This is a genomic window from Weissella sp. ESL1177, assembly GCF_058107185.1.
This window is the reverse complement of sequence record NZ_CM176591.1, coordinates 287,489-402,831: the sequence shown is the minus strand read 5'-3', so window position 1 is coordinate 402,831 and position 115,343 is coordinate 287,489. Positions and strand designations below refer to the sequence as shown.

Here is a 115,343-nt window from a genome sequence, read left to right as displayed (position 1 = left end):
ACTTTGTAAATGCAGCAATTGTTTGTCGGCTGGCCCACCCATTTTGCTTCATCGTTAATGCAATGGGCATTTCATAATGTGATAATGTGACCACCGGTTCAATACCATACTTGGCACATTCGTCGAAAACACGATCATAAAAAGCTAGCCCAGCTTCATTAGGTTCGGCATCGTCACCATTTGGGAAAATTCGGCCCCAGGCAATCGACATTCGAAAAGCTTTAAAGCCCATTTCTGCCATTAACTTAATATCTTCTTGATAACGATGATAAAAGTCATTCCCCCGACGCTTTGGATAATGCGTATCAGAAGGATCAGCAATGGCTTCCGCTAATAATTCCTTAGTCACTTCATTCATCGCCATTGAGTTACGACGATCCTCAGCTTTTTTAACAACTTCTGCTGTGGTAATCCCCTTACCATCGACATTAAAGGCACCCTCAATTTGGTTGGCAGCAGTTGCACCGCCCCACAAAAAACCATCTTTAAATCCTGTTGGAACATTCTTTGAATACATTTTATTTCTCCTCGCTTAATCAATTAAACTTCTAATGACAATAATGGCGTTTGTTCGGTTACTGAACCCGCTACCAAAACATTAACCGCCTGATAATCCGTTGAATTTGTAACAATGATAGGTGTGGTTATCTCGTAACCTTTTTCCTGAATAAATGCCATATCAAAGTTAACTAACACGTCACCAGCTTGCACGTGTTGTCCTTTTTCAACATGAATCTGGAAACCTTGACCATCAAGTGCAACAGTATCCATCCCAATATGGATCAGTACCTCAGCACCATCAGTTGTCCTCATACCAACAGCATGACCTGTCGGAAAGACCAACATGATTTCACCATCTGCTGGTGCAACAACTTCACCCTTTGCTGGTTGGATTGCCACACCTTGTCCCATTGAACCTGAAGCAAAAACTTCATCTTTTATATCTTGCAAAGGTACAACGTCACCAGTTAATGGTGCTAGTAACGTTGTCGTCACCTTTTTGGTTGACACTGCTTGTTCTGATGCAGTGGTCGTATCATTTTCCGTTGTCACTTCTTCAGCATCGACACTTTGCTTACCAAACAGTAGTTGTAATAGAAAACCAAGGATCGTTGCAACAATCATGGCAATGATCAAGCCCCAAACAGACATGTTCATGCCACCTTTTCCAATCGCACCAGGAATTGAAAAAATGCCCATGCCAGCCATCATAAACAACTTGGTCCCAAACCAACCAATCATACCGCCACCAATACCTGAAGCAATACAACTCAGAATAAATGGTCGCTTACGTGGCAACGTCAATCCATAAATCGCAGGTTCAGTTACCCCGAAAATACCTGATACAAATGCTGGAATAGCAATGGCACGTGTTTTGGCACTCTTAGTCTGCATAATCATGGCACCCACAACACCAGTTTGTGCAAATGAGGCCGCTAATGATAGTGCTACCAAAGGATCAAAACCTGTTGCAGCAATATTGGCCATCATGACAGCCACAAAGCCCCAGTGAACACCAAAAATAACAAACACTTGCCAGAAAGCACCCATCAATACACCCGCTACGACGGGACTGAAGTTATAAATTGCGACAACTAATGCAGAAATACCATTACTTAACCAAGTTGCCACTGGTCCAATAATCAAAAATGTGACTGGCACTGTTACTAATAAGATTGCTAGTGGTACTAAGAAGGTCTTAACAACCGTTGGAATATAGCGTTTAGCAACTTTTTGTACCTTAGAAGCAAACCAACATGCCAAAATAATTGGAATCACTGATGATGTATAATTCATCATAATAACTGGTAATTTTAAAAAAGTGATATGCACTGGTGATGCCAAAAATGAGCCAGAAAATAGTGTATACAATGTTGTTTTACTATTCATAATCCCAACAATATCGGGATACACCAAGGCTGCCCCAATCAAGGCACCAATATATTCATCCACTTTAAACTTTTTAGCTGCTGAAATACCTAACATCACTGGTAAGAAATAGAAAAAGCCATCACCAATTGCATACAATATACGATAGGTTCCTGAACTAGTACTTAACCAGCCTAAAGCAGCAAATAAAGCATCAAACCCTTTGATCATTCCAGCCGCGCAAAGCGGACCAAGAATTGGATTGAAAATACCAGAAATTAAATCAATAAAGCGATCCATCACGCTCATATCGCTGGTTTCTTCATCATCATCGGGGACTGTACCGCCATCGGCAAAGCCCCCTTCTTTAATTAACGTCTCATAAACATCGGCCACATGATTACCAATCACGACTTGATATTGACCGCCTGATTTAACGACTGTAATCACGCCGTCTAAATGCTTCATTTTTTCATCAGCTGCTTTTGATTCATCTTTCAACTTAAAACGCAACCGTGTGGTACAGTGTACAACACTTTGTACATTTTCCTTACCACCAATATCTGCAATGATATTCTTACTTAATTCCTCGTATGCCATTGAAATATCCTCATTTTTTCAATAAAAAATGCTCAAAGTTACCAAAAAACACAACAAGTCAACGCTTGCTTTGTTTTTTAATATCTTTGAGCTAATGCCTATCACTAGTAACACGCTATAAAATATTAAATATGATTTAGCTTGGCGTACTTTGTTGACGATGTGTGACTCGCCAAATATGTAACGTCAAATATAGTTTATCATCTGGTGTTAACTGCCAGTTTTCAGTCTTATCAAGATACTTACCGATTTTTTCAACCGTTGCGTAAGCATCCGCATATTTTGCTTGCATTAGTTTCAATAAAGCTGGATCTAATGCATCACCCTCATCAGTGATTTGTCTCATATGTCGAATAATAAATAACCGTAAATGAGTCACAAAGCGATCAAAATTAAATGAATCCTGATCTAGTTGCATACCAAACTGGTATTGTACAATATCAACGATCGCACCAATTATTTTTGTAATCCGCATGGTATCTTGCAAATCCGTATTATCAGTTTCCGTATTCAACAAATGATAGGTTAGGTAAACAGCTTCATCACTGCCAAACGTTAACCCAGTTCGTTTCTCCATCAATTGCGTTACTTCTTTTGCGATTTGATATTGTTGCGGAAATAACTTGCGCACCTCCCAGTCTGATGTGCCATTTGTCATATCAATACCTTTATGCGCACGTTGTAAAGCAAAATCAATGTGATCAATTAATATTAAATAACCGTAATCATTAAAGGTTGTCCCCTGTCGTGCTTCAACAAGATGCACAACTTCTTTTGTCAACGTTAACGTTTCAGATGATACATTGGCAATGCCATCCAATAACGACTCTGTTTTATCAGCAGCAACAAAACGATGCGTCACCTTTGATTCATCAATCTCATCACCAACTTTTTTACCAAAACCAACACCATTACCAACAACAACCCATTCAACATCAAATTCACCAGTTACTAAGGCCGCGTTATTATTAAAATTTTTAATAAACTTCATTGCTACTTCACGGTCTCCATATTTATTGTCGTGTTATTGTTAATAACGCTATAAATGAAAATAACCCACAATTTACCTGTATAATTGGCCACCTTATACAAGTAAGTTATGGGTTTATACCTAATCGAATTAGTAACACACTCATCTATACATAAGAGTATAAATTGTCATGTAAGCGTTGTCAACGCTTTTATCAAAGCTTATCAATGTATCCCGTTAAACAGTGATAACATCGGCTTGGTTAGCGAATAGCACGGTTGGTTTGCTATTAAGATAATCTTTCTTCTTGTACATAATTGATTGGCAACCACTCTAACACACGTTCAATTTGTTTGTCCCAGTAATACCATTCATGCCTCCCTGGCGCAGTCTCATACGTGATATCATAAGATAATTTTTGCAACGTTGCCACAGCAGTGTCATTAAGTTGTTTAAACGAGTCTTGTTCACCAATCCAAGCATATAATTTGGGATGATTTTGACATTGGGCTGCTAAATTCAAAATATCATTTCCCGAACCAACGAAATTATTTAAGTCACCAAAGATTCCTTGCCAATACGCTTGATTACCTAAGCTTGCAAGTTCATTTGTTTGACCAATCAATGCACCAGAAAGTGACGCTGCATAACTAAATTTATCTGTCGCAAAAGCCATTTTAAAGGCACCATACCCACCCATAGATAAACCAACGACGAAATTTTTTGATCTTTTTGTTGATAACTGTGGGAAAAATTGCGCAACTTTTTCAGGTAATTCATGTGCAAGTGCATCAAAATATCTTAGGCCGTATGTTGTATTTGTATACCATGCTAAATCCGTTGAAGGCATAACCACTGCAAGTGGCGTTTGTCTAATCAATCTTTCAATACTCGTTCTTCGTTGCCAAGTAGATTGGTCACCTGACATACCATGTAATAAATAAAGGACTGGTATATCCTGTAATGTTTTAGCTGTCCAAGTTGGATTGTGATCAGATAATTCAGGTAAAATCACATTCATGGTCCGATCCATCCCAAGAACTTGTGAGTAATAAGCCACTTCTAAATGTGCCATTGTGTATCCCCCTGTTGTGTATTGCATTATGCCATCATATTGTTATACTTACTAATTAATCTTATCGACTTTTTTGTCATCTCTGAAATGACTATCTTTCGCATGCTCGATTATAGTTAATCATACTCTAAAAAATACCATTATCAGTATTTAATTCGTCCAAAGGTAAGTTAATCTGTTTTCTTATGACCGGTTAGTATGGATTATTTACTTGAAGTTTCGTTTTTGACAAAATGTATTAATTTTGATCTCAAAAAAATCCATCTAATTATGCCCTCTCTAATTGGAAACATGTGCAATTTATTATTACAGACATGAACGCAAACTATCAAACACCTTTACAGATAATATTTCCCAATGCGCAGTTGATTATTGATCGTTTCCACATTATTCAACTAGCTTTAAAAGCTGTTCAAACTACGCGTATTAATTTACAACGTAGCTTGCCCAATCATAAAAGTCGCCTTTATAAACTGTTAAAAGCAAACTGACATTTCTTTATTACAGACAAAAAGCGTTTGAACTTTCAACAAGCACGTTGGTTTAGAGAAATTAATGAATTTATGTACCCACAAGATGCTTTGCAATTGGTCCTCGACAGTTCTCCCGATTTCACTATGAAGTTTATCAAGCTGTTTTAAATTCACAACGTCATCGGGCGTTTGATGATTTTCAGTCAATTTTAGAAAACTATCAATTCAACCATTCCACAATGGACTCGGTTATTACTAGCTATAAAAAGAATTTAAAAGGCATTAAAAACGCCTTCCTAAACAACTACTCAAATGGTCGTATGGAAAGCATCAATCGTCGTATTAAATAAATTAATCGTACAGCGTATGGTTTTCATAGTTTTAAAAATATGCTTGAAGAATTCGCTTTGAACTACTTAATCATCATGCATTACAAAACACTTTTAACGGTTTCTTAATAAACAAAAAGCTCTTAAATCCAATGTAATGAAAATCAAATTCATGAGCAGTTTTCACAAACTCAATAAGACAATTTTACAATTTTCACGCTATGAAATGCCCCATAATTATTAGACATAAAAATCTAACGATTATGCGGTATTTTTTATGACTAAATATTCAACTGATTTTAAAATTAATGCTGTGCAGCGTTACTTTGAGGAAAACCTTTCATTAAATGCACTTGCAGCAGAACTACAAATGCCGGACGAGACTATACTTAAAAGATGGGTAATTACTGCACAGAAACAAGGTATTTGCGCATTAGCAGTTAAGCATCATAAAAGTAGTTATAACTTAGAATTCAAGTTAAAAGTGGTAGAATACTATCAAACTCATGATATGGAAATTAGTAAGGTTGCCGCTGTTTTTAACATATCAGATTCACAGGTCTATAGTTGGGATAGCGCTTTTAAACTAGGCGGGTTAGCTACATTAATTCCTCGTCAAAAAGGCAGGTCTAGCTTAATGAAAAAGAAACCAGTCAAGTCTACACAGCAGTCAACACTGCCACTAAGTGAAAAACAAGCTTATGAAGAAGAAATATTACGTTTAAAAGCACAATTATTTCGAACAGAATTGGGACGAGATATATTAAAAAATTGCCACCCCGGTCGGATCTCTCTCAAACAAAGCCAAAACACTAGCAGTTGATTCTGTTCGGGGAGATCGTAAGAATAGATGCACAGTTAATGATTTAATAACATTTTTTAATTTGAAACGTGCGAATTATTATGATGAAAGAAAACGATTATTAAAGGCTGACAAGTATTTACAAATTAAAAGTATGATTCAAAATATTTTTTCATCTAGTCATGAAACCTACGGATATCGACGTATTTATTGCCAGCTTTTAAATCAAGGAATTAAAATTTTCGCTAATGCTGTACTGAAATTGATGCATTAACTGGGGATAAAAAAACATATATATCATTGGCATACTAGTTCATATAGTTCATACAAGGGAAACATTGGTATGAAAGCACCTAATTTGTTAAAACAAACTTTTAATGCCACTCAGCGTTATACAGTCATTCATACGGATGTGACCCAAGTGCGGTTGACCAACCAACATTGGGCTTGTATTTCAGCAATGACAGATGAAGCAACCAAGGAAGTGTTGGCATTACAGATTAGTGCGCACCCAAATAAGTAATTAATTATAAAAACGATTGACCAATTGTGTGTTCATTTACCAACTGGTACAAAGACAATTATTCATTCTGATCAAGGCTGGCATTATCAACAGAAAGTTTATCAAACAAAGCTAAAGACTATGCACTTTATTCCCAGCATGTCACGTAAAGGAAATTGTTTGGACAATGCGCCCATTGAAACCTTTTTTAATCTGTTAAAACATGAAAGTCTTAACCAACAACATATTAAAAATATTGCAGAATTGCGCGTTATTGTCGATAAATATGTTCATTGGTTTAACCATAGGCGTATTTCATTGAAAACAAAAGGCCTGTCTTCGGTTGCATATCAGAAACAGGTCTTAGGTAATTAAAATTTATTTAAATGTCTAACTTTTTTGTGGCACTTCACTATTTGCAATTGAGCCTCTTTTATTATGAATTTTTTTCTTAACTACTTTTAAAATCACTCAATAATTGTATCTAATTTAGCTATGTTTAATTCATCATAAAGATTCATCAGCAAATTGATTGAGTCTTCTAAATTTTTATCCTTCCAAACATTTTTCCCGTCATCCAGCGTTTCAGGATGATCAATTTCATTCCTCACCAGATATGGTAAAGTTACCTCTTTTTCATGTTTCCATATACCATTAATACGAGGTGTAAACGCGTAAGTTTCCATTCCCCGTCCCCGAAGAAATAAATCAAATTCTGCAAGTGTAGGATTATTAGTTCCTTCAAAAATCTGCTCAATCCAATAGATGTAAATTTTTGTAAACAAGTCTTGATGTAAATCAACCGTAGGTACACCAAAAGCACGATAAGTAATTTCTCCTATGGTTGGTGACGGTAGCACAAGATCAGCCATCTTTGATGCCCTACTTCGAGGATTATCTGCCAAAATTTCTACGATATCTGATTCAGGCCGAAAATTTCTCAATATGTAAGGCGAGTGGGTCGTCACAAATATTTGATTCGTCGCAGAAAGACGTTGAAGCGCTTTCATTAATTTATCTTGTGCCGTGGGATGCATATATAGTTCTGGCTCGTCCACCAAAAAAGGCATTTCATCCGCCTCAGAATAAGCAAACATATCCGCATATACTTGAATAATTGCTAAAGCCAAAGCTCTTTGCAAACCGTTTCCTTTTTCATCCGCTGGTGTCTCTACCCCATTTTGCTCTTTTATATTAATAAGACCATTTTTAATTAAATCCGTGGCATTTGGCACTTCAAATTTAAATGAAATTTCTGCTTCGCCAAATTGCTCTTTAATTTTACGATTAATTTGATCTCTCAAGGACGTTGTCATATCTTCCAAACTACCTTGTCCACCTTCAAATGCATCTGCATGTGCTAAAACAAATTCTGCCCATTTTGGCCCCTCTAAAAACTTTTCAGCGACCTTATTCAATAATTTTCCTGTTATTCCGGTTGTTCCAAATTTTTGGACTGAATCATTACTTAAATCAGCATAAATAGGTTCCGGATCAAATAAAGCCGTGATTGTATTCCCAGCACCTGTCACATTAATAAATTCTGAATTTTCAGATGAAGAATTCAAAACAAGCACCTTTTTAGGATCAATATTTGTTTTCCGAAAAGTTAAAGTTCCATTGCTACTAACAAAGTTAGCATACTTAATGGCTTTTTGAGGAATTTTATCAGCCTGAACATCACATAATTCTGCTTCAACAGCTACAGAGGTACCCTGAACTATATTATTCAAATAGCCCGCAATACTCTCACCAGAAAACAAAACGTGAATCGCATCAAAAATAGTTGTTTTCCCTGAATTGTTATCACCAACAAAATAATTAACCTTGTCAGAAAACTCAAAAGTTTGCTCGCCAAGGTAACCTTTAAAATTAGTAAGCGGCAATTTTTTTATATACATATTAGTTTTCCCTTTTTAATCACAATTACTACCCATAATACTCAAATTATAAAATAACCCCCTTCAGCTTAAGTCTTCTTAATCTTCTCACTTTATACTTTTCATGTCACTATATTCATTAATATGTATACCGCCAATTATTCATTGACAGCAATAAATCGTCCCAATGTAGCACTAGAAACCAATCGCATCTCTCCAATCTCATCATCCCACTTAACTACTAGCAATAATACATCCAACAAATAGTTAAAGTGTAATTGCTCAGCTCAGGTAATGTCAATCCGCAACTTGATCAGCACCCGATAGGCTTTTAATGCCATTATTATTTTGACGATTTACAAATCTTATTCACCTATAATTCCAACTCGTCGTCACAGTACATTTCATTAAATGTTGATAGTATTTAAACCATCTTCATATTCTTCGCATTACATTTCACAGTTTCTGACATTCACATGTTCCGTATTTGTTAGATCAAAACATTGATATCGCATATGTTTCAAAAAGTGTTGATCACGTCAACACACCCATGACGTTAACACAATATGCTCATTTACTCCATGAAAAGTCTATTGAGTCCGAAAAAGTGACTCTAGATGTTCTAAAGACTACTCCGACAAAAAATACAAGACAAATAAAAACAATCTAAGATTAGTTCTAATGTTAATATGTTTGACCAATAACCGTTTTCACAAACTTAATGAGACAATTTCACAATTTTCACGCTATTTGAAATTAAACCTATTTTTTAGATTAATTACCATTTACCCAATTTTTTAAACTTTCATTGGTAACATATCCCATTAACAGACCATTCAAAAGACTATATTGTAATGGCACAGATAGACCTGCTACCTGACCGTGTTCTATTTTTTCACTTCTTTTTAAGTTGTACAAATAGGTAGTTGAATCTCTTATCTTTGAAAGAGGAAGAAAAGTTTTACTAACACTTTCATCATCAATAATTACTTTAGGATAGAGTTGATGTTTTTCTTCTAGAAAGAAATTTAAGTTATCTGACCACAAATCATTGTAATCATGCCAATTTTCATTATTCCAGAAAAGTTTAATATCTAGAGGTGGCGCAACTGAAATTACAGGTAAATCCATTTTCTTTCCATAATACAGGCTTGCATGTCCTCCTCGGCTCACTCCAAAAAGCACAACATTTTCATCCAAAACGTCATATTTATCTTGATAAAATCTAATCAACTTTTGAACATTGTTTTCAAAATTAGGATTATTATCAGTATTATGATACCACGATCCTAGAAATGCATTAACATCGGCAATTCTTATAATTAGTGTATCTGGAACAATACTCTTATCCAAATGTGGATGTAAGTAACTTGGAGAAAAAATTTCACTCCCATTAGGATCAAAATGCCAATTTAACCCATAAAAATAAAAAATTATTTTACTTATACCATTATTATTTTTATTTTTTTTAGGATATTCAAGAATATGATATACATTATTTACTATAGAATAGTTTGGGCGATAAAACTTAGTACGCCGTACAAAACGTGCTGTTTTCCCGTACCGACCATCCAGTATAAAATCTTGCAACATTATTCTTTTTAAAAAATTTGTTTTTTCTTCATTTTTTCTACTATATAAGTCAATGTCCTTCACTAATAAAATATCTGATGTAAAAATTTGATCGTTAATGTTTGGAAAATTTAAAATCGAAATTATCGGAATACAATCATAACCCCGTAAATTCAAATATAGATTTGTTAATTTTTGTAAATAAAAATTTTCATTATAGTTAAATTCTTTTTTTGCTTTTTTATTATTAAACTCAATACCAGATATTTCGTTATCATAGGTCATAACACTAAAATTAAAACTTGATTTTACAAAATCATCAATAACACTTAATTTTTTATTTCTATTCCAAGCATATGAACTATAATCACTAATAAAACTATCTATTGGATGTACATTATCATAATCCCAAACATTATCTATTAATGTTTTATCTCCATACTTAATTTGATTATAGATAATTTTAGCATTAGCAAACTGATCTTCCAATTTTTGTAATGAATTTATAAGTTTTGGTTTAAGAATTTCTGTAGAAGTTTCATTTGCTTCTAAAACTAAATCAAAAACTATTACATCGAACTTATTATTTTTATACTTTGTAAAATTTAAATCAGTGATTTTATCGTTTTCTAAAGTCACCGAAAATAAATTTTTATTAAAGTAAGGGTTAATTTCCTCATCAAAAATATAAGAGGAAGCTTCTGTTCCAATTATTAATACATTTAACATATATTACCTATTCTTTATTGACTTTTGGCCAAATTTGATTGATTATTTGAACACTAGCATCCCCATTATCAAATTGACAGAATCTATTTTTAAATAATTTTATTTTATTAGAATATTTGCTACTAATAATTTCAAATTTATTTAACCATTCTTCTAGTTCTAATTGTTTCTCAAAAAATGGTCCCGGCGCAATTTCTTTCAAATTAATATTCAAACCACGTTCTTTTATATATTCGTTATAATCAAAAGCGAAAAACATCATTGGTTTATCCAATAAAGCATAATCGAACATAACCGATGAATAATCAGTTATTACAGCATCTGAAATTAAATATAGATCTTCTATACTTACGTCTTCTGGAGCATATTGAATTTTATCTTGAAACTGTCCATTTAAATTTGTCCATTTTTCATAAGCATGTGACCGAATTAAAACAACCATATTATCCGGAATACTCATATATAAAGAATGAACATCTATATATGAATTAATATCTGTTTTCCCTTTTTTTCGCCAAGTTGGCGCATAAAGAACTATATTCTTATTCAGAGGTAAGTTCATCTTTTTCTTCAAAGATTCCGAATCTAGGTTAGCAGTTGCTTCTAACAATAAATCATTTCTTGGATATCCAGTTTTCAATAATTTAGGTCGAACATTATATGCTTTTTGTGCAACCTTTGCTACGTAATCACTTGGCACAACTAAATAGTCCCAATTTTTATTTTTACGTAAATAATTGTTGTACGATTTATCCGTCCAATCTGATAGGACTTCGAATCCCATTTTTTTCAACGGTGTTCCATGCATTGTTTGAATTTCCACCTGATCTTGTCGCTTAACTCTTGCACTTTCTTCAAAATTTACATCGTTAACAAAGTACTTTGCCTTTGCTAAATAATACCAATATTCCTTAGTATTAAATGAAATAATTTTCGTTCCTGGAAAGACGTCCTCGTAATCACTAATTGCGTCGGCTATTACGATTACATTATTATATTCCGGATGAATTTCTTTGAATTTATAATATAATGCACCAGGGTTTGATTCAAATTTATTTCCTTTTCCCCAGTAAGAAGACCATACTACAGTATTTTCTAATAACGGTTCTTTTAGCCATTTCTGATAATCATTTTCAAGAAATGTCTCATATTCACCTATTTGTCTTTGTCGGTAAACGCGATTATCAGTTCTTTTTAAAGCAAAACCGCCTAATTCATAACGATTAACGTCCCAGACTAACCATCCAATTTTTCCAGCAGCAAACCAGCTATTTTTCACCTCAAAAGTATCCGGCCCCCAACGTAATAATTCATCAGTCTGATATCCGTCTTTAAAGGTTAACCTTACATGAAAATTTAACCACGGCTTATTTCCAAAACCATTTTTAGTTAGTGGAAGATTTAAATGATATAAGTCTTTACCTATTTTTACTGTATTCCAAACTAAATTCGGAAGTTTTGGATCTCCAAGAATTGTAACAGTAGATGCTTCATTTAGCCAACCCGATAACCTAAACGTCAAGTTCAATCTATCTTTAACAATTTTTACACTTGTTAAAATTGGATAAACCCATGTTACTTTATGAATCGCCAATCCTTCATTATTTGCAAACGTTATTTGTAAACTGGCATCGTTTTTATAATGTATAGGTACTGAACCATCATAATAAACATTCTCAGGGACTCCAGTTGTTACTGGTATTTTCACGAATTTCCAAGCATGTCTTGCTGATGTGTCATATGTTTTTAAAAAATGTTGCACTTCCAGTGGAAAATATACCACATTTTTAAAAACTTTTAATTTTTTTTTATTTTCATTAAACTGTAAATACAAGTCATCATTTGAACTATTATATATCAACTGATTCTTGGCATTTTTTCTCAAAACTGCAACGTTTCTGATAATCTTTAATTGCATCTTCCAGGAATTCGTATCATACATTAATGAGTAGATATTATCTTTTAGGGAAACATACGTGTTTGGTCGTGACTTTTGTCCGCTAATAGGATTTTTTATAAATTCTTTGAACTGAACTCCATCTATATTAACAGTCAGTAAAAAGAAAAAATTCTCTTCAAAAGAAATTATATCATCTAAAGGAAGTTTAAATTCATATTCTGAAAAATCATAATTAAAATCTGCCCCATTTTTGTTGAAATGACTTTTATTGTATCCATAAGTAGCCGTAATTCTATGATTATATTTAAATGTAATACTACCAACACTGTCTTGTAAGACATTCTGATTGCTATCTAACAAAGATACTTTTGCATTTTTAACAAATTCAGGGCGAGACATATCTGAAAACTCAGCATAACAAAAACCATTAATAATTAGTTGATTTTCTGAAAAAACTGCTTTTTCAACTTTTGGAAATAGTTTCATATCATTTACTGCAACTTCTCTAGTAAATGACGAGATACTGCTCGTTAACTTGTATAACCCATTTTCCCAATACCCCTTATACAAAGTATCATCTTGTAAAAAGTTCAATGTCAAATGACTGAATTCTTTTACAGAATTCATCTTTAAAACTTCTTTAAAGTAAACTAAATCATGAAAATTTGCTCTATTAAGTTGTTCTTCACTAAACAAATTTAAAAATTTCTTCAAAGCGTTAAATATTTCTGTCTGTTGTTCTACTGTAAATAGACCAAATTTGTCTTTTGCATACATAACAATAATGTCAAAATTTAAGAACTTATCAAGTTGAGCATCAATAATTGTTTCTGATGCATTATATTTTTTTAAATCATTAATTATTAACGTCATAGCAAATAAACGATCAATAAGCGGTTTTGTTTCGTTACTAGCCATTTGTGTGATAGATGGTGCTCCAAAATCCCTAGACCTCCACATATACATCGTATCCGTCATTACATCAATAGACTTTGCAAGAGTTAGTGCAGGAACAACCATTGGCATATCCTCATATAAAATACCTTCTGGTGTAAATAATTTATTCTTACGAATAAATTCAAGCTTATAAATTTTATTCCAAGCAGTAGAATCCCAAACCAATTCTGGATGATCAGAAAACTTAACATTTCTTAAATCTTTTATTTCTGCATTTGAATGTATCCATGAGTTCCAAATTCTCTTACTGTTAAATCTCTTTGTACCACCTATCAAAATGTCACTATTTGTATCCTGCAATATATCCAAAGCTTTACGATAACTACCTTGAACAATTTCATCATCAGGATCAAAATAAGTAATATATTCCGAATCTGCTAACTTAGTTCCCCTATTTCTTGATGCACCTAACCCACCATTCTCAAACAGATGATATTCAAATGTATTCGGATATTTTTTTACATACTGTTTGGCAATTTCCGCTGTTTTATCCGTAGAACCGTCGTCAACCAAAATCACTTGCATTTCTTGAATGGTAAGATTCTGCAATAATAAAGTATCCAGTGCGTCTTCTAAAAATAAATCAACATTATACATAGGTACTACAACTGCTAATCTTTTTTTCATTCTTCATTCTCCATAACAACAATATTATTCAATCTAGACACCGATCGATGCTCCACACCTTTATCAATCTGATAATAATTAAAATAAATATTATTTATTTCAAAAATATTATCGTTTTTAATTGAGAACTGGAACTCATTTTCTACATTAACTGTCTGAGGATGTAACCTATCATCACCTTTAAAAGTTACAAACACATCGTTTATTTCAATCGCTTGTTCAGTACTAAAAATTAATTTCTGTCCCTTTATTTTTGATAAAACGTTTAGTTTATTTGGGATTGCATTTACTTTTTGTAAATCACCTATCTTATTAAAACTTCTAAATACCTCAGAAGTACTATTTTGGTATACAGTATGAATTCCTTTGTACATTGAACTATTTTTCGTAATATCTATATCAAGTTTTATCCAGCCATAATCTTCTAGACTCACCTTAATTTTTTTAAACACAGGTCTCTCTTTGTACTCTAAATATACGCTCTTTACAGACACACCATTTGGAAACAACAACCTAGTTTTACCATCAGTAGCAGAATAATATTTTAAATTATTTATACGATTCCATTCGAGTTGACGAATTACATTATTTTCAATTCTTGTTATCTGTAACTTTTTATTATCTCCAACTACTATCCCATAGATTACATCATTATTAAAATCATTTTTGTTTATCAGTCTAACTGTATAACCAAAACCAAATACTAAATTATTTATAATAGATTTCGTAAAAAAACCACGTACTCTACCATAAGACCATTCTGTACGTAATTCTCTACACCGTCCCCACCTTTCTAAAACAATCTTATAATTTGAATTATATTCTTTTTGATAATCAAAGAGTAACTCAATATAATTATCATTCAGCTTAAATCCATTAAAATTAAATGATTGCTTTGTACTTATTGATGCTAATTTACTCTGCTTTGACAACTCTCGCCTCTTGAGTTGCAACATGGCTCTCCTATATGATTTTGAAAAATATATATACCCAGATATATTACCATTTGGAATAATATCAAAATGTCTTAAATTAGAATCTAAGTTTTGAGCATTGGGCAAAAGAGGTCTTACCGGTCCTTCGTCACTAACAAAATAAATATCATACTTAATATCACTATCAAAAATTAAATTCTCTGGAATTTTTAAATTCAAATAAACACTGTGATTATTTTGATAAAATTCTAATTTGTATTTTTTTTCACCCTTAACGATATAAATTTCTTTAATTCGAACATTATCTGTGAGTAAAAATTCAATACGATTATCATCAATTCCGCTCACTTTGACTAATTTAATATCTTTTCTTTGTGAATTTGTTGTACTTTTACTTTTAATTTTTCGTAAGAAATGTGTCATCATATTTTTATCACTCATGCTATTCAACTCCAAACTGATCTGATTTTAAAACAAACAAGTTTCCAACTATAGTATTATGTTTCAGTACAATTTTTTTTAAACCATAATTAATAAACAAGGGATTTATTTTTTCACCATTACCAAATAATCTATTGACTAAAAGTAACCTTTTATTACTTACTAATCCTTTATCGGGCTCGAAAATGCAAAATTCATCATTAGATAAATCCAACGTTATTCCTGTATTTATTGCCTCTGGCTTCAATACTTTTTGTAAATCTGGATTTTCTCTAAATCCCTTAAGTTTTTTTGGTAATTGCAAAATATTAATACCTTTGAAAAAAGGATTATTTACTGCCGAATCAATAACTACATCTTCTGACAACGTTAATTCATATCCTGGTAAATTTTTTGCTCGTTTAAGAGTGATTTCTTGTCCTTGCTCGTTTAAAAATTTCATCGCACAACTCCATTTTTATCTTAAATTTCTAAGGGTTCTACTTGTACAAATTTATTATCATGCCATAAATAAATTTGATCTTTTAATGAGACATAGTGCTTTAACCAAAATTCATTAAACTGTTCACTAGTCATTTCATCTGACCAACTATTATCAAAATTATTTATAGAAATTTTATTTTTCTCACCAAAGCACATAAATGGTACGTTATTTGAATTAAATAATTTTCTTTCCTTTACGGATAACTTATCTAATTCACTGTTGTAACGTAATGGTGCCGCATAATATTGATAGATATTAGTTATCTTTAAGCCTGCTGGTAATTTATTATTAGATAATAATTCGTCTAAATTTGTTTGGTAATTTTCATCTAAAACGAACCACAAAACTTCAGCTCGTTTTCCCTGCATTGATTGCTTTCTAATTTCACTAAATAGGGATTGTCGCATTTTAGAATTTTCAAACAAATTACCAGTAAAAATAAATTTAACCGTTTCTCCAAATCGCTGTGTAGGCGATTGATAACCATGACGCACAAAATCAGTCAAACATTTCGCAATCTGTTTATGAATTGGTAACGTAAAATGATCACGACCATCAACATATTCATCAATATGATTACCCAAATGATAATCACGGATATCAAAGACAGCAACTTGTTGTTCTTGGTAAACTTCAAGATAAGCAGCGACCATATCAGCATAAGTAAAACCATTTGGCCCAACTAACTGCCAAGCCGGTTGATGTTTACGAAATGCCAATGTTTCAATCACACCCACTAATTGGATTTTATGATTATATTGACGAATATTACGAATATTCTCACGTAATTTATCTTTCACTTCATCCAATGTGTGCAATGAACCATCCGGATTGGGTTGTTTCCAATCATTATTACCAAAGGCAATCAACGCAACATCCGCTTGTTTAATTTCCTTAGCATAGTGTTTAATGCTACCTTCAAAACTATGTGTCCAACCAGCAAGTTTATCTAAATGATGTTGCCCTTTAAATTGACCTGTACCGGTTTCAGCAAAATTTTCTAACTTATGTGCATTTAAATAATACGAAGCTAATTTAGCATAAACAACATCGCGATATGGTGTCTCTTCCTTTACTAACTCTTGACCGGCCACAATACTATCACCAAAAACAATCACATTTTGGTCTGTCCAATCGTGATGGGTTGCGCCTTGACGCCGTAAATATTTTAAAATTCGTTTTATTGTACCTTTAAATGTCATACGGTTAATGGCCTCACCTTGAAAGAAAATAATTACTTCCCTGATACATCAATCTGTGATGTATCAACATTCGTTGCTAATTTTTTCTTGTTTAAATCATTCTTAATTTGTGACGTTGAAATTTCTGGTGTACGTGGTAAGTAAACAACTTCAGTATCGGTTTCATCTTCAATAAAATCAAATTTACCAGCCCAATCGTCCCCCATAACCAGTGTATCAACATGGTATTCTTTCATATCTGAAACTTTTTGATCCCAGCTATTCTCGGGAATAACCAAATCAACATAGCGAATAGCTTCTAGCAACTGCTTACGCTTTTCATATGAAAAGTAAGTCTTCTTTTGCTTTGAATCCCAATTAAATTCATCAGATGACAAAACAACAATTAGATAGTCACCCAATTGCTTTGCCCGACGTAATAAATTAATGTGCCCGTAGTGTAACATATCAAATGTCCCATAAGTAATAACTCGTTTCATGATGCCTATCTCCTTTTTCATGTTTATTTTATTAGACTATAAAAGGCTTGTTGTGCCTGCTGTTGATATTTTTCAACATCAAACGGTGTCATATCAGCTTGTTGTTCCATTGTGAACAACATCTGAGCAGCAAATGCTTTTGATGTCACATCTTGTGTTAAGATGCCATATTGCTGATTACCCAATACGCCAACATTAGCAGCAATATTCGTCGCAACAATTAAACGATTTTGCATCATTGCCTCTAACAACACCATCGGTTGTCCTTCATATAATGATGGGTGGACAACAACATCAGCTACCGCTAAATAATCAGCCGGGTTATCCACTTGACCGGTAAACAATACAACATCATGAATACCTAATTGCATAGCTTGATGTTCTAATTCATGTCGAATCACACCATCCCCAACAATGATTAACTCTGCTTCTGGATGCAGATGATATACCTTGGCAAACGCCTCTAGTAACATTGTTTGGTTTTTCTCGGGTGATAAACGACCAACGGCAACAAACACAAAGTGATTATAAGTTGCCCAGTTATGACCATCGACATAAATTAATTGGTTTGATACTAAATTCTTAACATCCTTCAATAAATATTTTTCACCAGTATCAGCTATTAAACTTAATCGACCATTTTGTCTTTGTAAACTTGTTAGATGCAACTCACCCGCTTGCACATCAATTTTACGTGTAATCCATGGTTGATTTAAATTCGCAACTGGTTGCACCACATCAACGGGTAACGTATCCGCTTTTAATGTCACTGTTGATTGTTCTTCAACTAAAGACTTCTCTTCAAATGTCGTTTGCTTGATTTGTGGTTGCTGAAAGACTTGCTCAGGTAACCACATATATTGCCCATTAGTCACTGCAAAAATCATATAGTTATTTGTCTGCCACTGCCAAATTCTCGCTAATTCAATAATGTCATTAGCAATTGTGATCGCTTGTTTTGGTTCATCATCAAATCGTGTTGCATATTGCGTATCAAATGATTGGATCACTTGATAATAATAATTCGCATGACTGCTATCTAAGATCCAAATAAGATCAGTTGCCAAGGTAATCTGTTCACCTAATGATTCAGACATTAATTCATAAACTTGCGTCCGACCAACAAATTTTGCTTTTGCATATCCAGCAACAATTTTTAAATCATCCGGCACAATACCAAACTTCAGTTGAATGATATCTTGAGCAACCGTACTGAAAATTAATGATTGCGCAACATAATCTTCTAATGGTACAGACAATTCACTGGTCAAAGGCATCATTACTTTTTGTATCGTCACTGATCGTGCACTAACCCACCACTGTTTTTCACTAACTTTAACGCGATAATAAGTGCCCACACTCGTCTGGGCTAACGCCGTTGTCATGTAGAACTTATGCGTATCACTTAATGTTCGTTGTTTCAAACCGCGTTTACTCAACCCTAATGGTTGATTAGTCAATGTCACAGGTTCACGAATGGTAAATAGTTTATGAATCCCTGTATCATACCTTTGCTCAGGTACTTTATCTGATAATTGATTCCATCCCCACTGATACAACGCTAGATGCTTATTTTTCTGCATTGGTAAGATACTCGAGGACTTCAACCAAGCCAATTGTTTACGTTTTGGTAATTTGATTTGATAGTAGGAACCATCCGCTGTATCAGCTTGGGCGACAATATGCACAAACGTATGATTCAACCACTTGGCTTGCCCGATGACATCAGTTGAATCGTTACCTTTTAGATACGGTGTCTGAAATAACCGACGTTTGTTGTTATATACCCAACCAATTTGTGGCTGACTGTGTTCCTCTAATAATTCATTGGTTTCTTGCACATCAATATCGCGAGCACTCACCCAACCACGTGGTAAATCATTAATGGCTAGTTTATAAAAATAATGACCATCAATTCGCGCACGACCAACGACACGTAGGTTATCCGTTTCATTTAATATAGTCGTTATAAACTCCTGATCATCAATATTAGCCAACGCATGATACATTTGAATATCACTTTTATTCACTGTGGCTAATGCTTGATAATCTTCACTCAATATTTTCTGCTCTTCATGGTCAGTTTGCTGTTGGTTTGGTAATGTTAATGAATTTGGAACAGCAACCATCTGTTCTGGACGCACGTATTTTGCTAGTTTCTGTTGATTGATTTGCTTTAACGTTTCAGAAACGGAAACAATTTTATCGAATACTGGATATAACGTGAACAATGCACCCAACTTTTGTGCATGCACTTGCTTACCATTAATCACTTTTTGTGAGTCAGCATATAAATCATTGTGTTGATAAACAACAAGTTGCTGACGCGGCATTACCGCAAATAATTTTGAACCATTATACGAATAACCAGAAAAATCAATCAACGTATCGAATTCGACACTATTGAATAAACGATCCGTTTCCCGCCGATAACCTTGTTTGGGAATGTGTCTATCAGACCAACTGTTCATCCCATGAGTACTAACATAACGGTCTTGCTTATGCTCTGGACGGGTTAAGGCCGTCACACCAAAACGATAAATTAAGCGCACCCGTTCATCTAATTGATTGACGTTATTAACAATTTCATCTTGATTGTTGTCCCAGAGTAAATAAGTCACATCATATTTATCATAATCGAGGTTATGACTTAAATTAATTGCACTCGTTGTAATCCCATTGTTACCCATACCACCAGGATAGATTAAAATTTTAGGCTTATCTAAATCAGCTGCTTGACGATGTTTGACGGTTGTCACTTTTGCCTGATTAAATATCGTTGCAACGATACGGCCTGTGACATGCCCATCATCATATGGCACCACTTGTTGTTTTAATGTCCGATATTTTTGTTGATAATCATATTGCACTTGAGCAATATCCTGTAAACTGCTACCCACTTCTTCAATATCATCTAAAACAGGTCCTGGTAACTCATCATCATTAAAATACATGCCCCGGTAATGGCTGTATAATTCATGATCCCAAGCATAAAAAATAATTGGCTTATCAGTCACCATAAAATCAAAGAAAATACTTGAGTAATCAGTAATTAAAATGTCCGTTATCCCCAAAATAAGATTGGCATCCATTTCATCAGGCACCAAATATGGCTTTAACGCTTGATGACGACTGGCTAATTGATAAGCATATGGATGCACCTTAACCAAAATATTCTTGTCAGGGTTTAGTCGCTGCAAGACTTTCATTTCTTCATATATCTGATTAATACTACCAGACGGATTAGCGATTGACGTTCCTTTCCACGTTGGTGTATACATCACAACGGGTTTTGTTTCATCGATTTTAACGTGTTGTTGTTTCAAATAAGCTAACGTCTGTGTTTGATCATTTGCGTAAGTTAAATCAATACGCGGATAACCGCCTTCTAAAATATCACCTTGATACAGCCCGTTTAACTTATAACGATTTAAAAAAACAGACGATGTGTGCGCATTAGGTGACAAAATATAGTCAGCCATTAGTAAATTACGTTGCACATTTTTCAAAGATGTCTTTGAACCTGGAATATCATAACCCATATATTTTAAGGGGGTTCCATGCCAAGTATTAATGTAAATTTGGTCTGGCTTTTTATGCCAAAAAGATTGGAATGTTGAATTAGTAATCAGGTACTTTGCTTTTAAGAGCCATTTCGCATATGTCGTTGTATTACGCTTTACCCATGTTATTTGTTGTTGCAAATCAGCTGGTATATTAGCGACCATTCGTGCCAGATTCTTTTGACTATCATCAGTCACGACCCACACATGGTGCAGATGGTGATAATCGTTATGTGATGCCAAATAGCGAAAAATAGCCAATGGTGAATCAGTCATTGACTGACCATCGCGCACTTCATAAAGCACAACATTGTGATCAACGTTTGTCTGATCGTAATGACGAATGTAGTATTCACGTGTTTTCTTCAAATCAGAATATTTATACGTCATCGCTACTTCAGCAATGTGGGCCACTCTTTTTACTTTTTTCTTTAAATCCATGCTTATTTCCCACCAAATCTCACATTAGAAAGACCTTTTTAACGTCATGTTTACTTTCAAATAGCACGTCATAATGCCGGTTTAAATTAATGACATAATCATCCGGCTCAATGATGCGATCAAACCATTGTTCATATAAACCAACTTCATCATAAACAATGGGCTCATCCCAACCGACTAGTTGATAATCTGATCGCAAACCGCGGTCGTCAAAGTGCACAACTAACTGTGGGACTAAGGCCGTATCAACATATTCATCAGACAGTGGTAACTTTGTTTTCGTATCAAAATGACGAATGACCTGTACATTACCAGAACTATTAACTGACACTCGTTGATGTGGTCGTTTTTCACCTGGTTTCGCAAAATCAACCGCGGTCACTTTACCTGCTTTATTTGTAATGATGGCAATTCTAACTTCACCATTTTGTTTAAACACACGTTGACCAGCTGGCGTTGTTTCAACAACCATTTTTTGATTACCAATGTAATTTTTTGTCAATGTATTAACGTTATCGCGAACATTGCTGTGTAAATACTGTGAAACATAAAAGCCTTCAATTTGTGCTCCAGGGAATTCTCTTGATATTTGTTCATACTCATGAATAAGTGTGTTGTAATCACCTTTATAACGTGGATCTAAGATAGTTAGCGACACTGAACTACCAATTAATTGACTCATATTAGCAACATATTTTTTAATAATGCTAATATCAGTTTTTCCCAATTTCTCAATAATGATTTTCACGTGATTATTCATGTGTATATCCTTCTTTAATTTTCTATATGTATCCAGACTTAATAGCCTGGTTTTATTAATTTAGTTAGCATATATAATAAAATCTGAATTATGATCTGGTTTCCCATTAATAATTGGACTTATACGCCAACCCTCTTTAATTTTTTCAACATAGTATGACCAAGAATGATTTCCTTGATTTAAACTAGCTATAATTAATCGACCTCGAGTTCTATTTGTATATCTGTTATCAACAATAATGGTACGTCTGCCATCAGCACCTTTTAACTCATTATTAGAAAATTTAATCTTCGACCATCTATCTGATTTTGTTGTCTTATATGTTCCGCTTGGAATAATTGGCGTATTGTCCGCATAACCAAACACATGTGCACGTTCAGCAAATGCCCCAATCATAATACCAATAATTAAAATCGCTAATACTTGAATAACACCTAATTTTCTTTTCATTATTTCTACCTTTTATATAAAGTCCATGAAACGATTACGGAAACGCATATGAATGTGTGCTCCAACGACCAACAGGATAATCGTAATTCCCCAAAACAAAAGATTAGCCGTCATATTGTGCCAAAACCAGACTGGATTTTCCAACACCGTTTCCCTAAATCCGTGAATAATAAAATAAAGCGGATTAAGTTTTAAAATATTTGATAGTAACAATGGAAAACTAGGGCTATCCACTGGTATAATGACCCCTGATATCCACATGCCAACACGTAGTATTGCAGCATAAGCATTATAAAAGTCAGGAACTAACACCGTTAAAGTTGATGTTACTAATGATAAAGCATATAGAAATAAAAACATTGCAATGAAATAATAAAAAAATTGTAACCAATAAATGGTGGGCTTAACATTCATAAACAAAATGGCAAAAAATGCCATCCCCAGCATGATAAAGAAGCGTCTTAACTCTGTAACTATTTCAGTCATCGGAATAGCTGACAAAGAAAATTTCATGCGTGATAACATGTTAATTTGTGATTGAATACTTTTTGCTGATTTTTTCATTGCAGCTTCCATAAAAAAATAAATAACCATGCCCAAAGCAATCCAGGCAACGTATCCCGATAAACCGGTCGCGTTGGGATTACTTTTATCACCACCACCACGCACCGCAAACATGAGAATCATGATTCCAATTTGTAATGCTGGATCAGCAAAATGCCAAAAATCACCTAAATAATTTTGTCGATACGTTTGATCATTGTTATAACGTGCAATCCGTCGAACAACCGGCCAACTTTTGATCAACTCTTTAAAAATTTTCCAAATATCTTTCAAAATAACTACCTCTCGACCGGTAAGGTTAACACCTGTCCAGGTGTGACCACTTGATCTGTTAAATGATTGGCTTGCATAATTGCTTCCACTGAAATATTAGTCTTTTCTGCAATGCCTACTAACGTCTCACCGTCTTGAACGGTATACGTATTTTGTGTCGCCTCATAAACAGGTGCTTCTTGTGGCCTTACTGATCCACCACGGCCATGACGTTGATCTAACTGCGCTAACTTTGAGGGGGCAAAATTTGTCACTAAATGTGTCGGATGCGCTACGACATTGGCCCACGACATGTTTAATAATTGCTTGTTAATCAGACCAACCGTCAATACAATCATGACTGTTAAGAAAATACGCGTTAACCAACCCATTTTTTCATTATCTTCAATAAAAACATGTTCATTTTCTTTTTGACGTTGCAGCGCAATCGTGGGATCATTTAGCATTTGTCGATTCAGTTCAATTTGCTTCAAGTGTGCCAACGTAAATGTTTTCTGTGCCTCTTTATAACGTTTTTGGTACGCTAACCGTTCATTTTCTGAAAAACGGTTGAATCGCTTTAAGAAATGTTCATATTCTGGCATCACTTCATCAATGGGACCATCCATCCGAATATCACCATAATGCATCCAAATCACACGATCAGCCATTTGGCGCATTTGGGCAACTGAATGTGATACGAAGAAAATTGTTTTGCCCTCTTCTTTAAAGCGTTTCGTTCGTTCCATAGATTTCTGCGTAAATGTTGGATCACCAACAGACAAGGCCTCATCAATAATGACAATATCTGCATCCGAATAGACAGAAATTGCAAATCCCAATTTAGACTTCATTCCTGACGAATAAGATTTAACCGGTTGATCAATAAAATCACCCAGTTCAGAAAACTCAATGATATCATCCATCTTGGCTTCAATTTCTTTTTCTGTCATTCCTTGCATCAAAGCTTTTAAACGAATATTGGCCCGCCCAGTTAATTGGGGACGCATACCAGCACCAATCGCAATAATGGAGGTTGAGCCGTTAATCGTCATCTGACCACTCGTTGGTTGCGTTAACCCGGCCACCATCTCTAACAAGGTTGATTTACCAGACCCGTTGGTTCCAATCACCCCGATTGTTTCCCCAGCATGCGCCTCAAAAGATACCCCTTTGACTGCCCAAAAATTAGGAATACCTTTACCCCAGAATTTAAAGACAGCTTTTACTTTATCTGATTGTCGTTCTGCCAAATCAAATCGTTTGGTCACATGATTTGCAACGACCGTTAATTTTTTCTCAGCCATTTTCTAACCTATCTTCATTCTCCAATATTACCAGTCGTATCACTTTGTTCATCCGGTACTGAGGTTGTATCAGTTGTGGCACTATCAGCCGATGCTTGTGTGTCAGTCGTACCATCATTCGTTGTGCCACCATCGGTCGTTGTTGTATCAGTTGATGGTGTCCAAACCGGTTGATAATCCGTTGACGGTGTCACGTCCGTCACCGTTGTGTCCGTCGTATCACTTTCTGTCACATCTGATTCAACTACTGTTTCTGAACTGGTATCTTCAACGGCCGTATCTGACACAGCCGTATCGTCGGATGTTTCAGAAACAACTTTACTAGATGATGAACTTGAAGAAGCAGTCACCTTTTTATGATTACTCTTCGATACCGTAATATGTTTCACAACCTTATTTTGACCACGGGTTGCTGTGACAGTATACTCACCAGGCATCACAAAAGTGACCCGTATATCTTTTTTTTCTTTAATTGGCTTGTAATCTAAGTCATGTAGTTGTTTATGACTACTATGTATTTTTATTTTTGTATTTGCCGACACGTGAATGGTCACTTTTGCTTGACCGTTTTTAATACGCACCTGCTTATCATTTATATGGACAAGTCCAGCTTCATAAATTTGTTCAGCTTGCAACTTTTCTTGGTGTGCCACCACTGCTTGATGAGCTTCCTTTTCCTTGTTCATTGAAAAGCCAGCAATCACTGCAACAATGACACCAAACACTAGGAAGAAATGGCCCATTCGCTTAGAACGATCTACTTTCTTAATATATGAAAAAATTGTCACAATTAAGCCAAAGATTGCAACAACACTAGCTATGAGTAGTATGTATAAGCTAATCATGTACTTCTACTCCTTTATAATAGAAACGAGCGTGCGTTTTTCGTTTGCGTTTTGCTGGTAACTGTTGCCAATCGCCATACATCTGTGTGAGGTAGTGCTCACTATCAGCAGGAATGTAAACATCTAGATTTTCAAACCTGACTGACTGACGATTTTGGTAAATCATCAACGGAAAATTTTCTCGCGTTTTATTCAATCCCTGCACAATATATAGACTATACATATTTGATTTACCCGCATAATGTCGGTTCATTTGCCGTGCCAATACATCCATTTTATGCACCCACCAGGTAATTGCATGTCGTTGCGCGTACTTGATGATCAATGGCTTTAACCACCACCCAGGTTCATGTTTTGAAATCGCTATTCGTCGCGTAGAGTTACGCATCACATCGAGATACTTCATTCGGTAATAAGCTATTCGCTGTCCGAATGAAGTTCTTGGTATGGCATCAATTGGAAAAACATCAACGTAGACACCGTTATGGACGACAGCCCACTTACCATTTGCCTGAGTTTGTGTATCACTCACTCGGGCATAGGCATATAACCAGTCGTGTGTATTCGTTGGGGTCAACAGCTCATACCGTTTATTGATCGGTTGATATTCCTGAATAAAACGTTCATATTCATCTCTTGGTAATGCCACATCCGCATCATCATCCCATGGTATAAAGCCATGATGACGTACTGCGCCCAAAGCACTACCACCCGTTAAAACATAATGATAATCATGTTCATTAAAATATTTCACCATATCAGACAAAATCTCTAACATGATTTTCTGTACATCATGTACAGTCAAATATTTTAAATCTTTGCCCATGGTATGACTCCATTCCCCATCACTTTTTAGTTATGCCCATTAACCTTGATTAACCATTATGAAATGATTAAATTGACTACTTTTTTGCATCGTCTTATTTTTTTATATTTACAAAAAAATAAGACATCACGTCTCGAATATTTTTAGTTTATATCAATTTTGTGCAATCTGCAACTGATACAGTGCCTGATACCAGCATTTTTATCTTTTTATACAAAAAAACTGAAACACAGCATTGTGCTTCAGTTGGAATATAATATTCTTCAATTTTTGGTTCTACGTTATTTCGTACTGATGGCTAATCTGCCAGATTAGTCATCGCTATCTTTTTCAATACGAACAGCCGTACCGTAAGCAGCGACTGAATCACCAATAGTGCCTGATGATGAATCAAAACGCATCATGATAACAGCATTGGCACCCATTTTTGCTGCAGCTGTCCGCAAACGATCGATTGCATCATCTCGTGCAGTATCTTGTAATTTCGTATAACCTTTAATTTCACCACCCACAATTGTTTTCAGTGATTGACCAAACGATGAAATGACGTTACGTGAACGGGTCGTTAGCCCAAACACTTCACCGAAGGTTTCAACGACATGATATCCAGCAATTGCTTCTGAGGTAACAACTAATACTTTTTCTGACAAAACATTTTCCTCCCTATCTCTAACCATTAAATCGTTGCGGTTGATGACTGGCTACTACCTGAAGAAGATGAACTACCACTTGAATCATCATCGTCATACGAACCATAGATTGAACTATCGTCACTACCATACTTGTCAGAATAATAATCCATCATCTTATCTTGTACGATCGTCGTCAATTGTGACGTTGACTTAATATTCTTCTTAGCTGGCATCTTCACACGGTAATTATCATCACGCTTGGTTGTCGTTTTGAAATTTATCCGCCCCACTTCACCATCTTCTTTACCTGAGAAGTCCATTTTCATCAAACGGCCCTTGTCACCCAACGTCATATTAAACTTCAAATGCTTAACATCGTTCAATGAAGACTTCGCCTCTCGCCACTCTGATTTCGTGATTTCTTTACCAGATTTTGTTTTAGCAATGGTCGTCATAAGGCTCTTTAAATCAGCTTTATTCAGCTTAACTTGATAGCCATCTGCGACTTTCTTAAACTTATGACCATCTAGGTTTTTAAACCAGGCCACTGTTTTATCAGTGTCTGAACGTACTTGGGACGTCTTAACATTTTTGTATGATGAATCGACATCTGAAGCACGAAGCCAATAATGATCAACTGACTGCAATACTTTAGACATACCATTTAACCCATACGCCTGATAAGAACTCTTCAAAAAGGCCGCTGAAATGTAAGCCGTGTGTTTATTGGCCTTAATGCGCATGGTTTGTGACTTCTTTTTTTCGTTTAATGTCATAACCATATCCATTTTATTTTTATCTTTCGCATCAATTTTGATTTTGCCCTTAACGCTCGACGTTGCATCTGCATCACCACTAGTTTTTGCGCTAAAGTTTGCAATATTATCATCACTCTTTGAAAGCTTGGTTAAGTTTGTTTCAAATTGGCGTTTCGGCGTATGTAATACGGCGTACGTGCCGCCAGCGGCTGCCACAACCACAACGACTGCAGCACCGGCTACAACTGTCTTGTTCATGATTTACCCCTCCTATTGATACTCCCCCAACAGAAAGTCAATTACTAAGTAAAATAAGTAACAACTTTATAACAGAATTGTAACAAAAAAGGCTGTAAATGACCACTATTCACACTTAAATATTAAATTTCATTAAACCGATGCAATGTTAAATCAACAATCAATTGTCGTAAAGCTAATCGTTCTGACCACTCCGGAATGGCATGCCAAGCAAACCCTGGGACTTCTTGGCTGAGCGTGACGTTAGACAAATAAATATCTGTCTGATCTGTAAATTCATGGGTAATCACGATATTTAAAGCATGCCATTGCATGACCATCTGCTTAAGATAGTCTTCTAAGGCTGACATACCAATTAAATCAATTGTAATCGTGATGACAGGTAAAATATCATTCACAGGTAATGCTTTGATAAAGGCGTTCAGTAAGGGACTGAACATCATTGCTAGCAAATCATCTTCACTATACTGAAACACGGCTACTAGTTCACTGATAATGCGCTTTGTAAAAGCCGTATGAATCGGATAGGCCTTGCTCTGGAAATCCAAATCATAGGTCGTTCCCATGTCATAGGGTGGAAAATACTGTACGCGAATCAGCAACGGTCCAATTAATGTCATCAATTCCTGGCGCGGCAACATATCTTGACCAAAAAAATCTTGATATGCCACTGTTATCTGATTGATCACCTGATTAATTTTTGTCTGATTATGCAGCGTTAAATCTGATAAATAATCTGCTGTGGGCACAATTCCCAAAGCATAACAAACAGCAACACCATAACGCAGCTCAGTATCTAACATTGTTTTACCAACTTCTGAACGAACCTTCAAATAAGTGCAAAACTTGTTAATCAACTCTCGCGCTGCCGGATGTAACTCTGCTGTTGGTCTTAGTAAATTGTCTTCAGTCTCTTGAATCTGGTGACCCGCCATAAAACGCGTATACCAAACACCAATGGTAATTTCTAAAATACGCTTAATCGTTGCCCGAGTTGTCAACAGCGGCACCAATTCTTGTTGTACCTGTTGCGTATATTTTTTTGTATCAGCCGAAAACGGTAATGGTTGATTTGCGTACACTAAATAAATCAACTCAATCATTAATGTGCGAATTCGTTGCTCGTCACCAATTAACTGATAGTTGTCAGAAATATCTATTTGATATTGTTTTAAATGTAGCCGCATTTCTTCCTTGGTCATACGGACAACCGTCGTACTTGAAGAATGACGAAATGCAATCGTTTCATTAGAGTGTACATCTTCTAAAAAAACATCTAATAATAATTCAAATTTTAATGATTGTCGTAAATAAAAGCCCTTCAAAGCCGCCACACTAACTAATTGCAAGTCTTGTAAAGTCATTGTCCGATTTGCATCTGACACATCAATAAAGGTCTGTGTTGACTTATTCATTTCTTGATAATCAGCATTTAGCTGTTGCAATGCTTGCAAGACACGGTAGCGTGACCACCCCATTGCAGCTATTAAATCCTTAATTAGGAATGTTTTGCTTTGGTGGGTAATTAAATATCTATGTAATGCTAATCGTTCTTCATCTTTTTTTGAAAGTAACCAATCCATTTTGTCCACTCTCTCCACTTAAATTAGTCATACACACATGATACCTGTATTGTTCGTCGTTAATTCGCTAATTTTTCAATTTACGTAAAAAAATAAGTCAGACATTAATAACCCTTTGTGAGATCAACAACATTTTCTACTAGTGGCTTTTGATTTAAGTAAGCGGGTAAATTGGCGAGTAAAATACCAAAGACATCCCCCGACCGTCGCTCTGGATAAGTATGGTTTGCCCACGATGTATGTTGGGTCAACAACAAATTACGCTGCTGCCATAACATTGAATCTTCTGGCAACGGTTCAACCGTTGTCACATCCAAAGCAGCATAACGAATACGACCAGATTGTAACGATGCAATCAATTCTTTTTCATCAACCGTACCACCACGTCCCACATTAACAAGCAAAAACAATTCACCCCATATTTTATGATTTTGCGCATTAAAAAAGCGGTGCGTTGCTGGCGTGTCTGGTAGCGTATTAATAATGACTTGAATCCCATCCGGCCAAACCGATAATAAATCATTTAAAGCAAAGACCTTATCAAAACCAGCCACTTGGTGTCCTGATGAATTCACACCATAGATGGGCATACCATATGGTGATAAATATTCTGCAATTTTTTGACCAATCTTACCAGTCCCAAAGATAACCGTTGGCAATTCATCTAAAGTGTATTGATCTTCATATTCACGCCAAACATGACGATCTTGATAAACATGTAAGCCTCGTGCAAAATGCATTAAATAACTCACTGCTGTTTGGGCAATCTGGGCTGCTTTCACACCACTCGCATTGGTCACCAAAATATGCCGTTTTGCAAATGTCTTTAATGGTAATGCATCCACACCGGCACCTTGATATTGTACCCAGCGTAATTGATTCGCTGGATTTCCTAAGATTTTTTTACCTAAATCAGGCGACCAACCATAACTAATTGTTACTTGTGACAATTGCTGATCTGTCACCGTTGCTGGTGTGACAACGCCAATTTTTTTTTCAGTTAATTGATCTGTCTCTTGTTCAGTTAATGGTTGAACAGCTAGTAATAACTCCTTCATCTTGAAATGCCCCCACTTTCAATATTTATTAGGTCTGAAAAACCACCTTCATGTTTCTGACCATGAAAGTGGCTTTTTTTGTTAGTCACCGATATAACTAAATTATTATTCAGTTTTAAATAATGATTCATATGCTGCGTAACCTTGGTTTGCTAATTCGGCAACTGGAATAAATTTCATCGCTGCTGAATTCATACAATACCGTAAACCACCCTGTGCAGCCGGACCATCCGTAAAAACATGTCCCAAATGTGAATCTGCTTCAGTTGATCGCACCTCAGTTCGATACATCCCATGTGACGTATCAAGATGTCGTTTTACTGCTTTTTTCTCAATAGGCTTGGTAAATGACGGCCACCCACAACCAGCATCATACTTATCTAGTGAGCTAAATAAAGGTTCACCACTCACTATATCGACATAAATCCCATCCTCAAACCAGGCATCGTACTGATTATTAAAAGGTGTCTCAGTGGCTGCTTCTTGTGTGACCGCATATTGTTCTGGTGTCAATTGTTTGCGTAAATCCGCTTGACTAGGCTTTGTCATGCTTTGTCACCTCCTTATCTGACCAATATTTTTGTTGATACTTTTTACGTGGTATCATCATTAACATTTCACGTAATGGATTTTTCTTATAAAATTGTTGATGCGCTTCTTCTGCATCATAAAATGGTTGTGCGTCTGCAATCGCTGTCACAATTGGTTGATCAAAGCGTTCTGATTCATCTAGTGCTTGTTTTGATGCCGTTGCAATTTGACGTTGTACGTCGTCTTTTACAAAAATGACGGGGCGGTAGGTATCCCCACGATCCGCAAACTGCCCCATGGCATCTGTTGGATCTGCTAGTTGCCAATATAAATCGACCAATGCTTGATATGAAATGATATCATCATCAAACCATATTTTAACAGCCTCCGTATGACCTGTGACATGTGCAGCCACCTCATCATACGTTGGATTAGGTACCGTACCACCTGTATAACCTGAACGCACTTTTTCAATACCCGGTAATGTTCCAAACGGTTCAACCATGCACCAGAAACAACCACCCGCAAAAATTGCTGTTTGTCTTGCCATTATCGATACCCCCTTGGTATTAGAATACACCATTTATTGCTATATCTATTAATCATCATCTTTACTTGATGATTTTTTGGCATCATCAGCTGCTTTTTGTGAGGCTGATGATGCAGAAGAGGCTTGTTTATTAGCTGAATCAGCATTTGCTTTAGCATCTGCAACCGCTTGACTCGCAGAATTTTGCACCACTTGAATAGAAGCATCAGTTTCACTCATTTGTTTTTTAAGCGCTTTTACTTCACTATCTTTTTTATCAACGGATGCTTGTAATGATGACACAGATGCTTGATACTTACTGGTATCTTGTTTAGCAGTTACAAAACGTTGATTCGTTTTAGCTGCTTTTTTTAGTAATGCGACGCCACCATCCGTATCAATCGCACGCTGATAAAGATTCTTTGCTGAAGCCCAATTTTGTTTCTTGATTGCTGTATCCGCCCGTTCCAAATAATTTAACTGTTCATTAGCTGTCCGATTTTCTACTGACACATGGACCTGTCGAGATGCCTGATAGTGTCGCTTAGCTGTTGCCCAATCTTGCACTGCGACCGCATCTCGCGCTTTGTTCAATTCTCGTGAGTATGTGTGATCATCACTAAACCACATAATGGCTAAATAACCGGCTATGATAATCATGACGAGTCCAATTACTGATAACGCAATTTGCTTTCGACTCATGATACCCTCCTTCAATCGGTATTTGTTGCATTATATCATGAATCGTTTGAACCAACAATTTATGTCATCACTGCGTTGATCTTCTGTCTAAGGTTTATTCATGACTCAGTTTCCTGTAAAATGAGATTTAACTTAAAAAACGGAGATAGTATTATGACAATGAAACATTTTGACCAATTACTCGATAAATATGCTGATTTGATTACACGTGTTGGTATTAATGTCAAACCTGGACAAGACATTATTATTTACGCTGAAATTGATCAAGCGGACCTTGTTCATCGCATTATGGCTGCCGCTTATGAATTAGGCGCTAATCAAGTTCTCGTTGAATGGCAAGACGCTATTCTACAACGTGAATTCCTAAAACATGCTGATCAAGCAACACTAACCAATATTCCTGCTTGGGTATCTGTGCGCGCCGAATCATTAATGGCCAATCAAACCTCTCGAATTTCAATTGTGTCTAGCGACCCAGATGGTTACAGCGATGTGCCTAGTGACCGCGTATCATTATATGAGCAAGCCTTCCAACAGGCAAATGCTGCTGTACGTCAAGCAACAATGAATAATGATGTCGCTTGGTTAGTTGTCTCAGCAGTTGGTCCAGAATGGGCGCACAAAGTTTTTCCTGACGTTTCACTAGCTGAGGCGCAAGATAAATTATGGCAAGAAATTTTTAAAATTAATCGGATTTCCTTAGATAACGATGTCATTGCGGATTGGCAAGACCATATTAATACCTTGAATGAAAAAGCAACTTGGTTAAATCAACAAAATTTCCGAGAACTACGCTATCATTCTGCACAAACCGATTTAACGATTGGCCTCGCTGAAGATCATGTTTGGGAAGCTGCCGAATCATATAGCAAGGCTGGCAATCGTTTCGTGCCAAATATGCCCACTGAAGAAGTCTTTACAGCGCCTGACTACCGCAATATTCACGGAACAGTCACTTCAACCAAACCGCTGTCATATGCAGGTGTCTTAATTACTGATATTAAACTGACCTTTGCTGAGGGGCATGTCACAAAAGCCGAGGCTAGTACAGGTCAAGAGACACTCAGACAATTGATCAAAACAGATCGTGGTGCTTCATCATTAGGTGAAGTATCATTGGTACCGCACGATTCACCAATTTCAAAAGCAAATATTGTTTTCTATACAACTTTAATTGATGAAAATGCATCAGATCATTTGGCACTCGGTACTGCCTACCCATCAAACATTAAAAATGGTACGCAATTATCTGTTGCTGAACGCCAAGCCAAAGGACAAAATGATTCACTGGTTCACGTTGATTTCATGATTGGTTCTGCTGATATGGCTATTGATGGTATCACCCAAGATGGTCAAATTGTTCCCGTTTTCCGTCAAGGAAACTGGGCCTAATTGTCACATTCACAAAGAAAAAATGAGATTTGGATGTTAATATCCAAATCTCATTTTATTTTTTATTAATTAGATACGCCGACAATGACATTACCTACTTGGGCAAAACCAAAGTGCGTTGAGCTTGCACGCATTTCCCAGTCTCGGTGACCGGTACCAGATGCTGTTGTCATGTTTGTTTCGTTATACCAAGCATCAACAACAGATGAACCTGCACCAAAGCCGATTGAAATGACTTCATTTGCATTACTCCAGTGTTCACTTGGAATTGAGCCACCATTATTGGCAATTTGTTGGGCACGTGCCTGTGCCTGTGCTGCCAAATCTGACGACCATTCTGTTGTCATACCACTACGCTTTGCCTTCAGTGCCGCAAAGGTTGCATTGTCCACGTTACCAGCAGTCGTTGTTGATGCTGATGTCGTAGCTGTTTGTGACTGTTGTTGTGACGCAACCGCTTGACTAGCGACAGCGTTTGAAGCTGCAACGGCAGAAGCATTAGCGGCAGCAGCCGATGATGCTGATTGGGCAGCTGCGGCTGACTCGGCAGCGGCTGAAATTGCAGCTGATTCTGCTGCCTTTGCTGCAGCTTGAGAAGACGCAACACTTGCAGCAACTGAGGCAGCATAGGCTTCAGAAGCAGCGACTGATGATGCAACTGCTTGACTAGCAGCCACTTCAGAAGCAGCAGCTTGACTAGCGGCAACATCTGAGGCAACAACTTCATCACTTGCTGGTGTATAAGCCGTTTGTGTTGGTGCAACTGAGGCAGCAGATGAAGTTGGTACAACCGCACTACCATTAAATTGTTGACCACTAATAATCAAATCTGGATTAGCAATCCCATTAGTGGCGGCAAAATTTGCAACGGTATCATTCGTTGCCATTGCTAATGCCCAAACGGTATCACCAGATTGAATTTGATAATTATTCATCCCACCGTTTGTTGCAACTTGTGATGCAACTTGATCAACTGTATTTGCTTGCCATACATCTGCAGAAGCAGACTCATTTGTGCCGACAAACGCAACACCGGCAGCAGTTGTTGCAACGGCAACTGCAACCCATTGCTTACCTGCTTTATACATTTTCTTGTGTGACTTAATTTGCATTGATGAAGTTTCCCCTTTAGTAATAACGCGTTTATGCGTGTTTAATTTTCGTTTAATTCCTAACGTTTCTTAATAATACCAAAAGTTCTTAACAAAATCATTACAAATTATAGGAAAACTTTTAAATTTCTTAATAAATCAGCCGATTTACTTAAAATTCACCGGAAAATCAGCCGGTAACTGCGCCCCAATCGATTTGACAACATTTGAAAATGGGATCGGTAATTGTACAGCAGCTGAATGTAATAACAATCTATCATTCATTGGTTGCGGATTGTACAAAGTATCCCCAATCAACGGATGACCAATGGCGGCCATATGCAGACGAATTTGATGCGTCCGACCAGTTTCTAATATTAACCGCACAAGCGTATATTGATAAAGACTTTTGACGACTGTCCAGTGCGTCACGGCATTTTTCGCATGAGCACCATTCACTTGTCTTAACCTGTCATTGGTTGGATGATCACCAATGGCGAAATTGATCGTGCCATGGGTTTCATCAAAATGTCCCACCACCCACGCTAGATACGTTCGTTTAATCTCTTTATCATGGAGCATTTGATTTAACATTGGCACCACATAAGGTACTTTGGCAATAATTAACGCACCGGTCGTTTGACCATCTAAGCGGTGCACCATATAAGCATTTTTCCCTTGTTGCGCCAAATAAGCCTGCGCAAAATTCATCATTGTCCCGTCTTCACCTGGTGAATTGGGATGCGTCTTCACGCCTAACATTTTGTTGACAACCAACAAGTCATCATTCTCAAATAACACATCTAAATCACGTGAATCATCAGGGACATAGTGTGAATCAGGTGTGATAAAATCCGATGGTAACCATTGCATGTGTAATTCATCATATGGCTTTAAAATTGTCGACGTTGGTTGATAGCGTCCATTATGTAATAACCGTCGTTCAATTCGAAAATTACCGCGAATACGACGTGGCACACGCCATCTGATTAATTGTTCCTTAATTGAAACCGCTGGCTGATCTGCAGGTAACTTGATCGTTTTTTCCCATGTTATCATGATGCAATCTCCCGTTATCAAAATAAAAAAGCCTAGGAGAATCCTCCCAGACTTCATTATTGTTTAAGCTGACTACTGATTACAACTTAGTAACGTTAGCAGCTTGCAAACCACGGTCACCTTGTTGTACTTCAAATGATACAGCTTGACCTTCTTCTAATGACTTGAAGCCATCAGTTTGGATTGCTGAGAAGTGTACGAATACATCGTCCCCTGACTCACGTGAAATAAATCCGTAACCTTTGTCCGCGTTAAACCACTTTACTGTTCCTTGTTCCATGTCTGAAACCTCCTGGCATCTTGCCATAATATTAATAATCCAAAACGAAGATGCCCTTATTTCCGAGAAACATAAAACAAAATCTTTCAAACTATGCTTTAAGTATAACACGTGTTTAGATTGAATGATACACAGATTTTATATTATTATCAGATAACTTATTACGAAAGCGTTCATACCGCCACATAAAATCTATTAAAAAAACACTGACAACTCAATCATTAATTATCGATTAAATCATCAATGTTTTTATTTGTACTATTGTAACATTTGCTTCATCGCACTCGCTGTCATTTCTGCAGTGACCGTTTTTGTGTACTCAGCAACATCATTTGCACTCGCCTTTGGATTTGCTTTCATATAAGCAGCAACCTTGGCTTGAACAGCTGATCGCATTTTAGCTTGCGTTGCTGCTGCAACTGCCTTGTTTTGGCCAGCAGCCTTTTGCTTGGCTGTTAATTGCTTAGCTTGCTTTGCGTTCAAAACAACCCAAGTCTTATCTGGTACTGTCACTGTCGTTGTTTGCTTAACTAATGAATGACCTTCACCACCGAAAGCTAACATCGACTTAAAGAAATTATTGCGCCATTCCCAACGTGTTGTCACTGTTTTAACCGTGGCTTTATTCACATCAGCTGTCTTATAAGTTGCTCGCTTGTGAACAGCTTCAGCCATTTTCTTTTTATTAGGTACAAAATGGGCTTTTGCTTTACTATCTTCACGGTCAGCATAGACCATCACATAGTTATCGGCTTTAGTTCCTAAACGCTGCGTGATCAACATCCCTGCTGGTGATTTTGAACCACCTGCTGAATAAATTGTCTTTTCAGTCGTTGTTGTCACTTTCTTCATCCCATAATGAGAATTCATGTTTGCTGTCAATAATAGAACCGTTGCTGCCAATAAGACAAATGAAATCAGACCAGCTACAAAACGTGTTGGTACATGCTTAATGTTAATCCATGACACGTATGTTAATACTGTAAATATTGCTAGAACAATAATAATCATGTAATCTAGTCCTCCTTTTCATTTTTAACTGAAACATGGTTTGTCGTTCCATATGGCATAATTTTACCTTTACGAATAAAGAGTGCCAAAATAACACCGATAATTGAAAAGGCAAAACCAATGGCAAATGAAACTCGGAAGCCCTTCATCGAGGCATCAAGAATATCAGAACCATATTGTAGTGGGTTAGCTGTCTTCAACGCATTACTTGGTTCATTATTTGTAATAATATTTTGCGTCACTGATGTTAACAGCGCCACAACAACTGATGAAGCAACTTGACGAGCCGTGTTGTTTGATGCAGTTGCATGAGCAGCCTCTTCAGGTGGCAACACAGACATTGACATTGTTGTTAATGGCATCATTGCCATCGCCACACCAAACATTCTGACGGCGTACAACGTCGTGATAAATGCACCTGGTGTTGTTGTGGTAATAAACATGAATGGGAAAGTTCCTAATGCTAAGATACCAAAACCAATAATTGATAAGCGTTTTGCCCCAATTTGGTCGTAAGCACGACCAGTAATTGGTGCCAACAATCCAATCAACAATGCACCTGGCAACAAAACTAATCCAGAATTCAATGTTGACATGCCATGAACGTTTTGCAAATACGTTGGCAACATCATTTGCACACCCATCATTGCCATCATTGCCATCATAACAGCTAAGGTGGTCAATGAGAATTGCTTGTTCTTAAAGACACGCACATCCATAAATGGCACATCCATTTTAAGTTGACGCCAAATGAACAACGCAATAATAACGAGTCCCACAATAATTGGCGTAATAACTGTTTTGACATCACCCCAACCGTCTGTTGCCACATTGGTGAAGCCCCAAAGGAAGACACCAAAGCCAGCAATTGACAAAATAAATGAGATAACATCCAACTTAATTTTACTTGTTTTCAAAACATTCTTAACAAAGAAGAATGACAAAATAAATGCAATAACAATAACAACTAGTGGCAAAACAAAGATTGTTCGCCATGAATCAGAAATCGTCAATCCCAAGAAAACATGATTTTTTTCCAAAATCCAACCAGAAAGACTTGGACCAATAGCAGGTGCTAAACCAATAACAATACCATTTATCCCCATGGCTGCTCCACGCTCTTCCACTGGATAAATATTAATCATCACCACTTGCATCAAAGGCATTGTAATACCAACAGCAATGGCAGTAACGATACGACCTGCTAAGAACATCCACCACATATCTGATCGTGCGGGTGTAAATGCAGTCATTGCCATTCCAAATGTTAGTAAGGCATACGCCAAAATATATAAGGTCTTTGATCGAATACGAGTTGACAAGAATGCCGACACGGGCATCATCACCCCGTTTGCTAGCAAAAACCATGTTGTTGCTTGTTGTGCTGTCGCAAACGAAATATCGAAATCATGCATTAGGGTTGGAATTGCCGTTCCCAATGACGTTTGCATCAACGCACCAGCAAAAGTACCAATTAATAATACAGCAACCATGGCAGTACGGCTAAATGGCTTGCCGTCCATATCAAGCGTTGCAGTTTTACTGTTTGCCATCTTTATTCCTCCATTAATTTATCTTTAATCACAATTGTTAATTCTAAAACGTCAAGTCATTTTTTTCAAGTGTTTTTGTTAAGTAATTTAACAAACATTGTAATTGTGTTCACAAACAGCTTTTTGTTAATCATGACACATAATTTTCATATTTTGTGATAATCTGCTATCACCAATCATGAAATCCCTTACAAATTAATATCAATCTGTGAATCATCATTTGTGATATTTTCACATGCGCATAAAATTATTTTTTATCATATTGTTAGATGAGTAATAATCCATAAAAAAAGATCAAGATATTTAACTATCTCAATCTTTTATCATGATTAATAAAATACTTTTACCACCAACCATTTGCTTGGCGGAAGGCCGTTGCGTTTTCAATTGAACCATAACGTGATGTTGCGTAGTTAACCATACCTGCTGTTTGGCTAGCAACACTACCCGTTCCCCAGCTTTGCTTTGTTTGACCAAGGCCTTGATAACCATTTGCTGATACAGCATTTGGATTACCACCTGATTCAGGCATCACAACTGAATCCCACAATGCTTCAGTACCACCATTAGCTAAGAATTGTGCCTTAACTGAACCACCAGCTGTTGATGCTGATGTTGTGGTAGTTGTAGCTGCTTGTTGTGTCGTTGTCGTTGCTGCTGCTTGTTGTGTCGCAACAGCTGAAGTTGCAGCTTCACTAGCAGCAGCCTTTTGAGCGGCAGCTGATGATGCGGCAGCAGAACTTGCGGCAGCGGCTGATGATGCAGCAGCGGCTGAACTAGCAGCAGCTGATGATGCAGCTTGTGACATTGCCAATGAAGCAGCATCGTTAGCTGAAGAATCTGCTGATGAATTAACATCTGATTCTGCCAAGTCTTCTGAACTTGGCACTTCAATCTTTTGATCAACGAAAATCATGTTCGCGTCTTTTAAGTTGTTTGTCTTAACAAGATCATCAACTGTCATGTTAAATTTGTTTGCAAGTTGTGATAATGTGTCGCCTTCCTTAACTGTATAAGTTGAGGCGGCATTGACGATTGATGTACCGGCAACGAATACTGATGCAACTCCGGCAACTGCTAAGGCTGTTTGTTTCACTTTACTCATAAAATTTAATAACGCTCCTACTGGAAATTTATCTGCTGTATAATTGATACCTGTGACTACTCAGGTGATATGATTGGGTCACTCACCCAACAACAATTAATAGTTTACCAATTTGAGCGCTTTTCAAATTACATAAGCATTACATTAAATTGCATTGCCTCATCAATTTACTGATTTACAGACATATTTTTGTAACATAATAAATGAAACCCCTATCAAATTGGCATATATAAAGGAATTATTAAGTTTATTAAAACGTTAAACCTACCTAAAAATACAACCTAAATCATAAAAATAAAGGACAGAAACGCTTTCGTTTCCGTCCTTTAAGTTATTTTGTTACATTATCGTCATGTTGAAAAGTAATATTTCTAAAATTTCCTTAACCAAATCGTGTCGATTTCATGATTTGCCAGTTTATGTAGCACTAAATCAGCCCGTTCACGGGTGGGTAAGATAAACTCTTGCAAGTTTGGTAAATTAACCTGCTGCCAAACTTCATCTGCCGCTGCCACGGCTTCTGCCAATGGCATTTGCGTATATTTAGCGAAAAAGTTATTCGTATCATTTGCTTGTTTAGCAGCTGCTAGCAATGCTTTAAAGCGATCAATGTACCATTGCTCAATCAATTCCGTTTGTGCATCGACATAGATTGACAAATCAAAAAAATCAGAAATATAGACTGGCGTATTGACTGTTGACTGTAAGGTATTAATCCCTTCAATAATAAAAATATCTGGATTATGAAACTCTTCAAATTCACCCGTTAAAACATCTGACTTTTCGTGCGAATAACGTGGTGAATGTACTTTAGGCTGTCCTTCCTTTAAATCATTCATAAAGGATAGCAATGCTGGCATATCATATGATTCTGGAAAACCCTTACGATCAAAAATACCTTGTGCTTTAAGTGTCTCATTAGATAGTAGAAAACCATCAGTCGTTGTTAGTGCAACTTGTTTGTCCGTAAAGGCTGACTGTAACATGTATTGCAATAAGCGAGCCGTTGTAGACTTTCCCACCGCAACTGAACCAGCAATACCAATAATAAACGGTCCTGGCGATGCCGGCCGACCCAAAAATTGCGCCCGTTCTGTAATGTTACGCCGATACTGGTCATACCGTAATTTAATATAACTCACTAACGGACCGTAGATATCAAATACATCCGCCATAACGATTCGATCATTATAGGCTTTGATATTTTGCAACGTCTCTGGTGTCATCTGTATTTTGCCAGGAACGATATATTTACTGGTTAATTGTTGCCAATCTTCTCTATTAAAAACAGCAAAGTTCAAAGGTGCTGTCGCCATAGCAGATTACCTCATCTCATATAAGTTATCAGCCACATTTGCCAAAAGTGGTGTCAATTCTTGAACGGCAAACACCGTTAATTGATGCATTGCTCGTGATGCAATCGTATAGACAAGTTGTCGTTCATCATCTCCATGATACACCTTTGCGGACGCATCCCACATAATAACAGCGTCAAACTCTAGTCCTTTGGCTAAATAAGCTGGGACAATAATCGTACCTGGTACCAAACGCTGATTCTCCGTACGAATAATTGTTACATTCGTTTTATCACGTAGTAATGCATAGGCAGTCTCGGCATCAGCTAACGTTTTCGTAATAATGGCTGTGGTTTCTTTAGCTGCCAAGTTACTTGCTAACTGTGTCACTACTTCAGTTGCCATAGCGGCAATTGAAGACACCACAGAAACCACTGGTAATGCGCCTTCACGCTCAAAGGCATCAATTTGAGCCCCGTGCAACAAGATAGCTTTTGAATAATCAGTAATTTGCTGTGTTGATCGATACGTTTGTGTTAACGCAATATATTCAGATTTTTGAGGATCAAATAATTGGGCTAACTCATCTTGCAAACTCACTGCATTTTCTTTCGTAAAGATGGCTTGATTTAAATCACCTAGCATTGTGAAACGCGCTTTAGGGAAGCTAAACTTTAAGAATGCTAGTTGGAAAGGTGTATAATCTTGAATCTCATCAATAAATACAAAACGAATATCTCGTTCACCACGACTACCTTTAATTAAATCAAATAACATCATATAGGGTGTCATATCTGCCATTGGTAAAATGCCTTGACGCATTTGAGATACGGTGTATTTCACACCGTCTTGCCATTCCGACAGACTAATACCATATGCTGCTAAATCAATGAGTTGTGGGACTGATTTTAGAAAATGAATAAATTGTTCATTGATATTAATAAAATGATTACGGTTAACACCACGAATAATTGGCGTAAAAGCTTTCATGACTAATTGTTTGGCAATGAATTTATATTCTGCTTCATCAGAATCAAATTCACGTGGCTTATCACGTAGCAGCGTGTCATATTGCTCTTTACTGAGATTTTGTACTTCACTTTCGACCCAGTCTGCATGAACTTCATGACTTGCCTTGCCTTGCAATATCTTCATTAGTTGCTCTTTAGTCGCTTGTAGCCGATTTCCTAAGCGATAATTATCATTAAATGAATAGTAAATCGCCGCAATTTTTTCTTTACTAATGATTTCTTTACCCTGGAACTTAATTGGTCGTAATTTAATATGATGATGATTCAACGTCTGTGCATATTGTTGCATCGCATGAAAATAGACACTCGTACCCTTTAAATCAATCATTGTTTTTTGGCTACCTGCTGGTTGTGATTCAAAACGTTCTTGCAGTGTTTCCAATTTTAATTTTGGTAAACGACGTGATGCATATTGATAAAAGGTCATTTGCACCATGTTTTGCTCACCCAATTCTGGTAAGACTTGATCGATATAGTCATTAAATAATTGATTTGGTGAAAATAGGACCACTTGACCAGAAGTTAAGTGTCCACGATAACGATACAACAAATAAGCAACTCGTTGCAGAACAGCAGACGTTTTACCAGATCCAGCTGCACCTTGTACAAATAATAATTCAGCAGCTGTATTGCGAATAATCTTGTTTTGTTCCTTTTGAATCGTCGTCACGATTGATTTCATTTTCGTTGTTGACTCACCAGCAACCGCGTTCAGTAACATTTGATCACCAACTGCTTCATCGGTATCAAAAATAGTCACAATCGTCCCATCTTCAATTTGAAATTGGCGTTTCAAAGATACTTCAGCATCTTGTTTACCGTCTGGCGTTTCATAACTGACTTTACCCAATCCACCATCATAATAAAGTGACGAGATAGGTGCTCGCCAATCATAAATCAAAAAATTATCAGGACCATCTGAAAATGATGCCAAGCCAATATAAATTTGATCAACTTTTTTACTACCAGCTTCTTGGACATCAATACGGGCAAAATATGGCCGTTCAGACAAACGATCTAAGACAATCGCTTGATGTTCTGCTGAGTTCATGGCTAATTCACGTTCTTGTAGCATTTGTTGTTGTTGGCGTACCGACATGGCTGTTTCAAATAGACTACCATATGTTGCCGACTTGAAACGGACATCCTGCCAACCTGATTCAACATCAGCTTTTTTATCAATTGCATTTTGTTGTTGTAATTTATTCGTTACCTTAGCATCCTGTATTTTTGTCATTACAGTATCTAAGCGTTTTTGTTCTACCTCATAGGGCGTCATACTAGGTTCCCCCAATAAAAAATTAGTGTTTCCATGTTACACCACTTTCACATAATTAGCTAGCTATTTTTCGTAACTATCATCCGATGAAATAACTAATTGTGACATACTTAAGGCACCAAATCACCCATCATCTTGGGTGACTTGATGCCTAACATATCCGACTATTTAGCGTTTATTTTTCTTCAATATCTAATGGTATATCGTCATCTAATGGTACATTGTCTGCAGCTGTTTCAGGAGCGTCTGCTGACCCATCATGACTACCAATATAAGCCAAGCGGACCTGATCATAGATCTCATCATAAATGGCTTTATGTTCTGGTTCTTCTAACCAACGGATAACATTGACCTTTCCCTGGCCAATTTTTTCACCCTTATATGAAAACCATGAGCCTGCTTTATTGATAATATCTTTATCGGCTGCTAAGTCAATCATTTCACCTGTCTTTGAAATACCTTTACCAAATAGAATTTCGACTTCTACTTCACGGAATGGTGCAGCAACTTTATTTTTAACAACTTTAATACGTGTCAAATTTCCAACAGATTTAACGTTATCACCATCGGCTTTTGTTGCATCAATGCCACCCTTACGACGCACGTCTAAACGTACTGAAGAATAGAACTTTAGTGCACGACCACCAGGGGTTGTTTCTGGGTTACCAAACATCACACCAATCTTTTCACGCAACTGGTTAATGAAGATGGCTGTGGTACCAGTCTTGAGGATAGCACCTGACATCTTACGCAAAGCTTGTGACATCATACGTGCTTGTAGTCCAACTGATGAATCACCAATCTCACCATCAATCTCGGCCTTAGGGGTCAATGCAGCAACTGAATCGACAACCACCATGTCGATTGCCCCAGAAGCAATTAGCGCATCTGCAATGGCTAGTCCTTGCTCACCGGTATCTGGTTGTGACAACAATAGTTCATCAACATCAACACCCAATGCTTTGGCATATTCGACATCCATCGCGTTTTCAGCATCAATATAGGCAACAATACCACCATTCTTTTGGGCTTCAGCAACCGCATGCAATGCCAAGGTTGTTTTACCTGATGATTCAGGACCATAAATTTCAATTACACGTCCTTTTGGATAACCCCCAATACCCAAGGCAACATCTAACTTCAATGAACCAGTTGGTGTTGATTCAACTTTGGTGAATTTACTATCTCCCAATTTCATGACTGAGCCTTTTCCAAATGATTTTTCGATCTTTTTAAGCGCATCATTTAAAGCATTTTGTCGTTCTTTAGGATCAGTAATCTTACCTTCTAGTTTTTTATTTGGATTAATATTTTTTCCTGTCGCCATGTCATCGGCCTCCGCTCATTAACTTTAACTTAACGTATTCCTAGTGTAACCTAATTTTTGTTTTTTTTCAATGCTTAGCCTTGCGATTGTGGATTTTCAGCTAGCAATGTTGCCAACCAATCAAATCCCGCAGCCACACTCGCTTGACGAATTGCTTGACGTTGACCAGTAAAATGATAACCGCGTGCTAGCGTTTTACCTTGTGGATCAGCAATGCCAATATAAACTGTGCCAGCTGCATGCCCTTCTAACGCATCGGGACCAGCAACACCCGTAAAACTAATGGCCCAGTCAGTTGCTAATTTATTTTTCGCCCCTTGTGCCATGGCACGTGCTACTTCAGCTGATACGACCCCATACGCCGCAATTAAAGCTGCTGGTACATCAACCAATTGTGTTTTTGCTTGTGCTGCATAAGTGACGAAAGCCCCTGGTAAAACAGCTGAGATACCACTAACTTCAGCCAAAGTTGCAACAAATAAACCAGCGGTCAACGATTCCGCTGATGTAATCGTTTGATGACGTGCAATCAATGATTTACCAACTTGTTGCTGTTTCATATAACTACTCTCCCTTCTCATAATAAAGAGACGTTAGCCAATCAAAATGTCCCTTATTAGTATAAATCAATTTAACTTGTGAGACAAAAACCGTGTGTTTGATCGATAAATCAAAAAGGTTGAAACATCAGGCATTATGAACAACTGAAAAGGACGTCAATTTATCAATTTGATTGATAGATCAACGCCCTTAAACGTGTTCCAAAAGACTGAAGCCTTTCTTTTTAAATTTCACTTATTTAAAACCATCTGAAAAGACGTCACGATTCTTGTAGAAATAATCAATACCTGAATAAATGGTTGCAATCAACGCAATCCACATCATGATCATTGCAAATGGGATGTGTACAGCAGCAAACAAAATATCATGTAACAAAAAGAATGATATCGACACCATTTGTGAAGCCGTCTTAATCTTACCAGGCATAGCTGCAGCCAAAACTTTACCATTATTTTCGACAATTAGTGTCCGCAAACCAGTAATTGCCAGTTCACGTATGACAATGATGGCGACCATCCATGCTGGTACCCAACCGAATTGTACAAAATAAATCAAGGCAGTCATGACCAATAACTTGTCAGCTAATGGATCAGCAAACTTACCAAAATTTGTGACTAAGTGATACTTACGCGCAATCTTACCATCAGCCAGGTCAGTCAATGAGGCGACAATGAAAATAATTGCTGCCAATAAGTGCGTCACTGGCAATGTCGTACCACCAACTGATAAAGTTCCCCAGTCAAGAGGTAATGACAAAATTAACATAAACACTGGAATCAAAATCATTCGAAACACAGTTAGTTTATTAGGTAAATTCATTTCTTATTTACTCCTAGATTCTTAACGTGTAAAAGTCATCCCCAAGTGCCAAACACTAGCACTACCTGATTGTAAATCAACTGACTTATTATTGAGAGAAATTTTTGTTGCTAATGCGTTTCCAATTGAAACTTGGACACCCGTTGCCGTTGCTGGAATCTCAACTTCTTGGGTATTGTTATCTTGCACTGTACCATTCCACAGTACTGTACCGGCCGCATCACTCACTTGAATCCAAGAAGAACCATCAGCAGCTTTAAGTTGCATTTTGACTGCTTTATTCGGTACTTTCACTGATCCATAAGTGACAGACGTGCCGCTAACTGTCCCTTCACCTAAGCTAACCTTCCCTGATTTGTTTGTTTCCTTAGTAGAAGATGACTTTGCTGATTGACTTGAAGCAGCCTGTTTTGATGACGTGGTGGCACTCGCAGTTGATTCAGTCTTTGAAGAAGCCTTCTTTGACGTTTGTTTATCAGCGACTTTAGATGATGTAACTGACACCGTTGATTGATTCTTACTTTCTTGCTTTGCAGAACCAGCAAATGAAGATACAACTGCCCAAATAATGGCAATGATAGCAATAATCACAACACCAATGATAATTTTAGGCATCATGCTACGCGTTTTATCAGCAACTGTCTCTTCTGTTTGATGCATGCCTGCACGCGTCACATTATCAGCATCCACACGAGCAGCACTTAAATCAGGTGTCACTGTTTCTGTCTCTTCTTCACTGGCATATTTTTGTAAGAATTCCGTTGCATTTAGACCAACTGCAGTTGCATATTGGCGCACAAACGCACGTTCATAAAAAGCGCCTGGTAATTGTTCAAATTGGCCACTTTCAATGGCTGCTAAGTAGCGTTTTTGAATTTTCGTTGATTGTTGAATATCGTCTAATGATAGTCCTTTATCAATACGAGCCTGTTGGAGTTCTTGTCCGATAGCGCTATTGCGTTCTTCATTCATAAATCTCTCATCCTAACTTTTTAAATTTAGCATAGTAGGTATAATTGCATTCTATTTTATTTTAACATAATTCTGACATATCCGAACGGGCGATTACACTAGCAATTGCACTTGTTGGTGTGGTTTGTAAAGCCGTTAACATATCACTGATCGTCAATGCTTGTAAAATCGCAATTTCATCTTGCAAAGTCGCGTTATCAAATGTTTGACCCTCAAAACGAATCACAATCTCTTCTAATTGATTTAATTTATTAATTAATCGACTCAGCGCATCATTTTTCACTAATTCAAAGTGATCCTGTAATGCCATCACATATGTTGGTAAATCATTCAGTATTTTTGAAACTTGCATCAGCACTTCTTCTGGCTCTGCTGTTTCAGCTGCAATCGTCAGATAAGCAAATTGTCGTTCTGCATCAAATTCCGCACTAAAATTATCATCAATGAGTCCATCATTATACCAAGCCATGTATTGGGGTGAAAACTCACCAAAAACTAAATCAATAGCTAAACTACCAATCATGGTCAAACGTAACCTGTCTCGGGGGGCAAGGTTCGTAAAATCAAGTTCCCAGCGTTGCCCCATAATCACCTTATTACGCACGACTGATAATTGCACTTCTAATGGTGTTGTTGCAACTGGTGCTAATGGTAAGACTGCTTTCGTCACTGATTTTGCTGGCAGGCGTTGTCCGGCCGGTGATGCTTTAATCATCGCTAACATGGCCTGTTCATCAAAAGCACCCGTAAACACAACGTCCATATTATCTGGCTGATAAAATGCATCAAACGCCAATTGCAATTGATCGGGTGTTATCTGATGGACAGACTCAGCTGTCCCGGCAATCTCTTGCCCTAATGGATCATCGGGATAAAGACGCGCCAAAATTAGCCGATAGAGGCGTGAATTAATATCATCTTCATACATATCAATTTCTTGGGTAATAATTTCTTGTTCCCGTGTCACTGTTGGTAAATCAAAATATGGTTCTTGTGTGAACGTTAATAACTCTCGTAATGGCGCCCAATTACCAACTGCTGCTGACACATAATAACTGGTGCGTGATTGTGTCGTAAACGCATTAGCATTTGCGCCAAGCTCACTCAAACGTGAAAAAGCATCATAATCCGGTTGTGCAAATAAGCGATGTTCAACAAAATGTGCCACACCTGCCGGCTGTGTGATCAATTGGTCATGTGCTATAAACGAGCGATCGTGCGCACCATAGTCGACGGTTACTACCCCGACGACCTGATGAAAATCTGGTCTTGGCAATAAATGAACACGTAGTCCATTGGCTAAAGTAAGATGTTTTTCAACCGGTAAAAACTTTTGAGGCTTAATCAACATGTTCATCTCCTTTAACTAATTCATAATGTAGTTGCCAAATCACACGTTTGGCCATTTCTTGAATTTGTGCCGGTGTGACCGCATCAATTTGTGCTAGCCAATCTTCATCAGTCACAACTTGTTGCAATAATTCTTGATTATATAAACGATCAGCTAAATATAAAGGCTGATCCAACGTCATCGTGTAAGACGTTTTTAATAACTGCTTGACCGTATTTAATTCTTGTGTTGTCACCAATGTCTCTTGTAATCGTTGTAGTTCTTCATTAACTTTTGTCACTGTTAGTGGCAGATTTGCTTGATCAACCCCGGCTTCAACAAGCAACAATCCTGTATAAGGATTGTAATCTGAAGAAATACCGTAAACAAGTCCGGCTGATTCACGTACATTCAAAAATAAGCGTGAGATCGCCAATCCCCCGAATAAGCCATTAAAAACATTGGCAACAAAACGTTCTGTACCAGATGACGGCAACGTATAACCCAAAACTAAACGGGCCTGTGTCACATCCTGTTGATCACGTATTGACTGCACGTCAGGTAACAAGACTTGTTGATAGTTTTCATTGAGATGCGTTTTCCTTGGCGAAAAATGAAAAACATTTGCCGCAGTGAAGATTTCTTTTGCCATCACGTCTCCAACGACAACGATATCAATACGATCATGTTGCACACTATCTTGCCAAATTTGCCAGGACTCTTTGGCTGAAATAGCCGCTAATCCTGCCAATGTCCCATAAGCTGGTAAAGATTGTGTGTTATTTGAAAAATAAGCCTTGATTGCTTCACGTAATGCAAAAAATGGTTTGTCCTCACGTAACCCTGCAACTTCATCCAGTGCCATCTCCTTTTGGCGATTAAATATCACGGGTGAAAAGCCTTCTGTCTCATCCCCCATCGGATGATTAATAACCTCATTTAAAAAAGTAAACCCTTCAGTTAATAAATGCGGATGCTTTGATGCGAAAGCTTGATGCACAAGATTTAATTGTAATCTCACAGTATGTAACTGACCCACTTTAAAAACTTCCGTCCCAAAAGCTGCTCCCGTCATTTCACTCAAAACTTGCGCCATTTTTGTCTGTGACGAATATTTTGCTGAAACAGTTTCCAACATATTACTAGCTAATACACGCGCATCCAATGTGGCCTTATTTAATTGTTGCGTAAAATTAATTGCGATGTGGGTCGTTGCAAACTGTTTGGTTGGCAAAACATGTACAAAAACCCCCGTCTGAATTTCCTTTGTTACCACAACACTACCTTCTCTGATAAAAATACAAGTATTTTCACTTTCATTTAAAATATGTGCTTACTCAAATAAGCAATTGTTTTTAAGTATAAACTTCCTGCAAACGAGTTACCACCTTTTCTAAGTAGGATTAACCTTTTTTTATTATGCACACGTTATGATATAAAAACTGAGGTGGCACCAATCATTTGGTGTCACCTCAGTCTATGTCAAAATGGTTTTAACCCATTCTCAACTTTTTAAATTATTTATGAAAAGATGGCTGATAGGATCAAAATAACGATCAAACCAACAACAGAAATCAAGGTTTCTAACACTGTCCAAATCTTTAATGTCTGCTTAACATCCAAATCAAAGAATTCTTTAAACATCCAGAAGCCAGCATCATTAACGTGTGAGATTCCGACAGAACCAGCACCAATGGCCAAAACAACGAAAGCTGGATTAACAGCTGTTTGACTAGCAACCAATGGTGCCACAATACCAGCTGTTGTCAAACCAGCAACTGTTGCTGATCCAACTGACACACGCAAAATCAAGGCAACCAACCAAGCAAAGATGATTGGTGATAATGAGGTGTGTGAGAATGCCGTTGCAATTGCATCAGAAATACCACCAGCAGTTAGGATACCTTTGAAGGCAGCACCACCAGCAATAACCATCAACAAGTTTGCAATTGACTTCAAGGCGTTACTCATTGAGTCACCAACTTCAGACATCTTACGACCTTGCTTAGGTCCCATTGACCAAATAGCAAATGCCATGGCAACAACCATTGCAATCACAGGATTTCCAAACATCGCAATAATCTTATCTAAGAGTGTTGGATCCGTAATATAACCATTTTGTGCAGCATGTGACATGGCTTTCCAGGCTTCATCACCAATAGTACCTGAATAAACCTGCTTTCCACCATTAACCGTCAACGTATAAATTGTTGAGATCAACATGAAGAATACTGGCATCAATGACGTTAAGATTGATAGACCAAATGATGGTGTGTCTTCTAACTTAAATGTCTTAACTTCGCCAATCGCGTCCAATTTCTTCGTAATCTTAAAGGCCTTTGGCTCAACCTTTTCAATGACGCGAGTAAACAATGGACCGGCAACTAACATCGCAATAATAGCAACAATAATACCGTACATCAATACAATACCGATGTTAGCACCAAGAATATTGGTCACAGCTGTAGGTGATGGCTGTGGTGGTAAAAATCCTTGGGCAGCTGACAAAGCTGCAGCCATTGGAATTCCTAGGTATAGCAAGGGTACTTCAGCCTCAAGCGCAATCGTGAAGACGATTGGAATCAAAACAACAAGACCCACTTCGAATAGTAGTGAGATACCAATAATGAACGATGCACCAGCAACAGCCCATTGTAGGCGTTTCTTACCAAATTTATCAATCAAAGTGGTTGCAATCCGGTATGAACCACCTGAGTCAGAAACCAAACGACCAATCATTGACCCAAATCCAAAGACGATGATCAACTCACCCATCGTACCACCAATACCGTCTTTCAAGGCATTGGCAATCCCGGCTGGATTCATACCTAAACCAACCGCAACAAGAATCGATATAATAATCAATGAAACAAATGTATTAACATTTAACTTTAGGATGAAAAATAGCAAAACGGCAATACCTAATATCAAAATTATAAATGGCCAAACGTTTAAGCCATCCATAACCCATTGATATAGACCCGTCGTTTTATCAATAGATAATCCCGCTAGCATAGTAAGCATTTATACTAACCTCTACAATCAAAAAATTTCGCCTACATGAAATTGTAAGCGATTGCTCAACTTATCTATTGTACAACTTTTCACTAATTAAAAACAATCATTTCATGAAAAAATGTCGATTGAATTCTTTATCTCAACCGACATGTTTACTCTTTTTATTGATTAATCATTTGAATATAATCATCTGCTAGCATGTTTATTCTAACGAAAACCACCACCACCAGAACCACCACCAAAGCTACCGCCACCGCTGGAACTGGTTGAACCGCCACCACCAGATGAACGTGTTTGTGTTGCCACACTACTACTGAAATGGTTCACTAAATGGAATGGATACATTGATCCATAATAATAAACACTATCCTGTTGATAGTTTGGATAAACTTTTGCAAGCTGATCAGCAACTTCCTCCAAGATGCCAAACGCAGCGGCAGCAATCATTAAGTCATCCCAGAGACCAACTTCTTGTGGTGTCCGCTCATCTAATAATGTAAATTCTTCTAAATAATTTTTCAATCGTGCCAAATCTTTTTCAACTTCTAAACCAGCTGGTTTCATGCGACATGATGCAATCCAATAAGCAATTCGATTGGCTGAATCGCGTTTCTTATCACCTGTGTGAATTTTTTTCACATCCTGAGAATAAATTAAATCGTGGTTTTCAAGGTACTCACGACTATAGGTCCGATAATCTGTCGTTAACTTTTTATGACGTGAGCTACGACCATTTAAATATTTAGCTAGTGCTTTTTGCGTCACCACGCCATTATTAGCTGCCGATGTCATCATTTTATAAAAACTTTTAATCGGCGCTGGCGCATCATCAGCCACCACCTTATCAGTTAAGACAAACTTTGCTTCGGTTTTACCAATGCTACTTGGCTCTTCTTTAATCACAAATTGTCCGTCCTTAACCAGTTGCAGTAAGGCCACTGTCAAAAAGTTATCTAAATTATCCGTAAGCGGATACATCCCACTAAACAAGAGATATGTGTTATAAATACTCCCCGTTGGTATTTCACGATAGTACTCGCCTTTGGTTTGCGCTTGTAATTTTTTCATTTTTGGATAATATTTTCTAAAATTCCGATATTTTTGAATGATCCAAATAATCAGCCCGATAAAGATCAATCCAATTGCAACCATGACCCACATAATTATCCGAACGGCGCGATCATTCGTGATTGTTTCCCCATTTTTATAATCATGGTAATCATAGTCACTCCCTTTGAAAGCTTCTTTCATATATGAGTCAAAAGTCCGGTTAGTCCGATAATTAGTGGCATAGGTTCCTTTTGGAATCTGCACAATCATTTTGACATAATCATCTGTCGAAATATTACCAGTACTCTGCATCGTTAATTGGTTATTTTTAAAAGCGGTTTTACCGTCAAAACCGAAACCCCAAACACCATAACCATGATTAACTGAAAATTGGCGATTTGGGTCATGAATAGTGACCTTTATTCGCTTAGGAGCAATTGTCACGTCGCTATCTAAGAATTGCCAAGCAATCATTTGTTTAGTTTTCGTTTGTTCCACAAAATTACTAATACGATACTGAATGCGATACTGATGAGTACCGTACTTGGTAATGCCCCAGTTTAATTCATTACCATTTTGCCCATAACGATTCGCTTTTTCCTGTCGATTATCCTTTATCCGCCAATTATTTTTTCTTTGAAAAGCTTGACCATCCATACTAACTTGATAGTCCGAAAGTTTTTGTGGCCCAACCAATTTCACAACTTTGTATATCTCACTACCTTCATCCGCTGTCACCGACCAATCTTCAGTGATATTTGCTGTTCCTTGATTATCTAAAGAAACATCAATATTCATTTGGTTAACCGTTTGGTCTGCTTGAATACTCTGGGTGTTGCTGGCAATAAACAGTGTTGCTAAACAAGCCAGGAACATCAACCAGAGTGATTTTACTCTGATTTTTCCCATTGTGGCATCTCCTGTTTTCCTGCTGTATTTTGAAAATAAGTTCCTTTATGAAAGCCCATCGCTCCAGCAATCATAAAGTTAGGAAAAATTTGAATTTTTTGATTTAACTTTGTTACCGTATCGTTATAGACCATTCGTGACAGACGAACTTTATTCTCAAATTCACTAACAGCTGTCATTGTTTGCTGATATACTGTATTCGTTTTCAAATCAGGATATTGCTCAGCCAATGCATTAACGACCCCTAAAACACTCGCAAACTTTTGCTGATCTTCATCAATATCGGCCACTGATGCTTGATCAGTCACGGTTTTACGTTCCTGAACAATCTTTTCCAATGTCTCTTGTTCGTATGATTGATAGTTTTGCGTTGCTTGCATTAAATTCGTAATCGCATCCCAACGACTCTCAACTTGTGCCGCAATTTGTCCCATCGCATTACGCACATGCTCTCGTTGGTTTACCAAACCATTATAAATCACAATCACCCAACCAACGATGATCACAATCACAACAATTACAATTATTAACCAAATCATCATATCGTCTCCCCTCTACAAACCTCTTAAATCTGTTGCTTACAAATTTTTCCATAATATCGCCTACATTGATTATTAAAAAAAACTAAGAATTTTATATATTAACCTTAACACTTCGTCATTTATTCACAAAACATTAAGTTCTATATTAAACATAGTATAATAGTGTCATGATACCGCATTCTATGATTATTTTTTTAAACACAACACTCGCACTAAATGATATTGATTGAAGGAGAAACAATGAAAATTGCATTAAAAGAGCTTCAAAAGTCCGAATTATCAGACTTTTGGGAACTAGCATTTCGTGACCCAAATGCTGAATGGACGAACTGGAATGGTCCTTATTTTCATGATAAATTACCAACAAAAAACGCATTCACCGATTTATCACAAGCTAATAACTATTTACAAAATCCTATGAAAAAGATTATTTGGTTAGATGATCAAATGGTTGGCCTCGTTTCAGCATATTATGAAGATGCTCCACTAAATCAATGGTTGGATGTTGGCATTACCATTTACAACACAACGATTTGGCATCAAGGAATCGGTAAAGCAGCGTTAACACAATGGTTAGATGAATTATTTGCAACAATTTCATTACCACATATTGGTCTGACCACATGGTCTGGTAACAAACGAATGATTGCATTAGCAGAAAGTATTGGACTTAAAAATGAGGCAACTGTTCGTCAAGTTCGGTATTGGCAAGGTCAATACTGGGACTCGGTTAAGTATGGTGTTTTACGTTCTGAATGGATTAAAGATTAACTAAAAAAGAAATTATCACAGTGAAACATATGATCATACCGCCTAATTGTTGTTACAGTAAGGCTTCAGTTTTTTGGAACACGTTTAAAGGCGCTAATCTACCAGTCAAAATTGATAGATTAGCGCCTTTTTCAGCTGATCATAACGACTGATGTCTCAGCCCCTTCTTAATAACTTATCAGTCATTATTTTTTAATATGTGTTCGTTGATAATCCGCAATTGCTTTGTATTCCGTTTGCAATTGACGTGACAAACGAATAAAGATTGGTGTTAATTCACGATATGCTTCATAATTATCTGGATTTGGTTGATACGTATTTGCTTCACCAACCATGTCACTGATGACATCCAAACTATCAACTAAACCAAGTGCCTTTTGTGCCATGACTGTGGCAGCCAAAGCGCCCGATTCAAAGGCCGTTGGTACAGTAACTGGTTGCTCAAAAATATCGGCAGCCATTTGACGCCACAATGGTGAACGAGCAAAACCACCAGTTGCTTGAATCGCTGACAAATCACCAACCACTTCTTCAAGAGCCAATGAAACCATGTAGATATTGAAGATAATGCCTTCAAGTACGGCACGAACCATGTGTGCGCGCGTGTGATTATGTGTCAAACCAAAGAATGAACCACGGGCATTTGCATCCCAAATTGGTGCACGTTCCCCACCTAGATATGGATGGAATAGTAAGCCATCCGCACCAGCTGGAATCTTTGACGCAATTTCTGTCAACAAATCATATGAATCAATGCCTAATAATTCAGCTGTTGATTTCTCTGAGTCAAACATGTTGTCACGGGCCCAACGGAAGACATCCCCACCGTTGTTTACAGGACCACCGACAACCCAGTGGTCTTTATCCAAGGCATACGTAAACGTACGACCCTTTGGATCAATTTTTGGTGCATCAGTCACAACACGAATCGCACCCGATGTACCAATTGTCACTGCAGCCACACCTGGTTGGATAGCATTTACGCCTAAGTTTGAAAGTGGGCCATCACCAGCACCATAAATAAATGGTGTATCAATATCCAAGCCCATTTCAGCTGCATATTGCGCCTTCATACCTGTTTCAATCGTGTATGGATCAACTGGTTCAGGTAATTGATCTTTTGACACACCTGTTACTGACAAAGCTTGTTCATCCCAAGCAAGATTGAAAATATTGAACAAACCAGTTCCAGAAGCAATTGAATAATCAACACGATTTGCACCAAACAAACGGTTGAACAAATATTCTTTAATCCCTAAGTAATGAGCTGCATTGTTATAAATATCGGCATGTTCATTCTTTAGCCACAATAACTTTGATAGTGGCGCCATTGGATGAATCGGTGTTCCTGTTTTACTATAAATTTCTTGACCAATGCCATTAGCTTTTAATTCTTCAGTATATTTAACAGCGCGTGCATCAGCCCAAGTGATGACACGTGTCAAAGGCTTCCAATCAGCATCAAAAGCAATCAAAGAGTGCATCGCTGAACTAAATGATACGCCAAGAATTTGACCATCTTTTGCAGCACGTGTTACTTGTGCCATCGCATCAGTAAAAGCCTCCCAGATTTCATCTAAGTCTTCTTCAGCCATGTCAGGTGCATCACGGTATAAATTATAACCCTTATTGGCACTCGCAATAACATGTCCTTTTTTATCGAACAAAACCGCTTTCGTTGACGTGGTTCCCAAGTCAACTCCGATTAAGTAATCCATTTTTAAAACCTCTCAAATATCCATATTTTCTAGAACGCTCACCCTTAATTCTATGTAAAAATTTTACCATTTGCAAACATTCTAACGAAAAAAATTTTCTAATCTGTTGCAGTAGTGAAACCATTTTCATTCGGATGATAAATTGATCGATTATCTAATGCCCATTGACGTGGTGAAAATTCACCTGGTGCTGTCTCGTTAAGTGCATTATCAAAGCTCTGCATACTAGCATCTAATTCATCTAATTGATGTAAAATATTAGCTTCCTTCAGTAATGGTTTGACTGGTGAACCATATTCTAATTGACCATGATGAGCCAATACAGTGTGACGTAACAATAGCATATCTTCACTTTGTAAATCAATTTTTAAGTCAATGGCCGCCATCACAATTTCTTCATCAATTAACACAATGTGCCCAATCAAATTACCAGCCACAGTATATTTTGTCGCCACAGGACCTGATAATTCAAGTACCTTACCAACATCGTGTAAAATCGCAGCTGCATATAATAAACTTGCATTAATATTATCATATTGTTTTACCACTGCTTGAGCTAAATGAACGATTGATAAACTGTGATAAGCTAACCCACCAGCAAAGGCATGATGATTACTTTTTGCAGCTGGATATTGTAGAAAGGAATCACGATATTTATTAAGGATATGCCGAACAATTCGTTGCCAATTCGCATTCGTAATCTGAAAAATAATTGCCGATACTTCTTCAGTCATTTCTTGTTTTTTCATCGGTGCCGCTGCCACAAAATCTGCTGGGTCTTGTGGTTCACCAATTTGACTTGATCGAATTGAAAGTACCTTTAATTGTGGCTTATCCTGATAAGCCTGACGAACAGCCTCAATATACACTACCGTACCCGCTTGTAACTCTGTTGCTTCAGTCTCTGTTGCGTCCCACTTCATTCCTTTAATTTCCATTGAACGATCAGCTAACTGTAAGGCAAGATATCGCTTTCCTTGTTGGGTCACACGTGCATCAATTTCTTTCAGTAATACAAAGGTGTCCACTCGTTCATCTAACTGATAATCTTTTAATTGTTTTGTCAAAACATCCTCCTATTGCTGGTGCGTCAACACTAAGGTATGCTGTCCTGGTGTCGGCTGGGCTGTGAAATAAAATATTTGTTGTTGTGATGAAGCCAATGACGTTAATAATGTCAACATTGTTTGGCGACGTTGTTCATCAAAATCAACAAAGGCATCATCAATTAACAATGGTAATTGCAATATTGTCATAACACTCTTAACAAATGCGAGCCGTAACGCAACGTACAATTGTTCAGCTGTTCCTTTAGATAATTGATTCACACCTAATGATTTGCCATCATCACGTATCACTTTTAAGAGTGTCTTAGTTGTTTGAACTGTCGTATATCGTTGGTTAGTCAACTCACGTAGTAGCACACTCGCTTGTGCTAATAAATTGGGTAAACGATCCGCAATGGCTGCATTTAAAGCCTGTTTGATCCATTCACTACCCAGACGATCAACAAAATACGCCGTCAACTGTTGGTTAACCGTTGTCAATTGATTAGCAACAAGTTGTTGTTGGTTTTCAATGGATGTATCTGTCTGTAAGTTTTGCAATTGCACATTGATTTCCGCTAATTGCTGATTAACTTGATTTTTTTCTGTTTGAATCTGTTGCAGCGTTGTTTGAGACTCGGCCATTGTGTCATCTGCACTTGCAACGGCTTGTGCCGCTAGTTCATGCATATCAGCTCCCTGCAACTGTTCTTGCAACATATTCGCTTCACGTTGCAAATCATTGATATGTCGCTGTGCTTCACGCCGTTGTTGTAACATCGCTGCGTCTGACACACCTAGTGTTTGATACAAGTTTTGCAATGTCTGTTGCAAGTTTGCTCGTTGTAATTGTTGCTCACTCATGGTTTCTTGCTTAACATGAATATCAGCTAATCGTTTTTGATATTCATTGACTGTTAATCCCTCGCCTAACCACTGTAATGAGGCTTTCACATTCACCAATTCTGGCATAATTGCTTGTTGTTCATGAATCAGTTGATTATTATCAGTCATTAAATCAGTCATTTTTTGAATATCTGCTTGAGCAGCCAAAATTTCCGAGGCAGACATGTGTTGGTATGCCGTTGGTAAAGTTGTATCAGCCATTTGCGATGATTGTCCTGTCGCATGACCAAACCACCAACCGATCAAGGCACAAATGATTAACGCTAGGATTCCTAACACTATCTTTCCCAGTACCGCCGCACCAATCAATAAGACAATGCCAATCAACACTGCTATCACAAACCAAGCAACATGAAATGTTGTCTGAGTTGGTTGACCCGTTAACTTTTTACGTTGCTCATCAGTTAATATTGGTGGTATCTGTGTCCAATGATATTTTGTCATCAATTCATTTTGTATTTGAACGGCTTTTACTTGTTGCTCAGCTAATGATTGTTGTTGACGCTCAAGTTTTTCAAGTTTACGTAAAGCCACCGTTGCTGATTCAACTTGTTGTTTGGTTACTGCGGTCGTGACCATCATATCATCTAAGGTAGCCAACTGTTGTCGGACACGATCTGCTTTATCTGCTAGTGTTAAATCTAGTGGTTTGCCTGTTGCCTTAACTTGTTGATTAATGCGTTGCCAACGCCGATAAACAGGTAGCAAATGGGTTTGTTTTTGCTGATGAGTCATTTTTGTTTGCACTTGTGTCTGGCGTTCCTGTAAACTCGTCAAATGCTGTGAAAGGTGATCTGCTTCAGCTTGTAATTTTTCTAATGATGGCTGTTGTTGAATTTGAACTTTGAGTTGTTGTCGTTGTGTCGCCAACTGTGCCAAAGATTGATTTAATTCACGATGAGCTGTTTTTGTTGTACCAAATTTACTAGTGGCTCGCTTATCCCATTGGTTAGCCAACTCTAACCAATTTTGTGCACCAGGAGTTGCTAATGTACGCAAATAGGCTGAAAATTCATCTGGTTTCAGTGAAAAGATATTCATTAATGCTTCTTGATCAAAACTAAATATTGCGGCATATAGTTCACGATCAACTGGTCCTAATAATTGTTGCAACATGACCTCAGGATCTGCAAATAGTTGTCCTGTTGCGACTGTCTTCAATGTGGTCGTAGTTTGCGTACGCCCTAAACGTTCCAATTCGTATAATTGTTGGTCAACTTCGAATTGCATGCTGCCACCATATGGTCCCTTATTTAACGGTTCATATGTATTTATTTTGCGGCCTTTCGCCTGAGGAAATCCAAACAACATATCGAATAAAAACTGATGTAAAGTGGTTTTACCAGCCTCGTTAAGACCTTGAATAACTTGCAAACCTTGTTCAAAATCAAATGTTTGTTGATTAAATTGACCGAAACCAACAATATGCACCTGTTTAATCCACATGATCATCATCCCCCATCTGGGCTAAATGTAATTGCGTCTTGACAGCAATCTGTAACGCTTGTAACGTTTGTTCATTTAAAAAATGATCCAGCACTGCCACATCCGTTACCTGTTTCAATCCCAATTTTTGTAATTGTTCTAAATTAAAAACCGTTGCAATGGTTTGTTGCCAATATTGCTCATCAACTGCTGGTAAAGTTGTTGGTTGTTGCTCTGGTTTTGGTTGTACATCATAAATAAAGAACATATCCGTTGGCTGTGCAGCCGCCACAAATTGTGCTAATAATTGTTGATTCAACATAGCTGATAACACCGTTGGATGATTAGTTGTAATCTCCAGTGAAATCAGTTCGAACTCATCTTTAAAAGCAAATTGTTCACGAACATATGCCACAATCGTACTTAAATCACGATCTGTCTGAATCTGCTCGTTAACCCAAGTAATTGGTGCAACTGGCGTAAAGACTGGTATCAATTGATTACCTTGACTTTCAACCATGTAATATCCTTTCGCACCTGTTTCAGTTTTATCAAGTCCTTGAATACTACCAGAATAACCGATAAACGGTTGTTGTTGTAATGTTTCGCGGACATGGATATGACCTAATGCCCAATAATCATAATGTTTTTGTTGCATTGCTTGTAAGGTAAACGGCGCATATTGACCAGTGCCAGTTTCACCTAACGCACCATGATAGATACCAATTTGCCAATCTGACTGAGTATCTTTCATAGGAAATTCAGCTAATTTATCAGTTGTTATATGACGTTGCGTGTAAGAAAAGCCGGTAATGGCAACCCTTTCGTGTGCTTGCGTGGTTAACATATATGTTGTCACATCAGCTGGTAATAAGATCACGTTATCCGGAAACTTTGGTAGTCGTTGCCAATCTGCCACATAATCATGATTACCAAAACCAATATAAACGGGAATTTGAACTTCTGCTAATCGTTGGAGCTCGCGGACAATATCTAATTGTGCTCGCGCATCGGGGGTTGTTGTATCAAATAAATCACCTGCTAAGACAACAAAATCAACTGCAGCAGTAATGGCATCATCTACCAAACGATGCACAGCCGTTTCCGTTGCGGTTTGTAACTTTTCAGTTAACCATTTTGGTGTCATTGATAAACCACCAAACGGATTACCGAGATGTAAATCTCCAGCATGAATAAACTTCATCTTTTTGACCCCTTTTTTGTTTTAGTTTTATTATATTGGAGATTCATTGTAAAAAAAAGCCTGATTAAAGTGTATTCACGATTAGCATTCTGTATCACTTATTTTAGACAAACGAAAAGCAGTCATTCATCGATTTCTACCGATAAGTGACTGCTTTCTTTATAAGAATGAGACAAAAACGTTTAAAGACATCATAACGACTGACGTCCCAACCTCATATCATTAGTTTTGACCGTACAATTCTGCAATTGACTTTGTAATGATATCATTGATTTCCATCAACAATTGGTTCAAGCCTTTTTCAGCTTCAAGCATCTTCTTTAACGAATCATACTTCTCCATCTCGCTGGCAATATCTTGCCAAGCTTTGACTTGATTTTCTTCTGGCTCACTACCCGATTGTACTGCCTGATTAATTTGTCCTTGTGCTTGTTGAAAACGTGCAAAGACTGCTTTTGCTTCTGGCTCTTGCTCAACTGCATCAATTGCGTCACGTAGCGTCTTATATTGTGCTGTCTCACGTAAATTTGATGCGACAGCATTAACATTATCATAAATATTAATCATAATTAATTCCCCATCTCTTGTAATATTTCCATTATCGCATATTTTATTATTATTGTGGTAATAATGATTGAATTCCTGACCAGGCTTTTTTCGCGCCATCCTTCACATTGCTCCAAGCACTTGACGCACCACTTTTAATCTCATCTCCAATGCCTGAAATATTATCGGATAAGCCATTGTTCTTATTTGAAGCCGCATCTTCAGTTGTTGATAACTTTGCACGCACACTCTTGACACTAAATTTTGTTTGTTTTGTGTTCGGCAAAACCTGTTCAAGCGTTGTCTTCATCAACGGTCCCGAAGTTTGTGATAAGTAAGCAGAAATCGTATGACTCGCATCTGTTTCATCATACCCTGTCCAAGTCGTTACAACCACATCTGGTGTATATGCAATCGCCCATGAATCTGTGGCATTGTCACTCGTTGAGTCAGTTCCTGAAACTTCTGTCGTTCCCGTCTTACCAGCAACGTCATAACCACTTGGATCAGCTGACACCCCAGTACCGTGCGTATAAACGCCTAACATCATTGACGTCATTTCATTCGCCACTCGCCTCGACCACAGACGCGTATGCTTTTCTTTCGCTTGGACAATTGTTTTACCAGAAGCATCAACAATTTTAGTAATGAAATGACCTTCGCTCATTTGACCACCGTTGGCAAAACTTGTATAAGCTTGCGTCAATTGTAATGGTGTCACACCCTTTTTCAACCCACCAATTGCTAACGCAAGATTCTTATCTGACTTGGTTAATGGTAACCCAGCCTTAATCCCTGCATTGTAACCAGCAGAAACACCCATTTGATCAAGCAACCAAACTGCCGGAATATTATAAGAATTCTCCAACGCCTTGTACATTGGAATCGCCTTACTGGTGTAATTACCATAATTTGACGGTGAATAACCATTTGTTCCAAAACTCATCGTACTATTCTTCAAATCTGAATCATAAGAAAAGCCACGTGATAGAGACGGTGCATAATCAACAATTGGTTTAATTGTTGAACCAGGTGAACGTTTTGATTGGGTTGCCCGATTAAATCCCCTAAAGACGTGATCACCACGACCACCAACTACAGCTCTAACACCGCCAGTTTTCGCGTCCATGACAATTGATGCTGCTTGTGAACCTTCACCGATTGGATTAAGTGTTGCATCATCATAATCATTTTGTAAGTTGGTTTGGTCCTTTTGATTCAATGTTGTATATATCTTATACCCATTATTTAGAATGTCTTGTTCTTTTAATCCATATTTATTGATTGCTTCGTTAATCACTGAATCAAAATAATACGGATAATTATAATTTGATGTATCAACATCATGATTAGAGGCCCCAAGTGCCAAATTGGCATTGTAATTTGCTTGCGCTTGAGTCAAATACTTTGTCGACACCATATTTTGTAAGACTTGATCTCGTCGTTCTTTCGCAGCAGTCTTATAAGTCAATGGATCATAACCATTTGGTGATTGTAACATACCAATAAGCATCGCACTTTGTGTTACCGACAAGTTTGCAGCATTCACACCAAAATATTTTTGCGCAGCATCTTGAATCCCCCAAACACCATGTCCAAAGTAAGCATTATTCAAATACATTGCTAAAATATCATGTTTCGAATATTCTTTTTCAACCTGAATTGATAAAAACAGCTCACGAACTTTACGAATAACCGTTTGATCTTGACTCAAGAAGGCATTTTTCACTAACTGTTGTGTTAGCGTTGATCCACCGACCGATACGTTGCTACCTCGAATACGGTACCAAATCGTTGTCAACACACCTCGGGTCATGCCTCTAACTGAAAAACCGTGTTCTTTATAGAAGTTGCGATCTTCTGTCGCTAAAACAGCATTAACTGCATGGGGAGAAATTTGATTAAATTTCACATAGGTTCCCTTTTGACCGGACAAACTACCCGATTTATTACCAGAAGCATCATAAATTTCTGTTGTTGATTGCAAGCGTCGTTTTAAATCTGAAACATCCGTTGTTTTCGCTTCAAACGTTCCTAAAACGCTGACGACCAAGAAAATAGTCAATAGTAACGCAATCAACCAACGATTAATTTGAAATCTATGCCAAAATGGGCCAAAAGTTCGCTTCACCCAACTGCAAACTGGCTGTATAAATCTTTGATGCCAGCGAATGAATGGACCAAAGAAATGACGTAACCAAGTCGTTACTGGTGTCATTTTTTGCCGCAACCAATCTTTTAATCCTTTAAAGAATGCTCTCATATCATCGTATCCATTTATTAAATTGTGCCGCTACGATCTCAGCAGCTTCTGCTGATGGTGTTGTCACATAAATCGTATTATGACCTGCGAGTGTCCCAACAACATCAGCAATTTCTGCATCATCAATCATCGCTGCTAAACGGTTCCCATTACCCTGCGTTGTTTTGACAACAATCATAAAAGCTACTGGAACAATTGATTCAGCCATATCAGCAAAACCTTGTTCAATCTGACTACCTTCATTACTAATCGGATTATTCGCATCTACCATGACTTGGTAACGTGAACGTCCCGTGGCATCCGGTTGCCGTACAATTCGCAGTTCTTTAATATCACGCGAAACGGTCGCTTGAGTCACTGCAATACCTGCTTGTTGCAAGCGTTGCATAATCTCTTCTTGAGAATCAATCACATCATGTGCCAAAATCTCAAGAATCATTGCTTGCCGTTCTTGTTTTTTTAGAGCCATGTTTTTTATTCCTCTTCTTCACTTCGTCATTATGACTGATGAGTTACTACCGTCACTTGTACCATTTTATCATAATCCCCGATTTAGCTTAAATTTGCCTGTATATCATCAAAAAAATATCACTGAACTCGTGACGATAAAAGGTCGAAGCAACCCCCTATTTGGTAGTTACTTCGACCCTTTTGTTCATTACATTTCTTGAGGTGCTTTTACGCCTAATAAACGTAGTGATTCTGTCAAAACATATGAAACAGCAGTCACTAAGGCTAAACGCGCATTTCGTTGTTCATCCTCAACCAAAATCTTTGAATTAGCATAATACTTATTAAAAGCACGTGCTAAGTTCAATGCATATTTTGCAATCACAGATGGTTCGCGATCACGCCATGCGCGACGCACAATATCACCAAAATTAGCCACTAACTTTTCAGTTTCCCAAACTTGATCATCATTGATAACCAAATTCGTCAAATCTAATTCAGGCTTACCAGCTTTACGCAAGATAGATTGCGCACGAGCATTAGTGTATTGAACATATGGCCCCGTATCACCTTCAAAACGAACCACTTCTTCTAACTTAAAATCAAAGTTACCGATACGTTCATTCATCAAATCATGGAAGACAACGGCACCAGTACCAACTTCATGTGCTACTTCTGCTTTATTTGCAAGATTTGGATTCTTTTCGTTGATTTGATCTGTTGCCAATTTAACAGAATCAGCTAACACATCTTTCAATAAGATAATTCGTCCTGAACGTGTTGACAACTTTTTACCATCAACTGTAATCATACCAAATGAAATATGTTCAATATCATCTGACCAAGCATAGCCCATTTTCTTCAAGACTGCCTTCAATTGCATAAAGTGCTCACGTTGTTCACCACCAACCACATACAATGATTTCACAAAGTTATAGTTGTTCTTACGGAAAATTGCGGCTGCCAAATCACGTGTCATGTACAAAGTTGCACCATCTGTTCGTTGAATCATGGCAACATTTAAATTCTGATCACTTAAATCAACAACTTGAGCCCCTTGTGATTCAACTAGTAAGTTCTTTTCTTTTAATGTCTCAATGACTGCGTCCATTTTATCGTTATAAAAGGCTTCCCCATTGAAAGAATCAAAATCAATATCTAACTCATTGTATAATTCCATGAACTCTTTCAAAGATTCTTCACGGAACCATGACCACAACCGGTGGGCTTCTTCGTCACCATCTTCAAGCTTTTTGAACCAAGCACGACCTTCGTCATTCAATTCAGGTTGCGTTTCGGCTTCTTTATGGAAACGTACATAATACTTTACCAATGTATTAATTGGATCAGCCTTTACCTCTTCTTCAGAACCCCAACGCTTATACGCTGACATCAGCTTACCAAATTGTGTTCCCCAGTCACCTAAATGATTAATTTTAATTGGTTGGTAACCATTGGCTTTCGCAATTTCTGCTAAAGAATTACCAATAACCGTTGAACGAAGGTGTCCCATTGACATCGGCTTTGCAATATTAGGTGATGACATATCAATAGTGATATGTCCTGCTTCACCATCAGTATTATGACCATAATCTGAATCACGTAGCACTTCAGCTAACGTATCAGCACCAAATTGGGCTTGATCCAAAAAGAAGTTAACATAAGGGCCAACCGCTTTTACTGCTTTAAAGTTGTCCGTAGCAATGGTTGCAACAATCTCTGTGGCAATTTGTTGCGGTGCCATGCGTCGAGCTTTTGCTAGTAAAAATGTTGGAAACGCATAGTCACCCATGCTTGTATCCTTAGGTACTTCAATTTTTGAAAGAATCGTTGCATTATCCAATTCAGGAACGACTGCAGCAATTGTTTCTGCAATTTGATTCTTATAATCCATTAAGCTTGGTCTCCTTTAGCCTTTTCTTCATCATCTTCTTCAGCGTCATCTTCTGAAGGGCGTGGTGCCGGATTATCTGTCTTAACCAGGATCTTAGTCTCTGACATCCGTAATACCGCGCGATGGTTATACTCATTCACAGTCGCATCATCTTCTGGATCATTTTCAGTAATGACTACTAATAATGAATGTTCATAAATTTTTTCAACGATCCCTTTAAAGTCATGTTCAAAATTTGCAAATTTCTTACCGGCAACAAAATCACCGACATCAAATTCAGACGTATTTTCTACTGGTTCTTTAGCCATGGTGCTATCCCCTTTACTTTATCACTGAGGTTTTTTTAAATGATTAATCGTTCGTCATAATTATGACAATTCTATAAATTATAACAAATTTTTACCCCAAAGACTAGCGCTCTAATTCAGAAACGACGCGATTAGCAACCGCCCAGTCATTTTCATACGGTGTATCGACTCCATTTATCTTTTGATATTCATCCAATCCTTTGGCGGCTAAGACAACAACGTCATCTGGTCTAGCACTTTGAATAGCTGCCGTAATGGCAGTTGTTCGATCTAATTCGCGGTGAATTGTCACAGCCGGATTTGTAATCGTTGCTTGAATTTCATCCGCAATTTTTGCTGGGTCTTCATACTGTGGATCATCACTTGTCAGATAAACAATATCGGCTCCTTCACTGACGGCTTTACCAATACCTGGACGACGTGACACACCTTTGTTGCCAGGTGCTCCCACCACAATAATCAACTGATTCACTGACTCGTTTTGTCGCACAAACTGTAATAACGCCGTAATTGATGCATAATTGTGTGCATAATCAACATAGATCGTCCCATGAGCTTGTGTGTTCAATACTTGCATTCGACCTGGTACTTTCACAATTTCAAGGCCTTCTACCATGGCAGGTGCATCAGCCCCCACTAAACGTGTTGCAATCATTGCTGCTAACGCATTACTCTGATTAAAATCACCTGGCATATTTAACTTGTATTCGCCAGCAATGTGTAAATGGGCTGCTTGTTGACCAACTTCACGTACTTTAAAGACACTGCCATGAAGGTTTGCTGTCATCGTTTCAAAATAAGCATCTGCTTTCGGTGAATCCACATCTTCTTGGCCATATAGCCAAATACCATCACGAGGCACCGTTAATTCAGCGTGCGCAATCAGTTCACCAAAATGATCTGTATCCACATTAAGAACGATTTGTTCCGAATGATCAAACAACATCATCTTATGTTGTAAATAATCTTCAAAGGTAGGATGTTCATTTTCACCAATATGATCTGGACTAATATTAAGAAAAATACCGACATTGTACCGTAAGCCATAAACCCGGCGCATCTTAAAGGCTTGTGATGACACTTCCATCACCATATGTGTCATACCATTATCAACTGCCTCACGCATCCAACGAAATAAATCAAGCGATTCAGGTGTCGTCAAATGTGCGCGATAATGAAATTGTGGCTCATTCCCTGTAATCACTTGGAGCGTTGATGATAAAGCCACTTTGTCATGTGTAAACGCCCGTAAAATATCGTAAGCCATGTAAGCTGTCGATGTTTTGCCTTTTGTACCAGTAATGCCAATCAATGCTAAGTCATTTTGTGGATAACGATAATACGCCATTGCAACAATACTCATCGCTGCTGGCACATCATCTGCCACCCAAGTTGGTAGTTCTGAAGTATGTTTAAAATCTGCTGGGGCGACAATGGCAATGACCCCTTTTGCAATGGCATCTACTAAATACTCAGGTTTGAAATTACCTTTGATAAATAGCAGTGTCCCTGGTAAAACATCTTTCGAATTGTAGGCTAAATGTTGTATCTCACCATCATAATTGGGTGCTGATATCAATAAATCTTGATCAGCTAATAACGTTGTTATGTTATCTGCAGTGAGTGTCATCACGCTTAGTCCTCTTTTCCTATTTTATACTTTATTATAATATGCCAGATTGTTGTAATTGTGTCTTCATTTTTATTGCTGCGCGACCACGGTGCGCATAGTGAACACGCTCAGGTAAATCAATCTCCGCCAAAGTAAGACCATTTTCTGTTTCTAATAATTGATCAAGCCCATTTCGATGGCCACGTGGTACTTGAACCAATTTTATACCGCCTTTACCCTGTGAAGTAAACACTTGGTTATCTGGTGTTATCACCACAAAATCAGCTAATAAATAAGCTTCTCGCGACACATCTTCTGGCATTTTTTGCAACACATATTGATTAATTTCATCATCTCCACGTAACTGGTGGGCTTTAAATTCTCGCATGGTGGTGACACCAAAATGATCTGGAACAGCAGGTACAAATAGTGCTGAATCATCAGCTAGGATATATTCTGCCGGTAATAATCGATGAATCGTTTGCGCCTTAACTAACGCATTGGTTGCCATATTATCCGTCGTTTCTGCAGGAAAAGTCACTTCAGCAATCAATTGTCGATAATTTAAACCGACTAATCCTAAAATTGCCAAATATCGAATCATTTCATCAGTTTTATGCGTGTTATTTGAAGCAATCACAAATCGTGGCATCCTTATATTCCTTCTTCCTTTTCAATCGCACGTAATGTATAAAATGACCCTGTGACAACAATCAGTGCTTCAGAAGATTCTCGAACTTGCCGAGCTAATGTAATCGCAGCAGTTGAATCATCCGCAATTTCAACATCTACATCACTCATCATGACAATTTGTGCAGCAAGTTCGTCGGCCGACATCGCATTTTTAGCATCTGGGGTTACCGTAATAACCGTTGAAACATAAGGTAGTAACTCGTCTAACATATCAATATAGTTTTTACCCTTGATTAATCCCAAAATAACGATGGGCTTAAACGGTAAATGCCATGAACGAATAGCAGCCACCAAACTGGTAATGCCGTGCGGATTATGAGCACCATCATACAAAATATTATGTTCACTATCAAATTCCATACGACCCGTAATCTTAACGTGAGACAAAGCCTCTGCAATCGCCATATCTGTTAAGGTAATGCGCTTATTTCTGAGAATTGTCACAACTTGTAACACTGTACTCAGGTTATTGGCCTGATAGGCACCCGTCAAAGACAATTTCAAACCCTCAAATTGATCAACATTAAGTACTAATCCCTGTGGTGAAGATCTCACAAGGGTAATTTGGGGCTTGGGATACGGATTCCAAATGGCACCAACAGCTTTTGCTTTCTCATGCAAAATGTTAAAGACTTCAATGTCTTGACCGGGATAATTAACAACCAAACTGCCTGGTTTGATCGCCCCTGCAACATTTTCTGCAATTTTTAAAATATCATGTCCGAAGAAACTAGAATGATCATCAGAAATTTTTGTCACGGCAACCACTAGGGGTTTTTCAACAACATTAGTTGCATCCCCAGTACCACCTAACCCAGCTTCAATAATTGCAAATTGGACTTCGTTTTTAGCAAAATGACACAGCGCAATCAACGTCCACAATTCAAATTTTGTCAAAGTTTGTTCATCACCACCATGATTTTTAATTTCAACCATGATCCGCTTGTAATGAAACATCACTTCTTGTTCACTAATTAATTCGCCATTAATGGTCACAACTTCACGATCTGACAAAATAGCTGGTGTTGAAAAATGGCCAACACGATAGCCAGCCGTTACCAATATTTTACGTAACATCACTCCCGTTGACCCTTTACCATTTGAACCCACAATGTGAATTACTGATAATTGCCGCTCAGGGTGTCCTATCCACGATAAAATCTCTTTTAACATGCCTACACGACTATGCTTACTTGGTAATATTTGCCAGTCGTCACCTAAACTTAATTCAAGTTGTCGATACGTTTCTACCGTCCCCATCAGCCTATCCGTCCCTTTTTTATATGCTTTTCTAAGAAATCATTTTATCACAAGAAAACCTCGAAAGTTACTGTTACTTTCGAGGTTTATTTGAAAAAGGCATCTTTTAATCAAATCGCTTTGGATGAAGAATCAATTTCATCTAAAAAAACTTCTTCTGTCTTTAAGGATATTTTTTTGCGATATTCACTAGGCGTCATATCTAACGTTGTCTTAAATACTTGAACAAAATGACTAGTCGTCGCAAAATTTAACCTCGCAGCAATGTATTTTATACTAAAATTCGTTGTTAATAACATTTTTTTCGCAATTTCAATTTTTTCTTTTAGAACATATTGTTTAATTGTCACGCCATACTTTTCTTTAAATTTCTTATTCAAATATCTTTCTGAATAACCAAAATAGTCACTGAGTTCTTGCAACGTTAATTTCGAACTAATATGTTCTTGAATATAACTTTTGATTTTTTCAGATAATAACAAATTATTTACTATAAAGTATCTCTTCATTTCATTAAAGTAGTATAAAGTGATATTTTCTAACCACAAGTTAAATGAAATTTCTGTTTCTTGCATTTCAATTTTTGCAAGAATTCGATTATAAATATAGTAAGCATTTTCGACAGAATAATTATGCCGGATAGCAGACTCATTTAGTATTGATATATAGGCAATTAACGTATCTTTTTGACCACGCAGATAATGTTTTTCGCCAAACATTGCCCCATATTGTTTCATTCGTAATTCAGACCTTAAGTAATAAATTAACTTTTCTTCATCCTGTTGATCAAATGCATCTAATAATTTAACTAAGTTATTATGCATTTCTTGTTCCTTTATTGGATCAAAATCCGTTGATTTATCCTTTTTTTTCATGGCATCATCCAAATAAAGTGAGTAAAGTGGCCAATCAGGTGCACTTTCTTCCTTAAACAGTTGATAAGCAAATTGCAAAATTGGTTTTACTTGTGGTGCCAGTGTAAATAAAGCGAGATTCCTGCTTGAATATAATGGTGCCGATAATTTTGGTTGCATCACTAAATATTCTTGATTGCCAAAATTAATCACTAAATAATAATTATCAGTATCACGTACCAGATTAAATGATTGATCAACACACACGTCTAAAATATGATAGATGCGCGTTGATGAATGACTAATGAGGTTCCCTTGTATTATTTTACGAACATTTTCTTGATAATAATCAATATCCATTTCTAATAATTGCCCCAAAAACTTTAAATTACATAATGTATCCATGAACTTATCCCTGCATTTTTTTAATTTAGATCATCAACAATCATTACAAGTAACAGTATGAAATATTTCAATCATAAAAGTTACATACCAATGATTCATCAATTTCGAATAACCCACTATACAATTTAAAATAATCTTTGAGAAAGCCATTTTTTGTATCATTTGAATCAAAAAAGTATTTTTCAGTTCCATTAATTATGGAAAATAAACAATATAAAGAAATATATTAAAAGATTTCTTATCGTATTTAACCGTTTATTTATCACTATCGTCACTACATTTTTTAATTTTTATTAATCTGTCTACTAATCAGCAGAAATTAATCAATGAAAATAATTCATCAAATTAAATACTAATTTCAGCAAATTTTCCAGTACTCTTTCTGAATAAAATGAATACTTTATATTTCAATTTTTTTAGGTTCTACAATATTTGGTACTGATAGCTAATCTGACAGATTAGTCATTAGTGCTTTTTTTGTTGTTTTTGTATAATTCATTTATAAACACAAAAAAACAGACCAGCAGCCACTAGTCTGTCTCACAAAATCCCTTTGAAAGGACCTCTAACATGGATAAGTATATCAAGATTTTACTCGGAATTAAAGACACACGTATTGAATTAGATGATCAAGCCTCGGAGGTGATGACCACGGTCTTAAAAAATGGCGTTCGACAACAAATTTGGCATTTGAAATTATCTTATGATAATTATTGTCCACATTGTGCTTGTTTAATGAATAAGAATGGCATGAAATTCGTCCAACATATCGCCTCTCGTGCTGCCAATATATTTAATCAGCTAGCGATTCGCAAACAAAAATACATCTGCCCACAATGTCATCGAACAGCACTAGCTGAATTTTCTGATATTAAATCAGGTGATCATATCATGACGAATGTTAAACAAGCAGCTGCCATGGAGTTAAGTGAAAATGTTAGCCAAAAACATATCGCCCAAGCCTATAACATTTCATCACACACTGTGATGCGTCAAGCGCAAGGACTCTTTACTTACAACAAAACAAGTTTTCATTATCTACCTCAGCATATTGCTTTTGATGATTTTAAGTCTGGTAACTTTGCGGAAAATAGTGGTATGAGCATGATTTTAATGGACAGTACAACCTACCGCGTATTAGATATCATGCGTGAACGTGGCGATCATAGTCTTCGCCATTACTTTGAGCAATATTCAGCAGCAGCGCGTGCTGCTGTTAAAACCATTACCGTTGATTTATTTAGTCCTTATCGCAATATAATTCATGACTTGTTTCCACACGCTCAAATCATCGCCGACAGATTTCATGTTGTCACACAAGTTTACCGTGCATTAAACCAAACACGTATCCAAACGATGAAATCCTATGGTACAGATTCACGAGCTTATCGCCAGTTAAAGCGATATTGGAAACTGCTTTTGAAAGATGAAACCACTTTGAATTATACTGATTTTCGAAAGCGTCGAAACTATCGTTATGCTTATTTAACCGATCAAGAGGTCATCGATCGATTATTAACCTTATCACCAGAGCTACGTTCAGCTTATAATTTTTATCAAGACATCCTTTACGCCGTACGATATAAAGATTTTGAACAACTGCAAATAGCTGTTACAACAAATACGCAAGAAACTCGTTTCCAACATTTGCCAGAAACTATGAAAAAGGCCCAACGGACCTTGCGTAAGCACCTACCAGAAATTAAAAACAGTTTTATTTACCCGTTCTCAAACGGTCCCGTTGAAGGGGCTAATAACAAAATTAAAGCCATTAAACGGACTGCCTATGGTTTTCGAAACTTTAAAATGTTTCGTTTGCGCATATTAATTGCCTTCAAAGATAGTTTTTATTCGCAAAGCTACAGACAAAAAGCAACTAAATTTATGAAAAATTCAGCTGCTTAATGTTTAAGCTATTTAATTAAATAATTCTGCTATCAGTACAATTTGACCAATAACCATTTTTTACTACTTTCTACACTTAGTCGAATAGTTGGCTTTTAAAAAAGACTGTTCCTGATGACATATCAGAAACAGCCTTTAACCGTCTTTTATCTTCCTGTACTTAAACGATTCATTTTATTTGATATCACATTTTTTATATATTAGCTGGCAACTGCATTACTGACGTTTCTTGAAGTAAATTAATATACCAGTTAATACAGCCAACACACTTATCACACTAACATAACCTTTTTGTTTTGCTGCCGTATTTGGCAAAATCGTGTTCACCCCATCTTGTATCTTTTTCGTCAATGGCTGTTTCGTTTTTGTCGATGAATTATCAGCTTTTGTTGTACTCAAAGTCTGATTAACCTGATTGTGGTTTTCATTTTTTGGCCCATTTACTTCTGTATTCTTGGGGTTTGAATCCTTTGTATAAACATAGGTCACCGTTTGCTTTTCATCGGTTAATTTACCAGTTGGATTGCCCTTTACTTCTTTAAACGTGTACCCATCGAGCTGCTTTTGTTGTGCGTGATAGGCGTCACCAATATTTCCGCTAATCGTTTCCGACGTTGCGATCTCTTTACCACTTTCATCCTCATAGTTGACCGTCACATCGGCTGCTTTCACTGGATTCTTCGTATAAATATAGGTCACCGTTTGCTTTTCGTCGGTTAATTTACCGGTTGGATTACCCTTCACTTCTTTAAACGTATACCCATCGAGCTGCTTTTGTTGTGCGTGATAGGCGTCACCAATATTGCCGCTAATCGTTTCCGACGTTGCGATCTCTTTACCACTTTCATCCTCATAGTTGACCGTCACATTGGCTGCTTTCACTGGATTCTTCGTATAAACATAGGTCACCGTTTGCTTTTCGTCGGTTAATTTACCGGTTGGATTACCCTTCACTTCTTTAAACGTATATCCATCGAGCTGCTTTTGTTGTGCTTGATAGTCATCACCAATATTGCCACTAATCGTTTCTGAAGTTGCGATCTCTTTGCCTGCTTCATCCTCATAGTTGACTGTCACATCAGCTGCTTTATGATCAGCAACAACGACCTTGGTTGTATTCCAAATATATTCCCCACTATCTAATTTTTCATAGTACTTCACATAATAAGTACCATCATTTTCGAAAGTAAAATTGTCTTTCGTCGTTGATATCAACTTACCTTCACTATCTAGTACATCAAACGTGCCACCAGAATTATTGCCATAATCATTTACAAAATCTTTCAAAGATTGATTTGTTCCCCGAGAGATTTCAACGTTGCTTTTCATATTAACCTTAGTTTGGTTGTTAAATGTTCCCCATAATGTTCCCCATCCCGGGTGTTCCGATACATACTGTGAGCCATTGACATACTGATCACCGGTTGATTTATCTGAACCATAAATTTCAAAGTCACTCGTACTTGAACTATGTAAAAACATATGTGAGCCATCATCTGAAGAATTTAAAGGTTGTATGGCATAAATAACATATGAGTTAGCGCCTATTTCAGGAAGATGACTTAAATCAATGGCTGTACTCCCATCAGTATTTCTAACAAAAGGCAATGATGTCACGGTATCTCCCGAAACATATGCAGCCGCTAATACTCTTAAAGGTGCATCATTAACCAGATCTTGCTCTGGGACGACTTTTAATTGCGAATAATTATAATTACTGTTTAACCCAACACGATATGTCATTTGCATAGAATCATTATTAAATTTATGATTATTATTATAATAATCAACTGTTTGCTGTGTGATTCCCAAATTCAATAATGATTGCTTGACATTGGCATTATTTGAGTCATTAGGAATACCATCTCCTAAAGTATTGCCAACTAAATCTGCCTTATATGTGGGTGCTGTCGTGGCATCTCTTGTCACCACTGAATTATTATCAGAGTTAACTGATTTGATAGTGTTATCACCGGTATGGTCAATACTTTCCGATTCAGCATAATTTGTTTTGACATCTGCATTGACATGTCCAACATTAAAAGCACCTGTTATCATGACAGTAACAACTGACATACTAACAAAAGCCCAATGTTTACCATCCTTATACATTTTATAATGTTCTTTGATACCTTTTCTGCTCATGTTGCTATAGCCCCCTAAATTTACCATTTTCATGAATTATAAATCATTCATCAAACCGTCATCATTATCAAAAAGGATTTATTATGTTCAAAAAGGAAGGAATTTTAAGTACACCATTGGTAAGTCATTTTTTTTTGGTCATCAACGACATATTTTCATGGTTAGCTATTATTTTTAATAACTAGCATAAAAGGGGGCTGAGCCATAAGTCGTTATAATCAGCTGAAAAAGGCGCTAATCTATCAATTTTGATTGGTAGATTAGCGCCTTTAAACGTGTGACAAAAGACTGAAGCCTTATCGTTACAATCGGCTTCAAAACGTCTTTTGTCACACTCTCCTAAGATATAAAATATATTTTTAATCATTTAATTTAAAAGGCTCACTGATTAACATTTCCCTTGAACTATCATCAATATTCGTAACCATTTGAATATGTTGTTTATGATTAATAAATGTCACTGGTGCATCCCCACCATATTCACCATCAAGATTGATCATAATTCTATCATTTTTCAATGATGACACTTCGACACGTTCAGACTTGGCATAAATTAAATTGGGATTGTTAACATGCTTACCCTTTAATACCTCGGTAACCAAGTTTAAGATTTCAGAAAATTTCGTTGTTTTAACAATTAAAAGTGTAAACTTACCATCATCTAGCTTCGCATCGGGCACAATCTGCTCAAAACCACCCACAGAATTGGTTAATGCCAAAAAAAACATGGCTGATTGCCCATTGAATTCACCATCATCATATTTCACATGAATATCCATCGGTTTAATACTGGTTAACATTTCTGCACCCTTAACAAGGTAAGCTAAATAACCATACATTGACTTTAATTTTGATGGTACTGAATAAGTTAACTCTGACAATGAACCACCGGCCGCAATATTAACAAAGTACGACTCATTCGATTGCCCAATATCCATTTTTGCCGCATGTCCCTTTAAAATAACACGAGCCGCAGCTAATGGATCTTCGCGCGGAATGCGCAAAGCACGTGCATAATCATTAGTTGTCCCAGCTGGAATGATGGCCATCATTGGTCGTTGGTCTAACGGCGCAATCCCATTAACAACTTCATTAATTGTCCCATCACCACCAGCAGCCACGAGTAAATCAAATCCCGCTTGGGCAGCTCGTTTAGCTTCATTCATTGCTGAATTTGGCTCGGGTGTTGTCGCAAAAGCGCTTGTTTCATAACCAGCCTGTTCATAAACATCTAAAATATCAACAAGGTCTCGTCGAATTGCCTCGCGGCCAGATGTTGGATTATAGATAATGCGTGCTCTTTTCATTACGTTATGCTCCTAATTTAATCTATGTATGAGCAGTGCAGCCATCACACTGCTCAATAGCTCACATACTAATATAGCATACTATGTGAAACTTTATTCAGGCTTACGAGCCTGCAAGCCAGCCATCAACAATTGGTTAACAACTGCTGGGTTAGCACTTCCTTTAGTTTGCTTCATAATTTGACCAACTAAGAAGCCAACCGCACGATCTTTTCCATTATGAAAGTCAATAATTGATTGTTCATTTTTATCCAAAATTTCATCGATCATTGGTGTCAAAACAGCTGGATCAGATAATTGCTTCAAACCGTTCTTTTCAACGAATTCAACTGGATCATCACCTTTGGTAATTGCCTTAAAGACTTTTTTAGCCATCTTAGTTGAAATCGTACCATCATCAATAAGCTTGATCATATCAGCCAAATGTTTTGGTGTTAACGGCGTTGCTTCCAAATCAGCTTGTTGCTCATTCAAAAAGGCGTTAACGTCGCCCATCAAGTAATTAGCTGCACGCTTAGGATCAGCGCCTTCAGCAACTGTTGCATCAAAGAAATCAGACATTGCTAAGGTTTGTGTCAAGACTTCAGAATCATAAACTTCTAGCCCAAGTTCATCAACATAACGTGCCTTACGATCTTTGGCAGTTTCAGGTAACTTCTCACGGACTTCTTCAATCCAGTCATCAGTGACATGAATTGGTGTCAAATCTGGTTCCGGGAAGTAACGGTAATCATCAGCCGTCTCCTTCACACGCATCAAAACAGTCTCACCCGTTGCTTCGTCAAAGCGACGTGTTTGTTGCTTGATGGTACCACCAGACATGTAAATCTTAGCATGACGATTTTCCTCAAAAGCCAAAGCTTTACGAACATAATTGAAAGAATTCAAGTTCTTCAACTCAACCTTAGTACCATATTCCTTAGCCCCTACTGGACGAATTGAAATGTTGGCATCAACACGCATTGAACCTTCTTGCATCTTAACATCAGAAATACCCGTAAATTGGATAGCTTGACGCAAAGCTTCTAGATAAGCATAGGCTTCATCAGGTGATGAAATATCAGGCGCACCAACAATTTCGATTAATGGTGTTCCTTGACGGTTCAAGTCAACGTATGAATAACCATCCGTACCGTGCGTATTTTTACCAGCGTCTTCTTCGACGTGCAATTCAGTAATACCAATACGCTTCTTTTGGCCTTCAAATTCAATCTCTAACCAACCGTCACGACCTATTGGCTCTTGTTGTTGTGTAATTTGGTAGGCTTTAGGATTATCTGGATAGAAGTAATTTTTACGGTCCCAATGCAAATCACGCGTAATATCAGCGTTCAAAGCAAGTGATGCCATCATACCATATTCCAAAGCACCCTTGTTAGCTTGTGGTAGCACACCAGGATAACCCCAGTCGATAACATTGGTATTAGCGTTAGGCTCGGCACCATATTGTACGGGAGAAGGTGACATCGCCTTAGAGTTTGTCTTTAACTCAACGTGGACTTCAAGTCCGATTGTCGTTTCAAAATTTGGCACTGCCATTAGTCCTTACCTCCTGGTACTTTTTCGAATAAACGTGTTGCTTGCTCATAAGCATAAGCGGCACGATAAATGGTTTCTTCTTGATAACGGTTAGCAATCAATTGCATACCGACTGGCAAACCATCAACAAAGCCAGCTGGTACAGACATACCTGGCAAACCAGCCATATTAACTGGGATAGTCAAAACGTCATTCATGTACGTTACTTCAGGATCATCTTGGTTAGCACCAAATTCGTAAGCAACGTTTGGTGTGGTTGGTGCCACAATCAAATCGTAATCAGCAAAGACCTTTTGGAAATCATCATTCATCAAGGTACGTACTTGAGCAGCCTTCTTAAAGAATGCATCATAAGAACCAGCTGATAGTGAATACGTTCCAAGCATGATACGACGCTTGACCTCATCACCAAATCCTTGTGTCCGTGTTTGAACATACAAATCATCTAGATTCTTAACATTTTCAGGCCGGAAACCATAGCGGATACCATCAAAACGTTGCAAGTTTGAAGATGCCTCAGCAGAAGCTAGAATGTAGTAAGCTGCAACACCATATTCAGTATGTGGCAATGACACTTCATCAACTGTTGCGCCTAACTCACGTAACTTTTCGATACCTTGACGAATCGTTGTCTTAATTGCTTCATCAATACCATCTGCAAAATATTCTGTTGGGACAGCAATCTTCATACCCTTAATGTCACCATCTAAGTGAGCCGTATAATCAGGCACATCTTGATCAGATGATGTTTGATCATTCACATCATGGCCCGCCATTGCTGCCAAGACTGTTGCATTATCCTTGACACGGCGCGTAAAGACACCCACTTGGTCAAGTGACGATGCAAAAGCAATCACACCAAAACGTGACACACGACCATACGTTGGTTTCATACCGACAATACCGTTAAAGGCTGCTGGTTGACGAATTGAACCACCCGTATCAGTTCCTAAAGCAAATGGTACTTCACCAGCAGCAACTGAGACTGCGGAACCACCTGAAGAACCACCAGGAACCTTTGTTTGATCCCAAGCATTCTTAGTTTGCTTATAATATGAAGTTTCAGTTGTTGACCCCATGGCAAATTCGTCCATGTTCAACTTACCAACCCCAACGGCACCGTGATCACGTAAACGTGAAACGACTGTTGCATCATAAATTGGCTTAAACCCTTCTAAGATTTTTGAAGCAGCCGTTGTTGTGACATCCTTGGTCATCAAATTATCTTTGATACCATATGGAATTCCTGACAAAACATTATCAGGATCAATGCCAGCCTCATCAATTGCGGCAGCTTCAGCCAATGCCTTGTCGGCCATCGTTGTCAAAAAAGCATCATACGTGCCATCTGTTTGTTCGATGTTTGCTAAAGTAGCTTTTACTAAATCAACAGCTGTGATTTCTTTGTTTACCAGCTGTTCATGTAACTTTTCAATATCTGTATGCAAAAAATCCATTAGCCTTCTGCTCCTCCATCAAGAATTGCAGGCACTTTAATCAAAGTGTCTTGGTGCTCTGGTGCGTTATGCAACAATTCTTGCGATTGATGCGCATTCTTAGCTACATCATCTCGTAGTACTGTATGCATCTCAGTTACTGAGTATGTTGGCTTCACATTTTCTGTATCTACCTCAGCTAACGTTGTCACCAAATCAAAAATTTTACCTAAATGATCTGTAAACATGTCAGCTTCTGAATCTGTTAAAGCTAACTTTGCTAAGTTAGCCACATGTTCAACTTCTTCACGCGTAATTTGCTCGTTTGCCATGTTAATTCCTTTCATGCTTTGATATAGCTATTTTACCAAAAGATTTTATATTTAGTATATGTCATCTGACAAATTCACCAGATGATCATGGACAACAAACCGTAATCCTTTGGGATAAAAATTCTTCATCTGACGATTGACTAATTTACCAAAACCCACGCCATTATGATTCATTTCTAGTAAGTACCAGCCATTTTCTAACTGATCATCAGCGATTGGCACCATAAATGTATCACCGTGAACATATTGGCGCCATTCCACATCGGTTAATTGATAACGTTTTGTAAATAATTCTGGCTGAACTGCCAATGCAAGTGCCAAACTTGGTTCAAACCTTTTTTTCTTAAACGTTCCCAAGTGTAGACCAGCTCGTAACACTTGCAGACCTTTTAAATCTGGTGTGTCAACTGGTAAAGCATATAGTTGATCACCAAAAGTTAACAAAGTACCTGGTTGATAATCATGTACCATCGTTTGTTTAAAATCTGCCCAATATTTTTGTTGTTCAACTGTCAAATTAGATTTGGCTAACTTAGGTTCTTTCACTGGTGTCACTGTTGTTGGTTGATATTGCATCTTTGCCATAAAATGGCCTTCACCAACAACATATTGTGGAAAAAGGCGAACTGCTTTGGTCAATTCTGGATTATGGTCAGCCCATTCAGGTCGACCATCTGACATGCCATCGTGCTTTGGCACATCCACCATGTGTAAATCAGGATATTTTTTTAATAACCAGGCAATGATCTGTTCATCTTCTTCTGGTGCAAATGTACAAGTTGAGTATACTAATGTGCCACCCGGTTTTAGCATTTTCATTGTTTCAACAAGAATTTCACGCTGACGAGTGGCATTTTCTGCTGGATAATCCTGATGCCAATACTGAATCGCATCTGGATCTTTACGAAACATTCCCTCACCGGAACAAGGCGCATCTAAAATAATACGATCAAAATATTGTGGGAATCTTTTAGCTAATTCTTGAGGTGCATGGTTGGTCACCAATGCATTTTGAATGCCAAAACGTTCCACATTCTCACTTAAAATTTGAGCCCGTTTACGAAAAATTTCGTTCGACACTAATAAACCAGCTTGTTGCATAAATGATGCTAAATGGGTTGATTTACCACCCGGCGCAGCTGCTAAGTCAAGCACACGTTCCCCTGGCTTTGGCCGTGCTAATTCACCGACTAATTGTGCTGATGGTTCTTGCGAATAGATCACACCCGTTGTGTGGTCAACTGAATGACCCTTGGCGGTACCATAGTACCCCCAATCACCCCAAGGTACGCGACCTGACGTTGGTGTGTCGTACAAGTGTTGATTGGCTTTCAAAGGATTAACACGAAAAGCTTTCACAACTGGCTGATCAAATGCGGCAAAGAATTCATCCGCCTCGTCTCCCATTAATTGACGATATTTGGCTCGGTAGTCTTTTGGTAACTCCACCATGACATAAACTCCTTGTTTTAGATAGATTACATTTTATTTTACACGTTTTTCTACTATTCAAACAGTGCTGATTAACAAGGTGTTCAATCCGATCCTAATCAATTAATTTTTCTAAATATTTTGCCAATCCGTCTTCTTCATTTGTATAGGTCGTGATATCGTCCGCAATAGCAAGTAACGCTGGATTACCATTTTTCATCACAATACCATGGGCAGCGTAATCAATCATTTCAAAATCATTCATTTCATCCCCAAAAGCATAAACATCATCTTTTTGAATATCATATGCTTTCTGTAAAATTTGTAACCCTGTATCTTTGGCGACACCAGCTGGCACGATTTCCAAAATAGGTGATGTCGCACCCCATGTTTTCACAGTGACACGATCAGCACCATAACGATTCGTCACATATGTCTGAATTTCTGCCTGATGATCACTATTTTGTGCTTCGATTAAAATAGAATTAATATTTGTTTTTAAATTTAAACGATCTAACATATGATATTTATCTGTTGTTTGTGGAAAAAAGAAAGCATCAACCGGATTCTCTGGTCCAATCTTATTATTAGTCCAAACATCTGCCCGACTTTCTGCAACCACAGATTTAATCGCCATATCTGCTGCATTTTCAATTAAATCAAAGGCAATTTCGCGATCAACTTGAAATGAATACGCATGATCCCACGACGTATTTGGCATGTCACCAAACGCACCATTAAAATTTATCATCGGTGATCGTAAGCCAAGTTCTTGATAAATATTAGTCGATAAACGTACTGGTCGTCCCGTTATAATGGCCACAATATGACCAGCGGCTTGCATTTTCTGAATTATTTGGCGTGTTTTGTCAGAGATCTGACCAGCATTATTCAAAGTTGTTTTATCTAAGTCAATGCCAATTAGTTTACGTCCCATAAATTTTTTCCTTCCATTCTATTTGTTGCTGACAATTGGTACGATAAGTTCACTATGTGTCGTATCAATTGTATAGGTAATCTTTTGATTGCCCCGAATGGTCATTTCAAAATCTGTCCCATAAACGACAATACCTAATTGATGACCAGCCGTTAATTGATATAACGTTGGTTGTAAGGTCAATGTTAAATCAACATACTGATTCGGCTGTAAATCGTCCACTCGCCATGGATGCTCACGATTTTGCATATTCATATGCCCAATGGTGATCATTTTAAATGGTGTTGTTGCTGCTTGTTGAAATTCAACTAGGCTTGTCGGTTGCCAATTAACCCCCCGATCAATTTGCTGTCCCTGGACAACAGGTTTCGTTGTTAGACGCTTCGCTTCTCCATAATCAACGAGCATCGCACTAACTAAGCCCACATTCTCAGATGACTTCATCCGCAATTTTAACGATACTTCACCATCAATGATGACATCTTGCAATTGTTTTGGTTGCAAAAAAATCGCACGTGAATTATCTAACTGGTGATTATGTTGATCCAACATTTGTTGACGCCATTGGTTAAAATCTTGACTATAGGTACGATAAGTCGCTGTCGTTTGTTGATCGGTGTAACTCACTGGTGTCTGTACATTAGCTAATGACATTGTTGTCATGGCGGCTTGACCCCAAGTCTCCCGTGTTTGCCAAGTCTCAGGTGCTAGATTACTTTGCCAAGTAATGTCTGGTAATTGGTTTGGTGCTTGATTAGTTAGCCCATACAATTTATGACTGAGCCATAGATTCATCTGATCACTAAAATCTAAGGAACGATTATTATTGATATAAATATGCTGTCCCTGATGTAAATATAGTTTTTTCACAAGATTTAAATCTTTTAATTTTTGATATAACCGAAAGACTTGGCGAGGTTTAACGTTCCAATCATTTAAACCATGCACCATGATCACATCAGCTTTGATTTGCGCAGCATTGTTCAAATAATTACGTGCATCCCAATATGCATTATAATTACCGGTTGCACGATCCATCTTGGTTGCCGCGGTTTGTTGTGTTGCTTGCCACTGTTGCTTTGTTTGATACCAATCACCAGCATCTTGCATCCGTGAATAAACTAATTCTGCTAAAACATCCATATCTTCCCCTGGAAAGCCACCAGGTGCAATCACTAAGCCATTGTCACGATAATATTGATACCAATCCGAGATGGCGGCTTCTGATATCACCGTTTCTAAACCGGTGACACCTGTTGTTGCAACAGCTGTCGCTAAAGTGCCAAGATATGATTTACCCGTCATCGCTACTTTACCATTGGACCAATTTGCTTTAATCGCTAACCCACTGGTTCGATCAGTAAATGCTTGCCGATTACCAGCCAACCACTCAACCACCGCTTTCATACTAGCTACTTGTGCTGGTGATCCTGTATCTTGCATCCCATCTGAGTCTCGTGTACCAATACCTGATGAATAAGCAACTGCAAACCCACGTGACAAGAAGTAATTGTTCAAATCAACGTGCGCAGTTGGATAGAACGTTTGGGTTGCATGTTTTGCCTCACCAGTGATTGTTTGCCCACGCAATACTTTATTTGGTTTGGGTTGGTAGGCAATATCTGCATACGTCGCTTGATTTGGTATCTTGTGTGTTAATGGCACATTGACATCATGTAATTTTTTGTCACTAACAATATCATTTGTTCCTTGATAATATGGTGACGCCGTAAACAGGGTCGGTACTTTTTGTTGCGTTGTTGGTCGGATAATATCAACGCGGACGAGATCCTTGCGACCGTCCTCATCTGTGTCCAAATCCGTTTCGACATACACCGCTTCTTTTTTTAATTGTTTTGTATCAAACGTGACCATAGCTTTGCCATTAAAGAACAAAGATTGATTAGTCGGTTTAAAATACCCTTGACTCGCTAATTCATCAATAAATTGTAACCCATTTCTAGTATGTGTCGTTAATAACATATACCAAGCGGTTAAAACATCTTCGGTTGACCAAACACCAGGTTTATCATATAACGGTAAGCCAATGTGGTTAACGGCTTTTTGGGGCTCAGATAATGAATAATCGACATCTTCTAAAAATTGTAACAACTGTAAAGCAACATTATTAAATTCCTTCACTGTTAACTCATGACTAGTCTCAAAAAAATTAGCTAATGTTTGTTTTTCAGTTACCATATAAAAATGAAATTTTTCGTTGACCGCCGTAGTTGTCGCGGCTTGGTTCAACAATGCTTGCCATAAAGCCACACTGCCTTGTGCCATGGCTGCTTGAATCTTTTCGTTATAAAAACCAATTTGCGTTAGTTCTTTTATTTTTTGTGAAAAAGGTGTTTGAACAACACCGAACTGGTTAATTTTCATTCGCTTATCTCCATTTCAATGTTTATATTATAGCAAACATTAAAACATAATGAGAATGCGATGCTTTTTCATTGATATAAAGAAAACAGGTTCAAAAAAAGCTGAACCTGTTAAATCATATTATTTAATGTCAACATTCGCGCCACTACCGTTAATTGATAAGGCATTATTTTGGTCACCGGTTGTGTAATCAGTCTCACCAAAATCTTTATTATTAACGCTAATACTACTATCTTGGTTAGTGACCTTAACACCAGGTATTTGTAACTGACGCAACTGTACATCAGCATCCTCACCAGTTAGTTGACTGCTGTTATGTAGTGTTAATTGTCTTGCTTTAAAAGAGCCTTCATTTGCCATCACATGCATCGTATCTGATGTGACATTTTGCCAATTGTAGCTACCACCTTCACCTTTTGTCTCAATATTTTTAGCGGTTAAGCCACGTAATCTGATGCCACCATAATTGTTAGTCATCATGACATGATCAGCAGATAATTGCTTAATATGAATCCCGCCGCCATTAGTTTTCAAATTAAGGTTTTTTAACTTCACTTGATATGGCACTGTCACAACAATACGTTGACTCGCATTATTATAACTAATGACTTGTTGCATCGATCGTAACGATATGTTTAATTTCTTTTGTTCGGTCTTAAGTCGTAACTGATTGTCTATTGTCTGTCCTGAAATTTGCCATTTTTTACCACGAACGACCTTCACAACCCCATTTTCACCAGCATTGATCGTTAACTTGCTATAATCTTGATCTGCTAAATCTTTCTTAATTTGGTGAGTTTCAATAATTTTTGGCCCATGGTGCCAAGTAATTGACGTTTTGGCACCTGTCGATAATCCTGTAAAGACCATCACCCCACCAACGATCATCACACCTGCACCCGTTATCAATGTTGCTTTTAATCCCATTTTAGCGTGCCTCCTTTGTGGTATTTCTTGTTAGGAAACGGTGCCCAATCCACTTCACAAATGCAACTAGCATTTCAAATAGCCAACGTGTTAAACGCCAGACAATCGGCGCAAAAAAGATAACTGCCCCAGTCAGTAGCAAGCCACCCCCCATAAAGAGGACCCCCGTTGCGACTGATTGTCCTAACAAAATAACACCATTAACAAAGGAAAATAAGCCACCTGCTAGCACGCCAATAATGACTGCATAAATGCCAAAAATGATACCAAAAAAGACAATTAAGGCACTAATTAAGAGCAAAATCAAACCAATGGCAACTGGAATTAGAATGGGTGATGCAAATAAACCTAACACAATTAACCAGATCATATTGACTCGGTTCTTTGTCCGTTCAGTAACTGGTATTGTGTCATCAGTTGTTTCATCGTTTTCAATAAAATAATCAATTTTTAGTGAACGCGCAAATTGTTTGGGAGTCCCATACTTTGCCTCAATTTCCTGCATTGAATAATTGGCATCCAACATTTGCTCCTCATAAAACTGTAATAATTCTTCACGTTCATCCACGGGGATATCTTTTAAATAACCCCTCACGGCTGTTAAATAATCTTTAATCATGACGCTCCTCCAATAATGAATTCACTGCTAGTCGGAATTCTGCCCATGCCTGACTGATTTCTTTTAGATGCGCTTTGCCCAAATCAGTTATATGATAATAACGTCGATTCCGCCCTTCAAATGGTTTATCATACGTCTCTAAGTAACCATCACGTTTTAAACGTCTCAAAACTGGATACATGGTTGATTCGCTGACCCCTAGTAATTCCTGCATTGCCTTGGTAATGATATAACCATATGTATCTTCCTTCGTCAATACGGCTAACACAGAGCCATCGAGTACCACGGTTGGTACTTGAATATTCATGGCTATTCTCCTTCACTTGTTCATGTTATACTTCATATATCGTTATACTATACAACGTATAATGATATGTCAAGGACACTGCATCATTTCTGTATAAAAAAGCTGCCACGGCTAATTGCCGTGGCAGCTTTTTAACCAACATACCTAGAATATTGGCTATTATGAAATTAACGTCGTGTATTTGCCATACCAATCAATAATTTACGCATAAATTGATCGCCAGCCACTAAATATTTTGGGTGTGATTTTCTGCGTAACATTGCTCCCACTTCTCCTTTACTGACTTTAAAGTCAGCAGCTTGCCAAAAGGCTAGTAAATCATCCGTTGTGTATGACATTGCAATTTTCAATTTCTTAATCACAACATTATTAATGTCATTATCACGTTGCATACTATAATCTGGTGCTGCTATCGAGCCATCAGGATTTTTTTTATGACCACGTTGTGAAATAATTAAACCATTCATAAATTTTTCTAGATCATGCCTTGATAGTTGTGCATCACGTGGACTGTTTTGCTCTGGCTTGACCATCATTTCTTGAAAAGCCTGTTTACTTAAAGTTAAACCACCTAATTGGAAGATGGTCATCATGTCTTTACTGTTAATATTTAAAATATATTGTAATCGACGAATAATATCATTATTGTGCATCACTAATGCCAAACTTCTTTCATTTTTGCAAGGGTTGGAATTGATGGCTGAGCGCCAGCTCCTTGAACGGTTAATGCTGACGCTGCACTAGCAAAACGAACACTGTCAACAATATTTGTCATGTCAGGTAATAATCGCGTCGCTAATGCGCCAATAAATGTATCTCCAGCAGCAGTTGTATCGACTGCTTTGACTTTAAAAGCAGGCTCAAATCCACTACGTCCATCACCCATTTGGTAATAAGCCCCACGTTCTCCCAGCGTAATGATCACGTTTTTTGCACCCAATGCTTGTAATTTATTTGATGCACTGACCATCGATAAATCATCAGTTACTGGGATACCAGTAATAATTTCTGCTTCTGTTTCATTTGGTGTAATTAAGTCAGTTAAGGACAATAATTCTTCTGGTATATCATGCCGTCCAGGTGCTGGATTTAAAATAGTCATCACATTCGCTGCCTTTGCTATTTTAAAAGCTTCTAACGTGGCAATAATTGGCGTTTCAAATTGCGCAATGAGCACCTCTGATGATTGAATGACCGTTTTTGCTTCATCAACATTCGTTTCATTGAGCCGTTGATTCGCACCACCCAAAATTAAAATTGTATTGTGTGAATCACTTTCTAACAAGATATAAGCCGCACCTGTCCCAACGTCTGGTAATTGTGCAATGTGCACTGTATCAACACCATCTGTCGTCAATGCATTTAATAATAATTGACCATTTTGGTCCTGACCTACGGCACCAATAAAATGTACTTGACTACCTAATCGCTGAGCTGCAACTGCTTGATTCGCACCCTTTCCGCCTGGAGCAGTGGACGCATCAGACATTGCCATCGTTTCACCTTGCATTGGTAAATGGTCAATATGTAAAATCGTATCAGAATTTAATGATCCTAATACCGTCACTTTTCTTGCCATTAGCTGTTTCCTTTCTAGTCAATATCTATTCATAAAAAAATTGTTTATTTCCATCATTCTGACAATGCCGAAAATAAACAATTTTTATCCAACAAGTTTTTATTGCTTTAAAATGTCATCAATTTTTGCTAATTCATCATCAGAAATAGCCATATTATCTGCTACTTTGACATTGTCAAGTAGATGTGCAACTGAAGATGCACCTATCACAATTGAAGGCACCCGCTTATCGCGTAACAACCAAGCCATTGCTAATTGTGCCAATGTTTGACCACGATCAGCAGCAATCTTGTTCAATGCGTTTAACTTAGCAACTGCTCCTTCTGGATCTTTCTGAATAAAAGCGTTTGTTCGGTGCAACGGCATGTCTGCTGGGATACCATCTAAATAACGGTCAGTCAACAATCCTTCGGCTAATGGACCGTATGCAATCAAACCAGCATGATGTTGGTCTAATGTTGCTAACATATTTGTCTCTTCAGCTTCACGGTTGAACATATTATATGACATTTGATTACCAATAAATGGCGTATGTAATTCATCAAAAATCTTACTGATCTCAGCGACTTGTTCTGTCGTATAATTTGATACACCAACATATAATGCTTTACCTTGGCGCACCATTAGGTCTAATGCTTCTGCTGTTTCACGTAAATTCGTATTTGGATCCCAACGATGAGCATAAAAAATGTCAACATAATCCAAATGCATTCGTTGTAATGACAACTCCAAAGCGGCCATTAACGTTTTCTTACCTGAAAATTGACCCAGTGGTCCTGGCCACATATGATAACCAGCCTTCGTTGTAATAATCAACTCATTACGATAAGGTCGTAAATCCTTTTGATAAACTGCCCCAAATGTTTCTTCAGCTGTACCATCTGCTGGGCCATAATTAGAAGCATTATCAAATGAAAAAATACCATTATCAAAAGCTTTTAACATCACTTCTCTTGAATTTGCTAATGGTTTTTGGTCACCCAAATTACGCCATAAACCAAAAGATAATGCTGGTAAAATTAACCCTGAATCTGAAACACGTCGATATGGCATGATATCATACCGATTATCAGCTGCTGCATAGACCATCACAATACTCCTCTCAATCTCTTTGCTTTTATTTTAAATTCACAAACTAATTTCTGGCTTATTATTTGAACGTAATAAGACATCTAATTGTTTGTCATCGTGAATGCGTTGAATTGCTTCTGCAAATAATGGTGCAACAGATAACGTCGTAAACTTTGAACTTTGCTTTTCTTCAGGTATCTGTAAAGTATCCGTAAAAATGCAACGCTCAATATGGCTATCCGCTGCTAATTTTTCAGCTGCTTGTCCTGAAAGAACGGCATGTGTTGCTGCAACATAAACTTCAGTCGCACCATTTGCCAATAGCGCTTTTGCAGTCATTTGCACTCGATAACCTGTATCAACAATATCATCAACAATGATGGCACGACGTCCTTTCACATCACCAACAATAGCATCTTCTGATTCTGGCGTTGTCATTGCAACATTATCATTGACGATACCCCAAGGTGCACCAAGTAAATCTGCAAATTTTCGAGCACGACCTGCACCAGTATGATCTGGTGACACAACAACAATATCATCCAACAATTTACGACTATAGAAATAGTCTGTTAATAGTGGTGCTGCTTGCAAATGATCCACTGGAATATCAAAGAACCCCTGCAATTGATCGGCATGTAAGTCCATTGATACAACACGGTCAACACCATTCATTTCTATTAATGAAGAAACCATCTTGGCAGTGATTGGTTCGCGAGCTTTTGCCTTGCGGTCTTGACGAGCATAACCCATGTACGGAATAACTAATGTTATTTGCTCGGCTGATGCACGTCGCAATGCATCAACAATAATCATCATTTCCATAAAAGCGTCATTAACTTCTTCAGCAATTGGCGCAATCACATAAACATCATCCCCACGAATACTCTCTAAAATACGTTCGTATATTTCACCATCAGCAAAACGTTTAATATCCAATTGCGTTAAAGGTATATGCAACTCTTCAGCCACTGCTTTTGCCAAATCATGATTAGCAGTTAATCCTAACAGCTTTATTTGAGATTCCACGAATGAGTTCCTCCATTTCTAATCGCCACTCGTCATCACTTCTATTTTAACAAAAGTTATGTCATTACGGTATAGCTGATCTGTTCCTATTATGAAATCATTTTCATGATTTGCTAGTATGATGAGTAGAAATTTGCAAATCTGCCTGACTAACACTATACTTAAAGGAGAATCAAACAAGCTGGGGTGCCATAGAGCTGGCTGAGAAAATACCCATAGAACCTGAGCAAAGTAATTTTGCTAGGGAGCTTGGTTTGTTTACCATGACAGTAAACAAGCCCCAGTACCAGTGAGTGACTCACACACATGGTATTGGGGCTTTTTTGTTACCAAAGCTTCGGCGATTCGATAACATTATATTTTTAAGGAGGTTTGCAATTATTATGCAAACAGTTAATGAATCAAAGGTTAAGTGGTCATTACGTGACGTCATTTTCTTAGCCATTATCGCTATTTTCTTTGGTGTTATTTTTGAAGTTTGGAGTGCAGCCTATTATGCCTTAGCTGCAACCCCATTAAAACCTTATGCAAATGACTTAACATTAGGTGTTTGGTTGATGGCTGGTCCATTAGCAGGTGCTATTTTGCAAAAAGTTGGTAGCTCAATATTAGGTGAATTATTAGCTGCTGCAGTAGAGATGCTATTATTCTCAAGTTGGGGAGCAGGTACGTTAATCTCGGGTTTTGTGCAAGGCTTCGGTACTGAAATTGGTTTCGCCGCTACTGGTTACAAAAATTGGGGAAAATTAGGCTTAAGTTTATCCGTTTTAACAACCACAATAGTCACCTTTATTTGGGACATGTTTAATAGTGGGTATGCAGACTATAAACCAAGTATGATGATTACTTTATTTGTCATTCGCCTCATTTCTGCTGGTTTCTTTGGTGGCGTCTTGGTCTATTACATCAAAAAATTAGTTGCCAAGTCTGGTATTCTAAAACATTAAGCTATGACAAAATTAGAAGTTGATAACTTAAGTTTTGCTTACCAAACTGGTCAACCCAATGTTTTGAATAATATTAGTTGGATACCTGAAGAAGCATCCTTCAACTTATTGATTGGTCCTTCAGGATCAGGCAAATCAACCTTGTTAAAGTCAATGGCTGGTCTCTATCCAAAATTTGGAGGTGTGATAACTGGTGGCCAAGTATTACTGAACAATGAACCAATTCAACCAATTGTACCGTTTGAACGTGCAAAACGTATTGCAATGCTTTTTCAAAATCCAGACCGTCAATTTGCTATGCGAACTGCCCGCTTACAGTTAGTGTTCGCCCTAGAAAATTTGCAATTACCAAGTGAAGTTATTACGCAACGTGTTCATTTTGCAATCACTGCACTTCATTTAGAACAAATTGCTGATCAAAATCTACTGACTCTATCAGGTGGTGAAAAACAACGTGTTGCGCTTGCAATTATTTTAGCAATGGATAGCGACATTATCTTACTCGATGAACCATTTGCAAGCGTTGATCCAAATGCTCGCTTAGATTTACTAACTGATTTAAAGAAAATGCAGTTAGAACATCACAAAACGATTATTATTTCTGACCATGACTTATCAGGCTATCAATCACTAGTCGATCATTTATATGCCATTGATACTGAAACGGGATCGCTACATCAACAATCATTGAATCAGTTGGCTGATCTACCAGTTCAAAAGCCCTTTTATGGGATACCAAATTCAGATGGCCAACTAAGCTGGCAAGCACTAACATTAACTGTTGGCACAGAACGAATCTTACTTAAAAATAGTCAGTTCGTACTCCCCACTGGGCAAATTGGTTTACTATCGGGGGCCAACGGTATCGGTAAATCAACCCTTTTCAAAGCACTTAGTCATCAAATCAAATATCAAGGTCAAGTCGCTTGGAATCAAACAGATACGGCCAAAGTTCATTTGAAAAATTGGGCTAAGAAAGTTGCTTTAATTTTTCAGTCAGCTACTGACCAATTTGTGACAATGACTGTTGCCGAAGAAATCCAACTATCTCAACAGCATAGCTTAACTTCAGATTATTGGACAAATGATCGCATTGCACAAACATTAGTTGATTTACATTTAGATCATTTAACAGATCATGTCGTGTACCAACTATCTGGCGGCCAGCAGAAGAAACTCCAAGTGCTTAGTATGCTTATCATGGGCCAACCTGTCTTATTATTGGACGAACCCTTAGCCGGTTTGGACATTGATTCAGTACACACGGTCATGACTTGCATCAGTGGCTGTGTCCAACAGACGCAACAAAGTGTTTTGATGATTTCTCACCAACGTGCTGGCTTAGATGAATTTATTGATTATGAACTAATCTTCCAGAACCAAACACTACAACTTGTTGGGGAGGCACCAAATGTATAAATTAAATCCAACAATTTTATTAGTTATCATGTTGGGGATTGGTTTAGAAACCTCATTCGTCCGTTCAGTAACCTTGAACGCTTTCGTTGCTATGATTAGTCTCATATACTTATTATCCCAGCGACCTAATTTAAAAATTGTCCTAATGATGCTCATCATTTCAATTCCTGTTGCTTTTGGAACTTGGTGGTCATTTATTGCCTTTGGTACTGGAGACACACATCATTTAGCTATCGTTTATGCAACACGTTTGTATGCATACTTACTACTAGGTGCCGCGCTAACACTAACTGTGCACGTTAAAGACTTGCTATTTAGTTTGAATCAACATTTGAAACTATCCAACACTTTCACCTATGGTTTGTTAGCCGCTTTTAATTTAGTACCACGTGTTCGTCGACAAGTACAAATTATTCGTTATGCTGGTGCTCTACGTGGTGTAACCTATCATCTATGGCAACCGCAGCTTTATTTTAAAGCCATTTTAAGTGCTTTACATTGGTCAGATGATCTTGCCATTGCAATGACATCACATGGTTTTTCAGAAGGTTTCCCAAGAACGCAAACCGTCAAAGAACATTTGCCAAAATGGGAATGGGGGTTAGCCTTTCTATTAATTTTGGCTTATCTATTAGTTGCTATTTTTATTAAGCCTTGGTAATTTATAGACAACAAAAAATGGGGCTGAGACATAAGTCGTTATGATCAGCTAAAAAGGCGCTAATCTATCAATTTTGATTGGTAGATTAGCGCCTTTAAACGTGTTCCAAAAGACTGAAACCTTACTGTAACAACAATTAGGCGCTTCCGGTTCTTCGTTATACTGCAAACCAAAATCACCTAATTGTTGTTACAATCGGCTTCAAAACGTCTTTTGTCACACTCGCATTTTTATTGTAATCATTTATTGTCATTGTCAATCTCAGAGCTACATATCGTCACAGCTATACGATTCTGGTTAAGCCTTTTATTAAGATAATCTTTAAAATTATCGTTCCAAACGATTTGATTGATTTAACAAAATAGTATTATCTTTGATTTTTTTAGGACGAAGACACCACAAAGCATAGATTGCCGGAATCAATGCATAGAGTATTAACATAGAACTCCAAGAACCAGCTTGTGATAAATCAGTTGACGGTGTCCACCATGAAAAATTATTAAGAAAATGAATCAGTATACTGTACAAAATACTTCCTGTCCGCATATACAACACCATTGAAACCATACCCAAGAAGAATGTATAGACTACTTGCTGATTCGTTGCATCCAAGCTGGGTGCGTTGGGTAACATCAAATTAAAATAATGTGTTAATGCAAAACTCAATGATGTTATTAATGCAATTAACATTGGTTGCCATTTATTAGCAGGCAATGCTTCACTGAAACCACTCAGGCCAACCCCTCTGTCTCTAATTTCTTCAAATATAGCTGCTCCTAATACACTAAGAATCGAAACAATCATGATATATATCGAATGATTGCTTATATCAGGAAGAATGGCCATTGCATCAACACCATATATAAACAGTGGCACAATAAAAATTGACCAATGACGTTTGATATAAACAAGATTCGACTTAAAACGAACTGTTTGATGAAATAATTTTTTTGATAATTTCAATAAAATGAATGAAATCGTGATAACAATCCCAAAGTAAATAAATTCATAGTAGGCTTTACCTTCTAATCCTTGAAACGAATACAATAAAATTAATGTAATCACTTTATAGAGTGCATAAGCTCCCCACATCGTGCCTAGTGTCATACCAAATTTTTTTAAATTCATACGAGATAACCTCAAACTATACGCATATTTTGCTTAATCATCGTTATTGATAGCCATGATTTAACGAAATCAGCATTTGTTTCTCAATTTGACTACTTAATAGGTAATAAACTGGATGCCAACTTACCAGAAGAAAACTAATCAACGGACTACCTAATGGGTTTTCATTATTTAAATACCATTAATTTATAACATGCTTCAGTAGTGAAAGCAAGTGAATGCTTTCATTTGGCATGCAAATAATCTCGTCTATTTTTAAGAAACCATTTAAAAAATTGAGAAATCAGTCGTTATGATCAGCTGAAAAAGGCGCTAATCTATCAATTTTGATTGGTAGATTAGCACCTTTAAACGTGTTCCAAAAGACTGAAGCCTTTGCCTCACTTACATTTATTGTGTATTTATTAGTTTTCAAAATCTGCTATCAACACTTGATTACCTGATTTTGCTTGATCAGTTCCTGCTTGACCAAAGGCAGCTTGTGACAAATGTAATTTTGTTGTTTCAATCCCAAAATAGTCTTGAATTAAATCCTGTACAAATAACAATAATGCCTGTGAATCAATTTCATTTCGGTGTAGCAAAACGGGCCCACGGTTCTCAAAAACACCTGCATTTCGTAAATTATCTACTTTTTGTTCTAGTGCTGGTAACCCTGCAACCAAATGGTAGACAACATGATTCTCGTGCACCCATTTTGTTAAATGGACAACATGTCTTAAATCAGTTAACCCAATCGGTAAAATCATATCAGCAACAATCGCTGTTAACTGCATGGGTTCTTGCGTTTGTTTTTGCATAGCTGCCGTTAACGTTATCGTAGACAAAGTAAAATGGCCATTATAATCAAACATTGCTTGACCCAATAGCATTTCAACTCGTGTTACATAACCAATACGATCAAAATTTTCATTTTTTTGCATTTCATTCGCCAAATGTTGTCGAAAGATATCTGGTGCTCGCCAATCTAAACGTAATTTCACGCAATCAGTCAAAATATCATCCCCAACCGCATGAAAAGTAATTAACGTGTACCCCATGGTCCCAGGAATTTTATCAAGAACTGCTTGTCTATCATCTGCAAAAAAACGACTATTATACATATTATTCTCCCCATTTATGTAACAATGCGGTCAATGTCATTTGACCAGGTGCTGATGATTTGGAACCACTAACAAACGTTAATTGTGAACCAAACTGATAGCCAATGATGCGTGAGGGTATGCCATATTGCCCCATGGCCATCGTAATCAGTGGTAACTCACTATGTGTCGCAATTACCTTAGTTGTTGCTAACAATGCTTGAGTATCCAGAGACGTCTGCGCCATCACTGCATATTTCACAACATCAATTGGTAAACGTACCATGGCTGCTAACTGCTCTGCCAAATCAACTGGCGTCATCATAAAATGATGTTTTGATCCAATAACAGTGATTTGTCTGGGTATCATTTCTAGCAAAGCTTGCTGATCTGTCAATAATGCCACTTCAATATCAACCGCCGCAACACCTGCTTGGATTGCTGTTTGGTATACATCCGTATACTTAACTTGATTATACGGTATTTGACCACCTTCAGCTAATGTTCGCCAAGTAAAAATTAATGGTTTGCCCACAATTTGGCAAATTGTTCGAATGTTGTCTACCGTTAAAACCGATAAATCAAGTAAATAGTCAATACGCCATTCTACAACATCTATCGGTAAATGACTCATTTTTTGTGCCGCTATCACAACAGTAGACCAAGTTTCTGCAATAATTGACATGGCAATCAAAGGGCGTTCTTTAGTGGCAGAAATATTACCGATTTTTAATCGTTTCATTTTGAACCACTTTCAAATATGTCGAAATTTCAGCTGCCACCTCTACAGCATTTTTATTATCCGTATTAATTGTTTTGGTTGCCAGCGTGGCATATCTTGTCAAACGCTGTTGCCAAAGATCTGCTAATGCTGACAATGATTTATTACGCACAATGGGGCGTGTCTTATCTTGAATTAATCGTTCGACAGTTTGACCAAACGAGCCTGATAAATAAATGATTGGTAAATCAAGACGACTTAACAAGGTCAAATTTTTCGTTAATTCAACGACCCCACCCCCAGTCGCAATCACACCACTTTTAGAAATTGTTGCTTTTAAAATTTGATGCTCTATTTTTCGAAAGGCTCTTTCACCGGCAGTTGCAAATATTTCGCCAGGAGTCTGACCAGTTTGAGCCGTAATCAATTGATCCGTATCAAAAAATGGTTGTGCCAATTGATTTGCCAATAATTGACCAACTGTTGTTTTACCTGCTCCCATGAAACCAATTAAAATAACTGTCATCTTTATTGCAATACCTCTTGTAAATCTTCAAAGAAATGAGGATATGAAATATTCACAACCTCAGCATTTGCCAATGAAACTTCACCCTTTGTTAGCAGCGCTGCAATGGTTAACATCATCCCGACACGATGATCACCACAAGAATCAACCACGGTTGCCTCATCAACCCGTAAAGGTGTTTGACCATGAACATAAAATCCATCTTCACGTGGTTCAATATGCGCACCCAATTTGTTTAATTGTGTCGTTACTGTTGCAATGCGATCACTCTCTTTTACATGTAATTCACTTGCTCCTGTGATAATTGTATCACCTTGAGCCTGTGTCGCTGCCAGCACAAGTAGTGGCATTTCATCAATCAATGATGGTACATCAACAGCGGTTATTTGCGTCCCATGTAAAGACTGTGACTGAACTTCAATATCGGCCATCGGTTCACCAACAGTTGTTTGGTTCGTGATATTAAATGATGCCCCCATCCTGTTCAACATGTTGATAATGCCGATACGCGTTGGATTCACGCCAACTTGTTTTAAAACGATATCACTATTAGGCACTAACAAACCAGCCACCAACCAAAAAGCTGCTGAGGAGATATCACCTGGTACGCGAATCGTTGTCGCTGTTAGTTGTGTTTGAGGTGCCACAATAATTCGGTTACCGTCATGTATTAAATGCACCCCAAAAGCCGCTAACATACGTTCAGTATGATCACGCGTGATGATTGGTTCAATAATGGTTGTTTGTGTATCCGCCTGTAAAGCTGCTAAAATAATCGCACTTTTTACTTGGGCTGAAGCAACAGGTAACTCATAAGTTATCCCATTTAAATAATGCGTTGCTAATTTTGTTACTGGTAAATGATCATTTTGACTAACATAACTAACACCCATTGCACGTAATGGATTGAGTACCCGCGCAAAAGGACGTTTTGATAAACTATCATCACCACGAAACGTAATGGCAAATGGTTGTTTCGCTAATAGTCCCATCAATAATCGTGCTGTTGTCCCTGAATTTCCCATATTTAACTTTTGCTGTGGCTCAGTTAAATCATTGAGTGACTTGCCATGAATAATGAGATCCGCACCTGCCACATCAAAGGTAATACCTAAACTCCTCATTGCCGTTATTGTTCTTTTAACATCTGCTGAGTGTAATAAATGCTGTACACGTGTATCACCGTTAGCGATGCTGCCTAACATAACAGCACGGTGTGAAATACTTTTGTCCCCAGGCATCGTTAAAGTCCCCTGCAGTTGCTTTCCCGCTGTTTGTAACTTAAGATTGCCCATTATTTAACCTACATCTTTTCTAATCAAAACCGTCTTACCTCTTCACGATATGCAGCTACTTGCTCTTGTAATCGTGACAAATTATCTGTATCAAATTTATCTAATACTGCCTTGGCTAACTCGATAGCCACCATAGCTTCTGCAATCACAGCCGCAGCTGTCACAGCCGTTGTATCAGAGCGTTCTGTTGAAGCACGATGATTTTCATGTGTATCGATATCAACACTTTGCATTGGTTGATATAATGTTGGAATTGGTTTGACAACACCACGAACAACAATCATTTCGCCTGTTGTCATCCCACCTTCAAAGCCGCCAAGATGGTTTGCACCACGATAGAAGCCACGAGTTGCTGACCAATAAATTTCATCCATCATTTCACTACCAAATTTGGTAACATTCGCAAAACCGCCACCAAATTCAACACCCTTAAAAGCATTAATACCAACGATTGCACGGGCAATTTTCGCATCTAATTTTTCATCAGCTGTGACATAAGAACCTAAGCCCGCTGGTACGCCGGTTACCATCACTTGAACGATACCGCCTACCGTATCACGCTGTTGTTTTGCTTGATCAATCACTGCACGCATCGCTTCATCAGCATCAGCTGTTAAAGTTCGTGTTGGAAAACTTTCTGTCACCGCTCGTAAATCAGCTAACGTTTGAAAATCAGTCAAGTGATTGAGATCTGCACTTGCTGGTCCAATATTGGTCACAAAACCATGAACATCAATATCTAACGCTGCCAATAATTTTTTAGCAACTGCGCCAACTGCAACCCGCATCACTGTTTCACGTGCTGATGACCGTTCCAAAACGTTCCGTAAATCAGCTTGATGACGATATTTGATGCCACCCACTAAATCAGCATGCCCTGGTCGTGGACGCATCACTTTGCGCAAACTATTTTCAACTGTCGCAGGCGCATTAGGATCCATAATCTTTGCCCAATGATTGTGATCGTCATTATGAACATTTAAGGCAATTGGTGAACCAAGGGTCACTTGATGACGAATACCAGCCATAATCGTGACTGTGTCTGTTTCGATCACCTGACGTTGACCACGACCATAACCATGTTGGCGTCGAGCAAGTTGTTCATTAATATCAGCAGCTGTTATTTGTAATCCTGCTGGAATACCTTCAATAATTGCAACCTCTTCCGGTCCATGACTTTCTCCTGCTGTCATATAACGCATATCTTAGCCTACTCCTTTAATAAATTCTGTCATCTCAGCAATGCTTTTTTTCACAATTGTTGGCTGACCCGGTGCAACGACAGCAACTAATTGTAAAATACCTGCCAAATTCTTTTTATCATGTATTAATTGTTCCAACATCTCAGGACGTTTAATTAGTTCTGATGTCGTTGGCAAGCCAACAACTTCTAATCGTTTTTGTAGCGCTTGATAAAAAGTTGGTTCACTGATACCACTAGCAACAAACCGTTCCGTAATCGCAATCATCCCAATCGCAACTGCTTCGCCATGTCTCAACTGACCAGCAGCTAATAATTCAATTGCGTGACCAATCGTATGCCCAAAATTTAAATATTTACGAATACCTGCTTCATGTTCATCTTGCATCACAATTTTTGATTTATATTGCACCGATTGTTCAATAAGGGGGTGTGCTAACCTCAAAATATCATCCACTTGTTTTACTTGATCAGTCAATTGCCAAAAAGTCCCACCAGCTAGCGCACTGGTTTTGACCACTTCTGCGTAACCTTCTACCAAATCACGTTCAGCTAAAGTTTCTAAATACGTTGTGTCGATCAACACCATATCCGGTTGATAGAATGTTCCCATAACATTCTTTGTTTTACCTAAATTAATAGCCGTTTTGCCACCAACACTGGCATCAACTTGTGCCATTAAAGAGGTTGGTATTTGGATAAATGCAATGCCTCGCATATAAGTGGCAGCTGTTAAACCAGCTAAATCACCAATCATGCCACCACCTAACGCAATGATACCGTCAGCTCGTGTAAAATTTTTTTCAATTAGTAAGCTAATCGCTCTTTCCAAATAATTTAAGGATTTAGTTGTTTCACCTACAGGTAGCACGAGTGATGTCACTTGATAGCCAGCAGTTGTTAATTGTGCAACTGTTTCCGTTAAATATAAATCACCAATTTGTTGATCAGTCATCACCAAAATTTTCCGCGGTGACCATACTTTATTTACCGCATGACCAATCATTTGTCGTAAATTTTCCGCGATTTGAATATCATATGTTTTACCAGGAATTGATACTGTTATCATGATGATGACCTCACCAAATGATGAATAGCCGTTGCCTTATCAAATAAAGTGACCATTTGTGCTGGTGTTAATGCCTGTTTACCATCAACCAACGCTTTTGCTGGCTGATCATGAATTTCAATCATTAAACCTTGCGCACCAGCAGCCACCGCTGCTAAGCCAATTGGTAATACATATTCAGAAACACCCGCAGCATGTGATGAATCGGCCAAAACTGGCAAATGCGTCAATTTTTGCAAAACAGGAATAACGCTAACATCCATCGTATTTCGTAAATATTTTTGATCGAAACTGCGAATACCTCGCTCCATTAGAATAATTTGTTGATTACCCGCAGCAGCAATATACTCCGCCGCGCTTAAAAATTCATCAACGGTTGCACTCATACCACGTTTTAACAGTACTGGTTTATCTTGTTGTCCCAATGCTTTTAATAAAGCAAAATTTTGCATATTACGCGTCCCAACTTGAAAAATGTCTGTATATTGACCAACAAGATCAATGTCATTTGGACTCATAATTTCTGTCATCATGTCCATCCCTAATGCATCCGCAGCATCACGATGCCATTGCAATCCTTGTTCACCTAATCCTTGAAAACTATAAGGGCTTGTTCTGGGTTTAAATGAACCACCACGTAAAATCGTTGCACCGGCTGCTTTGGCGGCTTGTCCCATTTTTAGTACATGTTCAGCCGACTCAATAGCATCTGGACCAGCAATGAGATTAAAGTGTGCCCCACCAATTCGTGAGTGTGCCGTTTCAATCACCGTATCGGCCGGATGAAATAAACGACTCACCTGTAGTGCTGCTGGATGATCCTCAATAACCTTTGTTACTTGTTGACGTTCAATGAATGGCACTTCATCAAGTGTTGCTAAATTAGCAAACCCAACACGATTCTCAAAAGCATAGACATGTGGTATATGTTTTGTTTTTGCTTGTAATAGTACCGCCTTTGCTGCAGATACATCTTTCATGATAACAATCATTCTCAATCCCTTCCTTCTCTTAAAATTGCTGCCAACATCGCTTGTTGATCTGGATAGATCCCTGTCCATTTCTCAAAACTGCGTGCACCTTGACCTACTAGCATCGCTAACCCATCATTGGCCTGACGATATACCTGTTTTGCTGCTGCAACAAACGGCGTATCAATTGGTTTATATATAATATCAACGACCTGCGCTTGTTTTGGTGTCAACGCAAATTGTTCTGGTGACAATAATGACTCATTATTTTGCATACCCACATTTGTTGCATTAATAATTAAATCAGCCTGCGGCAAAAACGCATTAACAAAACGAATATCATGTAATGGTTCTTCAACAAAGCTTGCTAAATGCCGCTTTTTTTCTGCAAATGTATTCGACTGGCGATTAAATACATGTAAAGTACTTGTTTTAGGCGCACTAGCCATAATAGCCTGAGCAGCACCGCCTGTACCCAAAATAACGACCTGTTTTGGATTATTTTTTATCGTTGACCAAAATCCTTCACCGTCAGTGACATCACCAATAAGCGTGTTATTTTTCACTGTAATTGTATTTACTACACCAAGTCGTTTTGATAACTCTGATAGCTCATCCATATAAGGCATGATGGCTTGTTTAAATGGCATAGTAACATTAAGACCTTTGATGCCTTGTTCTATTAACTCGTCAAATCGCCTCGCTAATTGTTCAGGTGCAATTGTAAATAATTGGTAATCCGCATCTATCCCGGCTAATCGAAATGCTTCATTTTGCATGATTGGCGATTTAGAATGTTGTACTGGATAACCAATCAATCCATAATGATCTGTCATTAATTTTCCCCGGTATTCTTTTATTTTTCAACGGTACTCATCCATAACAATGACAATTAACTGACACGCATCTTTTCTAATGATAGAAGGCCAACAATCTACCCGTTTTTAATGATGGATCGTTGACCTTAAGCCTATACAAAAGATTTAAACCTCTTTTATGCCACTCATTTGTCAATTAATGACGAAATACTTTTCTTTTACTTAGTGTACTAAAATCAGAAGAGCTTTCCAATACCATAGTGAATGGTGATTGTCACTAAACCAATAATAATATTTCTAATAATTGCTCGCTTTGGGAAACCATTTCCTAATTTTGCACTGAGAAATCCCGTTAGAGCAACTGCAACCACTGTCGCACCAATCGTTGCCAAAAATTGCCAATGAATTGGCGTTAAATACATGGCGATTAATGGGAAAAAACCACCTAGTGAAGCACAAAATAATGACGAAAATGCTGCTGACCAAGGACTGACATAATGTCCTAATGACACATCATATTTTACTTTTAAAATAGTTGCTAATGGCGCTTTCGCCATCAATTCATTGGCAATTTTATTAGCAGTCAATTCACTTAAACCTTGTGCATGATAGAACTGATAGATGTCTTGTTGCACATCGTTTGGATTGATCTTGATACGGTTCTTTTCGGTCGTCACTACCACTTTTTCTGCATCCGCCTGTGAACTAACAGATGCATATTCGCCAGATGCCATCGATAGCGCACATGCTAGCAAATCAGCTAACCCAGCTAACAAAATTGTAAATTGGTTCGTTGTTGCAGCACCAACAGAAAATAGCACCCCACCAACTGTTAGAATGCCATCATTAGAACCCAATACGCCTGCACGGATGGTGTTCAATTTTTCAGACATTGTTATTTGTTGTTTTGCCATGTTATTATGCTCCTATTAATGATCCAATGAGGTATGTGACAATCATCGTAAAAACACCTGCTACCACATTACGAAGTGTTGCTTTGTGTTCATTGGCACCTGACAAATGAGCTGCCGTGAAACCAGTCATGGCCAAAGCAATTAGCACAGCAATCGCAGTTGCTGGAATCCGCAAATGAATTGGTAATAACGTAATGGCTAACATTGGTAACAAGGAACCCAATGGAAATGAAATCATTGACGCCACTGCTGCCGCTAAGGCAGAAATTTCATGATGTTGCGTAAATCCATATCGTTCACGGATTGTTGTGCCCAGTGGATCTTGTGACATCAGTTCTGACGTCGCTGTTTGTGCTAAGTCAACTGATATCCCTTGCGCAATATATTGTTGTTTGACGAAATCAAATTCTTGTTCATAATGGGTTGCTAATGCTTCTTTCTGTTGTGCTGTCGCTTTCATTTGCGCATCGTTTTCTGAATGGACAGAAACATATTCTCCCATCGCCATTGAGACCGTTCCAGCTAATGCCCCAGCAAATCCTGCAATAAAAATGGCAAACGAATTTGTTGTTGCCCCAGCAACACCAATAACAATTCCTGATACAGATAAAATACCATCATTAGCACCCATGACAGCAGCTCGAATAACATTATTTCTTTGTGCTAAATCTTGACTCGTTGTCATATAATCCTCCTTCAATTCTCTAACGTCCATTATACGCTTTAAGAAAACAAAAAAGTTCTTCGTTTAAATTAAAAATTTTCATTCAATGAATAAAATGCTTAAAAAGATGATACAAAAAAGACAAGGGTAATCAGCCTCACACCTTGTCTAAACAATCGTTGTCAGTCATGACAACATAAAATTTATGATATTATGATAAAATTGACAAAATATCTTTTGTCATATGCCTGTACTAAGCAATTTGTTTTTTAAAATATGTGAGTATCGGTAAGCCAATGAGTGGTACTAAAATTGCGCCTGCAATAATTTCAAAAATACCATTAAATCCAGCAATTGATACAATCAACCATTGCGCAAGATTCGTATGTGGAATGCCTGTAAATGACGTATTCATCACACTAAAACTAATCCAAGTAATCGTTAATACAAGTGCTGTGTTAATGACTGCCGATAGACCACCTAATACAGCAAGCCATGTTCCTTGCTTTTTTATTTCTTTTGATTGGACGTATTTTTGATAAAGGTACCCAATCAGAAAACCAACCATTATTCTAGGAATCAATGCCGTTATCGGATTACGAAAAATTAGTGCACCAATGCTTGGGACACTTGACCAAGCATGCCAAAGTGAATAAGCACCCCAAACAAACCCTAATAATGCACCAGTTTTTGGTCCAAGAACCATAGCCCCTATCGCAACGGTATAAGTAATAATCGTTACGGCAGCGCCAATTGCAAAAGCTCCTAGTGGTAAAGTTCCCAACCAAGGAACGATTGATTGTAATAAAATAATCGCTATAAATAGCGCTGTCAAAACTAAATGTCGACTTTTGTTCACACGCGTTTGCATCGCGTCCCTCCCAAATTTACGTTATTTCTTGTCAATCATAAAACATTTTTTGGTTCACTACCAGCAAATATTTATCATTATTAGACACTGCCATTAGCGTCGTCTATTATAATAGCATAAAATCCATAAAAAAAGGGGTGCCACGGTCATTGACCGCTCCCCCTTGAAACAAATTCATATTATGCTTTTGTTTTTGTTTGTTCACGTTTTTTAGCAAAATACGATTGCATTCGTTGCACAGCTTCTTGCAAGTCCTCATCTGAAACAGCGTAAGAAATACGAACATATTCTGGCGTATATTCAGAAAAAGCAGATCCTGGAATAACAGCAACATGACCATTCTCAGCCAAATCTAAAGCAAATGCATCACCATCATGTCCCATATCTGCAGGAATCTTCGCAAATATATAGAATGCTCCTTCTGCTTTAACGACATCAAAGCCTAATTCTTCTAACTTTGGTACTAGCCAATCCCGACGTTTTTTATAGATATCACGCATATCATTGGCAACATCCGCAGCCGTCGTTAATGCAACAGTCGCACCGTCTTGAATAAACTTTGGTAATGAGAATGTTAAAGCTTCGTGCACTTTTTGCGCCTCATTAATAAAAGCATGACTTGCAATAATAAAGCCAATACGGTAGCCAGTCATTGCATGTGACTTTGATAGACCAGTCATTAAGATAGCCTGTTCAGGTAGTAAGCTAACTAATGACACATGTTCTTGATCATAAGTTAACTGGGCATAAATTTCATCAGAAATAACCCACAAATGATATTGTTTGAAGACATCTGCTAATGCCTCCAGTTCCTCACGTGTATAAGTTACTCCTGTTGGATTTGATGGATAATTAAACAAGATTGCTTTGACAGGCACTGTGGCTTGTTCAACTGCTTCTGCAACTAATGCTGGCGTTAACTTGAAATTTGTTGGACGTGTATTAATTTTAATCATACGTCCGTGTGCCAAGTCTAGCGAAGCAGCATAAGGTGCATAGGCTGGTTCAGGAATAATCAAGCCTTCATTGATATTTAGCAATGTCATTAGAATCACATTAATGGCTTCTGAGACACCAACTGTGACAATCACATTATCTTCATCATCAAATGGCAAATTATAGCGTGAACCATAATAATTAGCAACAGCCTGGCGTAAACTACGCTCACCTTGCGCATCCGTATAATGCGAATTATTGTTTTCAATTGAAGTAATGACAGCGTTTTTAATCGCTTGATCAACATTGAAACCTGGTTCACCAAATGTTAACCGCAATAAATCAGGAATATCGCGAACTTTTTTTTGAAATCCAATCAAACCATCGGGTGCGAGACTCGTAACTGTCGGATTCAGTGGCTGTACAAATGATTTTTCTGTCATCTTAATTTACTCACTTTTCTTTTTATTTTCTAATTGCTTACCATTATAATATAAATTCCGATTTTCAGGATATTTTTTAAGCCTGTAAAAGAATAATTCTATTTTAACCTCTTTGTGCTATTTTTAACAACCATAAAACAATTATATTTTGGCTGATTCATGATAAAATAACCTTAAGATAGACACATCAATTAACATAACCTTTTATGGTTGAAAAGGAGGCATAAGATGTTAGATTTTACTGACACGCCAATTGAAACACCAGTTGATGACTGGGACTGGTCTCCCATTCGAGAAGTCCCTATTCGTGAGAATGATGAGCCTTTGATTTCATTAAGTTATTTGCCAGAAAAAATGGTCATTAGCCCACAATATTTTATTCAAAATTTACCAGGGACTTATCCTGAACTTTATTCACGGATTGGCGTGCAAGATAAATTGATTGAAGCTGCTCGTAAATTACCATATGGTTATAAATTTGTCATTTTTGATACATGGCGTAGTATTCCCACACAACAAGCACTTTTTGATCAAATGAAACGCTTTGTCAAACGCGACCATCCCAATTATTCTGAAACAGAGGTCCAAACTGCTGCTTTAAGAATTGTTGCCCTCCCATCAACTGATCCAACAAAACCTTCCCCTCATAATACTGGCGGTTCTGTAGATCTATCAATCGTTGATGAAAATGGACACCTCTTAGAAATGGGCAGTCCCTTTGATGATATCAGTGCTCGTGCCAAAACAACTTATTATGAGACAGTTGAAACGTCTGAAAACTATGATACTGCTCGTCATAATCGCCGGCTACTTTACCATATTATGACCCAAGTTGGGTTTACAAACTATAGTGAAGAATGGTGGCATTTTGATTATGGTAATCAAAATTGGGCGAAATTAACTGATCACGGCTATGCCATTTATGGCGCCACAAAACCTGTGTTTCCATGGGTTGAATCTTATTAAAACAGCTATAAAAAAGTACGTTGACAATATCAATTTTTATTTGATATCGTCAGCGTACTTTTTATTAGGTTCTACAATATTTGGTACTGATAGCTAATCTGACAGATTAGTCATTAGTGCTTTTTTTGTTGTTTTTGTATAATTCATTTATAAACACAAAAAAACAGACCAGCAGCCACTAGTCTGTCTCACAAAATCCCTTTGAAAGGACCTCTAACATGGATAAGTATATCAAGATTTTACTCGGAATTAAAGACACACGTATTGAATTAGATGATCAAGCCTCGGAGGTGATGACCACGGTCTTAAAAAATGGCGTTCGACAACAAATTTGGCATTTGAAATTATCTTATGATAATTATTGTCCACATTGTGCTTGTTTAATGAATAAGAATGGCATGAAATTCGTCCAACATATCGCCTCTCGTGCTGCCAATATATTTAATCAGCTAGCGATTCGCAAACAAAAATACATCTGCCCACAATGTCATCGAACAGCACTAGCTGAATTTTCTGATATTAAATCAGGTGATCATATCATGACGAATGTTAAACAAGCAGCTGCCATGGAGTTAAGTGAAAATGTTAGCCAAAAACATATCGCCCAAGCCTATAACATTTCATCACACACTGTGATGCGTCAAGCGCAAGGACTCTTTACTTACAACAAAACAAGTTTTCATTATCTACCTCAGCATATTGCTTTTGATGATTTTAAGTCTGGTAACTTTGCGGAAAATAGTGGTATGAGCATGATTTTAATGGACAGTACAACCTACCGCGTATTAGATATCATGCGTGAACGTGGCGATCATAGTCTTCGCCATTACTTTGAGCAATATTCAGCAGCAGCGCGTGCTGCTGTTAAAACCATTACCGTTGATTTATTTAGTCCTTATCGCAATATAATTCATGACTTGTTTCCACACGCTCAAATCATCGCCGACAGATTTCATGTTGTCACACAAGTTTACCGTGCATTAAACCAAACACGTATCCAAACGATGAAATCCTATGGTACAGATTCACGAGCTTATCGCCAGTTAAAGCGATATTGGAAACTGCTTTTGAAAGATGAAACCACTTTGAATTATACTGATTTTCGAAAGCGTCGAAACTATCGTTATGCTTATTTAACCGATCAAGAGGTCATCGATCGATTATTAACCTTATCACCAGAGCTACGTTCAGCTTATAATTTTTATCAAGACATCCTTTACGCCGTACGATATAAAGATTTTGAACAACTGCAAATAGCTGTTACAACAAATACGCAAGAAACTCGTTTCCAACATTTGCCAGAAACTATGAAAAAGGCCCAACGGACCTTGCGTAAGCACCTACCAGAAATTAAAAACAGTTTTATTTACCCGTTCTCAAACGGTCCCGTTGAAGGGGCTAATAACAAAATTAAAGCCATTAAACGGACTGCCTATGGTTTTCGAAACTTTAAAATGTTTCGTTTGCGCATATTAATTGCCTTCAAAGATAGTTTTTATTCGCAAAGCTACAGACAAAAAGCAACTAAATTTATGAAAAATTCAGCTGCTTAATGTTTAAGCTATTTAATTAAATAATTCTGCTATCAGTACAATTTGACCAATAACCTTTTATTAGACTTGACTATGGATTAAATCTCGTTTTACTAACTCTTCCGCAATTTGCACTGTATTCCAAGCAGCACCTTTCAACAAGTTATCAGAAACAACCCATAGGTTAAAACTACCTGGATTTTCAGCATCTGCACGGACACGCCCAACAAATGTTTCACGTTTATCAACCGCATTAATTGGTTGTGGATAAACCTGTTCAGCTGGATCATCTTCCAAGACAACGCCTGGTGCACTCGCTAAAATCTTTTGGACATCTTCGCGTGTTGCTGTGTCATCTTTAACTGACACATAAACTGACTCACCATGACCAATCGGTACAGGTACGCGCACGGCTGTTGCTGTCACTTTTACCTCATTTGACTTTGGATCACCAAATAAAATTTTCTTGGTTTCCTGCATCATTTTTTGTTCTTCAAATGTGTAACCATCATCTTGGAACAAATCAATTTGTGGTAAGAGGTTAAAGGCCAGAGGATAATGTTTTTTATCGCCCTTAGTCGGCAAAATAGCCGCTGTCTCTGGTTCACCTGCTAAATGCTGTTGTGCTTGATGTAATAATTCATCCCAAGCTCGTTGACCCGCACCCGATGCTGCTTGATATGTTGATACGATGACTTGCTTTAACCCATATACCTGACGTAATGGTTCCAATGCAACAACCATTTGAATTGTTGAGCAATTCGGGTTAGCAATAATGCCATGGTGCTGCGCTAATGCATCTGGATTAACTTCAGGTACGACGAGGGGAACTTTGGGATCCATACGCCAACGCGATGAATTATCAACAGCAACAGCGCCTCGTTTTACTGCTTCAGGTAACAAACTACCTGCAAGCGTCCCACCAGCAGATGCTAATACCAAATCAACACCATCAAATGATGCTGGTGTTGCTTCTTCAACAACAATTGACTCACCCTTGAATTGTCGTGTCTGACCAGCTGAACGAGCAGATGCTAATAATTTCAATGATTTTACCGGAATCGTCGACTGTGCTAACTGTGCTAAAATACGTGTGCCAACAGCACCCGTTGCACCTAAAATTGCCACATGATATCCTTCATTTGCCATGATTCTTCCCCCTATATGATCCATTGATCAATTAACTATTTCATACTAAAATTAGCTATCTTAACCGAAGAGAACCCGAAACCCAACCATTGATCTGGATAGATTTCAGGCTCTAAAATGTGTGTCAAAAATCTGCGACTAACCAACGCATATCTTGCTAACTAATTTATTTTTTTAAATCAACATAGTGCTTCAAACGGGTCATTGCTGATGTTAAATCTTCAGTTGAAGCGGCATATGATAACCGAATATAACCTTCGCCACCTGCACCAAAAATTGAACCAGGCGCAACACCTAATTTCACAGTGTCTGCCAAATCGTACACAAATTCTGTGTCATCTGTATTCAAAAATTCTGGAATTTTCGCAAAAATATAGAAAGCGCCACCAGGTCGAGCTGCTGTGAAACCGGCAGCACTCAAACCATCAAGCACGAGGTTACGTCGCTCTTCATAAACCCGACGCATCGAAACGGGATCTTCACGCCCATGACGTAGTGCTTCCGTTGCCCCTGCCATCATTGGTCCAGGTGCTGTCGCAACCATAGACTGATGTGCCTTACCAACTTGTTTCATTAAAGCAGCTGGGCCAACCACGTAACCAATGCGATAACCAGTCATCGCATGCGATTTTGATAAACCACTAATCAATATTGTTTGAGATGGTAACAAATGAGCCATTGAAATATGCTTGGCATCATAGACTAATTCTGCATATATTTCATCAGAAATAACCAATAATTGATGTGCTTTTAGTATCTGCACCAGTTCATGTAATTGCTCTGCTGTATAAGTCACACCGGTCGGATTAGATGGATAATTCAACAAAATGCCTTTTGCATTGGGATGTTGTGCTAGTGTTGCTGTTAACTTTTCGGGTGTCACAATAAAATCTGGTGCGGTATTTAGCCCAACAACATCAAGATGTAGTGTTTGTGCCACTGAGGCATACAACGGAAATGTTGGTGTTGGAATAATAATTTCATCACCAGGATTAAACAATGCTTGGAAAGTTGCGTTAATTGCCTCCGCTGCACCAACTGTCACACTGATTTCAGTCGCTGGATCATATTTTGGTGTATCAAAACGCTCTGATAGATAATCAGAAATTGCTTCACGTAATGCCAAGACGCCTTGTGATGGTGAATAATGTGAATCGTCTGCTAGGACATCCTTAACAATCGCTTGTTTGACATGCTCAGGTGCTGAAAAATCAGGCTCCCCTAATGTTAATTTTAAAATACCGTCGATCTTTGAAAACTTATCATCAACCACACGGATTGGTGATGGTACCATAGCTGCTAAAGTCTTATTACATTGACCAATTAATGCTTCACTTACTTCAACCATCCTACTTCTCCTTGGCATTTCGCCTATTTTAAATTTCTATAATACGTTATCTAAACCAATTTGCAATCCTTGTATCGTGTTGATTTGACGAATTGCCAATGCAACACCACCCATAAAGGACTCCCGAGTAAATGACGTCTGTTTCAACCGTAATGTTTCACCTGGTGCGCCAAAGACCACTTCTTCTTCAGCAACATAACCAGGTAAACGCATGGCATGCACTGATACGTCATTAATCCGATCACCACGCGCAGCATCAGTATCATTTGTTGTCACTGGTGCTTGTTGCCGTGCTTTGGCAATTGCTTCTGCTGTTGCACGAGCTGTACCTGATGGTGCATCAATTTTCTTTGGATTATGAATCTCTAAAATTTCAGCATCTGGTAAATATTTGGCAGCTTGGGCAGCAAATTGCATCAATAATACCCCGGATAGTGAAAAATTAGGGACAATCAACGCCGCTTGCTGCTGTTGTTCACTTAGTGTCGTTAGTATGGCAATTTGTTCACTTTGTAAACCACTGGTACCAACGACTAATTGGTAACCATGTGTTAATGCATATTGACTATTCGCAAAAGCGGCTTCAGGTTGCGTGACGTCTAGCCAAACATCTGCTGACACATCAATATCATCTAATGATGTAAATACTGGTAAATCACTTTGATGAGCTGACCTTGACAGGATACCCACTAATTCAAAATCGGCTTCTTTTTTGATTAATGCTTGAATTGCCAACCCCATTTTTCCAAAACCACCAGCTAAAAATATGGTCGTCATACATCTACCCTTTCTGTTCTAACTTTGCCAATACATCTGCTGTTTCCACTTCATCTAACGGTAGAATTGGCAAGCGTGTCACGTTCTTAACTTCACCTTGATGGGCAAGAACCGCCTTTACAGGACCGGGTGATGGATAAGAAAATAGTGCTAACATACGTGGCGTCAACCAACGTTGCTTTTCACCAGCCGTTTGAATATCCCCTGCTTCTAATGCAGCAAACAAATCGGTCATTTCCTTACTATACAGATGGGCCGCTACTGAAATGGTACCAGCTGCTCCAACTGCTTTAGCAGCTAATGTTTGCGAATCTTCACCTGTATATACCTTGAACCCAGCTGGTGCATGAGCCACTAAATAAGCTAAATCATCAATGGTTGTCACCTGCTTAACAGCATTGATATTTGGATGCTGTGCTAATTGCAAGACACTCTCATTCGTTAAACCAACAACCGTTCGGCCAGGAATATTATAAATCATCATAGGGACAGCTGAAGCATCAGCAATCGCTTTAAAATGAGCAATCATCCCCTTCTGATTAGGCTTGCTATAATATGGCGTCACTGCCAAAATCGCATCAACACCAGAAATTTGACTAACTTCTTTTGCTAGTGCCACTGAATGTGCCGTGTTATTATCACCAACATTAGCAATGACCGGGCCACGATCACCTACCTTAGCTGCAAAATAAGCATACAAGGCTATCTTTTCATCATGACTTAGCGTTGGTGATTCACCAGTCGTTCCACCAACCACAAATCCTTGGGAACCTTCTGCAATCAAACGTTCCGTTAATGAATCTAATGCTTGATAGTCAATCGTATTATCATCCGTAAATGGCGTAATAATCGCCGTTATCAAAGAAATATCTTCATACATTTTATTCACACTTTCTATTGTGTCATACGCCAAGTTAAAAACTTAACGATTGCCTGTACGCCTACCCCAATTGCTTTCTCATCGGGATTTAAGTGAGTATCATGTAAGCTGTGCGTCGGATCACCCACGCCTAACCAAAACATGGTACCAGGAATTTTATTAATTAAATAACCAAAATCCTCACCGGTCATTGCTGGTTCACTAATGGTAAAGTCGATATCATCCGATTGTGACATAAAATCAATAAAGTTTGCCGTCAATTGCTCATTGTTATTAACTGGCCAATAACCACCTTGAATTAATTGTAAATCAACATGCACGCTATACATCGTTTCTAATCCTTGAACAATCTCACGAACGCGTTGTTGCATCAATTCGAGATCAGCTTGTTTAAATGCCCGAATGGTACCAGCTAAATGAGCTTCATTTGGAATGACATTGCCGATTGTTCCTGCTTGAATCATCCCAATTGTAATCACACCTCCGTGCACTGGATCAACATTTCTGGAAACAATTGTTTGCAACTGCATAATTAAAGCGGCAGCTGCCACAATGACATCTTGCACCTTTTGGGGAAATGCGGCATGGCCACCTTGACCCTGAATTGTTATATGAATCTCAGTTGTCCCAGCAAACAATGTCCCTTGACGAGTCGCAATTTGACCCGCTGGCATTGCGGGCTGATCATGCAATGCGTAAAATTCATCTGGTCGCCATTCGTCAACAAATGTTCCTAATTCATACAGTTGTTTGCCACCCGCTTGTTCTTCTTCCGCTGGTTGAAACAAAAACACCATATTATCAACAGGTTGATGTTCAGCAAAGTAGGCTAATACCCCTAATGCAACGGTCATATGAATATCATGACCACAAGCATGCATCACACCCTTATTCTCAGATGCGAATGATAAACCTGTTGCTTCTGTCATAGGTAACGCATCAATATCCGCACGGTAACCTATGGTGCGTTGTGGTTGGGTACCGGCAACATGCACCAATAAGGCTGTCGGTACAGCTGGAACTTCACGCATTGTTAACCAAGACGATTGCCATGATGTCACGATATCTTTCAAATAAGCCTGTGTTTGAAATTCATGCATCGACAACTCAGGATGGGCATGCAAATGACGGCGAATATCAATTAGATTTAAATTAGCTAACGTCATTTAAAATCCTTTCTTATAAGGAACGAAGTGCATCGACTAAAGCTGTTTTAGCTTGTGTTTTCGCATCGATTGTCTTAATCACTTTGGCAGGTACCCCCGCAACAACTGTATTGGCGGGAACATCTTTTGTCACAATTGCACCTGCTGCAATGACTGCATGATCACCGACTTGAACCCCCTCAATAACGACTGCATTGGCCCCAATTAATACATCATCACCGATAGTTACCGGTGTTGCAGATGCTGGTTCAACAACACCAGCTAATACAGCGCCCGCACCAACGTGGCTATGTTGACCGACAATGGCGCGACCACCCAAAACAGCCCCCATATCAATCATTGTTCCTGCACCAATTTCAGCACCAATATTAATCACGGCTCCCATCATAATAACTGCATTATCCCCAATGCTAACCTGGTCACGAATAATTGCCCCTGGTTCAATACGAGCAGACACATTTTCATAATCAAGTAATGGTACGCCACTATTACGAGCTAATAATTCAACATGATAGTCAGTAATCTTATCACCGGCTGTTGCAATGACCGGTTGAATGTCTTGATAGTCACCAATCACTGTTCCTGTTTTCGTTTCAATAAATGTTTGAACCGTTTCTGGCCAAGCAATTGCTGATAAATCACCAGCCAATGTCACACGTGCAGGTGTTTTCTTTGGTGCAGTTGCAATATAATTAATAATTTCTTGTGCATCTAAGTTGTTCATTGTTATTCTCCTACTATATAATGCTTATCTAAATGTAGCATGTCTTCATACGTTTCACGGGCAACGACTAATTGTGATTGGCCATTCTCAACAAAGACAACGGCAGGTCTTGGGTTACGATTATAATTTGAAGCCATAGAATAACCATAGGCACCCGTAGCCAATACTGCCAAAACATCCCCAGGTTTTGTCTGTGGTAAAGCCTGTTGCCAAACTAATACGTCACCTGACTCACAATACTTACCAGCAACACGAACAACTTGTTCAGTCGGTGCTTGTGGTTGTCTTGCTAAAACCGCTTCATACTTTGCTTCATATAGTG

At 37.8% G+C, this 115,343-nt stretch carries 103 protein-coding genes, 1 pseudogene and 1 riboswitch (2 of these 105 running past the window's edge); of the genes and pseudogenes, 14 read left to right on the top strand and 90 right to left on the bottom strand.

Annotated elements, in window-relative coordinates; genetic code table 11:
- From AC3B5D_RS01960 to AC3B5D_RS01945, 4 genes and pseudogenes are all read right to left on the bottom strand, one after another.
- Positions 1-517, bottom strand: a pseudogene (locus AC3B5D_RS01960) (glycoside hydrolase family 1 protein) (it extends 950 nt beyond the left edge of the window).
- A gap of 23 nt (positions 518-540) precedes the next feature.
- A complete protein-coding gene (locus AC3B5D_RS01955; RefSeq protein WP_489839776.1) occupies positions 541-2,469 on the bottom strand; it encodes a beta-glucoside-specific PTS transporter subunit IIABC in 1,929 nt (642 codons plus the stop codon).
- 136 nt (positions 2,470-2,605) lie between these two features.
- Positions 2,606-3,460 carry a PRD domain-containing protein gene (locus AC3B5D_RS01950; RefSeq protein ID WP_489839777.1) on the bottom strand — a complete coding sequence of 285 codons (855 nt, stop codon included), beginning with the start codon at positions 3,458-3,460 and terminating at the stop codon, positions 2,606-2,608.
- Positions 3,461-3,728: 268 nt separating this feature from the next.
- On the bottom strand, positions 3,729-4,514 hold the full coding sequence (locus AC3B5D_RS01945) for an alpha/beta hydrolase (RefSeq protein ID WP_489839778.1): 786 nt from the start codon (positions 4,512-4,514) through the stop codon (positions 3,729-3,731).
- 293 nt (positions 4,515-4,807) lie between these two features.
- Here AC3B5D_RS01945 and AC3B5D_RS01940 point away from each other — a divergent pair, with 293 nt between their 5' ends.
- From AC3B5D_RS01940 to AC3B5D_RS01915, 6 genes are all read left to right on the top strand, one after another.
- Positions 4,808-5,005, top strand: a complete 198-nt coding sequence (locus tag AC3B5D_RS01940) for a transposase (RefSeq protein WP_489839779.1) — start codon at positions 4,808-4,810, stop codon at positions 5,003-5,005.
- Positions 5,006-5,073: 68 nt separating this feature from the next.
- Positions 5,074-5,337, top strand: a complete 264-nt coding sequence (locus AC3B5D_RS01935) for a transposase (RefSeq protein ID WP_489878293.1) — start codon at positions 5,074-5,076, stop codon at positions 5,335-5,337.
- A gap of 256 nt (positions 5,338-5,593) precedes the next feature.
- Complete coding sequence (locus tag AC3B5D_RS01930; protein ID WP_489839780.1) at positions 5,594-6,139, top strand: helix-turn-helix domain-containing protein; 546 nt, start codon at positions 5,594-5,596, stop codon at positions 6,137-6,139.
- Positions 6,140-6,272: 133 nt separating this feature from the next.
- On the top strand, positions 6,273-6,392 hold the full coding sequence (locus AC3B5D_RS01925; protein ID WP_489840596.1) for an IS3 family transposase: 120 nt from the start codon (positions 6,273-6,275) through the stop codon (positions 6,390-6,392).
- 69 nt (positions 6,393-6,461) lie between these two features.
- Positions 6,462-6,641, top strand: a complete 180-nt coding sequence (locus AC3B5D_RS01920) for a hypothetical protein (protein ID WP_489839781.1) — start codon at positions 6,462-6,464, stop codon at positions 6,639-6,641.
- A gap of 24 nt (positions 6,642-6,665) precedes the next feature.
- On the top strand, positions 6,666-6,995 hold the full coding sequence (locus AC3B5D_RS01915; RefSeq protein ID WP_489839782.1) for an IS3 family transposase: 330 nt from the start codon (positions 6,666-6,668) through the stop codon (positions 6,993-6,995).
- Positions 6,996-7,087: 92 nt separating this feature from the next.
- Here the strand turns inward: AC3B5D_RS01915 and AC3B5D_RS01910 are convergent, their stop codons facing one another.
- The 21 genes from AC3B5D_RS01910 to AC3B5D_RS01810 form a co-directional block, all read right to left on the bottom strand.
- A complete protein-coding gene (locus AC3B5D_RS01910) occupies positions 7,088-8,521 on the bottom strand; it encodes an ATP-dependent nuclease (protein WP_489839783.1) in 1,434 nt (477 codons plus the stop codon).
- 753 nt (positions 8,522-9,274) lie between these two features.
- Positions 9,275-10,801 carry an XcbB/CpsF family capsular polysaccharide biosynthesis protein gene (locus tag AC3B5D_RS01905; protein WP_489839784.1) on the bottom strand — a complete coding sequence of 509 codons (1,527 nt, stop codon included), beginning with the start codon at positions 10,799-10,801 and terminating at the stop codon, positions 9,275-9,277.
- A gap of 7 nt (positions 10,802-10,808) precedes the next feature.
- Complete coding sequence (locus tag AC3B5D_RS01900; RefSeq protein WP_489839785.1) at positions 10,809-14,285, bottom strand: bifunctional glycosyltransferase/CDP-glycerol:glycerophosphate glycerophosphotransferase; 3,477 nt, start codon at positions 14,283-14,285, stop codon at positions 10,809-10,811.
- Entirely contained in the window at positions 14,282-15,661 is a 1,380-nt protein-coding gene (locus AC3B5D_RS01895; protein ID WP_489839786.1) for a hypothetical protein, read from the bottom strand. Before AC3B5D_RS01895 ends, AC3B5D_RS01900 begins: the two co-directional genes overlap by 4 nt.
- A gap of 1 nt (position 15,662) precedes the next feature.
- Positions 15,663-16,103: a hypothetical protein gene (locus tag AC3B5D_RS01890; protein ID WP_489839787.1), complete on the bottom strand. Its 441-nt coding sequence runs from the start codon at positions 16,101-16,103 to the stop codon at positions 15,663-15,665.
- A gap of 20 nt (positions 16,104-16,123) precedes the next feature.
- On the bottom strand, positions 16,124-17,347 hold the full coding sequence (locus AC3B5D_RS01885; protein ID WP_489839788.1) for an SGNH/GDSL hydrolase family protein: 1,224 nt from the start codon (positions 17,345-17,347) through the stop codon (positions 16,124-16,126).
- A 32-nt stretch (positions 17,348-17,379) separates the two neighbouring features.
- Positions 17,380-17,826 (bottom strand): glycerol-3-phosphate cytidylyltransferase, encoded by a 447-nt coding sequence (gene tagD, locus AC3B5D_RS01880; RefSeq protein ID WP_489839789.1) that lies wholly within the window; start codon positions 17,824-17,826, stop codon positions 17,380-17,382.
- Between the two features lie 23 nt (positions 17,827-17,849).
- Positions 17,850-21,830: a CDP-glycerol glycerophosphotransferase family protein gene (locus AC3B5D_RS01875; protein WP_489839790.1), complete on the bottom strand. Its 3,981-nt coding sequence runs from the start codon at positions 21,828-21,830 to the stop codon at positions 17,850-17,852.
- A gap of 19 nt (positions 21,831-21,849) precedes the next feature.
- Positions 21,850-22,590, bottom strand: a complete 741-nt coding sequence (locus AC3B5D_RS01870) for a hypothetical protein (protein WP_489839791.1) — start codon at positions 22,588-22,590, stop codon at positions 21,850-21,852.
- A gap of 60 nt (positions 22,591-22,650) precedes the next feature.
- Positions 22,651-23,040 carry a hypothetical protein gene (locus tag AC3B5D_RS01865; RefSeq protein WP_489839792.1) on the bottom strand — a complete coding sequence of 130 codons (390 nt, stop codon included), beginning with the start codon at positions 23,038-23,040 and terminating at the stop codon, positions 22,651-22,653.
- 12 nt (positions 23,041-23,052) lie between these two features.
- On the bottom strand, positions 23,053-23,877 hold the full coding sequence (locus AC3B5D_RS01860; RefSeq protein ID WP_489839793.1) for an ABC transporter permease: 825 nt from the start codon (positions 23,875-23,877) through the stop codon (positions 23,053-23,055).
- A gap of 5 nt (positions 23,878-23,882) precedes the next feature.
- Positions 23,883-25,163, bottom strand: a complete 1,281-nt coding sequence (locus AC3B5D_RS01855) for an ATP-binding cassette domain-containing protein (protein ID WP_489839794.1) — start codon at positions 25,161-25,163, stop codon at positions 23,883-23,885.
- A 14-nt stretch (positions 25,164-25,177) separates the two neighbouring features.
- Complete coding sequence (locus tag AC3B5D_RS01850) at positions 25,178-26,008, bottom strand: hypothetical protein (RefSeq protein WP_489839795.1); 831 nt, start codon at positions 26,006-26,008, stop codon at positions 25,178-25,180.
- Positions 26,001-26,834 carry a LicD family protein gene (locus AC3B5D_RS01845; RefSeq protein WP_489839796.1) on the bottom strand — a complete coding sequence of 278 codons (834 nt, stop codon included), beginning with the start codon at positions 26,832-26,834 and terminating at the stop codon, positions 26,001-26,003. Before AC3B5D_RS01845 ends, AC3B5D_RS01850 begins: the two co-directional genes overlap by 8 nt.
- Positions 26,835-27,145: 311 nt before the next feature.
- A complete protein-coding gene (locus tag AC3B5D_RS01840) occupies positions 27,146-27,484 on the bottom strand; it encodes a heavy metal-binding domain-containing protein (RefSeq protein WP_489839797.1) in 339 nt (112 codons plus the stop codon).
- 26 nt (positions 27,485-27,510) lie between these two features.
- A complete protein-coding gene (locus AC3B5D_RS01835; protein WP_489839798.1) occupies positions 27,511-28,482 on the bottom strand; it encodes a hypothetical protein in 972 nt (323 codons plus the stop codon).
- Positions 28,483-28,604: 122 nt separating this feature from the next.
- Positions 28,605-30,065, bottom strand: a complete 1,461-nt coding sequence (locus AC3B5D_RS01830) for a helix-turn-helix domain-containing protein (RefSeq protein ID WP_489839799.1) — start codon at positions 30,063-30,065, stop codon at positions 28,605-28,607.
- 104 nt (positions 30,066-30,169) lie between these two features.
- Positions 30,170-31,123: an NAD(P)-dependent oxidoreductase gene (locus AC3B5D_RS01825; RefSeq protein WP_489839800.1), complete on the bottom strand. Its 954-nt coding sequence runs from the start codon at positions 31,121-31,123 to the stop codon at positions 30,170-30,172.
- A gap of 105 nt (positions 31,124-31,228) precedes the next feature.
- Positions 31,229-31,672, bottom strand: coding sequence for a peptide-methionine (R)-S-oxide reductase MsrB (msrB, locus tag AC3B5D_RS01820; RefSeq protein WP_489839801.1), 444 nt, complete (start codon positions 31,670-31,672; stop codon positions 31,229-31,231).
- Positions 31,659-32,204, bottom strand: coding sequence for a peptide-methionine (S)-S-oxide reductase MsrA (gene msrA, locus AC3B5D_RS01815; RefSeq protein WP_489839802.1), 546 nt, complete (start codon positions 32,202-32,204; stop codon positions 31,659-31,661). The genes msrB and msrA overlap by 14 nt, the downstream gene beginning before the upstream one ends.
- Before the next feature lie 48 nt (positions 32,205-32,252).
- Positions 32,253-32,885, bottom strand: coding sequence for a hypothetical protein (locus tag AC3B5D_RS01810; RefSeq protein ID WP_489839803.1), 633 nt, complete (start codon positions 32,883-32,885; stop codon positions 32,253-32,255).
- Between the two features lie 153 nt (positions 32,886-33,038).
- On the opposite strand from AC3B5D_RS01810, the gene AC3B5D_RS01805 reads away from it, so the two are divergent.
- On the top strand, positions 33,039-34,277 hold the full coding sequence (locus AC3B5D_RS01805) for an aminopeptidase (RefSeq protein WP_489839804.1): 1,239 nt from the start codon (positions 33,039-33,041) through the stop codon (positions 34,275-34,277).
- 65 nt (positions 34,278-34,342) lie between these two features.
- On the opposite strand, the gene AC3B5D_RS01800 is transcribed toward AC3B5D_RS01805, so the two are convergent.
- The 17 genes from AC3B5D_RS01800 to AC3B5D_RS01720 all read right to left on the bottom strand — a co-directional run bounded on the left by AC3B5D_RS01800 (position 34,343) and on the right by AC3B5D_RS01720 (position 54,509).
- Complete coding sequence (locus tag AC3B5D_RS01800; protein WP_489839805.1) at positions 34,343-35,389, bottom strand: KxYKxGKxW signal peptide domain-containing protein; 1,047 nt, start codon at positions 35,387-35,389, stop codon at positions 34,343-34,345.
- 147 nt (positions 35,390-35,536) lie between these two features.
- A complete protein-coding gene (locus AC3B5D_RS01795) occupies positions 35,537-36,427 on the bottom strand; it encodes an RluA family pseudouridine synthase (RefSeq protein WP_489839806.1) in 891 nt (296 codons plus the stop codon).
- A 79-nt stretch (positions 36,428-36,506) separates the two neighbouring features.
- Positions 36,507-36,707 (bottom strand): cold-shock protein, encoded by a 201-nt coding sequence (locus tag AC3B5D_RS01790; RefSeq protein ID WP_150190573.1) that lies wholly within the window; start codon positions 36,705-36,707, stop codon positions 36,507-36,509.
- 258 nt (positions 36,708-36,965) lie between these two features.
- On the bottom strand, positions 36,966-37,718 hold the full coding sequence (locus AC3B5D_RS01785) for a DUF4811 domain-containing protein (RefSeq protein ID WP_489839807.1): 753 nt from the start codon (positions 37,716-37,718) through the stop codon (positions 36,966-36,968).
- Positions 37,719-37,723: 5 nt separating this feature from the next.
- On the bottom strand, positions 37,724-39,271 hold the full coding sequence (locus AC3B5D_RS01780; protein ID WP_489839808.1) for an MDR family MFS transporter: 1,548 nt from the start codon (positions 39,269-39,271) through the stop codon (positions 37,724-37,726).
- A 343-nt stretch (positions 39,272-39,614) separates the two neighbouring features.
- Positions 39,615-40,376, bottom strand: a complete 762-nt coding sequence (locus AC3B5D_RS01775; RefSeq protein WP_489839809.1) for a LysM peptidoglycan-binding domain-containing protein — start codon at positions 40,374-40,376, stop codon at positions 39,615-39,617.
- A gap of 371 nt (positions 40,377-40,747) precedes the next feature.
- Entirely contained in the window at positions 40,748-41,692 is a 945-nt protein-coding gene (gene coaA / locus AC3B5D_RS01770; protein WP_489839810.1) for a type I pantothenate kinase, read from the bottom strand.
- Between the two features lie 6 nt (positions 41,693-41,698).
- Positions 41,699-43,981 (bottom strand): RNA polymerase recycling motor HelD, encoded by a 2,283-nt coding sequence (helD, locus tag AC3B5D_RS01765; protein ID WP_489839811.1) that lies wholly within the window; start codon positions 43,979-43,981, stop codon positions 41,699-41,701.
- A 175-nt stretch (positions 43,982-44,156) separates the two neighbouring features.
- Positions 44,157-45,308, bottom strand: a complete 1,152-nt coding sequence (recA, locus tag AC3B5D_RS01760) for a recombinase RecA (RefSeq protein ID WP_489839812.1) — start codon at positions 45,306-45,308, stop codon at positions 44,157-44,159.
- 74 nt (positions 45,309-45,382) lie between these two features.
- Positions 45,383-45,868 (bottom strand): nicotinamide-nucleotide amidohydrolase family protein, encoded by a 486-nt coding sequence (locus AC3B5D_RS01755; RefSeq protein ID WP_489839813.1) that lies wholly within the window; start codon positions 45,866-45,868, stop codon positions 45,383-45,385.
- A gap of 235 nt (positions 45,869-46,103) precedes the next feature.
- Complete coding sequence (gene pgsA, locus AC3B5D_RS01750; protein ID WP_489839814.1) at positions 46,104-46,688, bottom strand: CDP-diacylglycerol--glycerol-3-phosphate 3-phosphatidyltransferase; 585 nt, start codon at positions 46,686-46,688, stop codon at positions 46,104-46,106.
- A 21-nt stretch (positions 46,689-46,709) separates the two neighbouring features.
- A complete protein-coding gene (locus tag AC3B5D_RS01745; protein WP_489839815.1) occupies positions 46,710-47,660 on the bottom strand; it encodes a helix-turn-helix domain-containing protein in 951 nt (316 codons plus the stop codon).
- Positions 47,661-47,721: 61 nt separating this feature from the next.
- Complete coding sequence (yfmH, locus tag AC3B5D_RS01740; protein WP_489839816.1) at positions 47,722-49,011, bottom strand: EF-P 5-aminopentanol modification-associated protein YfmH; 1,290 nt, start codon at positions 49,009-49,011, stop codon at positions 47,722-47,724.
- On the bottom strand, positions 49,001-50,266 hold the full coding sequence (gene yfmF, locus AC3B5D_RS01735) for an EF-P 5-aminopentanol modification-associated protein YfmF (protein WP_489839817.1): 1,266 nt from the start codon (positions 50,264-50,266) through the stop codon (positions 49,001-49,003). The genes yfmH and yfmF overlap by 11 nt, the downstream gene beginning before the upstream one ends.
- Positions 50,267-50,511: 245 nt before the next feature.
- Complete coding sequence (locus AC3B5D_RS01730; protein WP_489839818.1) at positions 50,512-52,014, bottom strand: gluconate:H+ symporter; 1,503 nt, start codon at positions 52,012-52,014, stop codon at positions 50,512-50,514.
- A gap of 201 nt (positions 52,015-52,215) precedes the next feature.
- Positions 52,216-53,967, bottom strand: coding sequence for a DUF2207 family protein (locus AC3B5D_RS01725; protein ID WP_489839819.1), 1,752 nt, complete (start codon positions 53,965-53,967; stop codon positions 52,216-52,218).
- On the bottom strand, positions 53,949-54,509 hold the full coding sequence (locus AC3B5D_RS01720; RefSeq protein WP_489839820.1) for a LemA family protein: 561 nt from the start codon (positions 54,507-54,509) through the stop codon (positions 53,949-53,951). Before AC3B5D_RS01720 ends, AC3B5D_RS01725 begins: the two co-directional genes overlap by 19 nt.
- Before the next feature lie 240 nt (positions 54,510-54,749).
- On the opposite strand from AC3B5D_RS01720, the gene AC3B5D_RS01715 reads away from it, so the two are divergent.
- A complete protein-coding gene (locus AC3B5D_RS01715) occupies positions 54,750-55,280 on the top strand; it encodes a GNAT family N-acetyltransferase (RefSeq protein WP_489839821.1) in 531 nt (176 codons plus the stop codon).
- Positions 55,281-55,465: 185 nt separating this feature from the next.
- Here the strand turns inward: AC3B5D_RS01715 and gntK are convergent, their stop codons facing one another.
- The 13 genes from gntK to AC3B5D_RS01650 form a co-directional block, all read right to left on the bottom strand.
- On the bottom strand, positions 55,466-56,998 hold the full coding sequence (gntK, locus tag AC3B5D_RS01710; RefSeq protein ID WP_489839822.1) for a gluconokinase: 1,533 nt from the start codon (positions 56,996-56,998) through the stop codon (positions 55,466-55,468).
- 98 nt (positions 56,999-57,096) lie between these two features.
- On the bottom strand, positions 57,097-58,065 hold the full coding sequence (locus tag AC3B5D_RS01705; RefSeq protein WP_489839823.1) for a 3'-5' exoribonuclease YhaM family protein: 969 nt from the start codon (positions 58,063-58,065) through the stop codon (positions 57,097-57,099).
- A gap of 9 nt (positions 58,066-58,074) precedes the next feature.
- The gene (locus tag AC3B5D_RS01700; protein WP_489839824.1) at positions 58,075-60,396 is read right to left on the bottom strand and encodes an ATP-binding protein; all 2,322 of its coding nucleotides are present in this window, start codon (positions 60,394-60,396) and stop codon (positions 58,075-58,077) included.
- On the bottom strand, positions 60,386-61,579 hold the full coding sequence (locus AC3B5D_RS01695) for a metallophosphoesterase family protein (protein WP_489839825.1): 1,194 nt from the start codon (positions 61,577-61,579) through the stop codon (positions 60,386-60,388). The genes AC3B5D_RS01700 and AC3B5D_RS01695 overlap by 11 nt, the downstream gene beginning before the upstream one ends.
- 222 nt (positions 61,580-61,801) lie before the next feature.
- The gene (locus AC3B5D_RS01690) at positions 61,802-62,146 is read right to left on the bottom strand and encodes a YlbF family regulator (protein ID WP_489839826.1); all 345 of its coding nucleotides are present in this window, start codon (positions 62,144-62,146) and stop codon (positions 61,802-61,804) included.
- A gap of 49 nt (positions 62,147-62,195) precedes the next feature.
- A complete protein-coding gene (locus AC3B5D_RS01685; protein ID WP_489839827.1) occupies positions 62,196-64,388 on the bottom strand; it encodes a transglycosylase domain-containing protein in 2,193 nt (730 codons plus the stop codon).
- A gap of 1 nt (position 64,389) precedes the next feature.
- Positions 64,390-64,857 carry an arginine repressor gene (locus tag AC3B5D_RS01680; RefSeq protein ID WP_489839828.1) on the bottom strand — a complete coding sequence of 156 codons (468 nt, stop codon included), beginning with the start codon at positions 64,855-64,857 and terminating at the stop codon, positions 64,390-64,392.
- A gap of 189 nt (positions 64,858-65,046) precedes the next feature.
- The gene (gene argS, locus AC3B5D_RS01675; protein ID WP_489839829.1) at positions 65,047-66,732 is read right to left on the bottom strand and encodes an arginine--tRNA ligase; all 1,686 of its coding nucleotides are present in this window, start codon (positions 66,730-66,732) and stop codon (positions 65,047-65,049) included.
- The gene (locus AC3B5D_RS01670; protein ID WP_489839830.1) at positions 66,732-67,040 is read right to left on the bottom strand and encodes a hypothetical protein; all 309 of its coding nucleotides are present in this window, start codon (positions 67,038-67,040) and stop codon (positions 66,732-66,734) included. The genes argS and AC3B5D_RS01670 overlap by 1 nt, the downstream gene beginning before the upstream one ends.
- A 103-nt stretch (positions 67,041-67,143) precedes the next feature.
- Positions 67,144-68,670, bottom strand: a complete 1,527-nt coding sequence (locus AC3B5D_RS01665; protein WP_489839831.1) for a UDP-N-acetylmuramoyl-L-alanyl-D-glutamate--2,6-diaminopimelate ligase — start codon at positions 68,668-68,670, stop codon at positions 67,144-67,146.
- Positions 68,671-68,704: 34 nt separating this feature from the next.
- A complete protein-coding gene (locus tag AC3B5D_RS01660) occupies positions 68,705-69,304 on the bottom strand; it encodes a non-canonical purine NTP pyrophosphatase (protein ID WP_489839832.1) in 600 nt (199 codons plus the stop codon).
- Between the two features lie 2 nt (positions 69,305-69,306).
- Positions 69,307-70,605 carry a bifunctional folylpolyglutamate synthase/dihydrofolate synthase gene (locus AC3B5D_RS01655; protein WP_489839833.1) on the bottom strand — a complete coding sequence of 433 codons (1,299 nt, stop codon included), beginning with the start codon at positions 70,603-70,605 and terminating at the stop codon, positions 69,307-69,309.
- Positions 70,606-70,715: 110 nt separating this feature from the next.
- Positions 70,716-71,864, bottom strand: a complete 1,149-nt coding sequence (locus AC3B5D_RS01650; protein ID WP_489839834.1) for a helix-turn-helix domain-containing protein — start codon at positions 71,862-71,864, stop codon at positions 70,716-70,718.
- Between the two features lie 570 nt (positions 71,865-72,434).
- On the opposite strand from AC3B5D_RS01650, the gene AC3B5D_RS01645 reads away from it, so the two are divergent.
- The gene (locus AC3B5D_RS01645) at positions 72,435-73,769 is read left to right on the top strand and encodes an ISL3 family transposase (protein ID WP_489839388.1); all 1,335 of its coding nucleotides are present in this window, start codon (positions 72,435-72,437) and stop codon (positions 73,767-73,769) included.
- A 216-nt stretch (positions 73,770-73,985) separates the two neighbouring features.
- On the opposite strand, the gene AC3B5D_RS01640 is transcribed toward AC3B5D_RS01645, so the two are convergent.
- From AC3B5D_RS01640 to AC3B5D_RS01570, 15 genes are all read right to left on the bottom strand, one after another.
- The gene (locus AC3B5D_RS01640) at positions 73,986-75,914 is read right to left on the bottom strand and encodes a MucBP domain-containing protein (RefSeq protein ID WP_489839835.1); all 1,929 of its coding nucleotides are present in this window, start codon (positions 75,912-75,914) and stop codon (positions 73,986-73,988) included.
- Between the two features lie 359 nt (positions 75,915-76,273).
- Positions 76,274-77,221: a diacylglycerol kinase gene (locus AC3B5D_RS01635; protein WP_489839836.1), complete on the bottom strand. Its 948-nt coding sequence runs from the start codon at positions 77,219-77,221 to the stop codon at positions 76,274-76,276.
- A gap of 93 nt (positions 77,222-77,314) precedes the next feature.
- Entirely contained in the window at positions 77,315-78,760 is a 1,446-nt protein-coding gene (gene gatB, locus AC3B5D_RS01630; protein WP_489839837.1) for an Asp-tRNA(Asn)/Glu-tRNA(Gln) amidotransferase subunit GatB, read from the bottom strand.
- Positions 78,760-80,217 carry an Asp-tRNA(Asn)/Glu-tRNA(Gln) amidotransferase subunit GatA gene (gene gatA / locus AC3B5D_RS01625; protein ID WP_489839838.1) on the bottom strand — a complete coding sequence of 486 codons (1,458 nt, stop codon included), beginning with the start codon at positions 80,215-80,217 and terminating at the stop codon, positions 78,760-78,762. Before gatA ends, gatB begins: the two co-directional genes overlap by 1 nt.
- A complete protein-coding gene (gene gatC, locus AC3B5D_RS01620) occupies positions 80,217-80,528 on the bottom strand; it encodes an Asp-tRNA(Asn)/Glu-tRNA(Gln) amidotransferase subunit GatC (protein WP_489839839.1) in 312 nt (103 codons plus the stop codon). The genes gatA and gatC overlap by 1 nt, the downstream gene beginning before the upstream one ends.
- Before the next feature lie 51 nt (positions 80,529-80,579).
- Positions 80,580-81,980 carry an RsmF rRNA methyltransferase first C-terminal domain-containing protein gene (locus tag AC3B5D_RS01615; protein WP_489839840.1) on the bottom strand — a complete coding sequence of 467 codons (1,401 nt, stop codon included), beginning with the start codon at positions 81,978-81,980 and terminating at the stop codon, positions 80,580-80,582.
- Between the two features lie 94 nt (positions 81,981-82,074).
- Positions 82,075-82,896, bottom strand: a complete 822-nt coding sequence (locus tag AC3B5D_RS01610) for a Cof-type HAD-IIB family hydrolase (protein ID WP_489839841.1) — start codon at positions 82,894-82,896, stop codon at positions 82,075-82,077.
- 18 nt (positions 82,897-82,914) lie between these two features.
- Positions 82,915-85,281, bottom strand: coding sequence for a Xaa-Pro dipeptidyl-peptidase (locus AC3B5D_RS01605; RefSeq protein WP_489839842.1), 2,367 nt, complete (start codon positions 85,279-85,281; stop codon positions 82,915-82,917).
- Between the two features lie 120 nt (positions 85,282-85,401).
- Positions 85,402-86,208: a DUF4097 family beta strand repeat-containing protein gene (locus AC3B5D_RS01600; RefSeq protein WP_489839843.1), complete on the bottom strand. Its 807-nt coding sequence runs from the start codon at positions 86,206-86,208 to the stop codon at positions 85,402-85,404.
- Position 86,209: 1 nt separating this feature from the next.
- Complete coding sequence (locus tag AC3B5D_RS01595) at positions 86,210-86,827, bottom strand: DUF1700 domain-containing protein (RefSeq protein ID WP_489839844.1); 618 nt, start codon at positions 86,825-86,827, stop codon at positions 86,210-86,212.
- Positions 86,820-87,134, bottom strand: coding sequence for a PadR family transcriptional regulator (locus AC3B5D_RS01590; RefSeq protein ID WP_489839845.1), 315 nt, complete (start codon positions 87,132-87,134; stop codon positions 86,820-86,822). Before AC3B5D_RS01590 ends, AC3B5D_RS01595 begins: the two co-directional genes overlap by 8 nt.
- Positions 87,135-87,301: 167 nt before the next feature.
- Entirely contained in the window at positions 87,302-87,787 is a 486-nt protein-coding gene (locus tag AC3B5D_RS01585; protein ID WP_489839846.1) for a DUF1456 family protein, read from the bottom strand.
- A gap of 2 nt (positions 87,788-87,789) precedes the next feature.
- Positions 87,790-88,713, bottom strand: coding sequence for a ribokinase (rbsK, locus tag AC3B5D_RS01580; protein ID WP_489839847.1), 924 nt, complete (start codon positions 88,711-88,713; stop codon positions 87,790-87,792).
- 99 nt (positions 88,714-88,812) lie between these two features.
- Positions 88,813-89,802 (bottom strand): aldo/keto reductase, encoded by a 990-nt coding sequence (locus AC3B5D_RS01575; RefSeq protein ID WP_489839848.1) that lies wholly within the window; start codon positions 89,800-89,802, stop codon positions 88,813-88,815.
- A gap of 39 nt (positions 89,803-89,841) precedes the next feature.
- Positions 89,842-90,813 (bottom strand): ribose-phosphate diphosphokinase, encoded by a 972-nt coding sequence (locus AC3B5D_RS01570; RefSeq protein WP_489839849.1) that lies wholly within the window; start codon positions 90,811-90,813, stop codon positions 89,842-89,844.
- 172 nt (positions 90,814-90,985) lie between these two features.
- Positions 90,986-91,077, top strand: a riboswitch (TPP riboswitch).
- A 119-nt stretch (positions 91,078-91,196) separates the two neighbouring features.
- Between AC3B5D_RS01570 and AC3B5D_RS01565 the strand changes: the two genes are divergently transcribed.
- From AC3B5D_RS01565 to AC3B5D_RS01555, 3 genes are read left to right on the top strand one after another with little or no spacing between them, the layout of a single operon-like run.
- Positions 91,197-91,760: an ECF transporter S component gene (locus AC3B5D_RS01565; protein ID WP_489839850.1), complete on the top strand. Its 564-nt coding sequence runs from the start codon at positions 91,197-91,199 to the stop codon at positions 91,758-91,760.
- 3 nt (positions 91,761-91,763) lie between these two features.
- Complete coding sequence (locus AC3B5D_RS01560) at positions 91,764-93,179, top strand: ATP-binding cassette domain-containing protein (protein WP_489839851.1); 1,416 nt, start codon at positions 91,764-91,766, stop codon at positions 93,177-93,179.
- A complete protein-coding gene (locus tag AC3B5D_RS01555) occupies positions 93,172-93,840 on the top strand; it encodes an energy-coupling factor transporter transmembrane component T family protein (protein ID WP_489839852.1) in 669 nt (222 codons plus the stop codon). The genes AC3B5D_RS01560 and AC3B5D_RS01555 overlap by 8 nt, the downstream gene beginning before the upstream one ends.
- Positions 93,841-94,167: 327 nt before the next feature.
- On the opposite strand, the gene AC3B5D_RS01550 is transcribed toward AC3B5D_RS01555, so the two are convergent.
- The 13 genes from AC3B5D_RS01550 to AC3B5D_RS01490 form a co-directional block, all read right to left on the bottom strand.
- Positions 94,168-94,968 (bottom strand): CPBP family intramembrane glutamic endopeptidase, encoded by an 801-nt coding sequence (locus tag AC3B5D_RS01550; RefSeq protein WP_489839853.1) that lies wholly within the window; start codon positions 94,966-94,968, stop codon positions 94,168-94,170.
- Between the two features lie 404 nt (positions 94,969-95,372).
- Positions 95,373-96,071, bottom strand: coding sequence for a hypothetical protein (locus AC3B5D_RS01545; RefSeq protein WP_489839854.1), 699 nt, complete (start codon positions 96,069-96,071; stop codon positions 95,373-95,375).
- A 1-nt stretch (position 96,072) separates the two neighbouring features.
- Positions 96,073-96,792 carry a type I 3-dehydroquinate dehydratase gene (gene aroD, locus AC3B5D_RS01540; protein ID WP_489839855.1) on the bottom strand — a complete coding sequence of 240 codons (720 nt, stop codon included), beginning with the start codon at positions 96,790-96,792 and terminating at the stop codon, positions 96,073-96,075.
- Positions 96,770-97,297: a shikimate kinase gene (locus tag AC3B5D_RS01535; protein WP_489839856.1), complete on the bottom strand. Its 528-nt coding sequence runs from the start codon at positions 97,295-97,297 to the stop codon at positions 96,770-96,772. Before AC3B5D_RS01535 ends, aroD begins: the two co-directional genes overlap by 23 nt.
- Positions 97,298-97,299: 2 nt before the next feature.
- Positions 97,300-98,592: a 3-phosphoshikimate 1-carboxyvinyltransferase gene (aroA, locus tag AC3B5D_RS01530; protein ID WP_489839857.1), complete on the bottom strand. Its 1,293-nt coding sequence runs from the start codon at positions 98,590-98,592 to the stop codon at positions 97,300-97,302.
- Positions 98,593-98,615: 23 nt separating this feature from the next.
- Positions 98,616-99,794 (bottom strand): chorismate synthase, encoded by a 1,179-nt coding sequence (gene aroC, locus AC3B5D_RS01525; protein ID WP_489839858.1) that lies wholly within the window; start codon positions 99,792-99,794, stop codon positions 98,616-98,618.
- Positions 99,795-99,797: 3 nt separating this feature from the next.
- Positions 99,798-100,862, bottom strand: coding sequence for a 3-dehydroquinate synthase (gene aroB / locus AC3B5D_RS01520; protein WP_489839859.1), 1,065 nt, complete (start codon positions 100,860-100,862; stop codon positions 99,798-99,800).
- The gene (gene aroF, locus AC3B5D_RS01515; RefSeq protein ID WP_489839860.1) at positions 100,859-101,854 is read right to left on the bottom strand and encodes a 3-deoxy-7-phosphoheptulonate synthase; all 996 of its coding nucleotides are present in this window, start codon (positions 101,852-101,854) and stop codon (positions 100,859-100,861) included. The genes aroB and aroF overlap by 4 nt, the downstream gene beginning before the upstream one ends.
- Positions 101,855-101,856: 2 nt before the next feature.
- Complete coding sequence (gene aroE, locus AC3B5D_RS01510) at positions 101,857-102,669, bottom strand: shikimate dehydrogenase (protein ID WP_489839861.1); 813 nt, start codon at positions 102,667-102,669, stop codon at positions 101,857-101,859.
- A 218-nt stretch (positions 102,670-102,887) separates the two neighbouring features.
- Positions 102,888-103,565, bottom strand: a complete 678-nt coding sequence (locus AC3B5D_RS01505) for a VIT1/CCC1 transporter family protein (RefSeq protein ID WP_489839862.1) — start codon at positions 103,563-103,565, stop codon at positions 102,888-102,890.
- Between the two features lie 4 nt (positions 103,566-103,569).
- Entirely contained in the window at positions 103,570-104,250 is a 681-nt protein-coding gene (locus AC3B5D_RS01500) for a VIT1/CCC1 transporter family protein (RefSeq protein WP_489839863.1), read from the bottom strand.
- Between the two features lie 232 nt (positions 104,251-104,482).
- Positions 104,483-105,100, bottom strand: a complete 618-nt coding sequence (locus AC3B5D_RS01495; RefSeq protein WP_489839864.1) for an ECF transporter S component — start codon at positions 105,098-105,100, stop codon at positions 104,483-104,485.
- 179 nt (positions 105,101-105,279) lie between these two features.
- Positions 105,280-106,479: an aminotransferase class I/II-fold pyridoxal phosphate-dependent enzyme gene (locus AC3B5D_RS01490; protein WP_489839865.1), complete on the bottom strand. Its 1,200-nt coding sequence runs from the start codon at positions 106,477-106,479 to the stop codon at positions 105,280-105,282.
- Positions 106,480-106,707: 228 nt separating this feature from the next.
- On the opposite strand from AC3B5D_RS01490, the gene AC3B5D_RS01485 reads away from it, so the two are divergent.
- Positions 106,708-107,445, top strand: coding sequence for a M15 family metallopeptidase (locus AC3B5D_RS01485; protein WP_489839866.1), 738 nt, complete (start codon positions 106,708-106,710; stop codon positions 107,443-107,445).
- A gap of 218 nt (positions 107,446-107,663) precedes the next feature.
- Positions 107,664-108,998: an ISL3 family transposase gene (locus AC3B5D_RS01480; protein ID WP_489839388.1), complete on the top strand. Its 1,335-nt coding sequence runs from the start codon at positions 107,664-107,666 to the stop codon at positions 108,996-108,998.
- 60 nt (positions 108,999-109,058) lie between these two features.
- On the opposite strand, the gene AC3B5D_RS01475 is transcribed toward AC3B5D_RS01480, so the two are convergent.
- The 7 genes from AC3B5D_RS01475 to lysA all read right to left on the bottom strand — a co-directional run.
- A complete protein-coding gene (locus AC3B5D_RS01475; RefSeq protein ID WP_489839867.1) occupies positions 109,059-110,126 on the bottom strand; it encodes an aspartate-semialdehyde dehydrogenase in 1,068 nt (355 codons plus the stop codon).
- A gap of 166 nt (positions 110,127-110,292) precedes the next feature.
- On the bottom strand, positions 110,293-111,474 hold the full coding sequence (locus AC3B5D_RS01470; protein WP_489839868.1) for an aminotransferase class I/II-fold pyridoxal phosphate-dependent enzyme: 1,182 nt from the start codon (positions 111,472-111,474) through the stop codon (positions 110,293-110,295).
- A gap of 36 nt (positions 111,475-111,510) precedes the next feature.
- The gene (dapB, locus tag AC3B5D_RS01465; protein ID WP_489839869.1) at positions 111,511-112,251 is read right to left on the bottom strand and encodes a 4-hydroxy-tetrahydrodipicolinate reductase; all 741 of its coding nucleotides are present in this window, start codon (positions 112,249-112,251) and stop codon (positions 111,511-111,513) included.
- Positions 112,252-112,255: 4 nt separating this feature from the next.
- The gene (gene dapA, locus AC3B5D_RS01460) at positions 112,256-113,131 is read right to left on the bottom strand and encodes a 4-hydroxy-tetrahydrodipicolinate synthase (RefSeq protein ID WP_489839870.1); all 876 of its coding nucleotides are present in this window, start codon (positions 113,129-113,131) and stop codon (positions 112,256-112,258) included.
- A gap of 14 nt (positions 113,132-113,145) precedes the next feature.
- The gene (locus AC3B5D_RS01455) at positions 113,146-114,297 is read right to left on the bottom strand and encodes an N-acetyldiaminopimelate deacetylase (protein WP_489839871.1); all 1,152 of its coding nucleotides are present in this window, start codon (positions 114,295-114,297) and stop codon (positions 113,146-113,148) included.
- Between the two features lie 13 nt (positions 114,298-114,310).
- Positions 114,311-115,021, bottom strand: a complete 711-nt coding sequence (gene dapD / locus AC3B5D_RS01450) for a 2,3,4,5-tetrahydropyridine-2,6-dicarboxylate N-acetyltransferase (protein WP_489839872.1) — start codon at positions 115,019-115,021, stop codon at positions 114,311-114,313.
- Positions 115,022-115,023: 2 nt separating this feature from the next.
- A protein-coding gene (lysA, locus tag AC3B5D_RS01445) for a diaminopimelate decarboxylase (protein WP_489839873.1) crosses the window boundary here: on the bottom strand, positions 115,024-115,343 show its final stretch. The gene runs 976 nt beyond the window's last position; 320 of the gene's 1,296 nt are visible here — the last part of the coding sequence; its start codon lies off the right edge, out of view — the gene reads right to left on this strand; it ends in the stop codon at positions 115,024-115,026.

Excerpts from the sequence above, each read along its gene's own strand:
- gatA (WP_489839838.1), bottom strand. The coding sequence starts at position 80,217 with ATGGATTTTTTGCATACAGATATTGAAAAGTTACATGAACAGCTGGTA.
- AC3B5D_RS01950 (WP_489839777.1), bottom strand. The coding sequence starts at position 3,460 with ATGAAGTTTATTAAAAATTTTAATAATAACGCGGCCTTAGTAACTGGT.
- AC3B5D_RS01790 (WP_150190573.1), bottom strand. The coding sequence starts at position 36,707 with ATGGAACAAGGAACAGTAAAGTGGTTTAACGCGGACAAAGGTTACGGA.
- AC3B5D_RS01945 (WP_489839778.1), bottom strand. The coding sequence starts at position 4,514 with ATGGCACATTTAGAAGTGGCTTATTACTCACAAGTTCTTGGGATGGAT.
- dapA (WP_489839870.1), bottom strand. The coding sequence starts at position 113,131 with ATGTATGAAGATATTTCTTTGATAACGGCGATTATTACGCCATTTACG.
- AC3B5D_RS01895 (WP_489839786.1), bottom strand. The coding sequence starts at position 15,661 with ATGAGTGATAAAAATATGATGACACATTTCTTACGAAAAATTAAAAGT.
- AC3B5D_RS01505 (WP_489839862.1), bottom strand. The coding sequence starts at position 103,565 with ATGGCAAAACAACAAATAACAATGTCTGAAAAATTGAACACCATCCGT.
- aroF (WP_489839860.1), bottom strand. The coding sequence starts at position 101,854 with ATGATTGTTATCATGAAAGATGTATCTGCAGCAAAGGCGGTACTATTA.
- AC3B5D_RS01550 (WP_489839853.1), bottom strand. The coding sequence starts at position 94,968 with ATGAATTTAAAAAAATTTGGTATGACACTAGGCACGATGTGGGGAGCT.
- AC3B5D_RS01810 (WP_489839803.1), bottom strand. The coding sequence starts at position 32,885 with ATGAGTCGAAAGCAAATTGCGTTATCAGTAATTGGACTCGTCATGATT.
- aroD (WP_489839855.1), bottom strand. The coding sequence starts at position 96,792 with ATGAAACGATTAAAAATCGGTAATATTTCTGCCACTAAAGAACGCCCT.
- AC3B5D_RS01585 (WP_489839846.1), bottom strand. The coding sequence starts at position 87,787 with ATGCACAATAATGATATTATTCGTCGATTACAATATATTTTAAATATT.
- AC3B5D_RS01565 (WP_489839850.1), top strand. The coding sequence starts at position 91,197 with ATGCAAACAGTTAATGAATCAAAGGTTAAGTGGTCATTACGTGACGTC.
- tagD (WP_489839789.1), bottom strand. The coding sequence starts at position 17,826 with ATGAAACGAGTTATTACTTATGGGACATTTGATATGTTACACTACGGG.
- yfmH (WP_489839816.1), bottom strand. The coding sequence starts at position 49,011 with ATGTTGATTAAGCCTCAAAAGTTTTTACCGGTTGAAAAACATCTTACT.
- AC3B5D_RS01720 (WP_489839820.1), bottom strand. The coding sequence starts at position 54,509 with ATGATGATTTGGTTAATAATTGTAATTGTTGTGATTGTGATCATCGTT.
- AC3B5D_RS01700 (WP_489839824.1), bottom strand. The coding sequence starts at position 60,396 with ATGTGGATTAAACAGGTGCATATTGTTGGTTTCGGTCAATTTAATCAA.
- AC3B5D_RS01755 (WP_489839813.1), bottom strand. The coding sequence starts at position 45,868 with ATGAAACAGCAACAAGTTGGTAAATCATTGATTGCACGTCATCAAACG.
- dapB (WP_489839869.1), bottom strand. The coding sequence starts at position 112,251 with ATGACGACCATATTTTTAGCTGGTGGTTTTGGAAAAATGGGGTTGGCA.
- aroB (WP_489839859.1), bottom strand. The coding sequence starts at position 100,862 with ATGATAACAGTATCAATTCCTGGTAAAACATATGATATTCAAATCGCG.
- AC3B5D_RS01685 (WP_489839827.1), bottom strand. The coding sequence starts at position 64,388 with ATGAGAGCATTCTTTAAAGGATTAAAAGATTGGTTGCGGCAAAAAATG.
- aroA (WP_489839857.1), bottom strand. The coding sequence starts at position 98,592 with ATGGGCAATCTTAAGTTACAAACAGCGGGAAAGCAACTGCAGGGGACT.
- gatC (WP_489839839.1), bottom strand. The coding sequence starts at position 80,528 with ATGGCAAACGAGCAAATTACGCGTGAAGAAGTTGAACATGTGGCTAAC.
- AC3B5D_RS01545 (WP_489839854.1), bottom strand. The coding sequence starts at position 96,071 with ATGTATAATAGTCGTTTTTTTGCAGATGATAGACAAGCAGTTCTTGAT.
- AC3B5D_RS01855 (WP_489839794.1), bottom strand. The coding sequence starts at position 25,163 with ATGGCTGAGAAAAAATTAACGGTCGTTGCAAATCATGTGACCAAACGA.
- AC3B5D_RS01500 (WP_489839863.1), bottom strand. The coding sequence starts at position 104,250 with ATGACAACGAGTCAAGATTTAGCACAAAGAAATAATGTTATTCGAGCT.
- AC3B5D_RS01775 (WP_489839809.1), bottom strand. The coding sequence starts at position 40,376 with ATGAGTAAAGTGAAACAAACAGCCTTAGCAGTTGCCGGAGTTGCATCA.
- dapD (WP_489839872.1), bottom strand. The coding sequence starts at position 115,021 with ATGAACAACTTAGATGCACAAGAAATTATTAATTATATTGCAACTGCA.
- AC3B5D_RS01920 (WP_489839781.1), top strand. The coding sequence starts at position 6,462 with ATGAAAGCACCTAATTTGTTAAAACAAACTTTTAATGCCACTCAGCGT.
- AC3B5D_RS01825 (WP_489839800.1), bottom strand. The coding sequence starts at position 31,123 with ATGAAGGAGTTATTACTAGCTGTTCAACCATTAACTGAACAAGAGACA.
- AC3B5D_RS01650 (WP_489839834.1), bottom strand. The coding sequence starts at position 71,864 with ATGGATACATTATGTAATTTAAAGTTTTTGGGGCAATTATTAGAAATG.
- AC3B5D_RS01690 (WP_489839826.1), bottom strand. The coding sequence starts at position 62,146 with ATGATTAATATTTATGATAATGTTAATGCTGTCGCATCAAATTTACGT.
- AC3B5D_RS01595 (WP_489839844.1), bottom strand. The coding sequence starts at position 86,827 with ATGATTAAAGATTATTTAACAGCCGTGAGGGGTTATTTAAAAGATATC.
- AC3B5D_RS01490 (WP_489839865.1), bottom strand. The coding sequence starts at position 106,479 with ATGACAGAAAAATCATTTGTACAGCCACTGAATCCGACAGTTACGAGT.
- AC3B5D_RS01615 (WP_489839840.1), bottom strand. The coding sequence starts at position 81,980 with ATGGTGGAGTTACCAAAAGACTACCGAGCCAAATATCGTCAATTAATG.
- aroC (WP_489839858.1), bottom strand. The coding sequence starts at position 99,794 with ATGCGTTATATGACAGCAGGAGAAAGTCATGGACCGGAAGAGGTTGCA.
- AC3B5D_RS01900 (WP_489839785.1), bottom strand. The coding sequence starts at position 14,285 with ATGAAAAAAAGATTAGCAGTTGTAGTACCTATGTATAATGTTGATTTA.
- argS (WP_489839829.1), bottom strand. The coding sequence starts at position 66,732 with ATGGATTATAAGAATCAAATTGCAGAAACAATTGCTGCAGTCGTTCCT.
- AC3B5D_RS01670 (WP_489839830.1), bottom strand. The coding sequence starts at position 67,040 with ATGGCTAAAGAACCAGTAGAAAATACGTCTGAATTTGATGTCGGTGAT.
- coaA (WP_489839810.1), bottom strand. The coding sequence starts at position 41,692 with ATGGCGACAGCACCTTTGAACTTTGCTGTTTTTAATAGAGAAGATTGG.
- AC3B5D_RS01680 (WP_489839828.1), bottom strand. The coding sequence starts at position 64,857 with ATGGCTCTAAAAAAACAAGAACGGCAAGCAATGATTCTTGAGATTTTG.
- gatB (WP_489839837.1), bottom strand. The coding sequence starts at position 78,760 with ATGGCAGTGCCAAATTTTGAAACGACAATCGGACTTGAAGTCCACGTT.
- AC3B5D_RS01715 (WP_489839821.1), top strand. The coding sequence starts at position 54,750 with ATGAAAATTGCATTAAAAGAGCTTCAAAAGTCCGAATTATCAGACTTT.
- AC3B5D_RS01925 (WP_489840596.1), top strand. The coding sequence starts at position 6,273 with ATGATTCAAAATATTTTTTCATCTAGTCATGAAACCTACGGATATCGA.
- AC3B5D_RS01635 (WP_489839836.1), bottom strand. The coding sequence starts at position 77,221 with ATGAAAAGAGCACGCATTATCTATAATCCAACATCTGGCCGCGAGGCA.
- gntK (WP_489839822.1), bottom strand. The coding sequence starts at position 56,998 with ATGGATTACTTAATCGGAGTTGACTTGGGAACCACGTCAACGAAAGCG.
- AC3B5D_RS01480 (WP_489839388.1), top strand. The coding sequence starts at position 107,664 with ATGGATAAGTATATCAAGATTTTACTCGGAATTAAAGACACACGTATT.
- AC3B5D_RS01955 (WP_489839776.1), bottom strand. The coding sequence starts at position 2,469 with ATGGCATACGAGGAATTAAGTAAGAATATCATTGCAGATATTGGTGGT.
- AC3B5D_RS01605 (WP_489839842.1), bottom strand. The coding sequence starts at position 85,281 with ATGAAAATTAACCAGTTCGGTGTTGTTCAAACACCTTTTTCACAAAAA.
- AC3B5D_RS01830 (WP_489839799.1), bottom strand. The coding sequence starts at position 30,065 with ATGGATTGGTTACTTTCAAAAAAAGATGAAGAACGATTAGCATTACAT.
- AC3B5D_RS01455 (WP_489839871.1), bottom strand. The coding sequence starts at position 114,297 with ATGACGTTAGCTAATTTAAATCTAATTGATATTCGCCGTCATTTGCAT.
- aroE (WP_489839861.1), bottom strand. The coding sequence starts at position 102,669 with ATGACAGATCATTATGGATTGATTGGTTATCCAGTACAACATTCTAAA.
- AC3B5D_RS01470 (WP_489839868.1), bottom strand. The coding sequence starts at position 111,474 with ATGGTTGAAGTAAGTGAAGCATTAATTGGTCAATGTAATAAGACTTTA.
- AC3B5D_RS01850 (WP_489839795.1), bottom strand. The coding sequence starts at position 26,008 with ATGATTAGCTTATACATACTACTCATAGCTAGTGTTGTTGCAATCTTT.
- AC3B5D_RS01845 (WP_489839796.1), bottom strand. The coding sequence starts at position 26,834 with ATGGGCAAAGATTTAAAATATTTGACTGTACATGATGTACAGAAAATC.
- AC3B5D_RS01780 (WP_489839808.1), bottom strand. The coding sequence starts at position 39,271 with ATGGCAAACAGTAAAACTGCAACGCTTGATATGGACGGCAAGCCATTT.
- AC3B5D_RS01600 (WP_489839843.1), bottom strand. The coding sequence starts at position 86,208 with ATGGGATTAAAAGCAACATTGATAACGGGTGCAGGTGTGATGATCGTT.
- AC3B5D_RS01910 (WP_489839783.1), bottom strand. The coding sequence starts at position 8,521 with ATGTATATAAAAAAATTGCCGCTTACTAATTTTAAAGGTTACCTTGGC.
- helD (WP_489839811.1), bottom strand. The coding sequence starts at position 43,981 with ATGACGCCCTATGAGGTAGAACAAAAACGCTTAGATACTGTAATGACA.
- AC3B5D_RS01495 (WP_489839864.1), bottom strand. The coding sequence starts at position 105,100 with ATGCAAACGCGTGTGAACAAAAGTCGACATTTAGTTTTGACAGCGCTA.
- AC3B5D_RS01865 (WP_489839792.1), bottom strand. The coding sequence starts at position 23,040 with ATGAAAAGAAAATTAGGTGTTATTCAAGTATTAGCGATTTTAATTATT.
- AC3B5D_RS01655 (WP_489839833.1), bottom strand. The coding sequence starts at position 70,605 with ATGGGGACGGTAGAAACGTATCGACAACTTGAATTAAGTTTAGGTGAC.
- AC3B5D_RS01590 (WP_489839845.1), bottom strand. The coding sequence starts at position 87,134 with ATGAATATTCAAGTACCAACCGTGGTACTCGATGGCTCTGTGTTAGCC.
- AC3B5D_RS01795 (WP_489839806.1), bottom strand. The coding sequence starts at position 36,427 with ATGATAACATGGGAAAAAACGATCAAGTTACCTGCAGATCAGCCAGCG.
- AC3B5D_RS01930 (WP_489839780.1), top strand. The coding sequence starts at position 5,594 with ATGACTAAATATTCAACTGATTTTAAAATTAATGCTGTGCAGCGTTAC.
- AC3B5D_RS01905 (WP_489839784.1), bottom strand. The coding sequence starts at position 10,801 with ATGTTAAATGTATTAATAATTGGAACAGAAGCTTCCTCTTATATTTTT.
- AC3B5D_RS01875 (WP_489839790.1), bottom strand. The coding sequence starts at position 21,830 with ATGGATTTAAAGAAAAAAGTAAAAAGAGTGGCCCACATTGCTGAAGTA.
- AC3B5D_RS01640 (WP_489839835.1), bottom strand. The coding sequence starts at position 75,914 with ATGAGCAGAAAAGGTATCAAAGAACATTATAAAATGTATAAGGATGGT.
- AC3B5D_RS01660 (WP_489839832.1), bottom strand. The coding sequence starts at position 69,304 with ATGCCACGATTTGTGATTGCTTCAAATAACACGCATAAAACTGATGAA.
- AC3B5D_RS01890 (WP_489839787.1), bottom strand. The coding sequence starts at position 16,103 with ATGAAATTTTTAAACGAGCAAGGACAAGAAATCACTCTTAAACGAGCA.
- recA (WP_489839812.1), bottom strand. The coding sequence starts at position 45,308 with ATGGCGACAGGAAAAAATATTAATCCAAATAAAAAACTAGAAGGTAAG.
- AC3B5D_RS01805 (WP_489839804.1), top strand. The coding sequence starts at position 33,039 with ATGACAATGAAACATTTTGACCAATTACTCGATAAATATGCTGATTTG.
- AC3B5D_RS01610 (WP_489839841.1), bottom strand. The coding sequence starts at position 82,896 with ATGGGACGTAAACTAATTGGCATTGACTTAGATAAAACAACTTTGAAT.
- AC3B5D_RS01800 (WP_489839805.1), bottom strand. The coding sequence starts at position 35,389 with ATGCAAATTAAGTCACACAAGAAAATGTATAAAGCAGGTAAGCAATGG.
- AC3B5D_RS01575 (WP_489839848.1), bottom strand. The coding sequence starts at position 89,802 with ATGGTCTATGCAGCAGCTGATAATCGGTATGATATCATGCCATATCGA.
- AC3B5D_RS01725 (WP_489839819.1), bottom strand. The coding sequence starts at position 53,967 with ATGGGAAAAATCAGAGTAAAATCACTCTGGTTGATGTTCCTGGCTTGT.
- AC3B5D_RS01485 (WP_489839866.1), top strand. The coding sequence starts at position 106,708 with ATGTTAGATTTTACTGACACGCCAATTGAAACACCAGTTGATGACTGG.
- AC3B5D_RS01560 (WP_489839851.1), top strand. The coding sequence starts at position 91,764 with ATGACAAAATTAGAAGTTGATAACTTAAGTTTTGCTTACCAAACTGGT.
- rbsK (WP_489839847.1), bottom strand. The coding sequence starts at position 88,713 with ATGGCAAGAAAAGTGACGGTATTAGGATCATTAAATTCTGATACGATT.
- AC3B5D_RS01835 (WP_489839798.1), bottom strand. The coding sequence starts at position 28,482 with ATGAACAAGACAGTTGTAGCCGGTGCTGCAGTCGTTGTGGTTGTGGCA.
- AC3B5D_RS01665 (WP_489839831.1), bottom strand. The coding sequence starts at position 68,670 with ATGACACTCACTGCAGATAACATAACAACGTTATTAGCTGATCAAGAT.
- AC3B5D_RS01645 (WP_489839388.1), top strand. The coding sequence starts at position 72,435 with ATGGATAAGTATATCAAGATTTTACTCGGAATTAAAGACACACGTATT.
- AC3B5D_RS01695 (WP_489839825.1), bottom strand. The coding sequence starts at position 61,579 with ATGAAGTTTATTCATGCTGGAGATTTACATCTCGGTAATCCGTTTGGT.
- AC3B5D_RS01475 (WP_489839867.1), bottom strand. The coding sequence starts at position 110,126 with ATGGCAAATGAAGGATATCATGTGGCAATTTTAGGTGCAACGGGTGCT.
- AC3B5D_RS01785 (WP_489839807.1), bottom strand. The coding sequence starts at position 37,718 with ATGATTATTATTGTTCTAGCAATATTTACAGTATTAACATACGTGTCA.
- AC3B5D_RS01870 (WP_489839791.1), bottom strand. The coding sequence starts at position 22,590 with ATGAATAATCACGTGAAAATCATTATTGAGAAATTGGGAAAAACTGAT.
- AC3B5D_RS01745 (WP_489839815.1), bottom strand. The coding sequence starts at position 47,660 with ATGAATGAAGAACGCAATAGCGCTATCGGACAAGAACTCCAACAGGCT.
- AC3B5D_RS01730 (WP_489839818.1), bottom strand. The coding sequence starts at position 52,014 with ATGCTTACTATGCTAGCGGGATTATCTATTGATAAAACGACGGGTCTA.
- AC3B5D_RS01885 (WP_489839788.1), bottom strand. The coding sequence starts at position 17,347 with ATGACATTTAAAGGTACAATAAAACGAATTTTAAAATATTTACGGCGT.
- msrA (WP_489839802.1), bottom strand. The coding sequence starts at position 32,204 with ATGGCAAGACAAACAGCAATTTTTGCGGGTGGTTGTTTCTGGTGCATG.
- AC3B5D_RS01555 (WP_489839852.1), top strand. The coding sequence starts at position 93,172 with ATGTATAAATTAAATCCAACAATTTTATTAGTTATCATGTTGGGGATT.
- msrB (WP_489839801.1), bottom strand. The coding sequence starts at position 31,672 with ATGACAAAGCCTAGTCAAGCGGATTTACGCAAACAATTGACACCAGAA.
- AC3B5D_RS01535 (WP_489839856.1), bottom strand. The coding sequence starts at position 97,297 with ATGACAGTTATTTTAATTGGTTTCATGGGAGCAGGTAAAACAACAGTT.
- pgsA (WP_489839814.1), bottom strand. The coding sequence starts at position 46,688 with ATGAATTTACCTAATAAACTAACTGTGTTTCGAATGATTTTGATTCCA.